Consider the following 114260-nt stretch of genomic DNA (forward strand, 5'->3'; position numbering starts at 1 on the left):
GGTGCCTGAACCCAGCGCCACGACCCAGATGACCGCCTTCACGATGAGGATCGCCAGCGCGATCTGGATGGCAATGTGCTGGTGCAGCAGGTCGCCGATCACGTCATAGCCGACGCCCAGCGCGCGAGGTTCGAGAAAGCCGCCGATCCCGACGACGAGGCCGCCGAGCGCGGGCCACCACATCCAATGGATGGGCAGCTTGCCGAACAGGTCTTCGGTCTTGTACAGCGCTGCTGAGAGACCCGATGCGAGCGCTCCGGACAGCAGACCCGCGATGACGCAGGACAGCAGCGACAGTGCGCCGGGAGGCGCGGTCTCGAGCGGAAACAGCGGCCCCGTGCCGAAGAAGGCCGCGCGCGCAAATCCCGCGACCGCGCACGCAAGGGCGACCGGCAGAAAACTGCGTGGGCGCCATTCGAACAGCAGCAGTTCCACCGCCAGCAGCACGGCCGCCACCGGCGTGCCAAAGACCGCCGTCATGCCCGCCGCTGCGCCGGCGACCAGCAGCGTCTTGCGTTCCGCGGACGTGACCTTCACGAACTGCGCGATCAGCGACCCCAGTGCGCCGCCTGTCATGATGATCGGACCTTCTGCGCCGAACGGCCCGCCACTGCCGATCACAATGCCGGACGACAGGGGCTTGAGAATCGCCACTTTCGGCGACATGCGGCTCTTGCCGAACAGGATGGCCTCGATCGCTTCGGGAATGCCGTGCCCACGAATCTTCTCCGAGCCGTAGCGAGCCATGAGGCCGACGATGAGGCCGCCGATGACCGGAATGATCACCACCCAGATACCCAGCGTGTTGAGCGCCGGCGAGCGGTCCGCAAACGAAAATTCCCGGAAGAAAAACAGGTTGGTGAACAGGTGAATCAGGTTCAACAGCACGAACGCCGCGAGCGTGCTGAGCACACCGATCCCCGCTGCGAGTGCGGAAATGCCGGGAAGCCGCGCGTTGATGGAAAAATCGCGCTTATGGGAATCGAGACTCATGGTGACTCAAAAATCAATCTGAGGGACGCTAAAGGCGCCTTTGAGCGACTTCAGTTCGGCACGGTGCATTTCGGCGAGACGGGCGAGCACCTGCTCACCGGCCTTCAACAAATGAACCTCGACCTGGCGACGGTCCGTCTCACTGACTTTTCTGCGGACCAGATCGAGCGCCTCACAGCGAGACACGAGCGCGACCACGCCGTGATGCTGCGCCTGCAGCCGTTCCGCAAGCTCGCCGACGGTTGCCCAGGCGCGTTCCGGATAACCCTTGATGTGCAGGAGCAGCAGATACTGCAATGGTGTAATGCCTTCACCGTGAGCGGCCTGCTCAGAAAAACGCTCAAAGCGCCGCATCTGGTAGCGAAACTCCGACAGTTGTTCGAAGTCCGGTTTGGTCAAGCCGCGCGTGAGTGTTTTCATCGGAGTGCCGAGGGGAACCAGGTAAAAATGCAAATTATATCATCATGTGATATTTATGCCTGTATTCAAGGCTGGTGCCGATGAGGGTGGCTATGCCGCGCGTCGCTGCCGGGCGTAGGCCTGGCGATACAGCCCCGCGATGAGGTCCGCTTGCGTGATCATTCCGGCAAGACGCTGCTTCGAGTCCAGAACCGGGATGTGATGGTGCCCGTAGTTCGCGAACATGGGCACCAGTTCGACGATCGGCGTCGTCGCGTCGACCGTACGGACGTCGACGCTCATCAGGGCGCCGACAAGCGGCGCCGGGGTGACACTGCGCCTGAACCAGCGTTGTATGGGGGACGACAGACCGGGCACTTTGCCGAACGCCCGTTTGTCGACAAGGTCGGCGCGGGTCACGATGCCGATAACGTGCTGCTTCTCGTTGGTGACCGGGAGTGCCTTGATTCGTCGCTGTTTCAGCAGGCGCCATGCGGCGGAAGCCCTCGTGGTGACCGACACGGCGACCAGGGAGCGCGACATGATGTCCGCGCAGGTCAGTTCATTGAACGTGCGGGCGTAGGCCTGCAACTGAACATCGCGCAACAGGGATTCCAGATCGTCCGTGTCGATGTCGAGCAATTCCCCGCGCCGACTCAGCACCGCCTCGAGGTCCGCACGCGTGAAACCTTCGTTCGACGCCGCAGCCGATGCTGCCGCGCCTTTGCCCGAACCCTGGTGGGCGACGTGCGGGTATCGATGCCCGGTAGCAGCGTGGTAGAGGATGGCAGCGCACAGAAGCGTGGCTGACTGGAGCGCAATCGGTTCGGCCACGAAGCGGTAGCCCAGAGCGTGCACTGCCGGACCGCCAAGGACCGCGGTCAGGGCGACCGCGCCCGACGGGGGGTGAACACAGCGCAGCGCAAACATCGCACCGATCGCCAGCGCGACGGCCAAAGCGGCGGCGCCCACCGGATCGGCGATCCAGCTTGCACAGGCAACGCCGATCGTGGCGGAGACAATATTGCCGCCGATAATGGACCACGGTTGCGCAAGTGGACTGGCAGGCACCGCGAACAGCAGCACGGCCGAAGCACCCATTGGCGCAACGAGAAGCGGAATATTGGCTGCCGGTCCGAGAAGGATGTGCGTTGTCCCGCCAGTGAACGCAATCCCAAGCAATGCGCCGAGACACGATCTGAAGCGTTCCGGCCACCGGACGGCAATGGGATTGGGGGCGAAGCCGGACAACCAGCGGATGAGAGCGGATCGGGACAAGGTTCAAATAGGAAAGTGAGGGGGCGGCATCACATGGCACGAGGCCGCACCCTAAGGCCAAATTCTCGCGAAACGAGAGAACGGGTCGTCATGATTATGTTCGATTGTGATATAAAAGCGAGTTCCGGGTCAACGTGCTTTTGTCTCCAGCGCGATTCGAGAACGCCTTGGTCGTTCAGGAACTACAAACGGACAAACGGGACCGTACGGCAAACCGGAATTGCGGCTACGCCGCGCCCGCGCCTGCCTCTCGTGCCGCGTGTGCCAACGCCAGCGCCAGCCTGGCTCCGACCTCGGCATTGTGTTTGACGAGCGCGATGTTTGTCGTCAGGCTGCGGCCACTCGTCAGTGCCTTGATGCGAGCCAGCAGGAAGGGTGTCACGGCCTTACCGGTGATTCCGTGCGCCGTGGCCTCGGCGAGCGCCTGCTGTGTCAGCGCGTCGATCTCTTCGACGCTCATCGCTGCCGCTTCCGGCACCGGAGTGCTCAACACCACGCCGCCCACGAGGCCCAGGTCCCACTTGGTGCGGATGAAGCGTGCCTGTTGCGCCGCGTCGTCCAGTCTGAAGTCCGCGCGAAAGCCGCTGTCGCGCGTGTAAAACGCAGCGAAATTGTCTTGCTCGCAACTGAGCACCGGCACGCCGTGCGTTTCCAGGTATTCCAGCGTGAGCCCGATGTCCAGGATGGACTTCGCACCGGCACAGACCACCGCCACCGAGGTCTTTGCCAGTTCCTGCAGGTCGGCCGAGATGTCGAAGGTTTCCGGCGCGCCCCGGTGCACGCCGCCAATGCCTCCGGTGACAAAGACCTCGATGCCGGCCAGCGCGGCACATATCATCGTGCCGGCCACTGTCGTGGCACCGAGCCCGCCGCCGGCCAGCACCGCCGGCAAGTCACGGCGGCTGACCTTGTGTACCTGGTCTGAGCGGCCGAGCAGTTCCAGTTCGTCGTCCGAAAGGCCGATGCGGATTCGCCCGCCGATCAATGCGATCGTCGCGGGCTCGGCGCCCAGGTCACGGATCAAGGCCTCCACTTCGCGCGCAGTGCGAACGTTCTCCGGGTAGGGCATGCCGTGAGCGATGATGGTCGATTCCAGCGCCACCAGCGGGCGGCCGGCGGCCTGTGCCGCGGCCACAGGCGCGCTATGGGTCAACCACGAGTGTGCAAGGGTCGCAGCCATGTCGATGTTCCCGGCGGTGTGATTCGCGCAAGTATGCAACACAAGGCGGGTCGACGGGTCGCTGTGCAAGCGCGGGGCGTCGGTTGCCACCATGCCGGTTGCTCAAAAGACGATCGCCTTCAGGGCCGACGCATCGCTGAAGGGGAGTTTTGCCGGACTGGCTGAAAATGTCGCTATCGATACGGTTCAATCGTTAGATGAATTCCGGACGAAGCCGACGTTCGAATGTCAGCCTGAACGTTTGCTCACACCGCTCGGTCCGCGCACGGCTCGCTCCTATCGACCCGGAGTACGCCGGCTGGTACGGCGCATCGCCGCTGCCGCGCGATGGCGCCTATCATTGAGGTACCGTCTGGCCACGATGATGGGGCCGTTCGTCGAAATGCACTGAACGTGTTGGATGGTCGATGTCGGGTCGGGAGGTACCATGCCGCCGCTACGCGCAATCAATCTGCTCCAGTCGAAGGAAGGTGCCCGGCTTCATGGTCCGGAACTCGACCGATGGCGCCGGTGGGGGCCCTACCTGAGCGAGCGGCAATGGGGCACGGTTCGCGAAGACTACAGCGAATACGGCACCGCATGGGACTACTTTCCGCACGATCATGCGCGCAGCCGCATGTACCGCTGGGGAGAGGACGGCATTGCCGGATTCGGCAACGACCCGCTCGACTGGTGCGTCTCGCTCGCGCTCTGGAACGGGCGCGATCCGATCATCAAGGAACGGCTCTTCGGGTTGACGAATGAGCAAGGCAATCACGGCGAGGACGTGAAGGAGCTTTACTTCTATCTCGACGGCACGCCGACGCATTCGTACATGAAGATGCTGTACAAGTATCCTCACGACGCGTATCCGTACCAGGACCTGATCGACGAAAACCTGCGGCGCGGCGCCGATCAGCCCGAATACGAAATCCTCGATACAGGCGTGTTCGACGATCACCGCTACTTCGACGTCTGCGTCGAGTATGCGAAGCACACACCCGACGATATCGTGATGCGCGTTACCGTCGAAAACCGCGCAGATCAGCACGCGGCGCTTCATGTGTTGCCGCAATTCTGGGCGCGCAACAGATGGGCGTGGTCGGGCAAGCCCGGCAAGCCGTCGCTCACGCTGGAGCCGAACACAGAGGAAGGCGCGTGCGTCGTCGCGCGCAATCCCGCGCTCGGAACGATGATCGTGACGGCGTCGGCGCAACAGCCGGTCGAGTGGCTCTTCTGTGAAAACGAAACGAATGTGCGCCGCATTTTCGGCATCGATGGAGTGGGGCCGTTCAAGGACGGCTTCAATGACTACCTCGTCGACGGCGACGAGCAGGCAATCCGGCGCGACAAGGGCACCCGCGCCGCCGCGCATGTGGTCCTGCAGTTCGCGCCTCATGAGCGCTCGGTGCTGTATCTGCGCTGGCGTCCCGAATCGTCCCCGGCTGCGGCTTCGGATGCCGTGCCTCTCGACATGCAAGCGCTCTTCGTGCGCCGGCAAGCGGAGGCCGACGAATTCTACGCGGCGCTTCAGCACGACATCCCCGACGCCGATGCGCGGCTCGTGCAGCGTCAGGCGCTCGCCGGCATGCTGTGGACGAAGCAGTACTACCAGTTCGACGTGACGCGCTGGCACGACGGCGACCCGGGCCAACCGAAGCCGCCGAAAGGACGCAGACACGGCCGCAACGCGGACTGGCGGCACATGTGCAACGGCGACATTGTGTCGATGCCCGACAAGTGGGAGTACCCATGGTATGCGTCGTGGGACCTCGCGTTTCATGCGGCCGCGTTCGCCATGATCGATCCGGACTTCGCGAAGAAGCAATTGCTGCTGCTCGTGAAGGAGCGCTATATGCATCCGAACGGGCAATTGCCCGCCTACGAGTGGGCCTTCGGCGATGCGAATCCGCCCGTTCATGCGTGGGCAACATGGCGTGTGTATGAACTCGACCGTGAGGTGACCGGCGTTGGCGATCATGAGTTTCTCGAAGTCATGTTCCACAAGCTGCTGCTCAATTTCTCGTGGTGGGTCAACCGCAAGGACGCCGATGATCGCAACATCTTTCAGGGCGGCTTTCTCGGGCTCGACAATGTGGGCATCTTCGACCGGTCTTCGCCGCTACCGACCGGCGGCCGCATCGATCAGGCCGACGGCACTGCATGGATGGCCTCGTACGCGCTCGACCTGATGCAGATCGGCCTCGAACTGGCGATGACGAACAACGCGTACGTCGAAATCGCCGTGAAGTTCTTCGAGCACTTTCTGTATATCGCGGAAGCGGTTAGTTGTAGCGAAGGCTGCATCACAGGTTTATGGGACGGAAACGACGAATTCTTCTACGACGTACTGCACCTTCCGGACGGTACCCGTGTGCCGATGCGCGTTCGTTCGATCGTCGGGCTGATTCCGCTATTTGCCGTTCACGTGCTCGACGAGCAGGTGTACGGCCATCTGCCGGGATTGCGCGAACGGCTGGCGTGGTTTCTCGATCATCGGCCGAACCTGGCCAGGCTGGTGTCGCGCTGGACCGAACCCGGCAAGGGCAGGACCACGCTGCTCTCGCTGTTGCGCGGACACCGGATGAAATCGCTGTTGCGCCGTGCGCTCGATGAAAATGAGTTTCTCTCCGAGCACGGCGTGCGGGCGCTGTCCCGTGTGCATCGCGATGCACCGTACGTCTTCGACCATGACGGTGTGAGCCTGCGCATTCAATACCAGCCAGCCGAATCGGACTCGCGTGTTTTCGGCGGCAATTCGAACTGGCGCGGGCCGGTCTGGATACCGGTCAACTACCTGCTGATCGAATCGCTGTATGAGTTCTATCGCTACTACGGCGATGAGTTTCGCGTCGACTATCCGACGGGAACGGGCAACCGTCTTTCGCTGAGCGAGATTGCCGACGACCTTGCACGGCGCGTCACCACGCTCTTTCTCAAAGATGCACAAGGCGTGCGGCCCGTGATGGCGGCCTATCCGATGCTGCAAGCCGACCCGCGTTCGCGGGATCTCGTCCTGTTCCATGAGTACTTTCACGGCGACAACGGACGCGGCGTCGGCGCTTCGCATCAGACCGGCTGGAGCGGGCTTGTCGCGCTGCTGCTGCAGCCGCGCATGATGAAGTTGTCCCATGTTGCGCCGGATGTAGCGCCGGATGTCGCCTCGGTAGCCGCGCCAGTGGCCGAAGACACTGTATCGGCGATGGCTCGGTAGCGCTTCGGCTGTTGCGATGCCGCGGCAGGCCGGATGCTTCACGCAAGGATCCGCTTTTTCATCTAGGCTTGACCGAAACAAAGCTGCGTGCGTTGTTGCGCTGTATGAGCACCGCTATCTCCTTGCCTGCCTTTGCTTCCAGCGCTGCCACTTCGGCCTGCGTTTCGACCAGCGTGCCATTGAGCGAAAGGACGATATCGCCGGGCTGGATGCCGGCGCTTGCCGCCGGCCCATCGACCGCGTCCACCATCAGACCTACGGCAAGGTCGCGGGCGCGCATCTCTTCCTGACTCAGCGGATGCAGGGTCAAGCCCAGGCGATCCGTTGCGCCGCCTTCGCTTTGCCTAGCCATGGGGCCTTCCGCTGACGCGCCGACCATGACCGTCGTCGTCATCGGTTTCCGATTGCGGATCAGCTTGAGTGTGGCTTTCGTTCCGGGCAGCAGATCGGCGGCAGCCTCGCCGAGTTCGGCCGAGCGATCGATCGTCTTGTCGCCGATCTGCGTGATGACGTCACCCGGCTTGAGGCCGCTCGAGGCGGCCGGTGTGCCGGGCGTGACGGAATTGACCAGCGCACCTGCCGGTCGCGGCAGACCGAAGGCCACCGCCAACCCGGGGCCGACATCCTGTACCTCCACGCCAAGGCCGCCCGGAGATGTCGCGCGCAGGGCCAGCACCTGCGATCGCACCTTGGCCGCCATGTTGATCGGGATGGCGAAGGTGAGGCTCGGGTGCCAGTCCGGGTCCGCATAAATCTGCACGGCGATGCCGATCACCTCGCCTGCGCGGTTGAACAGTGGGCCGCCCGAATTGTCCGGGTTGGGGGAGACATCGGTTTGAAAAAACGGAAAACTGCTCCCGTCCGGGAGGGTGCGAGAGGTGGCGCTGACAATGCCGGCGGTCACGGTGTTCTCGAAGCTGTCGGGCGACCCGATCGTCAGAACCGGTTCGCCGACGCGTACCCGCGACGAGTCCCCAAGTTTGACGGTCGGAAGCTTCGTGGCATCGACCTGAATCACCGCGACGTCGCTCTGAGTGTCGACCGCCAGGACCTTCGCTTTGAATTCGCGTCGATCGGTCAGTCGGACCGTCACTTCGCCGACTTGATCCACCACATGAGCGGTAGTCAGAATGAGGCCGTCGGGGCTAACAATGAAACCGGAGCCGGTACCCGTGATGGCGCGCGGCGAACTGTCCGGAGATGCCTGCGAGCGCGGCACCATGCGCTTGACGAACGCTAGAAGGGGATCGTCAGCATCGATTGCAGGGGGGGCCGTCTGCGGCGATTGCTGCTCCGCGGCAGTCGCGCTGATATTCACGACGGCGGGGCCGTATCGCTCTACGATGGTCGGGAAGTCGACCGGTGCTGAAGCGTTGGCCGATGAAACCCGCTTTTCCTTTGCAGCCGGCGCAGCCGTACCCGCGGCGTTCGCCGTCGGCTGCAGGCAAGGATAGCCGGAGATAAACACAGCTATCACGGCCGCGTGGAACAAGGTGCGAGCAAGAGTCCGGTCAAACACAGTGCGCCTCCGTAGCGGGTGTTATGCCCGGGCCGGACGCGTGAAGCGCCGGTGCGAAAAGCGTGACCCTCGCCTAGTATGATTTATAGCGGAGCAACCGGAAAATTGCAGGTAGCGCTATTCCTGGGGGACATCGGGAGCGCAAAAGATCGACGCACGGTGCGCACTGTGCGCACGGTGCGCGCGGCTGAATCCGGCGCTCCACTCGGGACTATGCCTTCCGGTCCAGCCAGTCTGCCGCAATGGACTTCGCATGCGCGACGGCCTCGTGCGCGTCAAGGAATACACCGAGCTGTTCCCAACGTTCTTCGACCGCGTAAGTCCCCTTCACACCGAGTGCCCTTTGTACGCGCAATTGCGCCGCGTACCTGCCGTCCTCCAATGGTTGAGCAGTGGCAATTACTTTGTGCGGGAGATCGGATCGCTCCGGCTGAATCAACTCGACAGGACCGCCCGGCGCGCCAATATCGTTCAACTCGTTCCTCGCTTTGCAGTCTGGGCAGTAGAAGCACCATCCCTCGCTCTCGCGAATGGATCTGACTTGCCCGCGGGCCAGCACAGCGCGACATTCGACGTTTTCGCAGATGAACGGCATAGCAGTCTCCGGAGTTGTTTGCGAGAAATCCTAGCATGACCGCCGACGGCTAACCATCGGCATTGTTGCCGTTTCCGTTCCGCGCGCTGGAGGCCGGGATGAAGCGCGGCGCGCTATCGAAGCGCCCGGCGGCCGATTGAATCGCGCGCGTACCGTACGCCTTCGAGGCGGTTTGTTGCGCTTGTACATGCCCGCTTCAGTCTTTCCGTGAGGCGGGGGCTGGCCTGGCGCGTCCATGTCATCGCACTCGTGAAAGCGAACTGCCACTTGCAACGATCGTGAGCATATCGGCCGGAGTAGCCCAGGTCCGCCGCAGCACATTTATTGTTCCGCCTCGAGACAGAACCTCGATTTTTGCCCTTCTATTCTCCCCTCAAGCGAAGACGGAGTCGGTGTTGACGCAGCCGCTTCGCTCAAGTGCGTTATCGATTTCATAAACCAATCAGCAAGCCAAAGCAGCGAAGGCCTAAGCGACCAGTCCTTTCTGGAACGCCGGTCTCCGTCGTGATTGAACGTTACGGTTAGGGATATTCATGAAAAGCAGAAGGGGATCGAAATTGAAGTATGTCGCGAGCGTGATCTGTTCGTCGATCTTTCTCATCGCATCAAACTACGCGTTCGCTGCCGAAGTCGATCCGGGCGATTATGAGCAGTACCCTGTCGGCTCGACGATCGGCGTCCTGTACTACAACTACTCGACGACCAATGCGTACTACTCGAACGGCAACAAGACGTCGGACTTCGACCTGCAGTCGAACGTCGGCATCGCTCGTCTGCTGCACGTGTTCAAGCTGACCGACAGGTTGACGATCGATCCTCAGTTCCTGCTGCCGTTCGGCCATGTCAGCGGCTTCGGGAACGCCAGCGCGCTGGGCAGCACGACGGGGGTGGGCGACCTGATCCTGACCGCGCCGCTGAAGCTACGCCTGAACGAAGCGCAGGATATCGCGGCCGCGACCGTGTACGTGTACGTCCCGAGCGGCACTTACGATCGGAACCGCGCGCTCAATTTCGGCGCGAACCGCTGGTCGCTGGACTTCCAGGCGGCGTACATCAAGCACTTCTCGCCGAAGTGGGCCCTCGACCTCGTCGGTGACGCGATCTGGTACGGCGATAACACGTCGTACGGCGCGTCTGGCGCAACCCGGCATCAACAGATGAGCTACAGCGCCCAGGCGATGGTCCGCTACATGCCGGACCCCGGCACGTCGATCGGGCTCGGCGTGACCCAGTTCTGGGGCGGCGAAACCAGCGTCGACGGCGTCGGCAACAACGACGCGCTGCGCACGACGCGGATGCGCTTGACCGCGGCGAAGTTCGTCACCAGCGCCGACCAGGTGCAGCTTCAGCTCGGCACCGACCTGAGCGTCAGGAACGGGCCGAAAAACAACGTTCTCGTCGGTCTGCGGTATGCACACATCTTCTGACTCTAGACATCTCATCCCTTTTATAGCGAGACCACACATGGAATCCGCAATCGACAAACATCAAAAGTGCCCGCGGACGCTGTCGCGCCGCGTCGCCGACGACTACCAGCCGCCGTTCCCGATGTACGTGGCTCGCGCGTCGGAAGATCTCAATCAGGTCGTGATGGGCTACTTCGGCATCCAGTATTCCGGCAGTGAAAAGAAGGCGGCGGCACTGGCCGCTCTGCGTCATATCGTGGCCGACTTCGGCACGGCCGACGGCCCCGCTCACTTCGACCTCACGCACCATACCGATAACGAGGGCTACGACAACCTGATCGCGCTCGGCTACTGGCGTGACCCGTCCGCGTACCAGCGATGGCTCGCGTCGCCAGCCGTCGCCGGCTGGTGGGCGTCGGACGAGCGGCTGGCCGACGGCATCGGCTATTTCCGGGAAGTCGTCGCGCCGCGCGCGGAGCAGTTCGAGACGCTGTACGCGTTCACGGACGACTTCCCCGGCGTCGGCGCCATCATGGACGACGTCAGCGGCGAAATCGAGGAGCACGGCTACTGGGGGTCGATGCGCGACCGCTTCCCGATCTCCCAGACCGACTGGATGCGGCCCAACGGCGACCTGCAGGTTGTCCACGGAGACCCGGCGCGGGGCGGCCGCGTGGTCGTGCGGGCGCACGACAACATCGCGCTCATCCGCTCCGGCCAGGACTGGCGGGCGGCAGAAGGGGACGAGCGCCGGCTCTACCTCGATGAGATCGAGCCGACGCTGCGCGCCGGCATGGACTTCCTGCGCGACAACGGGAAGGACGTCGGCTGCTACAGCAACCGCTACGTGCAATCCATCGACCTGGACGGCAACCTGCTGGACGAGAGTTACAACATCGGGCACTGGCGCTCGCTCGACCGGCTCGAACGCTGGGCCGAGTCACACCCGACGCACCTGCGCATCTTTGTCACGTTCTTTCGGGTCGTCGCCGGGCTGTCGAAGCTGCGGCTGTATCACGAGGTGTCGGTGTTCGACGCGCAGCACCAGGTCTACGAATACGTGAACTGCCATCCCCAGACCGGCATGATGCGCGACGCCGCGGTGGACGGCCGTTGAGTGCTTCGGGTGCCGTGCACTGAGCGCGGCGCCGCCCTACCCACAGCTTTGCATGGGGCCGGACTAAGTGCTAAAGCGCCAAGTCCGGCCGACAGCTTTGCATGGGGCCGGACTAAGTGCTTTGCATGGGACCAGAGTAAGCGCTAAAGCGCTAACTCTGGTCGACAGCTAAAGCGCTAAGTCCGGCCGACATCTGATCGACAGGAGATTACCCATGGCAATCAAGCGGCCAACGCTTGCGCAGATTTCGGAGATCGCAGCCGGTTTCGGCTTTCATCTCGACGAGCAGGAACTCGCGAACTACGGCGAGGCGTTGCAAGGCAACTTCGATGCCTACGACGCGATCGACGCGTTACCCGACCATCTGCCGGCTGTGCAATATCCGCGCACGCCCGGCTATCGCCCCGAGGGCGACGAGAACCGCTTCGGCGCGTGGCAGCGCAAGAGCGTCATCCGCGGTGCGCCGGACGGCAAGCTGAAGGGCAAGACCGTCGCCATCAAGGACAACGTCTGCGTCGCCGGCGTGCCGATGATGAACGGTGCGAGCACGTTCGAAGGATACGTGCCGGAGATCGACGCCACCGTGGTGACGCGCGTGCTCGACGCCGGCGCGACGATCGTCGGCAAGTCCGTTTGCGAGTACTTCTGCTTTTCCGGCGGCTCGCACACGAGCACGACGGGGCCGGTGCAGAACCCGCGCAAGCCCGGCCACTCGACAGGCGGGTCGTCGTCCGGCAACGGCGCGCTCGTCGCGAGCGGCGAGGTCGACATGGCGATCGGCAGCGACCAGGGCGGGTCGGTGCGGATTCCGTCCGCGTACTGCGGCATCGTCGGGATGAAGCCGACCCACGGTCTCGTGCCGTACACCGGCGCGATGCCGATCGAAGCGACGGTCGATCACCTCGGGCCGATGACGAACAACGTGCTGGACAACGCGTTGCTGCTCGACGTGATCGCAGGCGGCGACGGACTCGATCCCCGGCAACTGCAGCTGCCGGCGAGCACCGACTATTCGGGCGGCATTCGCGGCGGCGTCGCAGGGCTGCGGATCGGGATCCTGCGTGAAGGCTTCGGCCTGGCGAACGCCGAGCCGCTCGTCGACGAGGCGGTGCGCGCCGCCGCGCAGGTGCTGCGCAAGCTGGGCGCGAGCGTCGACGAAGTGTCGGTGCCGCTGCACGCGGCCGGCCTCGCGATCTGGCTGCCGATCGCGGCAGAGGGCGCGACCCAGCAGATGATGAAGGGCAACAGCCACGGATTCAACTGGCGGGGCATGTACGTGACGAGCATGATCGACCATCATGCCGGCTGGCGCGCCCGGGCGGACGAACTGCCCGATACGGTGAAGCTGACCATGGTGCTCGGCGAGTATTTCACCAGCCGCTACAACGGCCGCTACTACGGGAAGAGCCAGAACCTCGCGCGGCGCCTGCGCGCCGACTACGACGCGGTGCTGCAGTCGTATGACCTGCTGCTGATGCCGACGGTGCCGCTGCGCGCGTCGAAGCTCCCTCCCGCCGGCTGCCCGATGTCCGAGTCGCTGAGCCGCGCGTTCGAGATGCTGGCCAACACGGCGCCGTTCGACGTTTCCGGCCATCCGGCGATGTCGTTGCCGTGCGGCGTGGCTGAAGATCTGCCGATCGGGCTGCAACTGGTCGGACGACGGTTCGACGAGGCGACGATCTACCGCTGCGCGTACGCATACGAGCAGGCGATCGACTGGCAGCAGACGAAGCTCGGCTGACGATGCCGGGGCGCGCCGTTACGCGTCCTGGATTGCTCACGCCGTCCTGGCAAACCGATGGGAGAAATTTATGCACACTGATCACCATAGTCATACTGAACCGCCGTCCGAATCCGAACTGCGGGTGAAGGCGATCGAGTCGCTGCTCGTCGACAAGCAACTGGTCGACGCGTCCGCGCTCGACGAACTGATCGACATCTACGAACACAGGATCGGCCCGAGGAACGGCGCGGCCGTCGTCGCGCGGGCGTGGACCGACCCCGCCTACAAGGCGCGGCTGCTATCCGACGCGACGGCAGCGATCGCCGAGCTTGGTTTTTCCGGCGTGCAGGGCGAGGACATGGTCGTCGTCGAGAACACGCCGGCGGTCCATAACGTCATCGTCTGCACGCTGTGCTCGTGCTATCCGTGGCCGACGCTCGGCCTGCCGCCGACCTGGTACAAGGCCGCGCCTTACCGGTCGCGCATCGTGATCGAGCCGCGCGCCGTGCTGGCGGAGTTCGGTCTGCACATGGACGTGAGCCGGGAAGTCCGGGTGTGGGACAGCAACGCCGAGCTGCGCTACATGGTGCTGCCCCAGCGGCCGGCCGGTACCGAAGGATGGTCCGAGGCAGATCTCGCCTCGCTGGTGACGCGGGATTCGATGATCGGAACCGGCGTGCCGACCGATCCGGCCCAGGCGTCGAACCTGAACGGAGGCGCGTGATGAACGGCATTCACGACATGGGCGGCATGCACGGGCTGGGTACGATCGTCCGCGATCCCGCCGAGCCGCTGTTCTCCGCCGACTGGGAGCGGCGCACCTTCGGGCTGTTCTTCGCCGTCTTTGCGGGCGGCTACATGAACGTGGACGAGTTCCGGCACGCGATCGAGCGGATGGATCCCGTCCATTACCTGGAAGGCAGCTACTACGAGCACTGGGTCCATTCAATCGAAACGATGCTGGTCGAGAAGAACGTGCTCTCGCGCGACGAGATCGAGCGTCGTATCGCACAACTTCGGGAGAACAACGCATGCCAGTCCTGACGAAAGACATGGTCGACGCGCTCGTGCGCACCGGCGCATCCGCCCGATCGCACGAGGCGGTCCCGCCGCGCTTTGGCGTTGGCCAGCAGGTGCGGGCGAAGAACCTCAACCCGACGACGCATACGCGGCTCGCGCGCTACGTGCGCGGCAAGGTCGGGACGATCGACCGCGACCACGGCGTCTTCGCGCTGCCCGACACGATGGCGCACGGCGGCGGCGAATGTCCGCAGCACGTCTACAGCGTGACGTTCCGCGCGCAGGAGCTGTGGGGGCTGCATGCATCGGCGGTGGACACGGTGTGCATCGACATGTGGGATGACTATCTTGAAGCAGTCTGAGGAGAACAGCGCCATGTCCGGAACCTTCGAACCGTCGACCACGCAACTGCCCGCAGACGGCCCGCCTTTCAGCGAGCCGTGGCAGGCGCGCGCGTTCGCGCTGGTCGTCCATCTCTACCAGTCGGGCCAGTTCGCGTGGAGCGAATGGGTGGAAACGTTCAGCCGGCAGATCACTGCGTTTCCGGCCCGTGCGGGCGAATGCACGAACGACAGCTACTACCGCCAATGGCTCGGTGCGCTGGAGGAGATCATGGCGGCCAAGGGGCTCGTCGATCCGGCGGCGTCGCACACGCGGCAGGGCGAGTGGCGCATCGCCTACCTGAACACGCCGCACGGCCAGCCGGTGAGTCTCGACAACGCCGCCTGTCCACCCGACCATGTGCACGAGCACATGATGCCGCGCAGGACGCCAGTGACGGTCAGCACGGCGTCGTGCAGCCGCGCATCGATCTGAGGAGCCCATCATGACCGGGGTCACTCGTGCAGGCGGCAGCCGTCGCAACGCGTTCGTTCCGCCGCGAAGCATCCTGCTGGCAGTCGGCGCGCTACTGGTCGCCAATGTCGGAGTCTGGTGCTGGGCAGCTGTCAGCCTGCACGAGCGGCCCGTGCTGTTCGGTACGGCGATGCTCGCGTACGTGCTGGGGCTGCGCCACGCGGTGGACGCCGACCACATCGCGGCGATCGACAATGCGACGCGCAAGCTCATGCAGGCAGGCCAGCGTCCGCTGTCCGTCGGTTTCTACTTTTCGGTCGGGCATTCCGCGCTCATCGTCGCCTTCTCGGCGGCGCTCGCGTTGGCGACCGCTCATTTCTCGCAGCGTTTCGCGGCGTTCCGCGCAGTCGGCGCGCTGATCGGTACCATGGCGTCGGCGACGGTCCTGCTGTTGCTCGCGGCGGTGAACGTCACCGTCCTGTTCTCGTTGTACAAGACGTTCCGGTGCGTCAGGCGCGGCGAGCCCTTGGACGACGTCGGCCTGAGCGGCCTCCTGAGCGGCCGTGGGCTGGTCTCGCGCCTGCTTAGACCGATGTTCCGCATCGTGACGAAGAGCTGGCACATGTTCGTGATCGGCGCCTTGTTCGGGCTCAGCTTCGATACCGCGTCGGAAATCGCGCTTTTCGCGATCGCCGCGGGCCAGACGTCTCACGGCGTGTCGTTCGAGACTGTCATGCTGTTCCCCGCGCTGTTCGCGGTCGGCATGTGTACGGTCGACTCGGCAGACGGCATGCTGATGGTGGGCGCTTATGGCTGGGCGCTGGACAACCCCGTCCGCAAGCTCTACTACAACATGGCCATGACCTGCATGTCGGCCGTTGTCGCCCTGCTGATTGGCGGCGTGGAGTGCTTGTCGATCATCGGGGACCGGCTCGATTCCCTCGCTTTTCTGAGGAGCTTCACCGGCGCGGTCGACGACTATTTCGGTGTCCTCGGGTATGCGATCGTCGCCGTGTTCATGGCGAGCTGGGCACTCAGCGTCTTCGCCTATCGGCGCCGGAGAGACACGGCCCGCTCGTGCACGGATTTGTCTGCGGATTCCCGGACGTAGGCACCCGTCTGTTCGCGATGGACGGGACCGACTGTCCCCGCGCGATGGGTGGCGCCGATCTGTGCCGCCCATGCCGTTTGGTTGGACAGCGGAATTTTGAATGGGCACGCTTCTCGGATCATCCGTTTGCCCATCAACCTTGGGGCACCATCATGTCGAAGCAACTGACCGATTTCGCCGCAAACCGGGGCGAACAGGGCGCCGCCCCGAGCGGCTCGCCGTTCGAATGGAATAGTTCGTCCATCGAGGTCTCTGCCGGCGGCTCCATCAGCCAGCGCATCGACTTCTGGCGCGAAATCATCTTGCGACTGTTTGCGGACGTCCAGATTTCGGCGGTGCAGAGGGCGGATTTCTTCGGAAAGGTCCGGCAGCGCAAATGCGACAAGTTGCGCATGTCGGAGATCCATGCCGCCGAGCAGGCGGTCAATCGACGCTATCGCCAGGCCCGCAGTGAATACGAGGACAAGTACTTCGCGGTGCTGATGCTCGAAGGAACCCAGTCCGTCGAACAGGACGGCAATATCGTGGCGCTGCGCCCCGGCGAGTTTGCGATTTACGACGCGACACGCCCCCATCATCTTCACTTTGGCCAGTCGTGGCGGGAAATCGTTGTCAGCATCCCCCGGACGACGCTGAACCAGCTCGTCGTCGGGATGGAAACGCGCACGGCCAGCCCGATGAATACATCCCATGGCGTCGGAAACGTCATGCGGGCATTCCTGGAAGGGATGTCGTCGCAGATCGGCCACGTCACCGAGGACGAAATGCTCAGGCTCTCGGACACGGCGATCACCTTGATTGCGATGACGTTAGGGAATCTGCAGCGAAACGATATCGCCCAATCGCGGCTCAAGACGCTGACCCTGATGCGTGTGAAGACTTTCGTCCTGGAACATCTCCGGGATCCCGAATTGAATCCGCATATGGTCGAACGGGCAATGGGCATTTCGTCCAGATACGTCAACAAATTGTTCGAAGCGGACTGCACTTCGCTGATGCGCTACATTTGGCGTATGCGCCTGGAACGGTGCTCGGAAGAACTGGCAAACCCCCACTTTTCTATCTTGCGAGTTTCCGACGTCGCGTTGAGGTGGGGCTTTAATGACATGTCGCATTTTAGTCGTGCATTTAAGGAGCGCTTTAACGTGTCTCCTAGCGAGTGGCGAAATAAGGGCGTGCAAGGATGACATCCATAGATTGCCGCGTAATGTTTTTGCTCGAACTGAACCGGGCTCACGACGTTCAGATCGGCCATGTTGCAGCTTCCCGTAACGTGACGTAATAGCGACCTTGAGCCGATCCGCGAACGGCGGCGATGACCAACTATCTCGAGGCCGTCAGCCACATCCAGTGGCCGTTGTGCACGCGATGTCCGCCTTCCGGTAGGTTGCATTGCGATCTGCGCATCGGGGGGCGAAAGTACGCATCCGCCTGCAGTGAGACCTGACATTCGCGCAAGCCGAGGTGCGAATGTCGGGAAAGCGGCTGTGGTGCAAATTACGGGCGCGAGCGAAAAGCGGCGTATTCACCATTGCATCACCGTGTCGAAAGGCCTGCCTTCCAAACAGCGGGCGCAGTGGTATCTTTGAGGCGTAACCGTGCGAGGTTGAACTGACCTTTGCGAATGCGATGCATCGACTCGACGCCCGATTTCGCAATGGCCGCATTCCTGAAGCGTTTGAAGCCGAGCATTGCATTGACCCTGGACTTGATGTTGCGATGATCCTGTTCGCCCCAGCGACGTCGCGCCTGGCGCTAAGCCGGACGTCGACCGTCTCTCCTGCGCGGTCAACTGCACGGTAAAGATAGACCCATTTGCCGCGGACCTTCACATACGTCTCGTCGACTCTCTGGCCGCATTTTTGTCGACCACCGTACCGTAGCCGTAGCTCAAGCCCATGCAGCCCAGACCTAGGGCTGAGACTTCCAACCTGCTGTTTCCGAGTGTGCGTAGTTGCATTGCAATGCCCCATGCAAATTTCAATCAATGCCAGCCGCCAGTCGCCCCTAGCTGTCTGTTGGCGCGATGCCGTTCATCAGCTTGTCCAGCGTGATCGGGAGGCTGCGGACCCGCTTGCCGGTCGCGTGATAGACCGCATTCGCCACTGCTGCTGCCAGCCCCGTCACGCCGATTTCGCCGATACCGCGGGCGCCGAACTCGCTGAGGTGATAGTCAGGGTAGTCCAGCAAAATGACGTCGATTTCCGGCTGATCCGCATGCACAGGCACGACATACTCGGCGTAGTTGTTATTCGCCGGCAGCCCGCTGCGCGGATCGAATTCGGCCGCTTCGTACATCGCCATGCCGATCCCCATCACGATGCCGCCTTCCACCTGGTTGCGCGCCGCAAGTGGATTGACCACCTTGCCGACGTCGATTGCACTGACAACCCGTGCCACACGTAGGCGTGAGATACCAGGATCCCAGCGGACTTCCACAAAATGCACACCGAATGAGCGGAACGAATACTTCGACATATCAGCACCGTCGCTATGGTAGAAACCTTCCGCGCGAGCAAGCCGCTGGCTGGCGAGAATGTCGGCGAACGATACGTGCCTGTCGCCGGCTGCAAGCGCACCGTTTTCAACAAGAAGCGAATCAGGCTTTGCGCCCGCGAACGGTGCCGAATCCGCCACTGCGAATTGCCGCAAGCGCTTGAGCGCTTCGCGCGTGGCACCGGCGATCGCCGACATCGCACTGGCTGTCGCCCACGAACCGCCCGAGACGGGCCCGGCGGGAAATGACGAACTGCCGAGTTCGACTTCGACCTTCTCTAGCGGCAACCCCGTTAATTGACTGACTGTCTGCGCGACGATGGTGTAGGTTCCGGTGCCGATATCCTGCAGGCCGCACTGGGCCAGCGCCGTGCCATCGGCGCGCAACGTCACGCGCGCTTCCGTCGCCACGCGGAACGCTTCCCAGTTGCAGGCGCCTATGCCATAACCGATGATTTCATCGCCTTCGCGCATGGAGCCGACGGCAGGGCTGCGCTTATGCCAGCCAAAGCGTTCGGCGGCGCTCGTCATCGCTTCGGGAAGGTGGTTGCTTGACCACGGCAGATTGCTGCTTTCATCGTGCGTCGACAGGTTCAACTGACGGAACGTCAGTGGGTCCACGCCGATCGCGAGCGCCATTTCGTCGATGGCCGACTCCAGCGCAAATAGTCCGGGCGCTGCGCCCGGTGCCCGCATCGACGTAGGAGTGCCCCGGTTCACCGCGGAGAAGTGATGCGTGACCCGCACGTTCGCACACGAATACAGGCTTTTCGTCATCCCGCCGCACGCTTCGGTGTAGTTGTCGATGGGGGAGGTGCTGTTGTATGAGTCGTGGCTGATCGAAAGCAGTTTGCCCGCGGCATCGGTCGCCAGCCGCACGTGCTGAATCGTTTCGGGCCGGTGGCCGACCGTCGTAAACATCTGCGCGCGCGGCACGACGAGCTGCACGGGCCGACCTGTCATGCGGGCGGCTGCGCAGGCCGCAACCGAATGCGGCCACGGCCAGAGTTTGCTGCCAAACCCGGAGCCGATGAACGGTGCGCGCACCTCGACCTGGTCCGCAGTCAGGTCGAACACGTTCGCGAGCACGTTGCGGTGGTTCAGCACACCCTGGCTGGATTCGTAGACGATGAGCCTGCCACCTTGCCAGTAGGCGGTCGTCGCATGCATTTCCATCGGATTGTGCGTTTCGACCGGCGTCGTGTAGGTTTGCTCCAGCCGGTGCAGGCCCGCATCGAAACCTGCGTCCGCGTCACCCCGCGAGTGTCCGCGCGGACCATTTCGCGCACCATGCGCACTGAGCGCTTCGGCCAGAGTACGGACCGGTTCACGCTCGACATAATCCACCTTGACGCTGTACGCCGCCGCACGGGCTCGTTCGAACGTATCCGCAACCACGAGCGCGACAAACTGGCCGGGATAATAGACCTGGTCGTCCTCGAACGGCAGGCGATGTTCGTCCACCATGGCCGACGACAGGATCTCCGCGAAATTCATCGGCGTAGTCGGGCTTCGATGCAACTTCAGGAAGTTGCCGTGATGCAGAACGTTCACGACGCCCGGCATGCGGCGCGCTTTGTCGTCGTCGATTGCCTGGATTTTGCCGCTGGCAATCGTGCTGTAGACGCCGTAGGCGTACAGCATGCCGCCGACAGGATGGTCCGCGGCGTACTGCGCTCGGCCGCTCACCTTGAGGCGTCCGTCGACGCGCTTATGCGGGGTGCCGATGATCTGCTCGCTCATGCGTGCTCCAGGGCCGTGAGGTCACGAAGATTGCGCACAATCGCCTGTTGCCCGAGCGGCACCTTGTACGCGTTGAGCGTGTACGGACGGGCGTCGCGCATCGCAATGGCTGCGGCGCGGGCGAAAATTTCCATCGAGGCGGTCTGCCCGGCGAGCGATGCCTCGGCTTCGCGGGCGCGCCACGGTTTGGTCCCGACGCCGCCCATCGCGAGACGCGCTTCACGAATGCGCGTGTCCTCCATCACGACAATCGCTGCGCTCGAGGCCAGCGCAAACTGATACGACGCGCGATCGCGCAGCTTGAGATAGCCCGACCGGCTGCCGGAAAGTGGCGCATCCAGTGTCACGTGCGTGATCAGTTCATGGGGTTGCAGCGCGTGCTCTTTCCATGGCGTATCGCCGGGCAGCAGATGAAAGTCCGCAAAATCGATCTCGCGCGAACCCTGCGGGCCCAGAACGGTGATGCGTGCGCCGATGGCAGCCATAGCCACGCACATGTCCGATGGATGACTCGCGATGCAGTGGTCGCTCGTGCCGAGAACAGCGTGCACGCTCCGATGCAGGCCGCCAATCGCTGCGCAGCCCGAACCCGGCTCGCGCTTGTTGCACGCTGAAATGCCATCGCGAAAGTAATTGCAGCGCACGCGCTGCATGACATTGCCGGCGGTGGTTGCCTTGTTGCGCAACTGCGTCGAGGCACCGGCAAGGATCGCCTGCGATAGCACCGGGTAACGTTGGTGTACCAGTGGGTGCCGCGCGAGGTCCGTATTCGTCACCAGCGCGCCAATGCGCAGGCGACCGTCGGGGAGGGATTCGACCTGCTTGAGCGGCAGCCGGTTGATATCGACGATCTGTGCGGGACGCATGACGTCAAGTTTGACCAGGTCCAGCAGTGACGTGCCGCCCGCGAGATACGAAGGCTGTTCGCCGCGAGCGTGACGGCTAATAGCCTGCGCGACGGAATCCGCGCGTTCATAGTCGAAGTTACGCATCGGGCAACGCCTTCATGCTGGCGCGGGCCGACTGGATTGCCGCCGGGATGTTTTTGTACGCCGCACAGCGGCAGATGTTTCCGCTCATCGCTTCGCGTACGCTGGCGTCGTCGGCCGGGATATTGGGGTCGCGCAGAATGGCGACGGCGCTCATCATCTGGCCGGAGGTGCAATATCCGCACTGATACGCATCGTGCTCCCAGAACGCCTGCTGCACTGGATGCAGTTCTCCGCTGCGCTCCAGTCCTTCGATGGTGGTAATACGGTCGCCTTCGTGCTGGACCGCCACTGAAAGACAGGAATTGATGGCGCGGCCGTTGACATGCACAGTGCATGCGCCGCACTGACCGTGGTCGCAGCCCTTTTTGGTGCCTGTCAACTGCAACCGGTCGCGGATCACGTCGAGCAGAATCGCGTTGGACGGAACGTTCAGGGTGTGGGTTTGGCCATTCACGTTCAGGTGGATGCGGTGTTCGCCTGCGTGGGGTGTGTCGGCGTCGGTTACAGGCGTTGCTTCGGTATCCGGCGTACTCGCGCCGGCCGGGCGCAGCCATGGAGCCGTCGTCGCACTTACGACGCCGATCTTAAGAAAATTGCGCCGCGAAGGACGGTGCGCTGTCTCGTCCGATCCCTCTGCCTCGTGGCTTTTGTCTGCGTCCGGAATCCTGTCTGACATACTCGACTCCTTGTCTTTCCTATCACGATCTTGAATGGGGACGACCAGGAAACCTGCAAGACTTGCAGGCGTGCGCAGGCCAGTCGTGCTGTCTACGGACTAGCGCCAACAGGCTCACTGCTGGATTGCGCGCAGCTAACCTGTTCCAGCCACTCGACCGACCTGCAGTCGAGAGACTTCGCAATGGCGATGTGCGTCATGCTGGCGTGCACGGCGAATGACCGTTGCTTGCGTCCGGCTGCTGACTGAACACGAATCGGCGTTTGCCGCGTTCATTTGCGCTCAGTCAGCGCCGGCGCTTGAGCTCCGAAGCCCTTAACCTTCCTGGCGCGTGGGCCGGAACAGGATCTCGTTGATGTCGACTTCCGGCGGTTGGCTTATGGCAAAAGCGACCGCGCGCGCGAACGATTCGGCAGGGATCGCGATCTCTTCATAGAACTTGCTCACGAAACCAGCGACATCCGGTTCCGTGATACTGCCCGGAAGATCCGTGGCCACGGCGCCCGGCGAGATAACCGTTGTGCGAAGACCATAGGGCTTGACCTCCTGACGCAAGCCTTCGGAGATCATTAGCACGGCGCTCTTGCTGGCGGCGTAGACGGCGCTGCCAGGCCGAACGGTGCGGCCTGCGACCGATGAGACATTGATGATGTGCCCGCTCTTCTGATCTTTCATGTGCGGCAAGGCAGCAGCGATGCCGTACAGGACACCCTTGATATTCACATCGATGGTCCGGTCCCAGTCGTCGATCTTCAGACGCTCGAGCGGCGAGTGCGGCATCAGTCCGGCATTGTTGATCAGTACGTCCACGCGCCCGAATGTCTGCACCGCCGTGTCGACGAGAGCCTTGACATCCTCGTGCCGGGTGACGTCTGTCACGACTGCGACTGCCTGACCACCTTTGCTGACCAGATCAGCCGCGAGCGATTCAATACGTTCGGCGCGGCGGGCGCCCAGTACCACCTTGGCGCCACGTTCGCTCAGATATCGGGCAGTCGCTTCGCCCAAACCGCTACTCGCGCCCGTGATGACGACCACTTTGCCTTCGATATTCGCTTCCATTGCTTTCCTTTGACCCCTCGCGAAATCTGCGTTTGCCTCGCAACCGACGCTGTGAGTCTCGGGACGGGCGTTAATGTGACAACCACCGGCGTGCTGCGTGAAATCCACGCGATGACGGATGGGTCAAATGGTAGGTTGTTGTCGATCCTTTAACAATGAGCGTAGAATTTCACGGGGTGTTAAGGAAAATTCATCTATGCAATTGCGCGCTGGCCTGTCCGAGTTGACTGCTTTTATCGCCATTGCTGAGCATCGAAGTTTCCGCTCGGCAGCGCGCACGCTAGGCGTGTCGCCCCCGGCGCTTAGCCACGCAGTGCGAAATCTCGAAGAACGTTTGAGTGTGCGGCTGTTTAACCGGACCACCCGTTCGGTGGCTTTGACCGAGGCTGGTGAGCAGCTTCTGCGGCGCGTTCGCCCTGCGCTCGCCGATCTGGAAGACGGCCTCAATGAAGTTGCTTCAGTCGGGCACCGGCCCTCTGGATCGATCAGGATCAGTGCGGCCGAGGCCGGAGCACGGCCGCTGATCCTTCACGTTCTTCCGAGCTTTCTGGCAGCTTATCCGGATATCCATGTCGAGATCGTGGTGGATACGCGGCTCGTGGATATCGTGGCCGACGGTTTCGACGCCGGCGTCCGGGTCCTTGACGACGTGCCGCGCGACATGATCGCCGTGAAGTTCGGGCCCGACTTGCGGTTTGCTGCGGTAGCGTCCCCCGAGTACCTGTCGCGCCGTGAGGCGCCCACCACACCGCAGGAACTCGCCCAGCACCGCTGCATCAGGTTCCGGTTTGCCAGCGGCACGCTGTATCGCTGGGAGCTCGAGCATCGCGGCAGTAGCGCGAGCGTCGATGTCGACGGACCGATGACGCTTGGCAACACGAACCTGATGGTCGATGCGGCACTGGCGGGAATCGGTATTGCCTGGGTTCCGGAATATCACGTGATCGATCACCTTGCCTCTGGACGTCTGATCCAGCTGCTGCCAGAGTGGTGCCCATCCATGCCCGGCCTGTGTCTTTACTATCCGGCCAATCGGCACCCGCCCACAGCGCTTCGGCTGTTTTCGCAGGCCGTGCGGGAATGGGCCAACAGAGACTCAGCCTAATGGCATCAAGGGCCGGCCCTTCGACAGGGAGTCTGTTTTGACGAATGCGCGGAAGCGTGTTTGTCCACACAGTGTCCGGACTTTGCGCCCTGGAGTCTCCCGTTCGCGATAGTCCTTCCTGCGGAAAATCTGTACTTAAGGTGACTACTTCCCACGCATCAAACTCCGCGGCAAGGTCGGCGAGCTGTTGGCGCGCGATCTTCAACCCGGGACCACCTGACACGAGGTGAACCGGCGGAGCGGGACGGTCCACGGCGGCGATATGTCCTCGTTGCTTGTCACGCATGCCGGGCAGCACCGCCCGGGTCAGTGCGCATAGCCCAAAGACATTGGTTTCAAAGAGGGCGCGCTCAATGCGGGTGGAGAGTGGCCGGGTCTGCGTTCAGGTTCTCGAGGCGCTGGCCCGGTGTGGCGACATGGCGCCGATCGGACTGAAGAACTGACGCCCGACTCTCGAACACCGGCATGGGTACAACCACGGGTTGTCGATCGATTGCCGGCCAAACACCGAGCGATAGACAAGACGACAAATGAAAGATCCGGTGGTAGCCGTGCAGATCTTTGATCACAAGAACGTGGGATTACACGGATTGAACCCGGACATGAACGCCCGTACTTTGACCCGCAATTTGGCGCTGACTGTCTTGGGAGGCGTCGAGCAGTTCGAACGGGATCATCAATGCACGGACCGGCGTATCGAACCATAAATGAATATTCATGAACGGTTCAGGTTGCTTTTAGCACGGCATCGTATCGTGAGCATGAGAGGGCCGTGTGCGCGGTCATTGAGCATAGACGTCAGAGCGGACGGCTTCGCGCTCGCTACGAACCATCGGTGGCCATGCTCAATGGTTTTCATTGCTTCCAGAATCACGATGAGACTCGGCATTTCAACATGCCGTCAATAAGAGGAGACGCACTGTGAGAGACACCGCATTACATTCTGCGACCAGGGGCGCCCCAGGCGCGGCGCACGGCCGTGCCTGCCTGCTGCGGCTGCCGGTGGCGATGGGTCTGGCGATTGCGACGCTGGTAGCAGCGGGCGACGCGATGGCAGTCCCGGCCAGCGACGGCCAGGCGCCGATGGTCGAGTGGATCGTGCCCGCCCTGCCGACGGTAACGCCTCAGACGAAGGAGCAGGCGGACGAGGGCATGAAGGTGGGCCGAGCCCTGGTGCAACCGGAGATTCTGCAACCCACGCTCGACGCCGCGCTGCCCAGCTATCAGCCGCGTACCGACATCAAGCTGTCCGGGACCTTCAAGGGGGCGGTTTCCGACGTCCTGCCGGCGCTCGTCAAACGTTGGGTCGCCGGATTCAAGAAGTATTATCCGGACGTCAGCATTGACGTGGAGCCGCCCTATGCCGGCAGTCTGGGCGCAAAGGAGCTGGTCAAGCAAAATCTCGATTTTGTCTTCGTGTCACGTGAACTGAAACCGGATGACGTGACGGACTTCCAGGCAAAATTCGGCTACGGGCCATTGAGCGTGCCGATCTCCGGCGGTTCCTACCGCCATTTCGGTTTCCTCGATACGATCGGTTTCTTCGTCAATCAAGACAATCCGCTGCAGAAGCTGAACTACGAGCAGATCGATGAGCTCTTTTCCAGGACCCATCTTCGCGGCGCCAAGCCGCTCAAGACCTGGGGCGACCTTGGGTTGACAGGCGATTGGGCAGACAAGCCGATCCATGTCTACGCGATCAAGCCGTGGAATGGCTTCGAGGAATTCGTGCGCCAGAAGATCCTGAGTGTTGACGGCAAGCGCGGCGAGTGGCGCGACGACATTCATTACGACAAGCTGGTCTTCCCCCTGGCCAGGCGTGTTGCCGACGATCGCTACGGGATCGGATACTCGGGAGTCGCCTATATCGATTCGCCTGTGAAGATGCTACCGCTCGGCGAGACGGCCCAAGGTCCGTTCATCGCGCCGACCTATGAGAATGTGGCGCTGGCTACCTACCCTCTGAGCCGGTTGATTTACTTCAACACCAATAAGACGCCCGGCAAGCCGCTCAATCCGGCGCTCGCCGAATTCCTGCGTTACGTCCTGAGTAAGGAAGGTCAGCAATCGGTCATCGATCACGCCATGTACGTGCCTCTGCGTGCGCAACAGGTCGAGAGCTCGCGCGCCATGATCGCCAACTGACGTTCAGATTAGACCGTCATTCCACGCGCCCCGGACGTCCAGGGGCGTGGCGCGGTCACGAGGAACATCCAATGAAAAGCACGCTCTGGGCCGCAACCGCGTGGTTGCTGGCCGGTTCCGCATGGGCTCAATCGCCGGCCCCCATCTATGCGCAAAGCCTGGTCGACAAGACCTTGGCCTCGCACCCCGAACTGACGATCCTGGCCTTGCACGTTACGCCGCCGGCTTCAGTGGACAACGTCATCATCGCCTCGAATATCGGCCGTATCGGCAAAAAAGCCGATGCTGACGATCTGTCCGTCCTGACCTCCGGGCAGCCGCGCGTGGAACCGACGAGGACCGGCGACCTGTCGGTGGAGCTGGTCATGCGCGATGTCAACGGGAAGCCGATCGGCGTAATCGGCTCGACCTTCCGGTTCTCACCGGGGGGGGACAAGGCGCTGGTTGTGCACCAGGCCGAGCGCGTGCGCGATGAACTGGGCGCACAGACACCGTCGTTGGAGGCGCTGTTCGAACCAGCGCATTAGCCATGCCTGGCATGTCGCCTGAGCGGGCTCGCAGAGGGGCCATGACGCATGGGTGGACCTGAAAGCGCATTTATTAAACGTTCAGGTTTTATTTAACGTAGTAGCCCACCATGAAAGGGAAATAAAAGTCAGTCCCCGGCATGATGAACGGCGGTGCGGGACTCGTGGTTGTCGTAGCGGTCGCGATGTTCTCGTCGGTGAAGGAGCGCGCGGCGCGGATTAGAAAAAAAAGCCCCGTCGAGGGCAAGAGCTTCAGACGAAGCAGCATTCATTGATTCCATCAGGAGACGTCATGAAACAAGGGAACGAGGCGCGTGTGTTGCGCAAGACAGCGGTGGCGTCGGTCGCCGCAATGATCGGTTTGACGGCGTTGACCGCTCTCACCTCATCGCCGGCCTTCGCGCTGAAATACGCAGCGGTGGAACATCATCTCCAAGTGGATCCGTCGATTCCGAACTGGCAGCCGGGTGCAGTGCAGTCAGTGCCCGAAGAGGAGCTGAGTCTGGTGGGCGCGGACGTGATGGACGAAATGACGTTGGGCTGGATCAAGTTGTATCGCAAGGCCTATCCGCGACTGAGCGTGACCATGGAGGCGAAGGCGTCTGGATCCGGGGGGCCGGCCCTGACGGCCGGGACCGCCGACCTGGCGCCGGTTGGGCGCGAGTTGCTGCCGGCCGAAGAGAAGGGTTTTGTGGACAAGTTCGGCTACAAGCCGATGGCGATTCGCGTGGCCACGGGCAGCGTGGGTTCGCTGGGCAAGACGGCGACGTCAGTGGTGCTGGTCGACAAGGACAATCCGATCAAGGGACTCACCTTGGCCCAACTCGACGCGATCTATTCGACGACGCGTAATCGGGGCCATGCCGATATCACCAAATGGGGCGACCTGGGTTTGGGTGGCGAGTGGGCCGACCGGCCGATTCATCTGTATGGCCTGAAGCCGGTCAACGGCATCGAATACTTTCTGAGGCTGAACTTGCTGGAGGGTGGCGAGTACAAGGACAACATCCAGTTCGTCAAGGGCAAGGGCTTCACGCACGCGTTCACGGTGGCAGCGGAAGACATGGCGACGCATCCCGGCGGGTTGACCTACGCGTTGCTCGCGAACGTGACGCCGAACGTGAAAGTAGTGCCACTGGCAGCAGAGGAAGGGCAACCGTTCCTCGCACCAACCCTGCAGAATGTCTACTCGCACAAGTATCCACTGTCCCGTTACGTGTACATCTTCGTCAACAAGAAGCCGGGCCAACCGCTCGAGCCGAAGGTGAAGGAATTCCTGAAGTTGGTGCTCAGCCGTCAGGGGCAGGATGTCGTAGCGAAGGAGGGGGTCTATATCCCGCTAACGCCGGCGGTCGTGCAACAAGAGCTGGCGAAGCTCGACAAGGCGGATTGATGGCCTGATCGGTAGGGGACACGCCGGATGGTTCAGCGTCGCCCCTGCAGGCATCGTCAGTCTTGCCAACTCTGCGGCACTGCCGCGCCGCAAAGCGGATGCTCGCGCGAGTCTTGACCATGGGATTGTCCGTGCTCGGTTCGCGCCTGGAGGAAACAAGGCAGGCGTCACAGGATAGATCCCTCTGAACAAAACAAACGAGGGGCGCATAAAAAATGGAGGAGACATGTTCAGCAAATCCGTGCTTGCCCTGGCGGTCGCGGCGACGCTGCCCACAGCGCTGTTTGCGCAAACGCAAGCCCCGCCGGCTCCAGGTATGCAGAGCACGAGCACGAGCACGAGCGAGCAGGCGCAGGTGAGGAGCTATGCGCAGGAGCTGGTGGACAGCACTGTCGCCAGGCATCCGGAACTGCTTCAGTTGGATCTGCACGCGCAGCCGCCCAATGGTGCGCGCAGTGTCATCATTGCCGCGAAGTCGGGCCAGCGGATCGGCAAGCAAACCGATCCAGACGACCTGGCGGTGATCACGTCGGGCGAGCCGTTTGTGGAAGTCAACCAGTCGGGCAACCAGAACGTCGAGGCGCATTTGCCGTTGTTCGATGCGCATGGCAAGACTATCGGCATGGTCGAAATGACTTTCCCGTATCCGTCCGGTTCCGGCTTTGACCAGATCGCGCTGATCAAGACGGCCGCGCAAATCCGCGATGAAATCAGCCGCCGGATCGCCCATGCGCCGAATCTGTTCGAACCGGCTCGCTTTGATCCGAGCATCCCACTCAATACCTATGCGCAGACGCTGATCGACGAGACGCTGGCGAAGTACCCCGGCGTAGTGGTGCTTGCCATGCACGTCAAGCCGCCCCAGGGTGGCAACGACTACCCGATCATCGCCTCCAACATCGGTCGCATCGGGAAGCCGGCGGATGATGATGACATGCAGGTGATCACCGCCGGCAAGACAAGCCTGGAAGTCAATCGCGAGGAGGATCGCTTTGAAGTCAAGTTGCCCTTGCAGGACGCAACGGGTGCAACCATTGGCGCACTAGGCGTGATCTTTCCGTACACGCGAAGCATCGGGCAGCCGGCCCTGCAACGACAGGCCGAAGCGATCCGGGACAGCTTGCGCCCGCGCATCCCGAACAGCGCGAAATTGTTCGACCCCGGTGTCGTGACGCCGGTGCCGACCACCGTCGCGGCCGAACTGGACAAGTCAGCGCTAGGCAATAAGCAATCGTTGCCGATGACCCGGCAGGAGGTTTCGAGCGCCGCCCTCCAGGATGCACAGGATGGCTTGTCCGACGCTGTCAAAAACCAGGCAGGGGTTGCGCCGACGAATTCGAAAGGCAGTCCGGCGGATGCGCAGAGCATTCGCGGCATCAAGCTCAACCTGTTTTCGAACTATCGTCTTAACGGCGGCCTGCCGATCGCCGGCGTGGTGACGACGCCGACCGACGACAAGGCGCGCATCGAGACCCTGAAAGGCGCCAATGCGCTGATGTTCGGCGTCGCGAGCCCGGCCGGCATTATCAATCTCGTGACCAAGCGGGCCACCGATCGCGACGTGACTTCGTTGACGCTTTCCGGCAACTCGTTCGGGCAGTATGGCGCCGGAATCGACATCGGCCGGCGCTTCGGCAGCGAGAAGCAATTCGGGCTGCGCGCGAATCTGTCGGGTGCCCATCTCGAGAATGGCGTCAAGGGCGCCAACGGGCACGGCTATTTTGAGAGCCTGGGTGCGGACTGGCGCGTGACGGACCGGCTCAGCTTCCAGTTCGATTTCGAGCAGTACCAGAAGGACGTGGTGGAGCAGGCCGCCATCAGTCTGCCTACGGCGGTCAAAGGTCATATCACGGTGCCGCGCGTGCCGGATCCGAGAAACCTGCTGTCCGGCCCATGGGCGTTGTATACGCCGCGCACGACCAACGTGCAGGGCCGCGTCGACTATATCCTTGACGACAACTGGAAAGTACTCGTTGAGGTCGGCCGTTCGTACGCGGATCGCTCGCGGCTTACAGGGCGCATCGCCGGCTACAACGTCGCGACCGGAGCCGGTGGCGTGGAAACGGTCAATACCGTCACGCAGAGCTACATCAACAGCTTCGAGCGAACCGAACTGCTCGGCAAGTTCGCAACCGGTCCGTTCAATCACGACTTGACGCTAGGCATTTCCCGCAGCGAACGAAACGCCGAGACGCCCGCGCAAAACAGCATCGTTCTGCCGCAGCGGATCAATATCTACGATCCGATCGCGCTGCCGGCGCCGGTGCCGACCAGGCCGCCGACTTCATTGCCGCTGCAAACCAGCAGTGACAGCGGGCTCTATACGTACGACAACATTGGTATCGGGAAAAAATGGAAAGTGCTGGCGGGCTTTCGCGAAACCCGCTCGGTGTCGCGCGACGGACGGGTATCGCAGGGAACCTACTTGCCCTTGCCGGCGGCCGGCATTCTCTACGACGTTCTGCCCACGACCACATTGTTCGCCAGCTACATGAAGGGCCTGGAAGACGGCGGTGTCGCCCCGGTCAACGCGGTCAACGCGTACCAGATCCTGGCGCCGGCGGTTTCGACCCAGAAGGAAATCGGTATCCGCGACTCGTATTTCGACGGTCTGTCGATCACCGCCTCGTACTTCGACATCGATCGCGTCAATGCCGTGACCAACTCCGTGACCAGGGTCTTCTCCAACGATGGCACGATCAAGTACCGAGGCGCCGAGGCGGTCGTCACCAAGCAGTTCGGCCGGCAGTGGAGCGTGACTGCCGCCGTGCAATGGCTGCGCGCGGTGCAGAATCCGGTGTCCGACATGACGATCAAGGGCTTGACGCCCGAGAACACACCGAAATGGATCGGCAATGTGTCAGTGACCCACCGGCCGTCTTACGTGCCTGGGCTTGCGCTTACGGTCGGCGCATCGTTCGTGTCGCAGCGGCCCGTCAATCCGCAGGACCAGGGCTACATCCCCGGTTACGTGGTTTATACGGCAGGGGCGGCGTATGCCACCGTGATCCATGGGCACCGCTCGTCGTTCGTGCTGAGCGTCGACAACCTGACCAACCGGCGGTACTGGAATTCCGTCCAGACCGGTACGTTGGGGACGGGCATGGACCGTAGCGTAAGGCTCAACGCCAAAATCGATTTCTAAGGTTGGGCGCCCGGCGTGAGGCATGCAGGATCGCGCAGTGGGAATTCAGGCGGGCCCGCACGGTCTGACTCCATCAGCCAACAGTTTGCAAGCGAGGCTCCAATGCCGGGCATGAAACCGTCAAGCGTTGTGTGTTACGCCCGTCTGGTGTGCGGCGGTGTGTTGCTGGCCGGCGGGTTGTCGGTTTTCGTGGCCGCTCATGGCGCGGAGGCCGGCAGTTACCACCTCGCAAAGCAGGTGACGATAAAAAGTAGCGATACGGGGTGGGACTACAACTCGCTGGACCAGGCACGCGGCCGCATTTTTATCGCGCATCGGAAGGACGGCTTGCATGTCTACGACATCGGCCAAGGGCGTGTCATCAAAACATTGGCGCAATCGGCCGGCACAAACACGTCGGCCCTCGCACCCGAATTCGACGTGGGCCTCGCCGGCACGACCGACGGTCATGTCGTCGTATTCCGGATATCCAGCCTCAAGACCTTATCTCGCTATAAGAGCGACACCGACGGGTTCGACGGCGCGGCTTTCGACAAAGTGAGCCGGCGTTTCGTCATGGTCGGCGAGGCGGACAGCGTCAACAAGACGACCCCGGTGCTCTTTTTCGATGGCGTGACCGGCAAGCCGGCAGGCTCAGTCATGATCGACAGCATCAAGGTCGATGCGCCTCGCTCCGACGGCGCTGGCCATATCGTGATGCCGTTGCGCGACCAGGCACAGATCGTCAAGGTCGATGCCCGGACGATGGAAGTGGTCGCGACGTTCCCGCTCGACGATTGCCTGCAGCCCGCCGCGCTGGAAATGGACCAGGCCGGTCAACGCATCTTCGTCGGCTGCCGCGGGCAGGGGGCTTCGCCACCGCGGCTGGCGGTGCTCGATGCGGCATCTGGAAAGCAGCTCGCCCGGCTACCGATTGGCCGTGGCGTAGACGAAGTCATGTACGACGAAAAGGCTCGACTGATCGTTACCGCCAATGGCGAGGACGCGAACATGACGGTCATTCAGCAAGCGGCCGACGATACGTTTCGGGTGACAGAAACCGTCGGCACGCAGCCAATGGCGCGAACCGGAGTGATGGATGCCATGACCGGCAGGATCTACCTCGTCAACGCCCAGTACGTCGTCAAGTACGAGGAAGGGCATGCGCCGACCACGCACTTCCTGCCCAACACATTCAGTGTCTTGACGTACACCCGATAGCGTCGGATTGCGTTCAGCTTAGGTCGGGGTACGGGTCGATCTTCTGTCAGTTGGGGACGTTCTTGTCTTCGGTGCGGCGTGAAATAGGTTGCAGTGTCGTTGGCAGTCCTGCCATGTTTGCGCCGCGCCTGGTTAAATTTGAATTCAGGACGTGTTCATGTCCATTCAAGGTGCCGAACCTACACTCGTTCGTACAACTGGTTCCATACCGCCCACCGGGCAAGAGAGGAGACACATGAAGACTTTGACCAAGATTGCATTCGTTACGACGCTCAGCGTGCTGTCGTCGGTATCGGTACTTTGTGCTGCGCAGGCGGCGCCAAACGCCGCGCCGGAAAAGGCAAAAAACTGGACGCCGCCAAACGAGAAAATCTTCGCGCAAGTGCTGTCCGAGCAGATCATGGCGAGCCATCCCGAACTGCTCAGCATCACGTTCCACGGGATTCCGCCCGGTGCGGCCAACGGTACGTACACCATGTTCGCCGGTTCCTATCTGGATCGTATCGGCAACCCGGACGATCCGGACGACATCGACATCATGACAAAAGGCATCACCATCGTGGACCCGCGCTGGCACCGGACCAACGACACGGTCAAGAAGTTCGTCATGATGATGCCGCTACGCGATGCGTCCGGTGAAAACATCGGCCTTCTCGTTGCTGCTTACAAGAACGACGGCAAATACGCCAAAGGGGAGAAAGACTTCTTCCTCGCCGGCACTGCCTTGCGCGACAGCGTGCAGAAGCAGATTCCGAGTTTCAAGGCATTGTTCAATCCGGCCCACTAGACACGTTGAGTGGACCCGAGCGCGAGGCGGCTCTTGCCCTGCGCCGTCTGACCATCGATTGTTCTTCAGGATACAGAAAATGCGTGTGCGAAATTCCCTGCTGTCCCTTGCTGCGCTCGCCTGTGCGGCACTTTGCGCGGGCTTGCCTGGCGAAGCGGCGGCAGCCGAGCCGGCTGCCTCTGCCAATGCCGCGGTGGTGCTTCATCTGGGCGGTCGTACCGAACTGCCGAGCTATGACGGAGACTTTGATCATTTCGCCGCCGACGTCAAAGGGAACCGGTTGTTTCTCGCCGGCGAAGACCAGGGCACGCTGGAGGTCTTCGATCTCCAGTCAGGCGCGCATCTGAAAACGGTCAAAGGCTTCGAGCAGCCGCACGGCATTCTCTACCTGCCTGACGTGAATCGCCTGATCGTGACGGACAGCGGTGCCGGTATGACCAAGGTGGTCGATGCCGCCAGCTACCGCGTCATTGGGTCTATCCGGCTCACCGTCGGCGCGGATTCCATGTACTACGATCCATCGCGCCAGCATCTGTACGTCGTCACCGGCGGCAAGAATGCGGATCCGAAGATGTCCAGGACCATCGTCGCGGAGGTTGACCCGAGAACCGGCAAGCGCATTGGCGAGATGACCTTCGACACCGACTTCACTGAGTCGATGGTGGCGGAGCAGAAGGGCCACCGGCTGTTCATCAACCTGACCGGCAAGAGCGCAATGGCGGTAGTCGACAAGGCCAGCCGCCGGGTCATCGACACCTGGCCGATCAAGGGAGCGGAGCTGAACGCGGCGATGGCGTTCGACGAAACCCATCAACGGTTGTTCGTCGGTACGCGCAAGCCGTTCAAGCTGCTGGTGCTCGATGCCCGCAGCGGGGCCACGCTGGCAAGTTTCGACGCTCCTGAGCGGACCAATCAGGTGATTTTCGACAAGACCAACCAACGCATCTACATGGCTGGTGACGACTATCTCGGTGTGATCCAGCAGAAAGACGCGACGCATTACGAGGAACTCGCTCACGTACCGACGGCCAAGGGCGCCAAGACGGCCATTCTGGTGCCTGAGTTGCACCGGCTGTACGTCGCGGTGTCGCCAGGAGAAAGTAAGGCAGGCGGTGCGTTGCTGCGTTTTGACGTGCTGCCGGACGGCGCGGTTCATTCGCTGGCAGGAAACTGAAGCCGGAGGGCCGCGCGGCCCTTTATGTCATGGCGCTGTGGCCCGGGAGGCGCGCGGGTGCTTTGCGGACGCCAGAATTCCCCCGTAGGAGGCGATATGCAGGTCACAGGTATGTTGTACGGTGCGCGGCTGCTGCAATTCGGAGGTTTTCCGGCCGCGGAGGTACTAGGCCCGGACGCGAGTGAGGAGCAAATCAAGGCATTGCTCGACCGCTACGGGTCGGTGTTCGTGAAACCGGTGTTCAAAGGCGGCGTCGGGAAGAAGGGCAAGGCGGGCCTGGTTGGACGTGCAAGTGATCTCAAGAGTGCGCTGCGGGAAAAGGAGCGTCTTTATTTCGTCGAGCATCGGCACGGCAATCAGGTCGCCAAGTCCAATGGCGTCACGTTCGAAGGGGCGGTCCCTGTCGAGCATGAGGTTTACTTCTCGATCACCGACTCGACGCGTTTCCGTGCGCCGACGATGACGCTCACACATCATGGCGGTGTGGACATCGAGGAACTCGACCGGAGTCTGGTCGCGCAGATACCGTTCGATCCGCTCACCGGACTGAAGGCATTTGTCGTCGCCAATGCGTTGTCCGCGCTGAAGGCACCGAAGGAAATCATCTCGCCGCTGGTTCAGCACTTGCCCAAGCTATGGGAGCTGTATCACAACTTCGGCATGACGACGCTCGAATTGAACCCGATTCGAATGCGTGCGGAGCGCAACGGCCGGCTCGTACCGGTGGCGTGCGACTTCAAGGGCGGGTTCGATCGGGATGACACCCGCTGGCAGCGCCTGAACCTGCCGCCCCATCTTTTCTCGATGGACTACTCGGACTTCGAGCAGGAGATCAATCAGCTTCGTACCTACCAGGGGCAGAGCGATGTATACGTGATCAACGATCGCGGAACGATCCTTGCCCCGACGTTCGGCGGCGGCGCCAATTCGCTCGTATCGGAGATGCTGGGCGACGACGCCATTATTTCCTCGGACTTCGGCGGAAACCCGCCTTACGAGAAGATGAAGCAAGTAGCACGTATCTGTTTCAAGCACTGGCTCAAGCAGACGAACGTCCTCTTCATTATTGGCGGCAAGTCGAACAACACGGACATCTTCGAAACCTTCCGCGCGATGGCTGATGCGCTTCGCGAATATTTCAGCGAGCACGGACCGACGCCGCTGCACGTGGTGATTGGCCGAGGCGGTCCGAACCTCGTGCGCGGCATGGGTGCAATGCGGGATACCTGTGATGCGCTCGGCTTGCCATACAGCATGTTCGGCTTCGACTCGGATATCAGCGAGGTCATTTACTACGCGAAGGCATGTGACGAGTGGATGAAGTCCGGTGGTCGCGACCGAGTGGCAACCATGATGACGGCCACTCAGCCCACGTCGTCCGCTGCATGACCAGCAAGAACGGAGACCACCGTGTACAAGCAAGGTGTAGGTGATTTCAAGTACTACGTCGGTATCGGTTCGCTCGCGCAGGCCGCGACTCGCGACGACCGTGTTTGCGTGTTAAACATTCTCGGCAGCGAGTCGCGGCAGGTGACGCCGGCCGGCCATATTTATTCCGGCGGCAATGTCGTGTTCGGGACGTCGCCAGGACGACGGGGACAGGTTCTCGAGACTTCGATCGGCAACATTCCCGTCTACAACAACGTGGTGGAAGGTCTGGAGGACGGACACGCGTTCAATTGTGGCGTGATCTACCTGCCACCGTCTGCGGCGCGTGACGGCGTCGCGGAATTGATTCGCGTGAACCGCAGCCTGAAGAAGATCTTCATCGTGACTGAGAAGATGTCAGTGCACGATTCGCGCGAGATTCGCGCGATGGGCCAGCAAAATGGCATCGATATATTCGGCGGCAACAGTCTGGGCGTTGCCGACGCGTGGAACCGGGTGCGGATCGGCGGCGCGTTGGGCGGCGATAGCCCTGATGAATCGCTGAGGAAAGGGTCGATTGCTATCCTCTCGAACTCCGGTGGTTTCACGACAACGATCGCGAGCTATCTGCGGATGGCCGGCTGGGGTACGACGACCCTGATCTCGAGCGGCAAGGATGTGTACATTCATTTCGCCGCGCCCGAATTCGCGTTTGCCCTTGCCAACGACGCGCGCAGCAAGGCTGCGGTGCTGTACGCCGAGCCGGGAGGCTATTACGAACTCGACGCACATTTCACCAAGCCGGTGGTGGCATGCGTGGTCGGCAGGTGGAAACGCAAGCTGACGCGTGCTGTAGGCCATGCGGGCGCACTGGCGGGTGGAGACGATGACGCGCAAGCCAAGGAGCGCTGGTTCATGGAGAAGTTCGGTGTCGACGGCGTGTTTACGCCCGAGTCGCCGGTAGTCTCTGCGAGGGGCGCACTGGTTACCAATATTGCGCACATTCCGGCGGCGCTTACCGCCGTCATGCGGGAGAACGGCGCGCTTCCGGATTTCGCGCCGGAAGGCAGTCTCGCGCTGAAGCCGTGGTTCAAGTCATGCAACGGGCTATTGCTGCCGCCCGAACTTGATATTCCAACGGCTGACGCGATGCCGCCGTACGACGAACAGATCGCTGCGCTGAACCGGCAAGTTGGCGCGGTACCGCCTCGTCAAAACATGAAGGATGCGTCTGGCGCCTCGCGGATGGACCCGAAGACTCAGGTGTCCAGCCTGCACGGCGTGTCGATGCTCCAGGCCGCCCAGCGATCGCTTGAGGCGAATGTGTGTCTCGCGCTGCTGCACGATCCAGGGGATGAGAACGACGCGAAGCTGGTCAATGTCGCGATCGGCGCCGAAATCAACCTGAATGGCAATCCGGCACTCGCAGCGGCACAGGCGGCGCGCGAGGCCGGCAATGCGCCGAACAGTGTGCTCGCCGCCGCCCTGAGCATTGTCGGTCCGCGCCGCGCGGCGGGCGCGCGGCAGGCAGTGCGCGCGCTCATCGATCTCGGGACGAGCGCAGGTCTGCACGATGCGCTCGACGAGACTTTCGACGTGACCACGATGCCAACGGATGCGGCGACGCGCGAAATACTGATTGGTGGCGAGCGGGATGCAACCGCGCAGCTTGTCCTGGCCGGTCTGAAGGAGCGTGGCGTGCAATCGGTGTTCGTCCGTTATCTCGAGTCGCTCGGCGAGCACCCGCGTGCAGACGCCGTGCTTGCAGCGATAACGACGACGCTTGCATGGAACCCATTGATGCGCAAACGGGTGTCCCGGCTGACGGCGGAAAGCCTGCCGTGGTGGATGCGCCTGTTCGGCACGCTGATCGGCGCATCGATCGACGAGGCACAGCATCGACCAGAATCCGTATGCGGAATTCCGAACGCCGAGATCGTCGGTCGTCGCTCCCTGACGGAGATGGCTTGCATTGCCCTGATCGGCGTGGAGCCGACCCCCGCGGATCTGTTTGCGTTCGAAACCCTGGTCGGGCTTCTGCTGACTAACGGTCCCGGCGCCATTTCGGCGCAGGGGGCGAAAGGAGCGACATCCGCTGACGGTCCGGAAAACCCGGATCGTGTCCAGCTGAATAAGGCGATGGTGGGTTTTCTCACTCACTCGGGTTTCGCGCACGGAGGCAATGGTTTCGAAGGTGTTGCCTTCCTGCTCGAGCGTTTCAGGGGTGTCGGGCTGGCCGATCCCGGGAACCCGGCGCATGGACTTGACCTGAAAGCGATGGCGACGGACTTTGCCCGCGTATACGGTATCGAGCGTGCGCGGCGCAAGGAGGCCGGCGCGCACGCGGTTGGGGCGTTGCCGTGCATCAACCATCCGGTATTCAAGGGTAAGCCGGTCAACGTCGACCCACGCGAGGCGTTCGTGCTCAAGCTTTACGACGGCCGGGGCGAGTACAACATCTTTCACGACTACTACCGCACGCTGGTGCAGGCCTTGTACGACGAAAACGTGACGCGCAATGTGTTCGCGGTCAACATCGACGCTGTCATAGCGTCACTACTGCTGAAGATGTTGTGGAGCCGGCACCAGGCCGGCGACGTCTCTGAGCAGGAACTCGAGACGGCGGCCTTCGCCGTCTTCCTGTACGGCCGGATGATCGGCTGTGCCGCGGAGATCGACGATCACCTCAATCGCGGCCGTGACCTTGACACGCGAACATCACAAGCGATGGTGCGGTACGTCGCGTAGTGGGTAGCAGGATGGGCACGCATGCGTGGGGACGCTAAGCGCCGCTAAGAGCCGCTAAGAGCCGCGTCAGCGACACAGCACCGAGGGTTACCCCTGATTCGAAAATTCAGGTTGCGTTCAGGTGGCGCTGCTAAATATTCATTCGTACAGGAGCGGAAAGCACCGCCGAATCAGTGCATTGCTTGTGATGGTAGCGAGTTTGCGCTAGCCTGAGATCATCGGAGACGCTGCCTCGATATATGAAAATTCTGATCGTTGAAGACCAACGCAAGCTTGGTCTGTTTCTTAAGCAAGCGTTGATCGAGCGTGCTTATACCGCTACTTGGGTAGGAAGTTGCGCTGAGGCGCGCGACGCGCTCTGTGAGACCAATTACGACGTCATCGTGCTGGATCTTGGCTTGCCTGACGGCGATGGTCTCGCCCTGCTGCGCGAATGGCGCAGCGCAGGATTTAACGAGCCCGTGCTGATTCTCAGTGCACGCGACGCGGTGGAGGATCGCATCAGCGGTCTCGACGTGGGCGCCGACGATTACCTGGCCAAGCCGTTCAGCGTAGAAGAACTGCTGGCACGTTTGCGATCCCTGTTGCGGCGACAGTCCGCCGTGAAGGAGACGGTGCTGCAGCACCAGGGCGTCAAGCTCGATCTCCTGAGCCGTACGGTGCATCTGAACGGGCAGCCGGTCGACGTGACCAGCCGCGAATTCGCCTTGCTCGAAATATTTCTGCAGAACCCCGGTCGAATTCTGCCCCGTACTCTGATTTCCGAGAAGATCTGGGAATCTCACTATGACGTCGACACCAATCTCCTCGATGTTTACATGAGTCGGCTGCGCGCCAAGTTCGAGGTCCCGCTCGGCAAGGCGCTCTTCAAGACCGTTCGTGGCGTAGGCTATCAGCTCATATGAAATCGATCGGGGCTCGCCTCGCGATCTGCTACGTACTTGCCTCAACGGTGACGTTCGCCTCGCTGTTTCTGGCCGGACGCTACTTCATGGAGCGGCATGCGATTCATGCGCTGGACCTGCTCAACGAATCCGAGTTCGAACAACTGAAGGCGGGTGTCGGCCCTGCCGGCAAGGCGTTGTCGCAGGACGTGCTGCGAAATCGCGTGCACGCCATGATGAGCGATGACCTCGAACTCTTCTATGTCGAGGTCGATGCACCGAACGGCGATGTCGTGTTTCGCTCGCAGGGCCTGCGTGGCCATCAGATCCCCGTGTTGCCGAAGGCCCACGTCTTCAATGCGTTTGTCGATGGGTTGGGCGAATTGCGGGCGGGTCTGTTTCCGTTGGGACCGTACAAGGTCCTTATCGCCACCTCGAAGAACCACGTAAAGGTGGTGATGGAGGGTTACGAACGGACCTTCTACGGGTTGTTGCTGGTCATGATCGTAGTCAGCAGCGTCATTGGCTACGGCTTCAGCCGGATGGCGCTGCGCCCGCTCAGGTTGATCCAGGACACTGCCGACCGAATTCGCTCGGATAATCTTAGCGAACGGATTCCAGTCGCGGCGGCGAAGGACGAAATTTCCGACCTGGCGCGCCTGCTCAACCAGATGTTCGATCGTCTCGAGATTTCGTTCGACCAGATTCGCCGATTCACTGCGGAGGCGTCCCATGAACTCAAGACCCCGTTGACGTTGGTGCGGCTGCAGGCGGAGAAACTGGTGATGGAGGGGCAGTTGCTGCCGGTGCAGGAACAGGCTGTGCAGATCCAGATCAAGGAACTCGCGCAGCTCAATCGCATCATCGAGGATTTGTTGTTTCTGTCGCGCGCCGATGCACGTGCCATTACACTCGATCTCAGACTGCAGGACCCCGAGCCATTTCTGCAGTGCTTCGCACAGGACGCCCATGTGTTGGCGGAGCATCAGCAACTGCGATTTTTCCTGACCCACCACGGTTGCGGACAGGTGGCCATTGAACCGAAATGGTTGCGGCAGGTGCTGCTCAATCTGCTGAGCAATGCGCTCTCGGCATCGCCGGCGGGCGGTCGGATCACGTTGCGCTCCACGCTCATGGATGGCACGTGGCAAGTGAGTATCGAGGATGAGGGTCCGGGCGTGCCTGAGGAGCAGCGTGGACGCATCTTCGAGCGCTTCGTGCGTATCAACCGCCCCGGTGAGGACAAGGGCACCGGACTTGGCTTGGCCATCTGCCGCAGCCTTGTTGAACTGCACGGTGGTCGCATCTTCGCCGAGTCCGCGCATGGCGGCTGCGGCTTGCGAATGGTGTTCGAGATTCCTGCTGAGACGTCGACCGACGGTGCAGTCGCCACATCGCAAGATATTCCATTGCGCGAAGCAGACGCGACCTGACTCGTGTGGGTCGCTGCGCGTGTCGGCGCCGGGATGTTACCGGGGGGGCGCGATCTTGTGTTTGCGTCGGCGATCTCAGAGATCGCGCTGATAGCCGAGGTAGTACGAGAACTGATTGGTTTGTTTGACATTGGTGAGACCGCGGCCCACCGAGAACAGCAGTCGATCGCGGTCTGTGAGGTTGTATTGTCCACCAAGGTTGAAAGCCAGTGACGATGGATCGGCGGCGGTGGCAGCGCTGGTATAGAACACTTCCCCGCCGAGTTCGAGCTGCTCGTTAATCTTGCGCACGGCCGCCCAACCTGCAATCCAATAACCCTTCTCGTTCCCATGACGATTGACGACATAACCTCCGCCGCCGAAGGTTGTCCAGTCACCGATCGTTTTCTGCACCCACAACGGCAGCAACACATGGCTGTGACCGTCGCCAAGGCCGAGGTGATCGTTGCCTGTGGGAAGAGTCACGCTAGGGCTGAATGCCACTTGAGGGCGGATACCCTTGTCGTCTTCTGTAATGAAGCGGTACTTGACGCCGAGTTCCATGTCGCTGAACCCGTAGTGGAGTTTCTCGCCGCTCAGATGCATGAATGACATGCCGAGATTCGCGCTGACCTCGAGGTTCTCGGTCGCGCCGTAGTTGATCTCGACAGCGGGCAGCGCACCGCTGTGTTCATCTTGTCTGACGGTGCCGGTGGCACCCGCGTTGATCTCGAAATGCCCCTTTTCAACGGGTTCTGCATCGTCCGTCACGAAGGGCAGGGTGGCTAGGGCGCTGTGGCACGCCAGCAATGTACCGGCGGAGAGTATCGTTGCTACGATCCGCGGGCCGGTACGGGCGAGACGAGCCGTAGGGGTTCGGCGGGGAAAGCTGGACATAGTATTCGGTATCCTAAGGTGTTTTTTGTTTGGCACCTCAAGTGGGGGGCTTGAAGGTGCATGGGTAGGGGCGTGCGGTCGGCGCACCAGGGGGAAAACGGCGGCCGCACGCAACGGCCACCATCGGGTTAATGGCCGATTTCGGTAAACTGCGGCGGACGCCATTTGAGAAGCTTGTTCTCAAGCTGGGTGAGCAGGAACTCCGCACCCAGCGCCACGACCGCCAGGACGATCATCGCGGCGAAAACCCCGGCTGCGTTGAAGGCACCCTGAGCCGTCGAGATCAGCAGACCGATGCCTTGCCGGGAGCCAAGGAATTCACCCACCACGGCCCCAACGAGCGCGAAACCGAAGCTGACGTGCAGGCTCGCCAGAATCCAGCTCATGGCCGCGGGCAGCACCACTGTCAGGGTGACCTGACGCTTCGACGCACCGAGGATGTGGGCGTTGGCGATGAGATTCCGGTCCGCTTCGCGCACGCCCTGGAAGGCGTTGGCGAATACCACGAAGAACACCATCACGACTGCCAGCGCAACCTTCGACGCCATGCCCAGTCCCAGCGCGATGATGAACACCGATCCAAGCACGACGCGCGGAATCGAATTGGCGATCTTGATGTAGAGACTGAATACGTCGGCAAGCAGCTTGTTGCGGCCAAGCGCAATGCCCGCGATGACGCCGCCCACGCCACCGATCAGGAAGCCGAGTCCGGTTTCCTCCAGCGTCACTAGCACCTGCACCCAAAGCGGGCCCTGCGAGGTGCCCTCGGTCAGCCATGTCCAGATCTGGCTGACGATCATCGACGGCATGGAGAAAAAGAATGGATCGATCCATCCCGTTTGTCCCGCCAGTTCCCAGCCGCCGAGGGTCACCACCAGCACCGCGATGCGAAGTATGTGAACCAGCGTTTGGCGACGGCGCATTTTCCCTTGCGCTTCGAGTTCCACCTGGCGCAGTTCGATCTCCTGCGTCGGCAATCCAGTCATTCGGGTATTCATGGTGTTCCTCGCAATGCCTGCGGGCAGTCAGATATGGACTTCATCGCGCAGATCGTTCCAGATCTGGCGGGAGAGTTCGATAAAACGTGGCGAATAGCGCGCCTCCGAGACCTCGCGGGGGCGCGGCAAGCCGATTTCGTAGGAGGCTTTGACGGTGGCCGGCCCGGACGTCAGCACGAAGACTTTGTCGGCGAGTGCAATCGCTTCTTCGATATCGTGTGTGACGAAAACCACTGAAGCACCGTTGACGCTCCATAGATGCAGCAGTTCGTCCTGCATCAGTGCGCGCGTCTGCACGTCGAGCGCCGAGAATGGCTCATCCATCAAGAGGATTTCGGGCTCGTTGATGAAGGTCTGCGCAAGAGCCACGCGTTTGCGCATGCCGCCCGACAACTGGTGCGGATAGTGCCGTTCGAAGCGCGACAGGCCGACCCGGCGAATCCAGTCCATGGCTTTGTCGTGAGCTTCATCCTTGCGCATGCCGCGATAGATCGGCCCGGCGGCGACGTTATCGAGCACGCTCTTCCAGGGGAAAACCGCATCGCTCTGAAACACGAAGCCGATGCGGCGGTCGATGCCCGTCACCGGTTGGCCCCAGATCCGGACCGTGCCGGCGCTCGGCCGGGCGAGGCCGGTGATCAGGCTGAGCGTGGTGGACTTGCCGCAGCCAGTGGGGCCCACCACGGCGCAGAACTGACCTTTCTCCACGCTCATGCTGAAGTTCTGCAGCGCCATGATGGCCTTGCCCTCCGGGCTGACGAACCTGCGACTGACGCGCTCGAGTTCGATTGCGGGCGTGGTGCCGCCGATGTTTGCGGCCGCAGGCCTGCCGGTTGCCAGTTGGACTGTCATAGGTAACTCACCTTAAGTGCCAGATTCTCGTTGTGGAATGGGCGCGCCGCGTCGTGGCGGCGTTCGCGCGTTGGAGCAGGGCGATGAGCGCGACCCCTCATCGAAACAGGGATCGACCTCGCGGCCGCGGCACGCCGCAGTCGCGATGCGAACAGATCGCCACGGCCCGTGAACCCGGCATCAGTTCGCGGGCACCGCCGAGACGAACTCCGTGGTGTAGGTTTTCGACAGGTCGATGTTGCGGCCCTTCAGACCCTTGTCGAACGCCGACAAGACCTTGAGCACGGTCTGCGGACCCGACTCCGGCATACGGCCGTCCGGAATGAACGAGACCTTGCCGACGGCCAACGCCTTGACGTAACTGTCCCGGTCGCCGGCGTAGTAGTCGGCCGGCATTTTCGCGGTGAGTTCTTCGGCGCTATGGGTCGAGATATAACGGAGCGTCTTGACGAATGCGTTGGCGAGCTTCTGCGCTGTGGCCTTGTGGGCGTTGACCCAGGTTGTCTGCATATAGAGGGAGGCGGCCGGGTACAAGCCGCCCAGCCACTTCTGGGTGCTTTCGGGGGAGCGCAGGTCGACCAGCACCTTGGCGTCGCCGGTCTTGAGCAGGCGCGAGATGGTCGGCTCGGTGGTCATGCCGCCGTCGATCTTGCCCTGCTTGAGGGCCGCGATGAAGGTATTGCCGGCGCCGACCGGCAGCGACGTCACTTCGCTGATCGGTACGCCATGCGATACCGCCAGATATTGCGTCAGGAAATTGGTCGAGGAGCCGAGCCCGGTGACGCCCAGCGTTTTGCCGCGCAGATCGGCCGGCGACTTGACCGTATTGGCGAGTTTCGATGAGATCAGTTCGACCTCACCGGGCGTATGGCTGAATTGCACGACAGATTCGATGACCTTGCCTTTCGATTGCAGATCAATGGTGTGATCGTAAAAGCCCACCACGCCTTGTACCTGCCCGGCGATCAGTTCGTTCTCTGCGTCGACGCCGGCCGGTTCGTTGAGCAGTTCGACGTCGAGACCTTGCTCCTTGAAGTAGCCGAGTTGTTCCGCCAGCTTGGCCGGCAGGTAAATCTGCTTTTCCATGCCGCCGACCATCAACGTTATCTTTTCGTTGGCTGCAAGGGCGGAATGGGAAAGGGTGCCCATCACCAGGGCGCCAAGCGCAATGCGCAAAGCCGTGTGTTTCATGGTGCGATCTCCTGAATGTCAGTGTTATGGCGTCGCGCGAGTCGCGCTCAGTGTTCCTGGACGAATACGCGTTGCAAGTCTTTGCGGGTAGCGTATTGAACAAGCTCATTTATAGAGATCCAGCCTAAAATCAGGCTGAATCGAAAATGAAAGTCTGTTCAGGGACGCCCATCATGCATGGCGCAAGAGGGGCGGGAAGGCGGGGCGACGGCACAGCGGCGCAGGCCCGCGCAACACCGGCGGCATAGGTGTCACGGGTGCCGAACCGGCATGGAAGTGCAAACAATAAAAACGGAGAAGGAGAGCCGCGCGAGGCGGCAATGACGTAGCGCTTACTTGAGTTTGGCCAGTTCCTGCCGCGCCTCGGTTGCGTTCAGCGGGAAATAGGCGGAATAGCGCACGGGCTCCTGGCCCGCGCGACTCAAAATATAGCGCAGGAAGGCTTTTACCGGTTCGGACAGCGGCCGGTTCAGACGGATATACATGTAGCGTGTGAGCGGGTAGCGGCCGCTGGAAGCATTCTCGGCGTCGAGCGCGTAGAACGGGCCACCCGCCTTGCCTGCCACCGCCAGCGCCTTGAGGCCGGCACCTCCTTCCTCCAGGCCGCCGAAGCCAATTGCGCCCGGGTCGTGCGCAATCGCCTCGGCGGTCTGGGCGATGGAACCTTCATGCACGGCGCGATTCCACCGACCGCCCTTGAGCACCATGACTTGCATCGACATCGCGTTGGGCGCGACATGGGGCGGCATGTAGATCGTAATGGGTCGATCCGCCCACGCGCCGGTCAAGCCAAGTTGCCCCCAGCGCGTAATAGTCGGGTGTTCCCCGAGGATCTCCGCCAGTTGCGCCACCGTGATCTGCGTCAGCGGGTTGTTCTCAGGCACGAATATAGCCTGTGCCGTGGTGCGTTGCGGGGTATTGAAGCCGCCGCGCGCGACGCGGATCTCGACGGGGAACTTCTGATGATGCGTGGCATCGTAGGCGCGACTTTCTTCTGGCCAGAGTTCACGACCCATCGGCGCCATGTCGGTGTCGTTGACAAGCAAAGCGAGCAAACCGTTCAGGGTGCCCAGATGCTCCCAGCGTTCACCTTTTTGTACGCCCGGCTGGACACGATGAAAATCCTGAATCCAGGTATCCATCAGCGATTTCATGCCGTCGCTACCGATACTGTCGATCTTGCCGTGCAGGTTTGCGACTGTCTTGTAGACCTGCAATGCAGGATCGAGCGGCGGGAGAAAGGTTTGTAGCCTGGCGTTTTCCTTCGCGGCTTCGTTGGCGCTGAGCGGCTGGAAGGATGCGTGGTTCGCCACGATTTCCTGCCCGTCGCGGCTCAGCATGAACGCTAGAAACTCTTTAACTTTCTGCGGCAGCGGTGCGCCGGGGCGTTGATTCACTGCGATGTACGCCGGACGTCCATCCACACTTGCGACGCGTACGAGCAACGGCGATTTCATCATGTCACCGGCGAACTGGTGGGCATAGGGCTGCAACTCGGTCGGCCATGGCTCGCGCGTGAGCGGCGCGATGTCGGCATTGCCGAACATCAAAGCGCCGAATGCCGTTACGTCGCTCTCATGTTGCCAGTTTGGTCCACGGCGAACGCCGGGCTGGCGTTGTTCAAATGCTGCGAGCCATTCGTTCATCAACGGCTTCATCGCATCGTCGCCGACACTGCTGATGGTCCCGGCGACGCGCTGTTCCGGCTGGTAGACCGGCAACCCCGCGTCGACGGTCTGCGTGGCATGGACGTTGGCGACAGACAGGAGCAGGCTCACCATGCAAGCGACTAGGGTGAGACTACGTGGCATCCTCTTGGCACCGGTCACCGCGCAACGGCCAGCATGCGTGTCGGGGATGGTGCCTGTGGTGCTCAGGCGCAAGCAAGGCGCCGTTTGGATACGCAGGCTTTGCACTTTGTTCGTGTCTCCATTGGTTCTTCTCCACTTCAATCGGCAATTTCGCCCAGCCGCTTTCCCTTGCTTTGCATCATAGGCCGGACGAACGCGAGGATTCGATTTGAACGATGGGGCGTGGTGCTGAACGCAACCTGAACCGATCATGAAAATCCGTTCATGATCGGTCGCAACTGTTCTCATGCACGTTTGAATCGCTTTCCTCGATAACGAATTTTCGCTACTCCCTCAGATCGGATAGACCTCGGCATTGTCCGGCTTGCGGCACTCGCCGAGGCCGAGAAGTCGTTACCGTACAGTTCCTGATCGCCTTCCGCGGTGTTCACCCATGTTTTCGTAGTGGCTGAGTGGGCTGCGCTCCTGATCGGCGCTGCCTTTGATGCAGATCATGGGGTTACTCGTCGCGCCCTCTATATTTTGTTCCATGGGGACTCAGGCGATCGCAGGTTGAAGATGCCGCATCCACGGGTAAGAGGGGGTGATATGCAAACGCTGGCTCCGCAAAGCGCCGTAAAGGTAATCCTTAGGGAACACCAGCAGCTATCGATGGTCATCACGGGCATGCAACGCTTTGTCAAGCTGCTCGGTGCCGGCGTAGATGCACCTGGGCCGGTGATGCTTCGGTCCATGCTGTTTTACATTAGCGAATATCCCGAGCAGCTACATCATCCCAAGGAAGAGCGCTATCTGTTCGCGCGCCTGCGGCACCGTGCCAACGACCTCGACAAAACCATCGACGAGTTGGAGAAACAGCACGCTGAAGGCAAAGCGCGAGTGCAAAGCATCGAACATGCGTTGACCCGATACGAACTGGCGGGCGAGTCCGCTCTCGCGGTGTTGCGCGAGATGGTCGATGAATACGCCGTGTTTTCCGCAAATCACAAGCGTCTGGAAGAAGAGGTGATTCTGCCTGCCGCGCGTCAATGGCTGACGGAGGTGGACTGGAACGAACTGAATGAGGCGTTTGGAGCAAACCGCGATCCGTTCGCCGGGGTCAAGGCCGAGGCAGATCTCGGCCGCCTCTTTGCAATGATCGTCAGGGCCACCCTGCAACCTTAATTGTCCGCGCCGACTGAATTTTGACCTGGCGGAGGGTAAAAATTTGGCGAACGTCAACAAGCATGGATGTCCGCAGGACGCTGGTTGCAGCCGTTGACCTCGCGCTAGCCGCACGGGCCGTTGAGGGGGGTGTGTCGCAGGAACAAGTGGGCGGTAGAATTCCGGCGATACAAGGTCGGCCATGAGTGATCCGATGAAGACGCCAAACCCGGCGCCAGCCAAGGTACTGAAACGCTTGCACTAGCCTGTGAAGATCTCAATGATCTGCTCATTTGGGCACATTGGTGCCGTCGGCCCGTGAGGGTCCACTTCCTTCTGCTTTTCGCATCCGGTAGGTGGGGGCGTTCAATCGATTTGTCGCCGCGCAATAAAGCGAGAAGGGTGATACCTCCTTCACCTTCATCAAGACTCATTCTTTGAAGGAGCACGATTGACCGCCTGCGGTCGGCACAAGTCCTGCGGTCGGCACAAGTCAGTTGTCCGTTGCGAGGCGCCGCGAGTATTCGCCACTACCTGCCGAACGTGCGCCAGGCAGTGTAGAGCACAATGTTGGACGGCTACCGGACTCGCAGGTTCGCCGGGGACCAACGGTCGTCGCATGCAGCTATTGCGGCCATCGAGGCGGGTTTTTTGTGCGTCGCCATGCGTATCGTTTGGGCTTGATCAGGTCATTCAAGCGCGATTTCGCCTTTGAAGTCGACGCTCAGGCCAAGCCCCGCAATGTGCAGTGTCACCTGCGCCGGAAACGATTCTGTTCCGGAGATGGTGCCGTCAGCGATGGCCTTGGCAACCGCGCGTTCGATTTCTCGCTGAGAATTGATGCCGACCATTTTGAGGAACTTACGCACGCTCAGGTTAAATGCTTCGTCGTTCATTGGGTACCTCCGGGTTTGAGATCAGCGTGGAACGCCAGTCGCGCTTTCAGATTAGACGCCCATGTTGTGGACCCGACAAGTGGCGGCGTCGCTGGTGTTGCGTGTCCGGTAGTAGGGTTGCCGTCAAATCCCGCTTGGCGGCATAGCGAGAAGTCGTAGATTTCCTGGGACGCTGCCCTGCATGGACGGCGGTCGCAGTGACGTGGTCGATTCGGCGGGCAACGATGGCGTTTCGGTCATGCCGTCGTCCGTTGCGCACCGCGCGCAATCAGGCTGCGCGAGCGACGGCATAGGCCGCCGCTTGCACGCGCGAGCTGAGCTTTAACTTCCGCAGGATGTGCTGCACATGGATTTTTACCGTCGCTTCGGCAATGTTCAGCGCTCGTGCTATTTCCTTGTTGGTTCTGCCCTGCGTGATATGTCCCAGAATCTCGTCCTCGCGGGCAGACAAGGTATGAATCGGATCCTGATCGGGGGATGCTTCGTCCACTTTTGACCCGCTTTGCAGTGACTGAAACGCGGTCACCAGCTTGCCGGTCATTTCAGGGCTGATCGCCGATTCGCCCGCCATTGTTCTCACGATTGCGGCGGCCATCCCGTCGCTGTCGACCGTCTTGAGCAGATAGCCGCGTGCGCCGCCGCGGAGCGCCGCAGCCAGATCGTTCTCGTCCTCACTGATAGTGAGCATCAACACCTGAGCCTGCGGCGCCGCTTCCCTTAGCCCGGCGAGTGCGTCCACGCCATTCACGCCCGGCAGATGATTGTCGAGGAGAATGATATCGGGCTGCGTTTCGGCAGCGCGTCGATACGCTTCACCGGCATCACCGGCCTCGGCGACTACGACGAATCGCGGATCGACCGTCAGAAGCGCAATCACGCCACGCCGGAAAAGGGTGTGGTCGTCGACCACGAGGATGCGAATCTGTTTCTGTTCGATCATGCTGCCAGTCTCCTGCGTTCGGGTAGTGTCAGCACGATGCAGGTGCCCGAGCCAGGCACCGAGGCGATTTCGACGTCGGCCCCGATGCGCTCGGCCCTTTCGCGCATGATGCGCAAACCGACATGGGTTTCGTCCTGCGCCGTGGCGCCCGTGGCGAAGCCGCAGCCGTCGTCCCGGACTTCCACGCGCCACTGCGGCGCCTGCTGGACGTCCACCCACACTTCACTCGCGCGGGCGTGCTTGCGGACGTTCGAAAGCGCTTCCTGCACGACATGCAACACCTGCACCTGCACGTCGGCAGGCAATGGAACGCCGGTGCCTTCAATTGACAGATGGGTGATCAGGCCCGTCTGGTGCTCGAACTTCTGCAGGGTGGTTTGCAGCGCAGGAACGATGTCCTCGGCATTCGTGCGCGTACGAAAGTGCATCAGCAATTCCCGCACATCGGACAGGCTTTCGTGAATGCCGGCCTCGAGCTCACCGACCGTCCGTTCCGTCCTCAGTGCGTCGGCATCTTTGAGTGCGCTGCGCAGCAGGCCAGTCTGGATTTTCATGAACGCGAGGCTTTGCGCAATGGAGTCATGCATTTCCCGCGCGAGCAGGCTCCGCTCGGCAGCGACGGCGGCTTCACGTTCGAGCGCGCCGGCCCTGAGCCCTTCGATCGCGACAGCCAGGTGGCTGGCCATCGTCTCCAGCAAAGTGCGGTCTTCCCCGCTCAGGGCGGTGGGGGTGCGGTAGAACAGATCCATCTCGCCGATCATCCGGTCCTGAAGTTGCACGGGAACGCTGATGACGGTTGCGAAGCCCGCTTGCCCGCAGCCGCGCAGCAGTCCCTCACCGTCGAGCCGGATCGGGATCACGCGTGTGTCGGCCTGGGCCATCGACTGGCCGCAATGGCAATTACCCGTCGGAATACACTGTTCGCGGTCGATTACGTTGCGAGGCAGGCCGTCCGACGCCACCAGCAGGTACCGCAGGTTCGCTTCGTCGGACCAGCGAACGGCCGATGCGTCCGCCTTCGCGACGCGTCTCACCTGCTTCGCAAAACCATCGGCCAGTTCGTCCAGCGTCGAGGCGTGAGCCGCAAACGCGCTCGCTTCGTACAGCGCTGTCAATCGGCCATGCTGTGCGGCGAGCCGCAAGGTCTTTTCCTCCACCTTGACTTCGAGATTCTGGTAAAGCTCCTGCAACGTTTCCGTCATGCGGTTGAAGCCTTCCGAGAGGGCGCCGAACTCGTCGCTCGATTCGACCGCGACCCGCGCCGACAGGTCCCCTTCGCGCACGCGAGCGAGGCCGGATCTAAGCCGCTCCAGGGGATTGAAGACGAACAGATACGCCGAATAGAGCAACGTTACCGCACTGGCGATGGTCAGGCCGACCATGAGAACCTGCAGCAGGTTCAGGATGGTGGTCAGATAGGAGAGGCGCACTTCGATCGCCGAAACGAGGACGTCAATGTGTTCGACGAAGGCCTGAGCCTGTTGCGCAGCCTGCGTCGGGTCCGGTGCGGGCGAGGCGGTCCACGCCGCCCGTACTGTGCGCCAGGTGCGCTGCACGTCTGCGAAGGCTGCCGTCGAGCGCGTATCGCGTGGCACAAGCAATGGCCGCGCCGGATCGCCGTCGCGCAACAGGGCGACGCTTTGCCCGAACTGGTCGATCTGGGTCTTCGCCAACACCGCGTCGCCACGCGCAAGCGTCTGCGCGAGCCGCCACGTTTGCATGCGCATGCGTCCAGCTTCGTTGACGGCCGCCGCGCCGCCTTCGAGTTGCCAGCTTGCCCAGAGCGTGTAGCCAATGGAGGCGAATGCCGCCACCAGCAGCGTGCCGCCGATGATGCCGAGCTTGGCGGCCAGTGTCTGGAATCTGCTCATTTTGGTCCCTGGATCGCTCCAGACGGTTAGAACGGACGCTTTGCCCACGATCGATGCCAGCGTACGCCCCGCCGCTGCGCCATTTCACAGCCCATCGCGTCGCGGGCGGTGTCGTCGAGTAACTGCCGCGCGGCCGGATACACCTGTGTTTCTTCGGCCGCAATGTGACCGCGGTACAGCGCCGCAAAGGTAGCCCAGCGCCCAAAAGCTTCAGTCGACATATTTACCGGCCATCGACCCGCAACCAACTGATCCAGATCAATCCGAAGCGTTTTCCACTGTTCCGACATGGTGAGATGTTCGCGCTGCAGTTTTTCGATAATTGCGGTCCGGGCTGGCAGGCCTTGCGACGTCAGGGCCGGGAACAGGTGCCTTTCTTCGTCTTCGTGATGGGCGGGACCGGCTACGTCGAAATACCGCGTGATGTCGCGCGCAGCTTGAGCCGCGTCGGCATCCGCGCCGCATTCCTCAAGGTGCCGAGCAAGCCGTTCGAGCAGAATTAACATTCGCTCGGCCTTTTCGTGGCACGCGGTGAGCATATCGAAAGGTTCGTCGAATCCTGCGCCGGGCGATGCGTGGAGAACGGGAAAGGAGGTCATGACTAGCGCCCCAGTAAGGGCGCCGCTGCAGCTGACCAGTGAGACATGGCTGAATTTCAGCGCCGGATAGAAGTCGACCAATAGCATGACGCTCCTTCTGCGACGTGGACAGCCTGACGGCTACTGGACGAGTGGCGTGGCCGCAGCATCGAGGTCCACGCCTGCAAGATCAGCCCGGCCGGCGAGCAAACTGACGTACTGGCGCAGTGCAGTGGCGAAGGCCTGCTGGCGAAGCCCCTGCGCGACCGCCTCGCTTACCGCCTCGAAGCCGGGCACGGTGCCGGCATCCCGCTCCATGACCTCGACCACGTGCAGGCCGAAGCGGCTGTGCACGAGGTGCGGCAGTACGCCGATGTCCGGTCGGCCGAACAGTTCGCGCGCGAACTCGGGTGCGCATTCATCGGTGCGTAACCATCCCAGATTGCCGCCATCGCCGCCGCTCGGACAGTTCGACAGATCCCGCGCCACACGGGCGAAGCGGCCGTCCGCTCCCGCATCTTCGCATCGCAGTTCCAGCAGGCACGTCTCCGCGCGCCTGCGCAGGGCGCCGATATCGATCCCGGGCGTGACGGCGAACAACACATGGCGTGCGCGCACCCGCTCGCCGACAGCGTAGCGGTTTCGATGCGCGGCATGGTATCTGCGGCAGGCATCTTCCGTCGGTTCGGGTAATTGCAACGCGCGCTCCAGCAATGCGTCGATCGCCTGCGAGGCGACGACGCTGATGGCGCCGTCGGTGGGTACGGGATCGTCTGCGTCGAGCAGGCCTTCCTCGATGGCCGACTGACGCAGCAGTTCAATGCACGCACGCTGGCGTAGCGCTTCGGCGGACAGCATTTCGCCGCTTTTGTGCAACGCAGTCCCATTGACGGTTGCGACGGCAGATAGATTGTCTTGCATGCTCGATTTTCCTGCGGGTCAATCCTTGCGACGCGGCTGTTGATGACCGGCCGGCACGTTCAAACGCCGCGAACGCACCAGCTGGTAAGGGCGGAACAGGTACGCGACCGAGGCGAAGCCGCTCCAGACATGAACCAGCCGGCTGAACGGGAACAGCAGGAAGACCGTCATGCCGAGGACGATATGCACCTTGAACGGCCATTCAACGGCAATAAGGCCGCTTGCGTCGGGTCGGAACGTCACGATGCGTTGCGCCCAGTCGGCGAGCCTCAGCATCGTATGCGCATCCGCCCGGTCGGCGAATGAAAAAGGCAATGTGAGCAGACCGAGGCAGAGCTGTACCCACAGAATCGCGAGGATCGCCAGGTCGGTCTGGTGACTCGTGAGACGGATGCGAGGATCGAAGATGCGCCGGTGCAGCAGCAAGGTCAGACCGGCGAAGCAGATCAGGCCGGCTGTCCCGCCCGAGATAATGGCCAGCAGTTGCTTGTGCTGCGCGCTGATGAACGGCTCGTAAATAAAATGCGGTGTCAGCAACCCCACCGTGTGCCCGAACAGCAGGAACAGGATGCCGATATGGAACAGGTTGCTGCCCCAGCGCAATTGCCCGGCGCGCAGAAGCTGCGACGAATCACTCTTCCACGTGTACTGGTCACGGTCGAAGCGCGCCAGACTGCCCATCAGGAACACTGCGAGGCAGATGTACGGATAAACGCTGAAGAGGAAGGTGTGCGCGGCGATGTTCATGTGGACGCTCCATGCGCGGATTGACCGGGTTGCGACTGGCGTGACGCTTTGACGATACGGACCGGTTGTGGTTCACCGGGACTGCGTTGCCCGTCGGATGAACAGCCACCGAAGGCAGCGGGCTCGCTCCAGGTTTCATCGAGATTGGGCTCGACGGGAACCTCGACGATCTTCGTCGGTTCGCCGGCGAGGTCGAGCAGCGCCGCCAGCACGCCGGCGTAGGCGCTTTCCCGCCTCGTCAAAGCACTGAAGATGTTGCGCAGGATGTGCGCGATTTCCCGCAGAAAGTCGGCGGCCGGCCCAGGCGGTTGCGTCGACGCATATTCCAGCGCCACGGTCAGATGATCCGGCAGTTCGCCGGATGCCAGGTAGAGACCCGCTTCCTCATAGGTCTTGATCAGATCGATCATCGCCGGGCCGCGATCGCGCGAATCGCCGTGTACGTGCTCGAACAGGTGCAGTGCCGTACCGCGTCCCCGGTCGAAGAGGTCCACGTACGCCGCCTCTGCGTCGAGCCCCGAGGCGTCGAGAAGCTGGTCGAACAACGCATCGATTTCGGCGAGCCGCTCGGCGCCCAGCGTGCGCTGCGCGTGTAAGGCCGCGCGCAGGTCGGGCAGATGTTCACGCAGCGCCGCGTCCGGATAGTCGAGCAGATGCGCCAGCACGCGTAGCGTCGCGGCGAATGGGGAAGAATGAAGGGCGTGGGTAGACATCGTTCAGACCTCCACCTTGATGGGAATGGTGCGCTTCTTTTCGCTGCCGAACAGGCTCGTTTCCGTCACCCCCTCGGAACAGCCGTTGCCGAAGCTGAACCCGCAACCGCCGCGCACGTTGAAGGCGTTCTCCGCATACTCGCGGTGCGTGGTCGGAATCACGAAACGGTCTTCGTAGTTGGCGATCGCCATCACGCGGTACATGTCTTCCACTTCATCGGTGCTCAGGCCTACCTGTTGCAGGGCGGCCTGGTTTTCCCAGCCGTCCACATGCTTGCTGCGCTGATAGGTCCGCATTGCAAGCATCCGCTCGAGCGCGCGCACGACCGGCTTCGTGTCGCCTGCGGTGAGCAGGTGCGCGAGGTATTTGACCGGAATGCGCAACTGGTTCACGTCCGGGATTTCGCCGTTTGCGCTGATGTGGCCCGCGTTCGCCGCCGCGGCGATAGGCGAGAGCGGCGGGACATACCAGACCATCGGCAGCGTGCGATATTCCGGATGCAACGGCAGCGCGACCTTCCAGTCAACCGCCATCTTGTAGACGGGGCTCGCACGCGCGGCGTCGAGCCATTTTTCCGGTATGCCGTCCCTGCGGGCCTGTTCGATCACTTCCGGATCGTGTGGGTCCAGAAAAATGCCGAGCTGCGCCTCATACAGGTCCTTGTCATGCTCGACGCTCGCGGCCTGTTCGATGCGATCTGCGTCGTACAGCAGCACACCGAGATAGCGGATGCGTCCGACGCAGGTTTCCGAGCACACCGTCGGTTGTCCGGCTTCGATGCGCGGATAGCAGAAGATGCATTTCTCCGCCTTGCCGCTCTTCCAGTTGTAGTAAATCTTCTTGTACGGGCAGCCGCTTACGCACATGCGCCAGCCGCGGCACTTGTCCTGATCGATTAGCACGATGCCGTCTTCCTCGCGCTTGTAAATCGAACCGGACGGGCACGATGCGACGCATGCGGGGTTCAGGCAGTGCTCGCACAGGCGCGGCAGATACATCATGAAGGTGTTTTCAAACTGGCCGTAGATGTCCTTCTGGATGTCGTCGAAGTTGCGGTCCTTGCTGCGCTTGCTGAATTCGCCACCGAGGATTTCTTCCCAGTTCGGTCCCCAGACAATCTTTTCCATGCGCTGACCGGTAATCAGGCTACGCGGTCTCGCCGTCGGCGCTGCCTTCATTTCCGGCGCGCTCTGCAGGTGGTCGTAGTCGAATGTGAAGGGTTCGTAATAGTCGTCGATCTGCGGCAGGTTCGGGTTGGCGAAGATGCGCATCAGCAGCTTCCACTTCGCGCCCTGGCGCGGCGCGATCGAACCATCGGAATGGCGCACCCAGCCGCCGTTCCACTTGTCCTGGTTCTCCCATTCCTTCGGATAGCCGATGCCGGGCTTCGTTTCGACATTGTTGAACCAGGCGTATTCCATGCCCGGCCGGCTGGTCCATACGTTCTTGCAGGTGACGCTGCAGGTGTGACAGCCGATGCATTTGTCGAGGTTCAGCACCATGCCGATCTGTGCGCGTACTTTCATGGTTTGGCTCCTTGGTACCGGCGATCGATCAGGGGTTCTCGCCCTGGGACTGGTAGGCGCGAGCAAACTCGTCGCCGCGTGGGGTGTCCAGCCAGTCGACGTCTTTCATCTTGCGCACCACGACGAACTCGTCGCGGTTGGTGCCGATCGTCCCGTAGTAGTTGAACCCGTAGCTCAGTTGCGCGTAGCCTCCGATCATGTGGGTGGGCTTCAGCACGATCCGGGTGACCGAGTTGTGGATTCCGCCGCGCACCCCCGTGATCTCCGAGCCCGGCGTATTGATAATCTTCTCCTGTGCGTGGTACATCAGCACCATGCCGGAATTGACCCGCTGACTGACGACCGCGCGTGCTGCAATGGCGCCGTTGATGTTGAAGAGCTCGACCCAGTCGTTGTCCGCGACACCGGCGCGTTTCGCGTCTTCTTCGCTCAGCCAGACGACCGGGCCGCCGCGATTGAGCGTCAGCATCAACAGGTTGTCGCTGTAGGTGCTGTGAATTCCCCACTTCTGGTGCGGCGTGATGAAGTTCAGGACGATCTCCGGGTGACCGTTGGGCTTGATGTTGTGGATGCCGCCAGTCGCCTTCAGATCCACCGGTGGCCGGTAGCTCGAGAATCCTTCGCCGAACGCGATCATCCACGGGTGATCCTGGTAGAACTGCTGGCGGCCGGTGAGCGTGCGCCACGGAATCAGTTCGTGAACGTTGGTGTAGCCGGCGTTATAACTGACGGTTTCGCTCTCGATGCCGCTCCAGGTTGGCGAACTGATGATCTTGCGCGGCTGCGCCTGTACATCGCGATAGCGGATCTTTTCGTCCTCACGATAGAGGGCAAGGTGCTTATGATCGCGACCGGTGGTCTTCGAGAGTGCTTCCCATGCTTTTACCGCCACATGACCGTTCGTTTCAGGTGCAAGCTGCAGGATCACCTCGCAGGCGTCGATGTCAGTGACGATGCGTGGCATGCCTTTCGTCGGGCCGTCGTCCTTTGTCAAACCGTTGAGCTGGCCGAGTTGCGTCACCTCGGTTTCGGTTTTCCATGCAATACCCTTGCCGCCGTTGCCGACCTTGTTCATCAACGGGCCGAGCGCGGTGAAGCGCCTGAAGACGTTCGGGTAGTCGCGCTCCACCACCACGATCTGCGGCGCCGTCTTGCCCGGGATAAGATCGCACTCGCCCTTTTTCCACTCCTTCACCGCGAACGGTTGCGCGAGCTCCGCAGGCGAATCGTGCATCAACGGGTTCAGCATGACGTCGCGCTCGACGCCGAGATGACCCACACATACTTCACTGAAAGCCTTCGCGAAGCCCTTGTAGATTTCCCAGTCGGAACGAGCCTGCCAGACCGGGTCCACCGCTGCCGAGAGCGGGTGGATGAAGGGGTGCATGTCGCTGGTATTGAGGTCGTTCTTCTCGTACCAGCTGGCTGTCGGCAAGACGATGTCGGAGTACAGGCAGGTCGTGCTCATACGGAAGTCCAGCGTCACCAATAGGTCCAGCTTCCCCTGAGGAGCCTCGTCATGCCATTTCACTTCGGCCGGCCGTGCTTCGTCCCGGCCCAGGTCCTTGCCCTGCACGCCGTTTTCGGTGCCAAGGAGATGCTTGCAGAAGTACTCATGACCCTTGCCTGAGGAGCCGAGCAGATTTGAGCGCCACACGAACATGTTGCGTGGCCAGTTTTGCGGCGCGTCGGGATCTTCGCAGCTCATTTGCAGGCTGCCGTCGCGCAGCCCCTGCACGACGTAGTCTCTTGCGTCCATGCCGTGCTCTGCCGCCTGCTTCGCCACCCGTAGGGGATTCGTTTTCAGTTGCGGCGCACTGGGCAGCCACCCCATGCGTTCCGCCCGCACGTTGTAGTCAATCATGCTGCCGCCATAAAGGTTCTTGTCCGCGAGCGGCGAAACGATTTCCTCCATGTTCAGCTTTTCGTAGCGCCACTGGTCGGTGTGCGCGTAGAAAAAGCTTGTGCCGTTCATTTGCCGGGGTGGGCGGATCCAGTCCAGCGCGAAAGCGAGCGCGGTCCAGCCGGTTTGCGGGCGCAGTTTTTCCTGGCCGACGTAGTGGGCCCAGCCGCCGCCGCTCTGGCCAATGCAGCCGCACATCATCAAGAGGTTGATTACGCCGCGATAGTTCATGTCGGCGTGGTACCAGTGATTCATCGCGGCACCGATGATCACCATCGATCGGCCGTGAGTCTTGTCGGCGTTGGCGGCGAATTCTCGCGCAACTGTGACAATCTGGTCGCGCGGCACGCCCGTAATCGACTCCGCCCAGGCAGGGGTGTATGCCGCATTGTCGTCATAACTCGCTGCTCCGCTGCCGAGGCCGCGGTCAACGCCGTACTGAGCCGCCTGCAGATCGAATACGGTTGCTACCAGCACCTCCCGGAGGTCGCCTTCTTTACCGAGGGGCAACCGTACGGCCGGCGCTTTCACGCAGTTGATCTGTCCGTCCAGTTCATTGGCAGTGAAATGCGGTGTCGGGACGCCGCCGAAGTAAGGCAGCGCGATATCGACGATCTCATGAGACTGCGAGCCGTCCTCGAGCACGGAGAGCTTGAGTGTGATTTCCTCTCCGTGACGTGCTTCCTTCTCTTCGAGGTTCCACTTTCCGGCGTCTTCGCTACCTTCCGTGCCCCAGCGGAACCCGATGGAACCGTTAGGCAGCACGGCCCGGCCGTTCGTGTCGAATGCGACGGTTTTCCATTCCGGATTGTTCGTCTGTCCGAGCTGGCCGTTGAAATCGCTGGCGCGCAGGTAGCGGTCCGGTACCTGCATTACCCGTCCGTCCGGCAGCGTATGCTCCTTGAGCATCACGAGCATCGGCAGATCTGTGTAACGGCGTGCGTAGCCGTCAAAGTAGGCGCTACGGGTCTTGAAGTAGAACTCGTTCAGTGCGACGTGACCCATTGCCATCGCGAGCGCCGCGTCGGTTCCCTGTCTTGGATGCAGCCAGAGGTCGGACAGCTTGGCGACTTCGCTGTAGTCAGGCGTGACTGCGACCGTTTTTGTGCCCTTGTAGCGGACCTCGGTGAAGAAGTGTGCGTCGGGCGTGCGCGTCTGTGGAACATTGCTGCCCCACGCGATGATGTAGGAAGAGTTGTACCAGTCGGCCGACTCCGGCACGTCGGTCTGTTCGCCCCAGATCTGCGGGCTGGCTGGCGGCAGATCGCAGTACCAGTCGTAGAAGCTCATGCAGACGCCGCCAATCAGGCTCAGGTAGCGGCTCCCGGCCGCGTAGCTGACCATGCTCATCGCGGGAATTGGCGAGAAACCGATTACGCGATCGGGGCCGTGTGTCTTGATCGTATACACGTTGGCTGCGGCGACGAGCTGGTTCACCTCATCCCAGCTGCTGCGCACGAAGCCGCCCATGCCGCGCACCTTCTGGTAGTCGCGCCGTGCTTCGGGGTTTTCGATGATCGAGGCCCACGCAGCAACAGGATCGCCATGCGCCTGCAACGCGGCACGCCAGCGTTCGAGCAACCGTCCCCGCACCATGGGGTATTTCACGCGGTTCGCGCTGTAGAGGTACCACGAGTACGAGGCGCCGCGTGCGCAGCCGCGCGGCTCGTGATTGGGCATATCCCAGCGGGTCCGTGGATAGTCGGTCTGCTGGGTTTCCCAGGTGACGATACCGCCCTTGACGTAGATCTTCCATGAACACGAGCCGGTGCAGTTCACGCCGTGTGTGCTGCGCACGATCTTGTCGTGGGCCCAGCGATTGCGGTAGGTGTCTTCCCACGTGCGGTCCTCACCGGTGGCCACGCCGTGGCCATCCGCAAACTGCTCTTTCGGGAGTGCGAAGTGGGTCAATCGGTCGAGAAAATGGCTCATGGAACAGGCTCCGGTTTCAGCAGGGCATCGGTGCGTTGCGGCGGGCGTAGTGCCACCACGTCACGGCGATGCACACGAAATAGAATGCGATGAACACGTACAGCGCCGCTTCGGGGCCGCCGGTGAGAGAAATGGAGCTTCCATAGCTCTTCGGGATGAAGAAGCCCCCGTATGCCGCCATGGCTGCGGAGAAGCCCAGCGTGGCTGCGGCTTCCGTATTGCCTTCCTTAGTCGCGCGTTGCACGGCCTCGCGATCCGCCGGATCGACTTCGCGCAACCTCGAGGTGAGGAAGATCACCGGAATCATTCGGAACGTTGAGCCATTGCCAATGCCCGTGGTCAGGAACAGCACGAGAAAACTGATGAAGAAACCGGTGAAGTCGCCTCCCGAATGACCGGATGGGAGGAATGCCAGCACGCCGCCAACGGCGCATGCCATCACAACGAAGTTCCAGAGTGTGACGCGCGCGCCGCCCAGCTTGTCGGCGAGCCATCCTCCGAACGGACGCACCACAGCGCCGACGAGCGGCCCCAGCCACGCGTAGGCGAGCGGATTGACACCAGGGAACTGGCTCTTGATCAGCAGCGGGAAACCTGCGGCATAGCCGATAAACGATCCGAAGGTGCCCAGGTAGAGAACGCACATCAGCCAGTTGTGCTTGCGCCGGAAGATCACCGCCTGCTCGGCAAACGACGCCTTCGCTTCCGCGAGGTCGTTCATCCCGAACCATGCTGCGAGCGACGTCAGCGCGATCCATGGCACCCAGACGAAGGCGGCATTCTGCGTCCACACGAGTGTGGTCTGCCCGGCCTTGCCGGCGCTTTGAGGGTCTCCGGCAAAGATGCCGAAGATGCCGGCCGTGACGACGAGCGGGCTCAGGAACTGCACCACCGAAACCCCCAGGTTGCCCAGTCCCGCATTGACGCCAAGTGCCGATCCCTTGCGCTCCTTCGGGAAGAAGAAGCTGATGTTGGCCATGCTCGAGCTGAAATTGCCGCCGCCCAGTCCGCACAGCAGCGCGAGCAGGAGCATTGTCGGGTACGTGGTCGTGTTATCTTGCACGGCGAAACCGATACCGATAGCGGGGATCAGCAGCGAAGCCGTTGAGATTGCAGTCCAGCGGCGCCCCCCGACGAGCGGCACCATGAACGAATAGAAGATGCGCAGCGTCGCTCCGCTCAGGGCCGGGGCCGCAGCGAGCCAGAACAACTGGTTGGTCGAGTATCTGAAGCCGAGCGTTGGCAGGCTCACTGCGACGACGCTCCAGACTTGCCAGATTGCGAACGCGAGGAACAACGCAGGGACCGATATCCATAAGTTGAGTCTGGCGATCGCCTCGCCTTCACGTTCCCAGAACGCCTTGTCTTCAGGCGACCAGATCTCGAGTGTGCGGCCGCGCCGCGAGGTTACCGGCTGGGAATTCATGGCAATTCTCCTGTTGAACAGTCGGGCCGCCGGGCGGCTTCGGATCGGGACTGTATTGCGCGCTCGCGCAAGTCCATCACGACGCACGACATCCAGACCAGGAGGGCGCCGCAAAACGTCGACATGGCGACATCCAGCAATAGCCAGGGTTGGTCGAAAATAGGGTTCGGCAAGGGATTCATGATGGAACGCCGTTCGATTTGATGAGTACGATTGTGTGCGGCCGGCGTTCGGCTGAACATCCGCCGGGTGGGTGGGGAACGCGAGGCATTGGAACTATGGCCATGGGCCTTTTGCTAGTTCTGTTGAACTATGGAGTTGCCTGATCGTCCTCAAGTTGAGAGGGATCAACTTGGCCAGCAACGATGCAACAGCAGAATGGTGGCGGTTCTCTGTGGTGCGATAGAGGCGCTTAGACGCCTGGGCCAATCAAGCGCAGAGTTATCTCCTGGCGCACCTTGCTCGCTTCATTGCGCTTCACGGCTTGACCAGGCGTCAGGCTCCAACCGGCTGCACCGAGGTTCTGCCGCAGCTGGTCCTCGTTGCGTGCGCCGATCAGCACCATCGATACCGTCGGTTGCTGCAGCAGCCAGTTCAGTGCGATCTGCGGAATCGTCATGCGGGCTTACTGTGCTGAACGTGCGCGCGGTGCGCCCCTTGAGGTTGCTTGAGCTACATGGGCCACGCGGCAGGTGCGGTGTAGGCGAACGCCTACAGGGCATGACGTTCGACTACGTCTTTCTCAGGCTGCTCTGATTTAACTTCGCGAGCGCGCATCCAATAATAATTTCATGGACCTGTGGAACTGCTTACCGCCGCAGTCCAACCTGAAATTCAGGAGCGCGCCATGAACAACTACTGCGTTTCCCTGCGATCTCTTGTGGATAAATGGCTTGCGCCTACGCTCTCGATGCCGGCGCGGGTGACACAGGTTGGTCGGGTGCTCGCGACGCACGGTCGCTTTGTGCGGTTGGAAGGTCGTACTTCGACCGGGCCGCTGACGATCGTATTCTTCCGGCATGACGACGGTTCGTGGTCTGTGTTTCCACCCGTCCCCGCGTCGCCAGCGATGTGTGGACGTCTCTTTGTGAACTGAGCCAACGTGCCCATCCAGTGTCCGGACACGTTCAGCACATCGTCGATACGGCCCGTGATCGTGAAGTAGCCGGTGTCGCGAAAAATAACTCTACCGGCACTGCGCGAGCATATCGTCGACGACCGGAAGAGCGGCGAGAGTAAGCAGTACGACAGCAAGGGGAATGGTCGACATGAACCCCAAGTGCTTGAAGCCTACGGCGCCTGTGAAACCGCCAGCGAGGAACGACAATAAGAGCTCAGGTTTCGTGAATCCTCGAAGATAGTTAAGGGGCATGCTGATATTAATCCGCTTGAGCGGCGCCGCGCTGGCCGCCGCCTGTCTTCAAGCACCGCGGAGTCCGTCGGCGACCGTTACGGTTACCTCGATCTCCCTGGCGACGGTGCCCACCGGCAGCACCGTGCGCCCATGTGTCTCGTTGATGATCTCCGCCGCCGACAGGTAAAAAGCGAGCAGCGCGGTCGCCAGGCCGAGATAACCTCCCGCGTGGCGCAGCCACAGGAACCCGGTCCATTCGCTCGCTGCAAGCACGAAGAACGTGATCCATAAAGAGAGAAATACCAGTTGCAGTGCACGCGGCGCGCGCCATGTCGCGACCCACATGTAAAGCGTGAATACGCCCCACAGGAACAGATACCAGCCGATGAAGGCCGCGGGCACGGTACCGTGCAGGAACAGCACGAAGAGGGCGAGCGACCACCAGAACGCACCGTAGCTCAGAAAAGCCGTCGCGCCGAACGTGTTGCCGCGCGGCACCTCCATGAGTCCGGCCAGCGCCTGCGCAGTGCCGCCATAGGCAAACGCGACGGCGAGCACCATGCCCATCGAATTGCCGCTGAACCACCCGGCGTTGATCATGCTGAGCAGCCAGGTCGTCAATGCAAAGCCGGCAAGGCCGAGCGAGGCGGGATTAGGGGCTTTGAAATTCATGATGAAATCCTTATGCAAACAGAAGCAGGCGCCGACGGCGCGGCTGTCCTGGAGACGGGGGCCGCGCGACGATCACGGTACGAACGAAAGCCGGAGCGCCGGAACGCTCAGACCGCATCGGCGAACTGGGAAATGACGGCGGGATTCTCGACGGTCGACGTGTCCTGCGAAATCGCGTCGCCTTTCGCGACTGAGCGCAACAGGCGGCGCACGACCTTGCCGGAGCGCGTCTTGGGCATCGCGTCGCCGAAACGGATGTCTTTCGGTTTCGCGATCGGGCCGATTTCCTTGCCGACCCAGGCGCGCAACTCGTCCGCCACGCGCTTCGCTTCCGCGCCGGTAGGCCGCTCTGTTTTCAAAACGATGAAGGCGACGATGGCCTCGCCGATCGTTTCATCCGGACGCCCGACCACCGCGGCCTCCGCAACCAGCGGATTGGCCGCCAGCGCCGACTCGATTTCCATCGTGCCCATTCTGTGCCCGGACACGTTCAGCACGTCGTCGATACGGCCCGTGATCGTGAAGTAGCCTGTGTCCGGGTCGCGAATCGCACCGTCGCCGGCGAGGTACAGCTTGCCGCCGAGTTCTTCCGGGTAATAGCCGTGACGGAAGCGCTCAGGATTGCCCCAGATGGTGCGGATCATCGACGGCCACGGCTTGCGGACGACGAGCACGCCGCCTTGTCCGTTAGGCACATCCCGGCCCGTTTCATCGACGATCGCCGCGTCGATGCCGGGCATCGGCAGCGTGCACGATCCCGGCACGAGGGGCGTGGCGCCGGGCAGCGGCGAGATCATATGGCCGCCGGTTTCGGTCTGCCAGAACGTGTCGAGCACCGGACAGCGGCCGCCGCCGACCTGTTCGGCGTACCAGGTCCACGCACTTGGATTGATCGGTTCGCCGACCGTGCCGAGGATGCGCAGGCTGCTCAGGTCGAAGCTGCGCGGATGCACGGCGGCGTTAGCGTCGGCGGTCTTGATGAGGGACCGGATGGCGGTCGGCGCGGTGTAGAAGATGCTGACCTTATGGCGCTGGATCATGTCCCAGAAACGGCCGGCGTTCGGGTAAGTCGGCACGCCTTCGAAAATCACCTGGGTCGCGCCGACGGCGGTCGGGCCGTAGCAGATGTACGTGTGGCCGGTGATCCAGCCGATGTCGGCGGTGCACCAGAAGACATCGGCCGGCTTGATATCGAAGGTCCATTTCATGGTGACGGCGGCCCACAGCAGATAACCGCCGGTGCTGTGCTGCACGCCCTTGGGCGCGCCGGTCGAGCCGGATGTGTAGAGCACGAACAGCGGATGCTCCGCGCCGACCCATTCCGGCTCGCAGGTGTCGGGTTGAGCCTGTTCGAGCTCATGCAGCCACGCGTCACGGCCCGCGATCCAGGGGATCCGGCCGCCGGTACGGCGATAGATGACGACCGTTTTCACCGCTTCGGCGCCGCCCATCGTAAGTGCTTCGTCGACGATCGTCTTCAGCGGCAGTGTCTTGCCCCCGCGCGCCTGTTCGTCGGCCGTAATCACGGCCACTGCACCGACATCGACCATCCGTTCATGCAGCGATTTGGCGGAAAAGCCGCCGAACACGACGGAGTGCGGCGCGCCGATGCGCGCGCACGCCAGCATGGCGGCGACGCCTTCCACCGACATCGGCATGTAGATCACCACCCGGTCGTCTTTTTTCACGCCGCGTGCGCGCAGCGCATTGGCGAGTCTGCACACGCGGTGATAGAGGGCCTGGTAAGTGATGCGCGTGACCTTGCCGTCGTCCGCCTCGAACACGATGGCGGTTTTGTCGGCATGTCCGTTGATGAGGTTGCGATCCAGGCAATTGTATGAGGCGTTCAGCTCGCCATCTTCAAACCATTGATAGAACGGCGCGTTCGCATCGTTCAGGACCTTCGTGAATGGACGCCGCCAATCGAGATGTTCTCTGGCAAGACGCGCCCAGAACGCTTCGTGATCGCGTTCGGCCTCGGCAACGAGCGCCCGGTAGGCCTCCATGCCGTCAATGGCCGCGTGCTTGAGCACAGGGATCTGCGGCGCCGTGGCGCTGGGTTGATTAAGTTCGATGGTAGACATGCATAGTCTCCTCACATGAGTCATAGGGGCGACGGTGCATAAAGCGCCTGGTCGCTTGCGGGGCGGCTCTTGATGGCCATGATGCGTGTGCCGGTGCGACTGGGACTCTGGCGCGAGAACGGCGTTGGCTGCAAGGCAGACGCGAGGAAATCCGTGTCTGCGGTGAGTCAGCGTGGGTGTATGTCCACTATGACAGTCAGGCTGATGATGCACTTGACTCAAATCAAGAGAAGAACTGCGCGGAGCGCTGGTCCGCTTTCTCCTGTTGAGTGGACCTTCGATTTTGCGAGCCCCTTGCATGTAAAGCGAAGCGTCCAGGCCTTGACGCAAATCAATCGCAATACTTCGGCTGGGGCGATGATCAATGCGTCTTCGACAGCTCACTAACCGTCACGTCGATGCACAACCACGTATCTTTGAGCCAGGGGGAAATCATGGTCCGGGCGGAACCCAGGATTGTCGTTGCGGCGATTGCCGTTTTTGTCGCACTAGCAGGTTTGGCGGCCTCGATCCACGGCCTGCTGTTCGATAGCACGGACGTCGTTCGCTATGGCGCGGCGGCACTCGTTGCCGGCGTTGCCTGCTTCGTCCTGCTGCTGAACCCTGCAGCAGGAGACGACGCCTGACCCATCGTTAGCGTCGGCTATCAATCCCACAGTACTACTCGACCCCTGGGGGCAGGGTCGGCAACGCTTATTCGCTGTCGTTGGCGGCAAAGATGCTGTTTTCCGGCTGCGTGCTTTCATTGTCGACACATTGCACGTGCCAATGGCCGGTCATCAGAGATCTACCTGGATCGGAGCGCCACTGTGCACGTCCGGTCTCGCCCTCGAACGGTCCAGACTCGGCGTTCAGATCGAGCCCTTCGAGTACGCAGCAGGGCGTCGAATCGTGCGGCCCGCAGACGAGCGTGTTGCCGCAATCGACGTGCAAGGCGCCCCACTCGGGCAACTCGAGCCCCATATGCCCCTCGCGTGACCACTGACGCGTTTCATTGTCGAGCCACAGGATGGCAAATGCCATGGGATTGACACGGTTGAACGTGTCGAGGTGAATGGTGAGGCGCATGATGTTCTCCGTACCTGCTACGAACACGAGCAAACGAACTGGATGGCTACTGGCTCAAAACCCATTGGATCAACGTGTGGGCGTCTTCGGGCGTCAACGGGCCGCCGCGGTCCGCGGGCAGTGGCATTGCGATATCGCCCCAATGGGCCTTGCCGCCGAGTCGCAGCTTGTGTTCAAGCATCACACGAGCGTTTGGCACACCGCGATAACGGTCCGCAATCTGTTGAAACGACGGCGCGAGAAAGGGCGCGTCCCGGGTATGGCAGAACATGCAATGCTGCTGATCGACCAGCGCAGTCGGCTCGGACTGCGCGAGCGCTGCGCCGCTTGCTGCCAGCAGCAGCGTCAGTGCATTTGCAATGAGATGGCGTAGGGGCGGGGTATTCACGAGACACACTCGAGGACAGGTTCCGAGTTCAGTGTAGAGTCGGCGCCGCCTTCGCGATTGACTCATATCAAGACAATGTTTCTCCTTCCGTCCGACGATGCATTCATGGCAGCGGCTCGCACGGCGGCGCCATTCGAGCCACGCATATCCTTCAGGCTGCGATCATGAATATCCATTTCCCTCAGGAACATCCGGAATATTGCGCTCGCGATCTGAAAGTGCGTTCATTCGGGGCCTCCTGCGTGTTTTCCGGATCGGTGCCGAGCCGTGCATGCGCTGCCCGGACTAGACCCGCGCGAGGCCTTCGAGGTCGAGAATCCTGATCTGCTTGCCATGTGTATCGACCAGGCCGTCTTTCTGAAATTTCGAAAACATGCGGCTGACGGTTTCGAGTTTCATCCCGAGGTAGCTGCCGATCTCCTCGCGTGTCATGCGCAAAATGAATTCCGCCGGCGAATAGCCGCGTGTCTTGAGCCTTCCCGACAGGTTCAGCAGGAAGGCGGCGACTCGCTGGTCGGCGGACATCGTGCCGAGCAGCATCATGAGGGTGGCCTCGCGAACGATCTCTCCACCCATCAGGCGATGGACGTGCTGCTGCACGACCTTCACTTCGCGACACATGACTTCCAGCAGATGGAACGGGATGATGCAGACTCTGCTGTCCTCGAGGGCGATCGCGTCGCAACTGTGCCGGCCCGAGCAGACGCCGTCGAGACCGATCGAGTCGCCGGCCAGATGAAAGCCGGTGACCTGTTCGCGGCCGTCGCGATGCATGACGACGGTCTTGAACGAGCCGGCGCGAACCGCATAGATGCTCTGGAACGAATCGTTGGCGCGGTATAGCGATTCACCCTGTTTGATCGTGCGGGAAACGCAGATCAGCGACTCCAGGCGCTCCAGTTCGGCTGGCGTCAGGCCTTGCGGCATGCAGATCGAGCGCATCGTGCAGCTCGAACAGCGCGCGGTCCGGCGGGCCGGGACTGACGTTGCGAGCGCGGCATTGCCTGAAGCCGGCCGCGGCACACGCTGGAGCGGCATGATTGCGGAATGTTCGGCGACGTCAGACATGGTGTGCTCCTAGGTAATGGAGTAATTGAGGCCACGCGCGCGACGCTCGTGGGCGATCCGCGTAATCGTGCTGCATGCAAGATCGAACTCGCTTGTCTTGTCGAAGAAGTACTGCGCGCCGGCCGCAACGCACGCCTGCCTGAACCACGCACTCGAGTGATTCGTCAGCACGATCGTGATCACCGGCGACGCGCTCCGCGCCAGGCTATGCAGAAGTTCCATACCGGTGCCGCCGGTCAGACGCAAATCCATGACCACGACATCGGCTCCGGTGGCGTCGATGCCGGCGAGCGCGGCGCCGGGTTCCTCGGCTTCGCCGACAATCTCGACAGAATCGATTGCGCCAAAGCGTGCCGCCATCCGTTGTCGGATCGGAATGGCGTCTTCGACGAGGAAGACACGCAGTGCTTGCTGGGACGGGCTTGAGTTCATGACTCGAAGTATCGGCGGCGCTGTCTCAAATTAAAATCGGCGGCGAGCGAACTTCGGGTAGGCGAGCGCGAAGGCGTGTAGGGGATTTCCTACACGCGACAAATGGACGGAAACAGGATGGCGAGCGCCGCGCGACCGGCGGTTTGGTGTGAGGATTGAATCTCGCCCAGCGGCCGGTACGCCGCCCCGGACCTAGATTTCGTCGTCTTCTCCGAGCAGCTTGTGGCGCAGCGCGTAACGCACCAGCGCGGCTTCGTGCGGCATCTGCATTTTTTCGAGGATGCGTGTTTTATAGGTACTCACCGTTTTGCTGCTGACGCACAATTGCGCGGCGATTTCGGTGATGGTTTGCCCCGCGGCGATGCGGCGGAACACATCGAACTCACGGTCGGACAGGCGTTGATGCGGCAACGTGTCGGCCGGCTCGTTCAGGCTCTGTGCGAAACGCTCGGCCATCGCGAGACTCACGTAGACGCCCCCGGATGCGACCTTGGTGAGCGCCGCGACCAGTTCCGCACTGGCGCTTTCCTTGGTTAGATACCCAGAGGCGCCCGCTTTGAAAGCGCGTACCGCATACTGCTGCTCCGCATGCATGGTGAGCACGAGAATCCGCAGTGCCGGCTTCTCATCCTTGATCTGTTTGATCAGCTCAACGCCGTTTCGTCCTGGCATCGACAGATCCAGCACGAGCACGTCGGCTGCATTCGAGCGGATCAGCGCAATCGTGCTGACGCCGTCATTGGCCTCGCCAACCACCTCGAAGCCGCTTGCACCTTGCAGGATATGCCGCAGGCCATCACGCACCAAGGCGTGATCGTCGGCTATCAGCACTCGCATCATGTTTGCATCTCCTGCTGTTGCACCGCCGACACTGGAAAGGTAACGGTCAGCGCAAAGCCCTTGCCACTGGAAGTGTGGATTTCGACCGTGCCGCCCAGCATGTGCGCACGCTCGCGGATGCCGAGCAAGCCAAACGATTTCTCAGCAGAGGGGGCGCAATGGCTCGCGCCCTGGCCGTTGTCCGCAATTTTCACGACGCACACGCCGCCCTCGACGTGCACCGTCAACGTGACAAGCGTCGCTTCCGCATGCCGGGCGACATTGGTCAGCGCTTCCTGCACGATGCGAAATAGCGTCGTCGCGCCCGCCGGCGTAAAGCGGGTGTCGCCGACTTCGATCCGGCGCTCCACATCGATGCCGTAGCGGTTGGTAAAGTCATTGGCGAGCCATTCGATCGCGGGAATCAGGCCGAGATCGTCGAGCATGACCGGACGCAGGTCGGCGGCGATACGGCGCACCGAGGCCACCGTCGCGTCGATCAGCCGGCGCATGCCCCGCAGTTGCTGAAGCAGGCGCGATTCGGCGGTGTTTTCAAGCTGCTGCTCGACCGACGAAAGGTCCATCTTGAGGGCTGTCAATTGCTGCCCGAGGTCGTCATGCAGTTCCCGTGCGATGCGGGTTTTTTCTTCTTCGCGAACGTTTTGCAGATTCGCCGAGAGTTCGCGTAACTCCTCGCGCGATTGCCGCAGCGCATTTTCCGCTTTGACCCGCTCGGTGATGTCGCGCAGCATGACCGTGTACAGCTTGTCGTCGCCGTCGCGGATCTGCGAGATCGACGCCTCGATAGGAAACTCTTCGCCGTTGCTCCGCAAGCCGAACAGCACACGCTGCTTGCCCATTTGCCGGTCGGAGACGCCAGTCACGCCGAACTGTTCGACGTGCCGCTCGTGCCCCGCGCGAAAGCGCTCGGGAATGAAGCGCGAGAGCGAGGTGCCGACCGCTTCCATGGCGGTGCATCCGAACACCCGTTCAGCCGTTGGATTGAAGATGACGATGTTCTGCCGTTCGTCGATGGTGATGATGGCCTCCATCGATGACCGGATGATCCCCATCATGCGTGCCTCGTTCAGGTTCAACTGGTTGCGCGCCTCGCTCGTCGCGGCGAATCCGAGACCGCGTTCGCGGGCGATCAGGAAAGCGATGGCGCCGAACAGGCATGCCGCCGCGATGCCGGCGATCAGCACGGCGGTTTCTGCAATTTCGTCCTCGGCTCGTAGGGAGCGGCTGCTCGCTGTATAGGACAGCGTGAGCGGTTCACCGCCGACGCGCAAGGTAGCGGTTTTACGCATCATGGGCGCGCGCTCCGCGGGGTCGTCGTCCCCGGCGGCGGACGAATAAATCAGCGTGGCGGGTGTTCCGCTCAATACCTGCAGATCGATGCTTCGTTGCCGGGCGAGCGCGTTATCGAACACACGGTTGGTGTCCAGCGCCGCCACCAGAAGCCGCTTGATGGCCGCGCGCCGCGCTGGTGGCGTAGGCGGCGATCCGGTGTCCGAATACACTGGAAAGTAGACGTAGAGACGTGCGTGGGTGTTCGAGCTGGTGTCGCCGAATTGCGCTGCGCCGGCGTTGAGCGCGCTTGCTCCTGTGTCGATGGCGCGCAGCAATGCTTTACGGCTCGCGGGGGCGCTAGCCAGGTCGTAGCCGACCGGCATCCCATCGGCGGTGCCCGGCGCTATCAGCTTCACCGGCGCGACCGGTTGCGGCGCGGCGGCCTGCCCGGCCGCGCTGCCGGTGTCGTCCGTCAGGCGGGCGATGCCGGCGGCGTCCACGTCGGCGTAGCCAAGCGCGCGCACGACGGACGACGTTTCATGCAGATCGAGCTGCGCGACATATCGGTACCAGGCCTCGGCATCGACCGAGGGCGCGAAGGAGAGCAAGCCGCGCGCGCCGAGCAGCAGTGATTCGCTGGTGGCGAACTCGCGCTGCAGATCGGCGGTGATTTGCGCAGTGCGCTGATCGAAGCGGCTGTCGGCGGCGTGCAATGACTGTTCACCCACCCAGCGCCACGCGGCGAGCGCCACCGCCAGGACGAGCGCAAATGTGACCGCCGCAATAAGCTTGGGGCGGTGCTCAGGGGGCACGACCCGCCTGTGCGATGGCGATGTTCTAGCGAAGGGCGTCTTACCGCGAAAGGGCATGTGCGCCTCATTGGATGGTGGGCAATCCGCAACGCTGGCTGATGGCGCAGTCGCGACGCGGATCGGCAACAGTCACCGGGATTTTATTTGAATGCCGCCAACCGGAACCACGGCGGCGCCGCCTATTGTGCGCTGTCGGCACGGATCGTGCCAGTACCCGGCAATTCGCCATGGGAGCCGCGCCGCGCAAGAATACTGACGGACCGCAGACCCGCCGGGCTTGATCCTCGTCAAGCGTATGCCGGGCTGCGAACCGCAGACTGAAAGCGCGTCGCCGCCCTGATGGCCGGGGCCGATCAGGACGGCGGCGAAGTCAAGGAGAAGGTCATGTACAAACGGATTCTCGTAGCAATCGACGGCAGCCAGGCCGCGAAGCTCGCGCTCGAAGAAGCGCTAAAAATCGCCGAGGCCGCACAGGCGATGGTGACGGCCGTATTTGTCGCCGAACATGTGGCGCAAATGGTCGATATCGGAACCGGGCTGATCGACGAACAGACACGCGATACAGCGGCGGCTGAAGCCGCGATGGCGACGCTCGAAGATGCCCGAGCGCTGTTTGAACAGCGCAACGTGCGCGGATTGACCCGGACGATTGACGCGTACGGCGAAGACGTCGTCACCGTCCTCTGCCGTGTGGCACAAGAGTGCGAAGCCGATCTCGTGGCGATGGGCACGCATGGGCGGCATGGCATCGGCCGGTTGTTGCTCGGCAGTGTCGCCGAGGCGTTTTTGCGGCGTGCCGAGATGCCCGTTCTACTGGTTCGGCGCGCACGGGACATGGATGAGATCCCGTCGACCCTGTAATAACGCGGTGGCGCACCGGTGCACCGGCGGAATCCAAAAAAAAAGCGCCCTCGAAAACCGGGCGCTTCACGTTGCGCGAGGGTCACTTTCGCGCAATTCCTGAATGGTTCGGTCAATGCGACATCAGTACCGGCACGGTCATCGATTGCAGCATGAGCTGTGTGACGCCGCCAAGCAGCAGTTCCTGCGCGCGTGCATGCCCGTACGCGCCCATCACCAGCAGATCGATATGACGATCGGCCACCATGTTCAGCAGCATGGCGCCTGTAGGGACGCCGGCCACCTTGAGCACGGCCGAAAATCCCGCCTGGATGCCGTGGCGTTCGAGCCAGGCGGCGACGTCGATGCCGGCTGGCGCCTCACTACCCTGGTGTCGTTGCACGGTCATCACGGTGACGAATTTCGCGCGCTCGATCACCGGCAACGCATCGGCCATGGCCCGGGCGCTCTCGCGGCCGCCGTCCCACGCGATCAGCACGTTTTCGGCGAACGAACGGACGGCCCCGGCATAGGGCAGCACAATGCCGGGGCGGCCCGAGCTCATCAGCACGTCCTCGACAAAATGGTGCGCGATGTAGGACGAAGGGTCGTCCGGATCATACTGGCCGAGAATCAGGAGGTCGGCGTGGCGCGCGTGCAGGACCGCCGTTTCCACCGCCGGCCCTGCCGGCGCCCGCCATTCCACGCTCCGCCCGGCTCGTTCCGCCGCCGCCAGGAAACGCGCTTGCGCGCCTTTGAGGTGGGTATCGCGCTGCGCTTCGCGAATCGCGGCCCACGCGCCTTCGCCGTGAAGAAACATCGGCTGCGTCAGATCCTGACAAACCACATACAGGCCGATCAGATGCGCGTCGTGCTGGCTGGCCAGTTCAAGCGCGAATTCAATCCGCGCGGCGCTATGGGTGCTGTCGTCGAGATGCACCAGCAGGGTTTTGCAGGTCATGACGGCTCCTTGATGGGTTCGGCCGCCTGTGCACCGCTTGCCACGGGTTTGCCGCTGTGCGTCGGGATCATCAGCACCGCGCACTGTGCGATGCGCAGAAAACATTCGGCGACACTGCCGAGCACCAGCCGCTGGAAGCCTCTCCGCCCATGCGTGCCCGTCACCACCAGGTCGGCCTTGAAATCGTTTGCCGCGCGCAGGATGCAATGCGCGACGTCGTCACCCGACAGGGCGGTTTCGATGATGCGGGGCGTACCCTGCACACCGGCTCGCTTCATGCTCGCGACGGCGTTCTCGATCACATTTGCGCCTTGCTCCAATAGTGCATTGCGGGCATGGGGCAGGTCGCAACCGGGCACGTCATACACCAGCAACGGGACGTCCACGACAAAAAGGGGCTGCAGTTTTGCGCCGGCGTCGCGCGCGAGCTGCAACGCTGCTTCGAAGGCGCGCGTGGACGTTTCACTGCCGTCGACCGCGACCAGAATCTGCTGATACATGGCGAACTCTCCTGAATGGAACTGACTCGGCGCTTCCGTTCATCAATGCGACATCAGTACCGGCACAGTCATCGATTGGAGGATGGTGCGGGTCGCTCCGCCCATCGCCAGCTCCTGCCAGCGGGTATGGCCGTAGCCGCCCATCACGAGCAGATCCGCACCGATCCCGGAGGCCTGCGACAGCAGCGCGTCGCCGATCGACGCGCCAGTGCCGGCTTCGATATCCTTGACCTCGACGTCGATGCCATGCCGGGCGATGAGCGTCGCGATGTCCGCACCCGGAATGCGTGGGCGCGACTCGCCACGCGCGCTGTTGACGGTGACGACCGTGGTGGTTTTCGCCGCGCGCATGAACGGCAGCGCATCGTGGACCGCGCGGGTGGCTTCGCGGCTACCGTCCCAGCCGACCATCACGTGTGTGCCGGGCGATGTGACGCTGCTGGCGTAGGGCACCAGCAACACCGGACGACCTGCGGACATGATCAGGTTTTCAGGAAAATAGTCGCCGACATACGATTCCGGATCGTGCGGGTCGTCCTGGCCGGCGATGATCAGATCGGCGCACCGACCGCGCTGCGGCACGGCGAGCTTTGCCGGGGCCTCGACGGCAATCCACTCGCCGGCGACCTCCGCGCGGCTCAACTCCGCATGAAAGAGCCGCTCGAGCGCGCCGCGGCGTTCCGCGCGCAGCTGCTCGTGCGTGCCGTAGTATTCGGCGGTTCCGGCCATCACGTAGAGCGAGCGCGGATCGGGCGTGAACACCGCAAACACGCCAGTCAGATGGGCGCCGAACTGCCTGGCGAGGCGCAGCGCGAGTTCGAATCGGGGATGCGCATGCTGACTCATATCCAGATGGACGACGATGGTCTTGTAGGTCATTGCAACGCTCCAGAAGTGGAAGAGTGGCGCATGAAGGCATGATCTGAGTCTATGAGCCGGGAGGCCGGCGGTGTTGATTCAGATCAACGGTGCGCTAGCGCCCGATTAGCGCCCGATACTCGATCTACGTTGCGCCGGGTGCAATCCGCTGTCAGGCCACCACGTGAAAGCCCGCGTCCGCGTAAACCGTCGAGCCGGTCAGCGTCATGCCCACCTCGCTCGCGAGCACGGCGGCGATCCGGCCGATTTCCTCGATCGTGACGAGGTGCTGTGCCGGCGTTCGCGCGCGGACCTCATCGAGCAATCCGTCGAAGTGGTCGATACCCGACGCGGCACGTGTTTTCACCGCGCCAGCGGAGATCGCGTGGACATGAATGCGGCGCGCCGCCAGATCGGCTGCGAGATAGCGGACGCTCGACTCGAGCGCCGCCTTCACTGGTCCCATCACGTTGTAGTGATCGACTGCGCGCTCGGCGCCGTAAAAACTCACGGTCATCAGGCTTCCACCGCCGGACATCAGCGGCAGCGCGAGCTTCGTCATGCGGATAAACGAGTGGCACGACACATCCATTGCGAGTGCGAAGCCGTCGGCAGAGCAATCGACGAGGCTCGCGTGCAAGTCGTCGCCGGGTGCGAACGCGATCGAATGAAGGACAAAATCGAGTCGTCCCCAATCCTGCGAGAGTCGTTCGAACACCGCTTCCAGTTGCCCGGCAACACGGACGTCGCACGGCATAACAATTGCAGCCTGGAGCGCCTCGGCGACCGGCCGGACAAAAGGTTCGGCCTTTTCGTTCAGGTAGGTCACGGCCAGTTCCGCACCGGCCTCGCGAAATGACGCCGCGCAACCGGCGGCGATACTGTGCTCGTTGGCGATGCCGACAACGAGTCCACGCTTGCCCGTAAGATCGATGATTGGCTTCATGACTTGGCCGCCTCGCGGTGGTGCACCGTGACAGCCTCGTCGGCGATGATCTGCTCTTCGTCGGTGGGCAGCACGAGAACGGTGACCCGGCTGCGTGTGCTGCTGATGACGCCGGCGTTGACGCCGTTGGCGTACGGGTCGAGTTCGACGCCGAGCCATGCGAGCCGTTCGCATATGGCGGCGCGTACTTCAGGCTGGTGTTCGCCGATGCCGGCCGTGAACACGAAACTGTCCAGACCGCCCAGCGTGGCGGCAAGCCGCGCCGTCTCGCCGGCAATGCGGAACGCAAAGAGATCAAGTGCTTCGCGAGCCTCGGGACGCTCGCTTGCCAGCAGCTCACGACTGTCCGCACTGATGCCGGAAACGCCAAGCAGACCGGATTGCTCGTACAGCATCGTCTCGACTTTCTTGACGTCGAGGGCCTTCTGGTCGAGCAGATGGAGCACGACACCGGCATCGAGCACGCCGCAGCGGGTCGACATCGGGATGCCGTCGAGCGTCGAAAAACCCATGCTGGAGTCGCGACTCAGACCCGCCTCCAGCGCGCACAGACTTGCGCCGCTGCCCAGGTGTGCGGCGATGATCTTGCCGCGGGCGCGGTGCGGGAACTGACGCGCGAACTGGCCGATGACGAACTGATAGGAGAGGCCATGAAAACCGTAACGCTTGATGCCCTGGTCGAAGAGCCGGCGCGGAATCGCAAAGCGCCGCACGAGATCGGTCTGGGTGCGGTGAAATGCCGTGTCGAACGACGCCGTCTGCAGGAGATGCGGCCGCAGATGCCGGATGGCGCGGATGAGCCGCACACTCTGTGGCTGGTGCAGCGGGGCAAGCGGCACGAGCTCGGCGATGGCCGCGAGCGTTGCGTCGTCGATCGCCACGGGCCCGCCGAAACGATCGCCGCCGTGCACCACGCGATGGCCGACGCAAACCAGATCGTCGAGGGGAAAGTGTGCGGCGAACCATCCGAGTGTCTCGTCGAGGACTTCGTGAAGGTCGTCGCTGACGGCCGCTTTGAGCGGGATCTCGTTCGCCCTGTCGCCATGGACGAGATGAAGGCGCAACGGCTGATGCCGCAAATCGATCAAGCCGTGACCGATTCTCGACGCCGAACTGTCCAGTACGCTGTACAGGCCGATCTTGATGGTTGAGGAGCCAGGATTGAAAGTCAGCAGGAGTGGGGCGCTCATGATCGGATCGGGCCTCCCGGAGTGCGTTCGGCCGCCAGCTTGGCGAGCGCTGCGGAAGCGAGACGCACCCGCATGCTGTCGGCGCGGCTCGTGACGATGACCGGCAGGCGCGCGCCGAGCACAAGGCCCGCCGCGTCGGCGCCGGCGAAGTACATGAGTTGCTTGGCGAGCATGTTGCCAGCCTCCAGATCAGGCACCAGCAGAATGTCCGCCTGACCCGCGACGGGCGAATTGATTTGCTTGGTTTTCGCCGCCGCGAAGCTGATGGCGTTGTCGAACGCAAGCGGGCCGTCGACCAGCGCCCCGGTGATCTGGCCACGTGCGGCCATCACGGTGAGCGCGGCCGCGTCGAGCGTGGTCGGCATTCTGGCGTTGACCGTTTCCACGGCGGCGAGCACCGCGACTCGCGGCAGTTCGACGCCCATGACATGCAGCAGGTCAATCGCGTTCTGGCAGATGTCGCGCTTGTGCTCGAGCGACGGCGCGATATTGACCGCTGCATCGGTGACGACCAGCGGCTTCGAATAGGCCGGCACGTCCATCGCATAGACATGGCTGATGCGCCGCGCGGTGCGCAGGCCGGATGCCGGCGCGACGACCGCGGCGAGCAACTCGTCCGTATGAAGGCTGCCTTTCATTAACGCGGCAACTTTACCGGCCGCCCCCAGTTCGACTGCACGGGCCGCCGCCGCGTGACTGTGCTCGACCGCCTCGATCGGCATGCCGTCGAGACTCACGTCGGCCGCCTCCGCGGCGGCGCGGATTTTTGCCTCGGGGCCGACCAGCACGGGCTCGAGCAGGCCTTCGTCGCGGGCCTCGAGCGCCGCCATGATGGCCTCCACGGAGCACGGATGGACGATCGCGGTACGCAGCGCGGGACGGGCGCGCGCCTCGTGGATGAACGCCTCGTAGCGGTCGTGCCGCCGTACCGAGACGTCGGGGCGCGGCGCGGACGGCCACGCAACCGGTGTTGACGGGGCGATCACGGTCGCCGTGCCTAGCAACACCACGTCGCCCGCCTGATTCGTGCAACAGGTGTCGAGCAGGACGATGCGCTTGTCCGGGCGCTTTTCCTTCACGGTCACGGTCGCCGTGACGGTGTCGCCTGGCGCGACTGGGCGGCGGAACTGCAAGGTCTGGTCGAGATAGATGGTGCCCGGGCCGGGCAGCCTCGTGCCGAGCAGGGCGGAGATCAGCGCGGCGGTCCACATGCCGTGAACTACCACGTGACCGAACAGGTCGCCCGATGCGAAAGCCGCATCCACATGCGCGGGGTTGATATCGCCGGACATGGCGGCGAACAGATCGATGTCGTTTTGCGCGGCCACGCGCACGAGTGAGGCCGATTCGCCGATCGCGAGTTCATCGAAAGTCCGGTTGCGCAACAGGTTGTCGTTCACGAGCGCTCCTCAAGTCTGGAAAACGTAAGTGCCGGGCGCGTCCGCCAGCGGCTGACCGTTCTCGCCGGCCGGCATCGGCGGCGGCGCCACGCGCTGCGGACTCGAATGCGCTTGGAGCCACTCGCTCCATGCGGGCCACCACGAGCCGTCCTGCACCGTGACGTCGGCCGCCCATTCATCGGGACCGATACGCAGGTCGTCGGCCGCGCTGAGTTTCATTCTGAAGTGCCGGTGCGGATGCCCGGGCTCGCTGACGATGCCCGCGTTGTGACCGCCGCTCGCCAACACGAACGTGATGTCGGTATCGGAGAGGTTGTGGATCTTGTAGACGGATTGCCACGGCGCGATGTGATCGCGCTCCGTCCCCACCACGAACATCGGCGCGCGGATGTTGCGAATCGAGACAGGCCGCGCGTCGACCACGTATCGGCCGCTGGCCAGGTCGTTATCGAGAAAGAAGCGCCGCAGATACTCCGAATGCATCCGGTAAGGCATGCGGGTCGCATCGGCATTCCAGGCCATCAGGTCGATCACCGGTTCGCGCTCGCCGAGCAGATAGTCGCGAATCACGCGCGACCAGATCAGATCGTTCGACTGGAGCAACTGGAACGCGCCGGACATCTGGCCGGCGGCAAGATAGCCTTGCGACCACATCATGCTTTCGAGGAAATAGACTTCGCTATCGTCGATGAAAAGTTGCAGCTCGCCGGGCTCGGTGAAGTCCGTCTGCGCGGCAAACAGCGTGATCGAGGCGAGCCGTTCGTCGCCGGCTTCGGCCATCGCCGCCGCTGCGATCGACAGCAACGTGCCGCCGAGGCAATAGCCGGTTGCATGAATTCGCCGGGCCGGCACGATCCGCGAGACGGCGTCGAGCGCTGCCATCACGCCTGATTGCCGGTAATCGTCGAGACCGAGATTGCGGTCTTCGCTATCCACGTTGCGCCACGAAATGCAGAACACCGTGTGGCCGTGCTCGACCAGGTAGCGAATCAGCGAGTTGTGCGGCGACAGATCCAGGATGTAGTACTTCATGATCCACGCCGGCACGATCAGGACGGGTTCGGCGAGAACCGCCTCGCTTGCCGGACTGTATTGGATAAGCTCGATCAGGCGATTGCGGAATACGACCTTGCCGGGCGTGACAGCGAGATTCACGCCGACCTTGAACTGCTCCATCCCGGCGGGGGGCTTGCCGCAGGCCGCGCGGTTCGCATCTTCGAACGCATTGCGGGCGCCCTGCGCCAGGCTCAGGCCACGTGTTGCCGCCGTGCGTTGGATGACTTCGGGGTTGGTGAGCGGAAAATTCGTCGGCGCCACCGTGTCGAGCAGCTGGCGCGCAACGAACGCCGCGACGTCCTCGTGGTGGCGCGTAGCGCCCGGCACGTTGCGGGTTGCCGTATTCCACCACTGCTCGGCGAGCAGGAAACTCTGCTGCCACAGGCGGTAGGGTTCGATCTGCCATGAGTCGGCACGAAACCGGTGGTCAGCAGGGGACAGCTCTGCCAAAAGAGGCGCTGGCTGCCCGAGTGCAAGCTGGGCAAGATATTCGGATAGCCGTCTCACATTCGACACGTACAGCGATGCCAGTTCGAGCTGCTTGCCCGGCGCGACCGCGAGATGAATAAGCCAATCGGACAGCGCCGCGCCCAGCGCCGCAGGCGAGAGACCGGCGGTCATGCGCGCGATGAGCGCCTCCTTGGCGTGGTCCAGATCGCGAAACGCTTTGCTATCAAGTTTGGGCGCAGCGCCGCCCACGCTGGCGGGGGTTTCGGTGCAGACTGCTCGCGTGCGGGTGTCCATTGGGATTCCTTTGCGTTCGATTGCGCTTTGTTCAATGACGTCGTTGGATCGATGCGAAGCCGCTGGGAGACAACAGTCACGCCAGGAACGGTGTTCCGCACGCGGCCTATGCCTTAAAACCAGATGCACTGCGCTGACACAGCAAAAGACGCGCCGGGGTTGTGCGACGCAGCAATTGCCTGATGATTGGACTTTAGTCGCCCGCAGGCCCCAACCTTTGATCTCGGTCAATCGAAGTGGGAGCAGGGAAACTGGATAAACGATCGCTGAACGCTGCTTACGCGCGCTTGACGCGCGTGCCCGCGATACCGCTTGCCATATCTTCGATGTGGTCGAGCGAGCCGATGACTGCCGACGGGTTTCGGTCTCCAGATTGTGATGCGCGGGCAGGCAATGCATGAAGTATTGGTCAGCGGTCGGTCGAATCAAATCAGATGACGTTGAGCTTCGCGTAGGGTGTCCTACGTCGATGTAAGCGGTCCCCTACACGCCAGGTATGGCGATGACGGTCAAGTCCGTCGCTTGACATGGATCATAAGCACGCTCTGATGCGCCCCTATGCTTGTGGCATGCACTGCGAGTCCCGCACGTGAACGCACTACAGGGGTGATGGGGAGGTTGGAATGTCCGAAGCGAAAGTTCTTGTCGTCTATTTCTCACGTACCGGCACCACGCGGTTGCTCGCGCAGGCAGTTGCGAAAATGCTGTGCGCGGATCTCGAGGAGATTTGCGATCGCAGCAATCGCGCGGGAGTGGCCGGATATCTGCGCTCGCTCGTCGACATCATCAGGAAGCGTCCCGTCGAAATCGTTCCAGCCGGACGTGATGTCGCGACGTACAACCTGGTCGTCATCGGCACGCCGGTCTGGGCCAGTTCGGTCTCGGCCCCGGTTCGCTCCTACCTCGTCGAGAACCGCGCGCGTCTTCCCCACGTTGCGTTCTTGTGCAGCTTCGGCGGACGAGGCGCGGACAAAGCGATGACGGAGATGCGCGAGCTTGCGGGTAAGCCGGCGATTGCCGAATGCAAAGTCACAGCAGCTCAAGCGCGGCGAGGTGCAAACGCCGCAGTGGCCGTTTTTGTCCGCGTGCTTAAAGGACACATCGCCAGATTCCAGGCACTTGAATGGATGTGCTGATTCGTCGAAGGATCGAGCGGACATGAAATACAGGCTGTTTCTCGTGCTTGCCGTCGCAGGGCTTGCGGCATGCACCACCCAGGCACGCGTTGCTGCGCTTCGCGATACCGAGGTCCAACTCGAGGAGGCGCGTGCCCACTCATGGGTAGATTGTTCCGCGCGCGCGGACTGTGATCGTCTATGGAGCTTGACGAAGACTTATGTCGCGCAATACTCGATAACACCGATCCGCCGCGCTGACGAAACGGCAATCGAAACGGCCGAGCCGCATACGTTCGGTGTGGTCTATGTATGGGCGACGAGGACAACCGACGATAGCGGCGCCTCGACGATCAGACTGAAAGCGATGTGCCGGGGCATGTATCGCGCCGACGGCAATCCGGGCTGGCTGTACAGGACTTGCGCCGAACAGATTCGCGCAGTCGAAATGAACTTCCTCCCATTCATTGGCGCTTCATCGTGACGGGTATCGGAGAAATCGATCTCCCGCTCACGCTTCTTTAAGGGTCATTTCCCACAGGTTTGATAGAGATCAGTTTTTCGGCTGGCTGCGGCGGTATCTTGCGACTGTTCGAACGCGGCCGCATGGAGGCCCAACAATGTCGGCTCATCTGGCAACACCACCCTCGACAATTCCGTCGGCCACTAGCAACGGTCATGTGGTCGCCGTGCGTGGCGCGGTTGTCGACGTCATGTTTGCCGACGACACGCTTCCCGCCGTCAACGACGCGCTCATGATCCTTTCGGACGACCTCGCGCCGGTTCTCGCCGAGGTGCAAGCTCACCTGAGCGAAACAACCGTGCGTGCGCTAGCGCTGCAATCGACGGCGGGATTGCGGCGCGGCGCCCGCGTGAGCGTGGGCGGCGGACCCATTGAAGCGCCAGTCGGCGAAACTGTTCTGGGCAGGCTGCTGGATGTGACCGGGGCGACATGCGACGACGGCGAGACCTTATCCCCGCATATCGAGCGCCGCCCGATTCATCGCGCAGCGCCGCCGCTCGCGTCGCAGAAAGGCACCACCACGCTTTTCGCCACGGGAATCAAGGTGATCGATCTGCTCGCGCCGCTCGCCCAGGGCGGCAAGGCGGCGATGTTCGGCGGAGCAGGGGTCGGCAAGACCGTGCTGGTGATGGAATTGATCCATGCGATGGTGGAGCGCTATCAGGGGATTTCCGTATTCGCGGGGGTCGGCGAACGCTCACGCGAAGGGCACGAAATGCTGCTCGATATGCGCACATCCGGCGTGCTGGCGCGCACCGTGCTGGTCTATGGACAGATGAACGAGCCGCCCGGCGCCCGCTGGCGCGTGCCCTTTACCGCGCTGACGATCGCTGAGTATTTCCGCGACGAACGCCGGCAAAACGTTCTGCTGCTGATGGATAACGTGTTCCGTTTCGTGCAGGCGGGTGCGGAGGTGTCCGGCTTGCTGGGGCGCATGCCGTCCAGAGTCGGCTACCAGCCCACGCTCGCGAGCGAAGTCGCAAGTCTGCAGGAGCGCATCGTGTCGGTCGGCGACGTCTCGGTCACCGCAATCGAAGCGGTGTACGTGCCAGCCGACGATTTCACCGACCCCGCAGTGACCGCGATCGCCGCGCACATCGACAGCATGGTCGTGCTGTCGCGCGCGATGGCCGCCGAAGGCATGTATCCGGCGATCGATCCGATCGCCTCGTCGTCGATCCTGCTCGATCCGCTGGTGGTCGGCGAGGAGCATGCGGCGGTCGCCACCGAGGTGCGCCGGATCATCGAACATTACCGTGAGCTGCAGGACGTCATCTCATTGCTCGGTATCGAGGAACTGGGTGCCGAGGACCGCACCCTCGTGGGGCGTGCGAGGCGCTTGCAGCGCTTCCTGACGCAGCCGTTTGCCGTGACCGAAGCCTTTACGAGCGAAGCGGGCCGTTCGGTGGCGCTCGCCGATACGATCGCCGGCTGCAAGGCGATTCTGGCAGGCGAGTGCGATGCGTGGCAGGAAAGCTCGCTTTACATGATCGGCACACTCGACGAGGGCCGCCTTAAAGAGCAAACCGCAGCGCAACGCGGCGTGGCCCAGGCCACGGAGCAGTCGAAATGAGCGGCACACCCTTGACGCTCACCTTGGCGACGCCGTCGCGTGTGTGGTTCGACGCTGTCGAGATCGTCTCCCTGCGCGCGGAAGATGAAAGCGGCTCGTTCGGCATCCGGGCGGGACATGCCGACTTCGTCACGTTGCTGACGCCCTCAGTGGTCCGCTGGACGTGTGCGGACGGCTCGCTCCACTTCTGTGCGATCGATGGCGGGGTGCTGCTGGTCTCGCACGGAACGAAGGTATCCATTGCATGCAGGGAAGCGATCCCCGGCGACTCACTGGAAAGTCTTGAAGCCGGCGTTCGCAGCCGCCACGCCAGCGACGCCGATGCCGCGCGGCGCGCCCGCGTCGACCAGTTGCGGTTGCATGCACGCGCCGTGCGCCAGATGCTGCGCTATCTGCGGCCGCGCGCAGGATCCGACGGCACGGTCGCGGAGAGCCTTGGAGGAACGCTGCGATGAACGGGCGCCACGCCAGCGAGCGCAAGCTGCGGGAGCAACGGATCGCCGACGCCGCCCGCCAGGCCGCCGAGCGCGATTCGCGCGGGCGCGAGGAGCCTGAGCCGTCGCTCGGCAGCCGGCTTGGCCAGATCGGCATCCTCGGCTGGGCCATCGTCCTGCCGACGCTAATGGGCCTCGCGCTGGGGCGCTGGTTGGACCGGACGTTCGGCACGCGCGTGTTCTTCTCGGCGCCGCTGCTGATGATCGGCGCGGCGGTGGGCTTCTGGTCGGCATGGAAATGGATGCATCGCCAGCAACGGAACCATCATGAATAATCCACTACCGTCGACGGCGACCCAACTCACGCTGGGGCTCGCAATCGGAACCGTGGCCGGGGCCTGGCATTTCATGTCGCTGCGCTGGAACTGCCCGTTGTTCGCAGCGGGCAAAGCGATGGCTGCACTGGCCTTGCAGCTTGCCAGGTTCGCGCTCACCAGCGCGCTGCTGCTGATGCTCGCGCATGACGGCGCGCTCGCGTTGCTTGCGGGCATGATGGGGTTTCTGCTGGCGCGTGCTGTCGCGGTGCGCCGCCATGGAGGTGGCCAATGACCGCCTCGCCGTTGGCGACTGCGCCGCTGCTGCATATCGGTCCGCTATCCATTACGGAGCCGGTACTCGTCACCTGGGCGATCATGATTCTGGTGACCGCGGGGGCGGCCTTGCTGAGCCGAAGCCTGTCGATCGCGCCGACCCGGCGGCAAACCGCGCTTGAACTGCTGGTCGTGACGATCGACCAGCAGATTCGCGACACCATGCAAACCGGGCCCGCCACCTACCGTGCGTTGATCGGCACGCTCTTCATCTTCGTGCTGATCGCCAACTGGTCCGCGCTGGTGCCCGGAGTGACGCCGCCGACCGCGCATATCGAGACCGATGCCGCGCTGGCGCTGATCGTGCTGGGCGCCACAGTCTTCTACGCCATCCGCACGCGCGGCATGGCCGGCTACCTTGCGGCGTTCGCCGAGCCGAGCTGGATCATGATCCCATTGAACGTCGTCGAGCAGATCACCCGGACGTTCTCACTCGTCGTTCGTCTGTTCGGCAACGTGATGAGCGGTGTGTTCGTGATCGGCATCATCCTGTCGCTCGCAGGTCTGCTCGTACCCATTCCGCTGATGGCGCTGGACCTGCTTACCGGCGCCGTCCAGGCCTATATTTTTTCCGTGCTGGCGATGGTTTTCATCGGTGCGGCAATCAGCGATACCCATCAACAGGCCAGCATAAAAAAGGGCGAAATCTCATGAATAACCTCATCGAAGTTATCAGCATCGCCGCCGCGGCGCTCGCCGTGTCGTTCGGCGCGATCGGGCCGGCGCTTGCCGAAGGCCGCGCAGTCGCAGCCGCGATGGATGCGATCGCGCGGCAGCCGGACTCGTCCGGAACCGTGTCGCGCACGCTCTTCGTCGGGCTTGCAATGATCGAAACGATGGCGATCTATTGCCTGGTGATCGCATTGTTGCTGCTCTTCGCCAACCCGTTCGTCAAATAGGCGGCGGCCATGCGAATCGACTGGTCCACGCTCGCGCTGCAGACGATCAATGCGCTCGTGCTCATATGGCTGCTGGCGCGCTTTCTGTTCCGTCCGGTCGCGGACATCATCGCCGAGCGTCAGAAAGCGGCGCAAGCGCTGATCGCGGACGCCGACGCAGCGAAGCTCGCAGCAGTCCTCGAACGCGATGCGGCAGTTCGTGAGACGCAGCGCCTCGTCGCGGCTCGGGCGGAGGGCTTGAAAACGATCGCTGCGGAGGTCGAGGGCGAGAAGGCCGCGCTGCTGGCGGCGGCGCATGCGGACGCGGACAGGCTGCGCGCGTCCGCCGCTGCCGAAACCGAGGCCGCGCGCATCGAACAGGAAAAACGTGTCGCGGACCGGGCGACGCAGCTCGCCGTCGATATCGCAGCGAAGCTGCTTGACCGGTTGCCTGACGGTACGCGCGTGAGCGGTTTTGTCGATGGTCTCGTCGACGGGGTCGCGCAACTGCCTGCCCAGGTTCGCGCGGAACTCGGCGCAAATGGCGTGGCGCTTTCGCTCGCCGCGCCGCGCGCGCTGAGCTTGGAGGAGCAGGAAATCTGCCGCGCCGCGCTCGCGACCTGTCTGAGCAGGCCGGTTGCCCTTCAGATAGAAGTCGATCCTTCGCTGATCGCCGGATTGGAACTGACGGCTGCCCACGCGGTAGTGCGCAACAGTTTCAAGGCAGATCTCGTGCAGATCGAAGCGGCGTTGCTGAGTGGCGATAATGGGCCCCGCTGACATGACCGACGATCCCTGGCTCGCGGACCAGCGCGACGCACTCGCCCGAACCATCGTGAAGCCGCACGCGCAGACGCTCGGCCGCGTCGAACGTTTTGGCGATGGCATCGCATTCGCCTCGGGACTCCCGGATGCGGCCCTCAACGAGCTGCTCCGCTTCGAAAGCGGCGCGACCGGCTTCGCGCACACGCTGGACGCGGACGTCATCAGTGTCGTGCTGCTGGACGACGGCACCGCCGTAGAAGCGGGCTCCTGCGTGACCCGCACCGGCACCGTGCTGGAGGTGCCGGTCGGAGAAGGGCTGCTGGGGCGTGTGATCGACCCGCTCGGGCGGCCGCTCGACCGCGACGGTCCCATCGTTGCCGATATGCGCATGCCGGTCGAACGGCCGGCGCCGGCGATCATCGAACGCGATCTGGTGAGCGAGCCGGTCGAAACGGGTGTGCTTCTCGTCGACGCGCTGTTCGCGATCGGCCGCGGGCAGCGCGAGCTCATCATCGGCGACCGTGCCACGGGCAAGACCGCTTTGGCCGTCGACACGATCGTCAACCAGAAGCATTCGGACATGATCTGCGTCTATGTCGCGATTGGCCAGCGCATGACGGCTGTGCAGCGCGTCATCGAATCGGTGCGTCAGCACGGTGCGCCCGAGCGCTGCATCTTCGTGGTCGCCCCCGCGGCGTCAGCGCCGGGGCTGCAATGGATCGCGCCGTTCGCGGGCTTCACGATCGCCGAATATTTTCGCGATCGTGGACAGCATGCGCTGGTCGTGGTCGACGACCTGACAAAACATGCCGCGACGCATCGCGAGCTGGCGCTGCTGACGCGCGAGCCGCCGGGACGCGAGGCCTATCCTGGCGACATCTTCTATGTCCACGCCCGCCTGCTTGAGCGCGCAGCGAAGCTGTCGGCCGGGCTGGGCGGCGGATCGCTGACCGCGTTGCCGATCGCGGAGACCGATATGGGCAACCTGTCCGCCTATATCCCGACCAATCTCATTTCGATTACGGATGGGCAGATCGTGCTCGACGCGGCGCTGTTCGCGGCGAACCAGCGGCCGGCGGTCGATGTGGGCTTGAGCGTGAGCCGGGTCGGCGGCAAGGCGCAGCATCCGGCTTTGCGAGGTGTGTCGGGACGCTTGCGGCTCGATTACGCGCAGTTCCTGGAACTGGAGATGTTCAGCCGGTTCGGGGGCCTGACGGACGCACATGTCGCCGGCAAGATCGCTCGTGGTGAACGCATCCGCGCATTGATCGCGCAGCCGCGTTTCAGCGCGTTACGCATGCTCGATGAGATCGCGCTGCTGTCAGCGCTGGCGGAGGGCGTGTTCGATTCGGCGCCGAGCGGGATCGTGGCGCAAGTGCGGACGCAACTGGCTGCGCATCTGGACACCCAGCGCCTGCAAGCCCAAATTGCGCAAGGCTTTTCGCTGTCGTCGCCCGCGCCGTTGAGCGCCGGCGTGCAAGCGGTGCTCGTCGCCGCGGTTCGCGATCTGGTGCGGCAGTGTGCGCCAACGGCCGCCAGCGGCACGGCAAGCAGTGGGGGTGGGCAATGAGCGGAAAACTCACCGAAATCGAATCGCGCAGCGCTACCGCCCGGCAACTGGACGCCGTCATCGGCGCGATGCGCGGCATTGCGGCAGCACGTTCGCGCGAAGCACAACGGCGGCTGCCCGGCATCCGTTCTTCGGCCTCGACTGTCGGCGCTGCGATCGGCGCCGCGCTGACCCACGCTTCGGGCGAACCTGCGCGCGCGCTGGAACATGGCGCGCGGATCGTCATCGCGCTTTGCGCGGAGCAGGGTTTCGTCGGCTCGTTCAACGAGCAGATCCTCGACCACGCGCTAGCTCGTCTGGCGTCGGCGCACAGCGAACTCCTGCTCGTGGGTATGCGCGGCGAAATTGTGGCGAACGAACGCCGCCTGCCGTTTGCGTGGAGCTCTCCGGCGGCCTCCCATGCCGACGATGTGCCTGCGCTCGCAAGCCGGATCACCGATGCGCTTTATACGCGTCTTGGCGATCGAGGTGTGACCCATGTCTCGGTCGTTCACGCCATGCCGGGCATCGCCGCGCATAGCGAGATCGTCGAACACAGCCTGATGCCGTTCGATTTTTCGCGATTTTCCGCTGCGCGGCGCGCCCAGCCACCGCTACTCACGTTGCCCGCCGACCGTCTGTTTGCCGGACTGGTCGAAGCCTACGTGTATGTCGAGTTATGCGAGGCGTTGATGCTGTCGTTCGCCGCCGAGAACGAAGCGCGAATGCGCGCGATGCTGGCCGCGCGCGCCAATGTGAAAGAGACGCTTGCCGAACTCACGCAAAGCTACCGGCAGGTTCGTCAGGATGAGATCACGGCCGATATCGTGGAACTCGCGGCGGGCGCCGCGGCAGGCGTCTGAACGGTGCAACCGTGCCGCGCGGTTCCCGCGGGAAGGGCGCGGCACAGCGGCCGTTAGCGGTCCCCTAACGTCGAAAACGCCTTGTACACGATCCGCGGATCATGCTGGCCTTTATAGACCTCCGGTGCTGCGAGATCGAGTCCGAGCAGCGCGTACACCGCATTCTGCGCCGAACGCACCGAGTATTCGACGGTGAAGACGACGTCGTTGGGCAACTCGCAGAACTGCCCCGTGAACGCCAGATTTTGCCAGCCGTCCGGCACCACGTCCGGCCGGTCGCCTTTGCTGCGTCGCAGGAACTGGCTCGTGATGAACGGCATCATGCACGGAATGCAGTTGGCGTGCTCGAGAATGCGGGATGCCTCGGCTTCGATCCGCAGATGGCCGAGGATTTCGGTCAGAATTTCGCGGCCGGTGCATGCCGACATTGGCTTCCTGACGAAATCGCCGGGCTGGTCGACCCGCAAGCCGTAGCCCCAGAGCACCTGCACGTCCGCAGGTTGGCCGACGAAGTGCGGCTGATGCGGCAGCACGATGGAGGCAAGCCAGCTCGACTCCGGAAAAGTAATCAGCCCGCCTTCACCCGGCGTATTTCCCGTCATGTCGCGGATCAGGCGGAACAGCGTCGGGTCGCGCAATGTCACCGTGAACGACAGCCACTTCGACTCGTCGATATGATCCGCGAAAACGGCAGGGTGACCGAACTCGGGCCGGCCCGCGGCGATCGTCTTCCAAAGGGCCCAGGCACCCGTGCCGTCGTCGGTATTCATGGCGGCGGGGCGATCCATGCCGCCCAGGCTGGAACCGCCTGTCATCGATCCGAGCGTGACAATGACCTTGTCTGCCGCTCCGACCGGTATTTCGAGGCGCCGATGCGTGCTTTCGCAAACGATGCCGCGGACCCGGTTTTCCACGCCGGTTTCGTCGAACAACAGATCGGTGACCCGGGTGTTCGGCTGGAACGCGACGCCGTGGTCGTCCAGCCAGCGCCGCAGCGGCCTGACCATCGAGTCGTACTGGTTATAGACGGTGCGCATGATGCCGTGCAGCTGGTTGAATCCGGAAGACATATGCGCGAAGCGCAGCAGATAGCGCCGGAATTCGACCGCGCTATGCCACGGCTGGAAAGCGAACGTCGTACACCACATCAACCAGAAATTGGTCTCGAAGAAAGACGAATCGAAGTGATCGGAAATCCGGCTGTTACCGAGCATGACTTCGGGTTCGATCGACAGACGGCCCAGCGTCAGCAGGTGGTGCTCATCCAGTCCATAGGCGGGAGAATCCTCGCGTTTGCCGTTTCTGACGAGCCGCGACCTCGACGAGGTCCTGATGGTTTCGCTCCAGTCGAAGATCTCCTGTGTCACGCTTTTGCTGCCGTCCAGCGCCGGTATCGACGAGAACAGGTCATAGGTGCACAGATACTTGCTTTCGAGCATGCGGCCGCCGCGCACGACGTAGCCGCTTTCCGCAGAACCCGCGCCATCGAGGCTGCCGCCCGGCTTGTCGAGCGCTTCCAGAATGGTGATGTCACAGCCGCGCACGTGCCCGTCGCGGATCAGGAAGGCCGCCGCCGCTAACGAAGCGATGCCGCCCCCGACGAGGTAGAACCTGGCGTCCTCTGCGTGGTAGCGGTCAAGTTCAGCGGTAAGGGACCGTTTGGGGATCTGATCAGAGTGTTGCACGTCGATATTCCTTTTCATGTTCGTCTCCATCAGGATGCAGCCGGGCCGCCCGGAGGCGCACGGCAGATGTTGACCCACCATACCCGCGGCACCGGTTTTCCGATTGAGTTGGATCAAGCACCGATCACGATCGCGCGAGCTTTATTGCCCCGATGTCGCGCGATACGGTTCATGCGTTTTTGCTGCCAATTGCCGCCGCGGATTCGGCCTATCTCGCCACTTCGTGATCCGTGTCAAAACCGGCCGGAGTTACGCTCCTACGATGGTTCTGCACGTGGCGTTATCCCGCATACCGAAGCGGCGGCGTCATGAACGGGCGCTGGACGGGATCGGTGTCGTCATTCAGCGCCGTAATCCCGGATGCGGTGGCGAAATGAGCAATGGTTTTCGCGTAGACGGCCTGGGCGGCGTCGATCCGCACGACGACGCACGGGCGGTGCGCACATGGTGTTGGTTACAGTGGGTCCTGTTCGGCTTCAGCCTGCTCGCCATTCCCGCCTTCTATTTCGAACTGGCCGTTGACTCACCTGTGCTTCATCAGACGGGTCGGGCGCTATACGCCTGCATGGTGGCCGGTTTCGCGGCTTCGTTGGCCTGGATGACGCGTCTGAGCCGCAAGCCGCGGCGGTTTCTCATGCGAAATCGCTACGACGTTCTGATCGCGGCGGGAGCCGGGGTCAGCGTCGCATGGGGCGTCTCCCCCTGGTCGTCGCTCGAGTGGGTTCTGCGCATTCTGTTCATGGGACTGGTGGCGGCGCGAATAACGGTGTCGCTGCGCGGATTCTTCTCGCCCAACCGCTTGTTTCTGTTGCTCGCAACGGCAGCGGCGCTGCTTGCGTCGGCAGGAGCCGGGTTCTACTGGCTCGAACCAAGCGTGCACACCTATGCCGAGGGCGTCTGGCTCGCGTTCGAAAGCAGCGCGACAGTCGGGTACGGCGACATGGCGCCGACCACCCCGGCATCGCGCGTCTTTGCCGCTTTCGTCGTATTGCTCGGCTACGGTCTGCTATCGCTGGTGTTCGCCAGCATTGCAGCCATCTTTGTCGAACAGGAAGAACGTCTGCTGCGCCGTGAGATGCATCGCGACATCAAGACTTTGCAAGCGGAAATCGCGTTGCTGCGAAAGGAAGTATGCAGCCTGGGCGGCAAAGTGCATGTCGACGAAAATTCCATCGGGCAAGATCGGCCATCGGGTGCGCGCGAATGATCCGTGTGGACTCGCCTGGTGGTCGGATTGTGTCGACTGGATAAAGCGTGCGTCTCCGCAATGGCCAACTCGCGCCTCGGCTTGTCTGCGGCCGCGTGTTCATGCTTATAGAATTAAGAGAGTGACAGCCGGCGCTTTCATCGGCGGAATACCCCTTGATTTTCCGTGTGTGTGAAGCCGACGCGCAGCTAGCCAATGCGTTGACACAAGTCAATTGCCCAGCGCCATTCGCGCCGATTATTCAATCATGTCGCCAGTCATACGTCGCTACCGCGACGACCTGACCGCGCAGGCAGGCACGCCCGAGCGCCCACGCACACCCGACGAACGAATATGAAGTCCCGCAAAAAAGCGCTGGAATCGGCGGCGGCGTCGGACCCTGCCGGCAACGATGTACCGCCGATCTTCCTGTAGTCGCGAAAGAAGCCGGCCTCATCAGAGAAATCGCGGCATGTCTGGGAGAACAGTGATGGGTGTCGGCATGCAAATCGTCTATCTCGGCTTTGCCGGGACCTCGCAGATCGAAGGCGAGGCGGCTACGCAACTGGTGCGCCTCGAACGGTTCAGCCGGTCTATCGCGGGCTGTCACCTGGCAATCGAAGCTATTCGCGAACGGACTGGTGGTGCCGGAACCGGTGCGCCTGCCGCCGACATCCGTTGTCCGGTTTTCGACGCGCGGCTCGACCTGATCATGCGTAACGGGGAGCTCGTGCCGATCGAGCATTGCCTGAACGCCGATCCGAACATGGCGGTACGGGCTGCATTCGATGTCGCTGAGCAGAAACTCGACCGACGCCCGGGTTGAACGCGATGCCCAGGCAAGTTTGCGTTCATTGCGGCGCCGTGCCTGTTGGTTCCAATGCTCCATGAGGAGGGAGTCATGTACGCAACTATTCTGGTGGCAGTGGACGGCAGTGAGGCATCGAAGCGCGCGGTGGACGAGGGCATCCGGATGGCCAAACTGTCGGGCGGCAAGCTGACGGCGGTCTACGTGCTGGATCAGTCCGCGGCGTTCACGTATGCGGGTGCCTGCGATCCGCATCTGCTGACCGACACGGCGCGCCAGGTAGGGCGCGGCTTCCTTGACGAGGCTTGCGCGAAGATGCAGGCGCTCGGCGTGGCGGGTGATTCGGAGATCGTCGAAACGCAAGGCATCGCCGAGGACATTGCCAGTTGTCTCGCTCGCTGCGCCGAGCGACGCGGCGCGGAGCTTGTCGTGATGGGTACGCACGGGCGGCGCGGCATGCGGCGCATGGTGATCGGCAGTGTCGCGGAGCGTTTCGTGCGGCACGCGACATGTCCCGTGTTGTTGATCAGGGAAGCGTCAGCCGATGCCTGAGTGTTTTTCGGGGGGCGTGACGGCAGATCACATTTGCCGCGGCGCGCCGCACGCTTGATACGCGTCAACCGGCATCTGACGGCGTCGTCTACATTGAACGCACTGCTGCCGCGAACACAACCGCGAGGTAACCGTGCGGCGCGTATGCCATTCATCTGACCACGACTAGAAATCTGCCGATGGTGCCATAGGGCGGGCGCCATCGGCAGATCCCGATCTCGTAGCGAGCGTGTGGCGGCGCGGGTCGAGTTTGGCGCCGCTCCGCTCACGCATGCGCCGCCTCCCGCGAAGCTGCCGCATGGTGGTCCAGCCTCTGCAACAGCGCTCCCCAGTACTCGACATGAGTGAAGGCGCCAAGCGGTACTTCTGTATCGAAACAGACCGTATCCGCCATTTCCTCGGAGGTCAGCGGCTCCTCGTTCGCCAATTGTCTGACCAGAACGACCGGCCCGGCGTCGGACTCGTTGTGCAATTCCAAAGCGCGGGTACGCACCCGCTCCACGAGCCGGCACGTGCGCGCATGAAAGTCCAGCACGACAACGGGAATCGACAGCCTGTTGCCCAATGCCGCAAAACGAGACCGATGCTCGTGCTTGAGAAAGCTAGCGTCGACCAGCACCGGATAGCCGGCCTCCAGCACCTGCCGTGCGAGCGCCAGCAGCAAGTCATAGTGGCGATCGATCGAGTGGGCTGAATAGGCGGTGGCAGCCAGCGGCCGGGTGTCAACCGGCGTGAACGGACGCGAGCGTTTGCGTTCGACGTCGCTGGACAGGCGTATCGCGCCGATCAGACTGGCCAGCGCTTCACTCGCGACCGACTTCCCCGACCCTGAATAACCGTGACACAGCAGCACGTAAGAGCGCGGCATGGTGGTCATACGCTCCGCGAGCCGCAGGTATCGCTTCGCCTGTTCAGCAGCGTGCGGCGCCGGATTGCCACGTGCTTTCAACGACGCCACGTAAGCACGCACCAGCGCGCGGTAAACCATGTAGTAACGAAGCGCGGGTAGCGCGGCAAAATCGCCGGTCTGTTGCAGCCAGCCGTTGAGGAGCCGCGCCGCGAGATCGTCCCGGTCGTGCGCCTGAAGGTCCATGAGCAGAAAACTCAAATCGCTGGCGACGTCGATCCATCGCAAGGCGTCGCTGAACTCGATGCAGTCGAACATGAGCACATGTTTGCCACGGCGCACCACGTTATCGAGGTGCAGATCGCCATGACATTCGCGCACGAAACCTCCCGCGCGCCGTGCTTCGAAATGTCCCGCGAGCCGCTCGCCCTCGCTCTCGCACCAGGCACGCAATTGGGCGGGCACGAGCGTCCGGGTTTCCTGTTCTAACGAATCCAGCACGGTCTGCATCCGCATGCGCACCGCCGGTGCCGAGCCATAGCGGTGGTCCGGTGGCGTGCGCGCTGCGTGGCGATGGAAGGCGGCGAGGCGTTCGGCGAGCGCGTCGATCTCCGCCAAGCCGAGTTCGCCGCGCGCGACCAACGCCGAAAATACGTCGCGTTCGTCGAAGCGTCGCATTTTGACCGCGAGGTCGGCCACACGCCCATGTTTGCCGATCTTGAAGATGCGTCCTCTGCGAACAATCGTCTCGACACCACAGTAAAGTCCGCGCGCGAGGCGCCGGTTCAACCGCACTTCGTCGCCACATGCGCGCTGTCGTGCGGCAAGTCGCGTGAAATCAACAAAGTCCAGGTTGACGGGTTTCTTGAGCTTGTACGCGTAGCGGCCAGTCAGATAGATCACCGAAATATGCGTTTCGATACGGCGTATCCGACCTGCCGGATGGGGGTATGAACAGGGCCGTTGCAACGTTCGATCGATGGTGCGCCAGCCGCGCTGCGCGAGGTGTTCGCGTTGCCGTACATGCAGCGCCCCGTGACGCGGTGCAATGAAATAGCTGGACATGGCCGGCTCCGGGAAACAATGAAGGCTCGTCCAGCATAGGCCCGCGTCATGAGCCGGAATTGACCGATGTCATGCTTTCCGCAGTATTTCGGACGATACGTATCGCTTGATACATGTCAATCGTCGCGGCGTCCGCCGTCCTAAAGTGTGTCATACAGCATGCTCGTTCCGATCAACGGAGGCAGTAGATGAAAGCACTGGTGTATCACGGTCCCGGCAAGAAATCGCTCGACGAAAGGCCGATTCCCACGCTCGCCGCGCCGACCGATGCGATCGTCAAGATGACGCGCACGACAATTTGCGGCACCGATCTGCACATTCTGAAAGGCGATGTGCCGAGCTGTGAGCCGGGGCGCATCCTCGGCCACGAGGGGGTTGGCATCGTGCAGCAGGTCGGCGCGGCGGTGTCGTCGTTCAAACCGGGCGACCGGGTATTGATTTCGTGCATTTCGTCGTGTGGCAAATGCGATTATTGCCGGCGCGGCATGTATTCACACTGCACCACCGGCGGCTGGATTCTCGGCCACAAGATCGACGGCACCCAGGCCGAATATGTGCGCATTCCGCACGCCGACACGAGCCTGTACCCGATTCCCGCCGGTGCCGACGAAGAAGCGCTGGTGATGCTGTCGGACATCCTGCCGACCGGCTTCGAATGTGGTGTTCTGAACGGCAAGGTGCAGCCCGGCAGCACGGTGGCGATCGTCGGGGCCGGACCGATCGGGCTTGCTGCGCTCCTGACCGCGCAGTTCTATTCGCCTGCACAGATCCTGATGATCGATCGCGATCCGAACCGCCTTGAAGTTGCGCGCCGCTTCGGCGCGACCGGGTGTATCGACATCGGCCGGGCGGATCCGGCCGCCGAAGTCATGAAGTTAACCGAACAGACGGGCGTCGATTGTGCGATCGAGGCGGTCGGCATACCCGCAACGTTCGAGTTGTGCGAAGCGATAGTCGCGCCCGGCGGTGTGATCGCGAATGTCGGCGTGCACGGGGTCAAGGCCGATCTGCACCTCGAAAAACTTTGGGATCGCAACATAGCGATGACGACGCGCCTCGTCGATACCGTCAGCACGCCGATGCTGCTCAAGACCGTTCGCGCCGGCCGCATAGATCCCACTAAACTTATTACACACCGCTTCCAGCTCGAGAATGTTGCCGGCGCTTACGACACGTTTGGACGCGCGGCCGAGACGCATGCGCTGAAGGTAATCATCGAGGTCGCCTAGACAGCGCCGCTTGCACGAGCAAATCCGGCGACCTGTCCAGGAGAGTAGCGAGGCCCGGCGAGCAATGCGGCCGAACCACTCGACGTAGCCCGATGTCCATGACGTTCATGGATGAATCAAGGAGATGCACGATGAGCAACTTGACCCGTTTTGATCCGTTTCCGCTTGAGCCCATGTCGGAACTCTTTCAAGGCCTGTTCCGTCCGCTGCGCGGCGTGGGCGGCGATGCGCCATTGGCCGACATCAAGGTCGACGTCACGGAAAGCGATACCGCATACGCAGTGAAGGCCGAACTGCCGGGTGTCGACAAGAACGATATCGACGTGAAAATCGACGGCAACATCGTATCGATCAGCGCCAAGGTCGAACGCAATCAGGAACTGAAGGAAGGCGAGCGCGTGATCCGGCGCGAGCGGTATTCGGGCGCGGTCAGCCGGTCGTTTTCGCTCGCGAGCGAGATCGACGAAGCCACGGCGGCAGCGGAGTACAAGGACGGCGTCCTCTCGTTGACGCTGCCCAAGAAGGCGGCTTCCGAGCGCAAGCGTCTGCCGATCGCGTGATCGACGCCACGCCACGCCGGGCTGGCGGCTGCACGTCCCGGCGCGGCTGCATCTTTGCATGCCATCAAGGAGCAGGCAATGAAGTCGGACATGGAACTGAAACGGCAGGTCGAGGACGAGCTGGCGTGGGATCCTGCGGTCGACATCACGGACATCGGCGTTGAAGTGCGCGACCGTGTGGTGACGCTGTCCGGGCACCCGACCAGTTACGCCGAGAAACTTGCGGCGGAAAACGCGGCGCAGCGGGTGGCTGGTGTGAAGGCGGTCGTCGTGGAAATGGACGTTCGCCTTCTGCATACCGACGTACGAACCGATGAAGATATCGCCAACGCCGTTCGTACGATCCTGCGCTGGACCGTCGGTCTGTCCGAGGAGACCGTCAAGGTGCAGGTCGAGAAGGGCTGGGTGACGTTGAGCGGCGAGGTGGATTGGGCTTATCGGAGCCATGTTGCAATGCGCACCGTCGCACACATGCGGGGTGTCACGGGTGTGTCGAACCTGATCCGGATAGGCGGCGACGCCGCCGCCCAGGATATCGGCGATCAGATTAGCCAGGCATTGCAACGGCACGCCGAGCGTGAAGCGAAACACATCGAGATCAAGGTGCACGAAGGCACCGTTACGTTGACCGGCAAGGTCGACTCCGCCGCCGAGCGATCGGCCGTGCGCGGCGCGGCATGGTCGGCGCCGGGCGTGCACGCGGTCGTCGACAATCTGACGATAAGCTAACCCGCGGCGCGGGACCCGGTGCGCTTCTTTGGGGCGGCATCGGGTTTGCGCGGCCGAAAAAATCAGGAGTCACTCATGGCACTTTCGGGTAGCGTCTGCGACAACGATTGGTCGGTGTCGGTCGTGACGCATCAGACGGCTGACGGCTTCTGTTGCTCGATCCAGCTCAACCACAATGCGCCGGAAGGCGTTTTCAAACACGAATTCACGCACAGCGGCGTTTTTTCGACCGAACGCGAAGCGGTGCTCGCCGGTTTGCGTGAAGGCCTGGTATGGGTACAGCTCAAGATGGCAAAAACGCTCTCGCTTTAGGCGCGTGAAGGGTGTGCCAGGCGCGCGGCAACTGCAGCAGCGGGCGAGGGTAGGGGCATCGAGGGTGGAAGCAGCTCGCCCGATGACCTCATCTCATACGGTGTTGTACACAACCGTCCTATATCGGCGTCAGCACTGATCCACATCAAAAAATGATGTCCGTTACGGACGTAGTGTGAATAAAGGCACAAGCCGAAACAGTGAAGGAGTCTCACCATGCGTGCATCAGATGTAATGACCAGTAACGTCGTATCCGCCAAACCTGACATGACCGTGAGCGAGGTTGCCAGGATGCTGGTGGACAAGGGCATCAGCGGCGCGCCGGTAATCGACGCGGCAGAGCATGTTATAGGCATGATCAGCGAAGGCGACCTGCTGCACCGGGAAGAGCTCGGCACCGATCAGCGCCGACGCTCCTGGTGGCTCGATCTTTTTTCGTCAAGCAATGACGCCAGGGACTACATCAAGACACATGCTCTAAAAGTCCAGGACGTGATGACCACCCGCGTCATTTCGGTTGATGAAGACACGCCGCTGAGCGAGGTAGCCAACATCCTGGAAACGCGGCGTATCAAGCGTGTTCCTGTGACAAAGGCGGGTCGTCTTGTGGGCATCGTCAGCCGCGCGAATCTTGTGCAGGCATTGGCCAGCATTCCCGAAGAGCCGGCGCCGGACATGGCCCTCTCGGATCGGGAGATTCGTGCGGCGCTGATGGGTGAAATGACGGGCCACAATTGGGCATTTGCCGGGCGCAACATCGTCGTGATCGATGGCGTTGTCCACCTGTGGGGCATCTTTCATTCGATGGAGGCAGTCCAGGCTGTCCGCGTCGCGGCAGAAGGCATTCCGGGCGTGAAGCGGGTGGAAGATCATACGGAACCTTACCCGGTGATGCCGGGCATATAAAAGATCAAGCGCGAAGCGCCTCGATCAGGGAGTCTCGCGATCGAGGCGCGCGGTTCTTAGCGCACAAGATCATGTACCGTAGGACCGTATTGGCCGTCGATGCATTGCGTGCGCGCGTGAAGCTCACTCAGGGTGGTTGAGCGCTTTCACGCAAATGCGCTTGCGCAATGAGCGCAACTCGCATCGTATGGTGCCCGTCAATCGAGCGTCAGCACGACGCGGCCATCGATCTTGCCGCTCTTCAACTCGGTGAACACGGCATTGATGTTTTCGAGGCGGTCGGTGTGAATCCGGGCGCGTACTCGCCCTTCGGCCGCAAACTCGAGCGACTCCTGCAAGTCCCGGCGCGTGCCGACGATCGATCCTCGCACGGTGATGCCATTGAGCACAGTGGAAAAGATCGGCAACGGAAAATCACCTGGCGGCAGACCGTTTAGCGTGACGGTGCCGCCGCGGCGAACCATGCCGAGTGCCTGGGCAAAGGCGCTGCGCGATACCGCTGTGACCAGCACACCATGTGCTCCGCCGATTTCCTTCTGGATCGCCGCGGCAGGATCGCCCTCCGATGCATCGATCGTGAGGGCGGCACCGAGTTCACGGGCGAGGGCGAGCTTGTCGGCTGATATGTCCACCGCGACGACATGTAGTCCCATTGCAATGGCATATTGAACCGCGACATGGCCAAGGCCCCCGATTCCCGAGATCGCGATCCATTGGCCGGGCCGCGTGTCGGTCATGCGAATGCCCTTGTAGACGGTAACGCCCGCGCAGAGAATCGGTGCAATTTCTTCAAAACCGACTTTCGGCGGCAAGTGTCCGACATAGTTCGGATCAGCCAGCACGTATTCCGCATAGCCACCGTTGACTGAATAGCCGGTGTTCTGTTGTTCGTGACAGAGCGTCTCCCACCCGCTCAGGCAGTGCTCGCAATGACCGCAAGCAGTATAGAGCCACGGCACGCCGACGCGGTCTCCTTCCTTGACTGCCTTGACGCCATCACCAACGGCCGAGACATAGCCAACGCCTTCGTGACCGGGAATGAAGGGGAGTGTCGGCTTGACTGGCCAGTCTCCGTCGGCTGCGTGAAGATCGGTGTGGCAGACACCGGATGCCTTGATCTTGACGAGTATCTGCCCGCGGCCCGGTGTTGGTATGGGCACTTCCTCAATGCGAAGCGGGGCGCCAAATTCGTGGACGACTGCGGCTTTCATCGATTGCGTCATGTGATCCTCCGGGAGAAGAGTGCATGACAGCCAGTATCGGGCTGACCACGGCGTAGAAATTGACATGGGTCATCGAACGGCGACAACCGGGTGCGACGCGACCAACTGCCGGACACGCGCGCTATCTGGCCTACGCCTCATCCCCCCAATCGTGCCATTCGACCGCATGCGACTCCAGATAGCGGTTCACCGCCTGTCCGATGGTAGGAAAGAAGTTTTGCTCGCCGATTATCTCGAACAGGCCGTAATGCTTCAGGCTGTCCTTCACAGGCCCCTTCAGCTCCGCGAAGCATAGCGTCACGTTCAACGCGAGCAGTTCGTCATGAAGCCGCGCGAGCGTGTCGGCGGCGGTGAGATCGACGTCTGTCACCGGTTCAGCTGCGATCACGATCCACGCGGTTTTCGCCGGCGCCTCGCGCACCGCCTGCCGCATGCGTTCACGAAAAATCTCCGCGTTTGCGAAGAAGAGCGGCGCATCCCATCGCAGCAGGACGAGCCCGGGAATGCGGCGGGCCTCCGGATGCCGGGCGACATCGTGATAGCCCTTCATCTGATCGACACGACCAAGCACAGCGGAATACGGACGCCACCCGCGCCACAGGAACGCGAGAACCGCGAGCGCAAGCGCGATGCCGATGCCGTTCACGACCCCGATCATCGTGACACCGAGCAGACAGACGATCGATTGCACGAACTCGCTCGGTCTCAGCCGATATAGTCGCCACACGCCCCGCACCTCGATCAGCCCGAGACAGGCGGCGATCACGACCGCCGCAAGCGCCGCCTGCGGTGTATAGCGCAGGGCCTGTGGCGCGGCCAGCAACAGCCCCACAACGATCAGCGCAGCGAAGACGCCTGTCGCCTGCGTCTTCGCCCCTGCCGCTTCCGCGACCGGCGTGCGCGAACCGCTCGCGCTCACGGCGAACCCATGCGCGATGCCCGCCGCGATATTCGCGAGCCCGAGCGCGACGAACTCCTGGTTGCGATCGACTGCTTCTCCGCTGCGCGCCTCATAGGTGCGCGACAAGATGCTGATGTCGGTGAATGAGACGAGCGCGACGGCGGCAGCGCCGCCGAGAAGCGCCGCCCACTCGCTGAGTGCCAGCGCCGGAATGCGTGGCACCGGCAGCCCTTGCGGCACGTTGCCGACCACCGCCAGCCCAAAGCGCTGTGCGAGACCCAGCGCGGCGACCGCAATCGTTGCGCCCGCGACAGCGATCAGCACGCCGGGCACCTTCGGCAACCAGCGCCTGCAAGCGAAGATCACGACGAGCGCCGCAATGCCGATCGTCAAAGCCAGCGTATTGGTCTTGCCCGCAGCGAAGCCGCTCGCGAGTTCGCGCACCTGCTGCAGGAATGATTCGCCGTGCACCTGGAAGCCCAGCAGTCTGGGTGTCTGCCCGATGACGATCGTCAGCATGATGCCGTTGAGATAACCGTAGCGGATCGGCAGCGACAGCAGTTCGGTGACGAAGCCCAGCCTCAGCATGCCGACCACCACGCCGATCGCACCGGACAGTAAAGCGAGCCCGCCCGCGAGGGCGAGCGCGTGCTCCGTATTGCCGTGCGCGAGTGGCGCGACGCTGGCCGCGATCAGCGCGACCAGCGCGGAGTCGGGACCCAGCACGAGGATCCGGCTCGGGCCGAAAACGGCGTAGGCAAGCAGCGCCGCGAACGACGCATAGAGCCCGGATACGGCGGGCAAACCGGCGGCCTCCGCGTAGGCCATCCCCGCAGGCACGAGGACGGCGCTCAGGCTGAGGCCCGCCATCGCGTCGTGGGGCAGCCATGCAACCCGGTAGTTCCGTGCCACAGCAAGCCCGTTAGCCCAGCGCGATACGACACGTCCGGTGCGATTCGATGGCCGCTCGGGCTTACTGGTGTGTGGTTTCACGGGGCAGCGCAGGTCGAACCAGAGCGGCTGGTGATCGGAAGTGCGGCTCGCAGTGATCCACCCCGCAACCGGGAAGCACGGCTACGGGGCCCCGGCGAGGAAAATGAAATCGGATGCGAACGGTTCGTCGAGCCATTGCCGATGATCGCATGAACCGGCCATCGCGGCAGGCACGGTGTTTGGGTGGGTGCAGGTCCGTACTCGACGATCATCTGGCGGTCAACCAGACGGCACGCGTGACTTTAGTACCTTGCGGAGTCAACCGGTGGACGCAACAGATACGATGCGTTAACGTGCCGGTCGTCGTGAGGGTTGTTCGACGCCCGTGCTCATCCGCGCAACAGTGAGCGCACAGCCTCGGGCGCAGGTCGACGATCACCTTGACTGCGCCGGAATCGAGGACTCCGCGGAACTCGCGCTACAGCGCGTACTGCAAGGCGAGATCAAAGCCGATAACGACCAGTGAACAGCCGAGCCCGGCCAGGAGATTCGCGATCCGATGTTCGAAATCGTGCTCTCGCCCCATCCACGCCCCGATGAGGAAAATGCCTTCGACGACGACCTGGAGCGCAACGAACACCAGCATAAGCAGGAACTCGTAGCCCATGAACCTGAAGTTCGCGAAGTTTAAACCGTAATCGAAGATCCACCTGCCCACCCGATGAATCTCATAGACGAGCAAAAGGATCGGAAACAGGTAGCTGGCAACATAGGTCGGCAACGTTGCATGCCGCAGTTCCAGGTGAAAGTGACGAGCAGCTTGCATATCCCCCTCCTGCGTCGGCTTTTTGTGCTCACAAAACTTTTTGTTCAATTGCGCGGCCACAGATTCTGCAGATCCGCGTTTGCATCGCGTGGCCGGCCGCCCATCGAGAGACGCAACCGAACTGCTAACTTTCCGTCTCCGGGATCGTGTTGACGATCATCGAAAATAATTTGCCGAGATCGTCTTCAAGTTTTACCCCGTCAAACGGATCGCGATTTGCGCCAAAGGCGGCGTCGATCTCCGCCCAGTCTTCCTTTGTCAGCAGACGTCTGGCAGCCGGCAGAATCAACGTCTCTTCCATACACCGATGGTCTGCATAGAACTCGGCATACTCGTCCACTGTGGCTCGCAGCTCCCGAAGTGCGGGGGTACCCTTCAATTCATACCGGGTCAGCGCGTGTTCGATATTGATCAACTTCGCGTCACCTCGAGCGTGCTGGGACTCCAGTTCCGCAAGGACATAGTCAAATTCATCCGTCCGATCCCGCAGCGGCGTGAACAGGTAACGGTCCTCTTTAGGATGGTGCACCTGCTGAGGGTACTCGCGGATGTAATAAAGCATCGCCCGAAACACCATGAGGCCCGGAACGGGCGCACCTGCTGCCAGCAGACGCACGAAGCGGCGCATGCCCTCGATCACGGTCGACAGTTGCTCGTGTTCACGAAGGATGACGGTTATCGCACTACGCGGTCCCGGAGACTGCATATCAAACTCCGTAGCGGTACATGAAAAGCATTGGCAAATCGATTTGCAGCTTCACGCCCGTGGCACGAGCAGGAAGTTGCATCGATGCTTTAATGCTAGTCATCATCCGCTCGACATCAAAGCGCGCTAACGCCACAGCTTTGATGGAGATCAACGGCTGTGAGGGCATGGTGGCCCATAAGCTGAGCGCCCGTCGACTGCATAATTTGGCAACGGCTTATCTGGATTGCAGATAGGCGGCAACGGCCTTGGCCTGTTCGGAACTCAACGTATGTGCGACAGCGGTCATCACGGGCGCGTTGGCGCGCGTACCGCCTTGAAAGAACTCGATCTGACGCAGCAGATACTCCCGATGCTGCCCTGCGAGGCGCGGAAATGTACCGACCCCCTGAGCCTGCTCGCCGTGGCATGAAGCGCAGGCCGGCACCCCCTTGTCCGGCACACCGTGTTCGAAGATTTCCCGTCCTTTGGCCATCAAGGTGGGGTCGCCCGCCGCGCCCCGGGTTGCGGTCTGATGCGAGTAATAATCGGCCAGCGATTTGACGGCTGCCTCGTCCAGCAGTGCGGCCATGCCCCACATGTAATCGCGGGCGGTGGATTCGCCGCGCGCGTGTTCGCGGAATCCCTTGAGCTGGGCTTCGATGTATTCAGGTGTCTGGGCGTTGAGCTTCGGAAACATCGGCGACTCGCTGCGCCCGTGTACGCCGTGGCAGCCAGAGCAAATCTGCCCGGCAATGCGGGCGCCATCCTCGGCCCGTGTGGGAGCTGGCAGCATCAAGGCTGTGCCTGCTGCGGCAAGCAGTGCGATCGCTGGCATCCAAGCGGCAAGTATCTTCTTCATGAGCGTTCTCATCAGGCTGAGCGGATCGAAAATATCAGTGGCCGGGCCATCTGGTCAGCATATGAGCTACCTAGGCCCGGCGCGCAGAGAAAGTTGAAGGCAGGCGTGCGGTTTCACACATACGAAACAGCGCGGGTACAGTTCCCCATCAAACTGGAGGGTAACGAGGGGCGGGGCGACGGCGCCAGTCATGCGCTAAAGGTTCACATTCTGTCCGGACAGATGCAGGCAGAAGATGTGCCCGCCAGTTCTGAGCGGGTCAAATCGGTCGACTACTGCCGACTGTGTGGGGCGGCAGCCGGCGAGCTCCGGTCGTTCACCCAACCCCGCTTGCGGACATTCGAGCGTCGGTTACGCCCTGACAGCGGACCTGGTACTCTCTTCAAAGTAAGTCGACGGCCTGCGTCAGAGCGTTATTCCACGGACGAATGGGCCCGATGCTGTTGCATCGTTGACGCGCGTGAACAGCACCCTGTAGCCAGCGTCAATCAATGAGTGTCGGTGGTTGGCCCAAGTCCTTTGACACCTGCGCGTCTAGCGCGATCTGCCTGCGAAGCGCCTCGAAGCGCTCCAGTACATTGTCTCCGAAAAGCGGATCGGGGCTAGCCGGGACGGCCGCGTCGACCGCAGCCCAGTCCTGTTCCGTCAGCACCTGCGCGGCGCGAGGCATCACGTCTCGCTCCTCAGTGGAAAGGTGGTGACGATAATAGACAAGATACGTCGCCGTGGCCGCCTCCAGAGCCGTACGAGGGATGACAACATCTCCCGCGGCTTCATTGATGCGAATCAGGAGTTCATCGCCGGCCGTAGCGATCACGCGATGCTCCTGCAGAAGGCGGTTCACCACAATTTGAGTCCCGGGATCCCGTTCAGTAAGCCGCGCGTACGCAACATCCTCCCGCGGATGATGAACACGGTCGGAAAAATTCCGCATGTAGTAAAGGATATCGCCCATGAGTGCGTAATTCGGGCTCTCGCCCCGGTGGAGCTCCGCTACCTGTTCTTCCAGAATGTCGAGTAGCCGGGCGAAATTAATGTGCTCGGTGTGCCATACGGCAAGTGGGTCGGCCATGGCATGCTCCATTGAAATGGATCAAGTACACGATAGACCGTCTGGACCAAAGCGCAAATGCATTCCTTGCGGCGCGGCAGACAGCGCCCAGCGCGATCCGTGCAATTCAAATACTACTGGTTGCAACCCGAGAAGAACTGACACAGGTCAATCCACTAGCGATAGCTGATTTTATGTGTCAACTTTCGCTTTGTTCGTCACTCCCTGTCGAATAAAGCATAACGCGGACAAATTTAAATAAGAAACTGAACGGTAAGTTGTGGCTAAATTTCGGTGCTCGCACGGGTATTTAAACCAGAAGTCGATCGAATTTTACCGAAGTTAACCAAAAGGCGAATTTATTTTCAACGCGCTCTAAGTGTTTGATTATGTGGGGAGCGATGTGCGAGAGATTGGTGGGATAAAACGAAACCTGAACGTCTAGTCGAGAGAATCCCTCTCGAAATGTCGCGTGAGGTAGGGTTAAGCAGAATTTGGAACGAGAGGCCGGCGCCTGTTGAACGGACGATCGGTTAGGCGTCTAATGTTCGGCCTTAGCCGACCCTCAGGCACCGGCATCATGAGGCGGCTACAGTTCGCTTTCCTGCCGTTCGCTCGCGGATGGCTGCGAATGTCGGGTCTCACTGTCCGCGAATGCGTGCTCCCGACCCACTTCGGCCCTTCAGCCCAGCCGATCTCAACGGCGGCTTCCAAAGGTGGAACGGTCGGTCGTTGATCCGCATGACCAAGTGCGGCAGAGCCAGCTAGTGTGACAGCGTCATAAAAATGTCAACGTGCGCTATCGCACACTTCTGCTCGGTTTCGTCTTCGGGTTTCGCGCCCACAGCACTATTTTTCAGAATCACGTCGATCGACTGAAAAAACCGGCGCGGAACGCGCCGGCCTGTACGGCCCGCCGATTTCATTGCGCCGGACCGCATCCCTTCACTTGCCAGCCGCCTCAGTGAAAAAGCCATCCAGTCTCCTGATGGCAGCCGTTGCACGTGTTGCAAATTGGGGGTAAGCCATGAAACGAATCTATGCGGCATGCCTTGCGGCAGTGCTGAGCGGTACGATTGCGCCAGAATGTCAGGGGCAGTACACGACTGACTGGATAGCGAATACGTTTGGAACTAACGCCACTCACGTAGGTAACGCCGCGCGTTCGATGTGGGTCGCGCCAGAAGGCACCATCTTCACCGCTTCCATGTGGGACGAGAACGAGGGCGGCATTGCGATCTACAAGAATGGTTTGAACGCCGGCAGCATTGGCGCGCACGGCGAACCGCAAGGCAGTGCCATCACCGGCAACGCCACCAAGCTCTGGGCACCGCGCCAGTGGGGACGCGTGAACGGGGTCTACTCGAGCGGCCTGGTGATCCGGTACGACCGGGTGACGGGGGCGTTTGACCAGGTCATCCAGGTCTCGTGCGACACCACCGAGCGGCGCGCCGATGTGATCACCGGTATCGCCACCTTCTCCCACTTCTGGGTGGCGAGCGACAACCCGTGCGCGCGCATGCGACTATACGACACCAATGGCACCTGGCTGCGTGACATCGCCGTGACTGACCCCGGCGCACTAGCGTTCGACCGCAATGGCAACATCCTCGTCGCCCAGGAGGCAGAGGGCACCGTCCTTCAGGTCAGCCAGACCGGCACGATCCTGCATACGCTCACCCTGCCCATTGGCGAAGCCCCGCATGCCCTCTACTTCGACCCAACCACGCAGTATCTGTGGATCGGCGACGCAGGACCGGACCAGAACGCGAAGATCTACGACACGCGCACTTGGGCACTGAACAGCACGTTCGGGGTGAAGGGTGGCTATCTGGATACCACGACTGGCACGAAAGGGCAGGTGGAGAGCCTGCGCTTCGCGCGCATCGACGGCATCGGCGAAGACTCGGCCGGCAACCTCTACATCCTCTCCCAGCCGTGGGGAGGCTCATGGGACCATGGCCGCACAGGAGGCACAGACCTCTACGCATACAGCCCGACCGGCAAGCTCCTCTACAACCTGCGCGCACTGAATTTCGAGGCGATAGCTGCCCCCGATCCGGCGACTGACGCAACCGTGTTCTATTCCGGCGTGAACATCTATTCAGGTACAGGTAGTGCGGACTGGAAGTTTGTCGCCAACACCGTTGACCCGTTCACGTATCCGTCCGACCCCCGCCTCGACGTGACTTACCGGGGTCGCGGCCTGCACTTCGGCATGATTGCGAGCGCAGGAATGAACAGGGTGCTGGTCGCCACTGACCAGAACCCCGACGGCTTCTACTTCTTCCACTTTGACCCCGCCCAGGGCTACACTGCCGTCCCGGACGGGGTATTGCCGGGCACGCTATTCAATGCCGCTGCGCGGGTTCGCAACGGCTTCTGCCTCGACAGCAGGGGCGACGTGTGGGCCGGGCTCGACAAGACGAACCAGATCTGGCACTGGCCGCTGACCGGGTTCGATGCGAACGGCCAGCCGTCATGGGGAGCGCCGGTGACCGTGACGGTTCCGGCATCGATCGGTGGCCTGAGCCGGATCATCTACCTGCCCGAAAGCGACACGATGATCCTCGGGCAGCGGATCACGGGCAGCACGGACTGGACCGGCATCGGAACCCGCGTAGAGGTCTACCACGGGTGGCTCGCCGGCAACACAACCAACCCGAACCCGATTATCACGCTCACCAGCGCCAATCCGAAGTCCCTCACTGCTGCTGGCAACTACCTGTTCGTTGGCTACGTCCACACCGTGCCCAACATCGATGCCTTCAACCTGACGACGGGCAGCTTGGACAACACGTTCATCAACAGCAACCCCAGCAACGTGTACGTCGGCAATGACGTGGATTCGATGTACGGTCTTAGATCGTACCTTCGATCGACCGGGGAGTACGTGGTCACGAAGGACAACTACAACGGCGCCAGCATCGTTGTTTATCGTTGGACTCCCTGATCACCCGTGCCCGTCGCGCCTACTCCCCCGGCATCAGACCAGCAATCTGGCAAACCGCAGCGCGCAGACAACGGCGCGCTGCCAATGGATCGTTGACCGATGAACGGTGAAACTCGCAGTGGAATCGCGTCCGTCAAATGTCAGGTTGCAAGCGGACCGTCGCGACAATTGTTCGAGCGGCAGAAACTGGCCGGTTCCCGCCGAAAGCGAGTGGCTCAACCCGACCCGAAGTCGTGCGCGGAACCGGAGTGTGAAGGCGCGCCGTCATCCGGAGAGCGCGACACGCGCCCTTGGTCGGCGGACGTCGCAATGTGAGACACGGCCGGTGCACTTCATTTGAGTGGCGCGACAATCACGCCGTGCACGCCGGCTCTTTCGATCGCGGCCTTGATCAGCCCCTCGGACTTCGCGTTCTCGATGAACGCGCGCGCGTATGCCACGCCGGGTTCTCGTCCCTTCGGCAGCGCCATCACGTGCGGATCGGTGCCGGCGCGACCGTCGAGCACCCGAGATCCGGGTAGTTGAGCCGACTGCTCGAACAGAATCGGCTTGATGCTGCCCATCACGTCCGCTTTCCCGGATCTCACCGCTTCCAATGCACCAGGGTTGCTCGGTGCGTGGATCAGCGTGGCATTTTTCAGCGTGCGGGAAAAGAAGAGTTCCGGGCCGGATTGCGCCTGCACGGCGACCCGAATCCCCGGGCGATCCACATCCGCAAGTGTCGAGATCGAGGATTCGCCTGGGACGAGGTAGCCGAATTCGGCTTCCACGTGTGGCGCGCTCATATCCCATTGCGTCGCCCGCTCGGCAGTGAATCCGAAATAGGCGACGTCCCAGGCACCTGACTTTCCGCCTTCGAGAAGGGCGCCGATCGACGGGTACAGCACCGGCTCGAACGGTACGCCGATGCGCCGGGCGAACTCGCGCCCGAGGTCATATCCGACCCCCTTCATCTCACCCGACGCGGCGTCCTTGACCACGTTCAACGGATTGCCGAGCTGGAGCCCGACGCGGAGCTTGCCCGATGGCGCCAACGCCTGTTTCGCTTCCGGTGTCGGAGCGGAATCGATACCCGCGCAACCGGCGAGAACGAGTCCGAGTATCACTGCGATCAGCCAACGAGTCGTGTGCATGACATCCTCCGTCGAAGCTGCGGTTGCGCCCGACGTCGCCATCGAGCGAGCGGTATCGCTGTTCGCACGAGTGGTTGGGCGGGGCTGCGGCGCGCTACTTTCAGGCCGCGTTGATTTCCGTGCATGATGCGCTGGAATGATGGTGAATGCACGGATGGGGGTGTGGCTGCTTCAGCCGCGGCTCAACGGTGCTTCCTGCCCGATCTCAGCCAGGTAGTTCAGTCCGCTTCGCCTACTTCCGGCCAGTCTGGGGTAGTGGCGACAGCATGCACACAAGGGAAGCGCATGCAACACGGGAAGCCCCTTGGCGTGGTCAGGGATGACCAACCGGACGCCCGCGAGGGACAGGCCGGGCGCTATATTGGCACCCCTGATCGGAATGATGGATCACGCCTTCAGGGCGCCGCTGCAGCAACGCCATATCCAGTGCACGCAGCATCAGTTCCGCGTACAAGTGACTGGACATCGCCCAGCCGACGATGCGCCGGCTGAACACGTCAAGCACCACCGCCAGATACAGGAACCCTTCACCGGTCGGCACGTAGGTGGCGTCCGCCACCCACAGTACGTTGCGCGCTTCGGCACTGAAGTGCCGGCGCACCAGATCGGGCGCGCGCCGCGCTCCCGCGCGTTGACGCGTGGTGACCTTCCAGTGCCGCCGGCTTGCGCCACACAGACCCGCCATACGCATCAGGCGCGCCACGCGCTTGCGTCCCACATGCACACCCTCACGCGCGAGCTGCACATGAATGCGCGGCGCCCCGTAGGTGCCACGCGAACTCGCATGCAAGGTACGGATGCGTGCGAGCAGGTGCGCGTCACTGCATGCCTGCTTCGACGGCTTACGCACCAGCCACGCGTAGTAGCCGCCGGTGGAGACCTGCAGCAGCCGCGCCATCGTGGCAATGGGCCAGCGGGCCCGGTTCGCCTTCATGAATCCGTACCCTTCGGCGGTACGGCCCCGGTCTCGCGGCGCAGCCTCGTGAGTTCCTGCCGCTCGGCCGTGGTCAGCCCGTCCTGACGCACTCCCGCGTCACGATCAGCTTGCGCCACCCAATTGATGATCGTCTGCGCGGTGGGCTCGAACTCGCGCGAAAGCTCCTCAGGCGTGCGCCCCGCCTTCACCAGCTCCACCATTTGCGCGCGGAATTCCGCCGGGTACGGCGTGCGATGCTTTCTCATCACGGCACCTCCTTCTCAAAAGGATAGGTGTCCGTTTCGGCGGGTCAACTTCAATCGGCCAGCCAGGCGCCTCCTTCGAGTTTGACCATATGCGCACCTGCCTGCATGAGTTTCACTGCATTGTCGAATGCAGACTGCGGAGTTGCATAGGTACCGAATGGCATGTCAGCGGCCACCAATGCAGATCGGTTCCCTCGGGTGACGGACGCTGTGTGATAAGCAATATCCGCAAGCGTGACCGGCAATGTCGTGCTGTGCCCCTGCAACACATTGCCGAGTGAATCTCCCACTAGCAGCACATCAACACCGCTGCGGTCCATCAGCGATGCGAAGCTGGCGTCGTAACAGGTCAGCATCGCAATCTTTTCGCCCGCACTTTTCATGTTCAATAGTGAAGGCGCAGTGACCGCTTTTCTGCGCACGGTGCTCTCGCCTTCTTGAAGATATCCCGACATATTCACCACTCGATGTTAAAAAAGTTCACACTTTTCGCGTGTTGGCCGAGCTTCCAAAGAGCAGGTCGGGCTCATGCCACGTTCGACTGGGTTCAAGTTGCCATCGCCTGACGCTCGAGCGCGGAGGGACATGATAAAAGACTATGTCGCGCTCCCCGGATACGAAGCAACACTTTGTGTTCGCTCCTGAGACGTCGACTGAGTGCTTCGGGCCGGTATTGCACCTATCCCAACGGGCCGAGTGCGGCTCCATACCGGAGCTCATCGGAACCACCGAACTCGTCTCGCCAGGCTGCGCCGGCTGCCGTCAACCTGGTCCTACTTCTCCACCTTGTCGTGCATCACCATAATCGTTTGTTGCATCAGTGCACAAAGCGCTTGATGGCCGTCCTTGACGGCGAATACCTCTGCCTGAGTGACGATTAGTGTACGACCGGGACGGACAACCTGGCCGCGGGCGATCAGGGTTTCGCCGTCGGCCGGAGCGACCAGATTCATCTTGTACTCGACGGTCAATACAGAGGCACTGGCCGGCACCGTGGTCATCGCAGCGTAGCCGCCTGCCGAATCGGCGATCATGCCCACCACACCGCCATGTACAAAGCCGTGTTGCTGCTCGACGCCGCTCCAAACAGGTAGGTGAATTTCAGTGCGGCCGTGCTCGATCACGGGCAAATTTGCCTGGATCAGCGCCATAGCATTCTGGCGCGTGAAGCTGGCGCGGACGCGCTCGGCGAAGAGGGGGTCGGGAGTATGTGCCATAAAGAGCGATTGTATTGGTAAATTCCCCGCCATGGCGCGACGCGAGGGGCTGCGTCGCCGATGACGCGACCGACAGCTCTGCGGACGCATGTGGCGATTGCTTTTGTTTGGCGCACTCGCGTAAGTCACTCTTCTTGCGCCAGCCGCACGAGGATGTCCGCAAGGGCACGAATCTTCGGCTGAGCCGCGCGTTGAGATGGATATGCCAGAAAGTACGACGCACTGTTTTGCACCACGTCGCGAAACGGCGTCACCAGGGAACCTGCAGCGAGTCGTTCTTTTGCCATGCGTGGATCGCCGATTGCAATCCCATGGCCTTCTGCCGCGGCAGTGAGCGTCAATTCAAGCGTATCGAATACAAGTCCACGCCGGGCATTGATGTGCGTCGCCCCGACACCATCAAGCCAACCACGCCATTCCGCATAACCAGGTCCAGGATGAAGCAGCGTGGCGTCCGCTAGATCGGCGACCGATTTCAGAGACGCAGCCAATGCGGGTGTGCACATTGGCGCGAGCGTCTCGGCAAACAGCGGTACCGCTTCTACGCCCACCCACTGTCCGGTGCCACGCACAACAATGGCGTCGACATCCGGCGCGCTGAAATCCGGCATGTCGTCAGCAGATGTCGAGATGCGCAGTTCAGTGCCGCCCAGCGCATTGTTGATATCTGCCAGCCGTGGAAGCAACCAGCGAATCGCAAACGTGGACGGTAACCGCACCGTGATCACCGACGTCGCGCCATGCTGAATTGCAGCATGCTGAACGAGCTGCGTCAACACGTGGACTGCCACCTTAAGCAGCTTGTCCCCCTCTGCGGTCAATGCCAGCCCCGACGCGTGGCGCACGAACAGCGCACATTGATAGTGCGCTTCCAGTTGCTGGATCTGCCGACTGACCGCTCCCTGCGTGCGGCACAGATGATCCGCGGCCTTACTCACGCTGCCGAGAGACGCCGCAGCGACGAACGCCTGAAACCCGGCTAGCGACGGCAGCGGGCGGGTCAGATCCGCCAGCGGGTATGTTCCGGTTGCATACCCGCCTTGCGAATATTTCGATTGTTCGGTCATTAGCGCGTCGCTATCGTGTTTCAACTAGGGGCGTGCTCGTTTGACCGGGCCGCATCTTTAACGAATTATCGGAGGTTACTGTGGTGTCGTCGCCGGAATTACTCTATACGCAGCAGGTTCGCACCTACCTCAAAGAGCTGGAGCGCGGCGACGTCGCCGCGATCTGCGCACTGTTTGCGCCGGATGCACAGATTTTCTCGCCGTTTCTCGGCTGGATGCAAGCGGCGCCGTTCTTTGCCAAGGTCAGCGAAGCGTCCGGAGAGAGCACGATTACGCCTATCGATATCTGCGTCAGCACAACGGGCGCCAGGCGTGCGACGGGTTACTTCATCTACGATTGGGTGCTGAAAGACGGTTCCGCCGTGCGCTTCGAGTGCGTCGATGTGTTCGAGTTCGACGCCAACGGGCTGGTCGAGCGCATGATAATTGTGTACGACACTTATCCGATCCGCAGCACCGTCGGCGATAAGTACGCGTAGTGTGGACCGCACATGCTCGCGCTGCATGTGCCTGAAACACATGCACAGAGGTGATTGAACCGTGACGCAGTGCCGCGCTGGGTGGACATGTGTTGCGCTGTTCCGGTTGTGCACAGGTCGAGGTCGCCTACAACTCGTGCCGCAACCGCCATTGCCCCCAGGTGCCAGGCGAGCGCCGCACGCCGCCGATCCGGGGCGTGTGGGCGCACAGACCGGTGCCACGCTCGTGCTGCATACTTGGGGCTCGGCACTGACGCATCATCCACACTTGCATGGCATTGTCCCCGGCGGGGGTCTGTCGCACTATACCCACCGCGTCGCCATCTCCAACCAGCGGCTCCTCGCGCTCGTGCACGACGCGGCTAACATACGTTGGGGTGAATCCTGAGTCCACCCCGATTCAAGCAGCGATCGAACGCGGGATAACCCCTAAGGCGCACGCCGATGACCGTCGTGCCCGTCCTGTCACGGCTTCTTCCTTCACCTTAACAAGATCGTTAGCTCGGAGATAACGAATTCCCGCCGGGCGTAATTGAACCGATGCCGCTCGCACCATAGACTCGATTCAAGTTTCCAGCGAGAGTGGTATGTCCAATCAAAGTCCGTCCGATTCCGGCTCGGCCACCCGCCTTGCGGAAAAACATCGCCGACCGCCGCCCGTCGGTTCGATCACGGATGACGTGGTATTGCCGATCGACTGAGTCGTGGGCGTCGTTCGAAACCTGATTTCGCCGGGCGATATGGGAGTTCGCCAGATCACAAAACGCCAGCGAATTCTTGCTACGTCAGCCTCCCCGGCCTTCTCTAACGCCGCCTCGTCAGTGTCTGCTTCGGGTCACCCGTAGCGGACATATGGAAGTTGAAATTTGTCGCCGAAAAGCGGACACGTGTCGACAGCTTCGGCCATTGTCGCGAACGCCGACCCAGGAAAGCGACAGTAGTGAGCACATGGATACGTTGCATATCCCGTATCCGTAGGCAAGGTTCCGCGCTTGCTCCGGACGCGCACCGCGCGTGCGGCCATCCAGTGAGTAACGAGAATATATAGGAGACTAAGATGCACAGGTCAGCTTGGGTGAAGGCTTCGGTCGTATGCGCGGTGTTTGCGCTGGCCGGTTGTGGCGGCAACGATAAGGTGGGAACGGGACCACACTTTGTCGCCGACATTGCGGTGCCGAACGTGAAAGCAGGGGTCAATTTTTCGTTCGATATCGGCATCACGAACGGCAACCGCTACTATTTCACCGATCGCAATAACGCGGCTCTGGACGTGATAGACATTCCGACCAAGACCTTTGTCAAGGCGATCCAGGGCAGCGGGAATCTCGCATTCGCAGGTCTTGGGTCGGCGAATTCGACGTCCGGGCCCGATGGCGCAACGCCGGTCGGCAGCCTCATCTATACCGGTGACGTCAACTCCGTGAAAATCGTCGACCCTGCTGCGGGCGCCGTGCTCACCAACATCCCTGTCAGCGCCACCGGCGTGCGGGCGGACGAAGGTT

The 114260-nt window shown here is 62.2% G+C and carries 105 protein-coding genes and 6 pseudogenes (1 of these 111 running past the window's edge); 51 read left to right on the top strand and 60 right to left on the bottom strand.

The genetic code is table 11. From position 1 onward, the window contains the following. The 4 genes from DLM46_RS26340 to DLM46_RS26355 all read right to left on the bottom strand — a co-directional run. On the bottom strand, positions 1–993 hold a 993-nt coding region (locus DLM46_RS26340; protein ID WP_133300381.1), incomplete at its 3' end, for a chloride channel protein. Between the two features lie 6 nt (positions 994–999). Beyond that, on the bottom strand, positions 1000–1413 hold the full coding sequence (locus DLM46_RS26345) for a MarR family winged helix-turn-helix transcriptional regulator (protein ID WP_115105378.1): 414 nt from the start codon (positions 1411–1413) through the stop codon (positions 1000–1002). 90 nt (positions 1414–1503) lie between these two features. Then, positions 1504–2670 (bottom strand): HPP family protein, encoded by a 1167-nt coding sequence (locus DLM46_RS26350; protein WP_115105379.1) that lies wholly within the window; start codon positions 2668–2670, stop codon positions 1504–1506. Between the two features lie 226 nt (positions 2671–2896). Further along, a complete protein-coding gene (locus DLM46_RS26355; RefSeq protein ID WP_115105498.1) occupies positions 2897–3850 on the bottom strand; it encodes a pseudouridine-5'-phosphate glycosidase in 954 nt (317 codons plus the stop codon). 91 nt (positions 3851–3941) lie between these two features. Here DLM46_RS26355 and DLM46_RS39620 point away from each other — a divergent pair, with 91 nt between their 5' ends. Beyond that, positions 3942–4241 (top strand): hypothetical protein, encoded by a 300-nt coding sequence (locus DLM46_RS39620; RefSeq protein WP_165848061.1) that lies wholly within the window; start codon positions 3942–3944, stop codon positions 4239–4241. Positions 4242–4277: 36 nt separating this feature from the next. Next, entirely contained in the window at positions 4278–7043 is a 2766-nt protein-coding gene (locus DLM46_RS26360) for an MGH1-like glycoside hydrolase domain-containing protein (protein ID WP_115105499.1), read from the top strand. Positions 7044–7101: 58 nt separating this feature from the next. Here DLM46_RS26360 and DLM46_RS26365 read toward each other — a convergent pair whose 3' ends face one another. Then, positions 7102–8562, bottom strand: a complete 1461-nt coding sequence (locus DLM46_RS26365; RefSeq protein WP_115105380.1) for a trypsin-like peptidase domain-containing protein — start codon at positions 8560–8562, stop codon at positions 7102–7104. 211 nt (positions 8563–8773) lie between these two features. Next, positions 8774–9157, bottom strand: coding sequence for a hypothetical protein (locus tag DLM46_RS26370; protein WP_115105381.1), 384 nt, complete (start codon positions 9155–9157; stop codon positions 8774–8776). A gap of 533 nt (positions 9158–9690) precedes the next feature. On the opposite strand from DLM46_RS26370, the gene DLM46_RS26375 reads away from it, so the two are divergent. The 9 genes from DLM46_RS26375 to DLM46_RS26410 all read left to right on the top strand — a co-directional run bounded on the left by DLM46_RS26375 (position 9691) and on the right by DLM46_RS26410 (position 17516). Next, entirely contained in the window at positions 9691–10584 is an 894-nt protein-coding gene (locus tag DLM46_RS26375; RefSeq protein ID WP_115105382.1) for a transporter, read from the top strand. A gap of 37 nt (positions 10585–10621) precedes the next feature. After that, positions 10622–11680, top strand: coding sequence for an aliphatic aldoxime dehydratase (gene oxdA, locus DLM46_RS26380; RefSeq protein WP_115105383.1), 1059 nt, complete (start codon positions 10622–10624; stop codon positions 11678–11680). Positions 11681–11894: 214 nt separating this feature from the next. Next, positions 11895–13421 (top strand): amidase, encoded by a 1527-nt coding sequence (locus DLM46_RS26385; RefSeq protein ID WP_115105384.1) that lies wholly within the window; start codon positions 11895–11897, stop codon positions 13419–13421. A 70-nt stretch (positions 13422–13491) separates the two neighbouring features. Further along, positions 13492–14127 (top strand): nitrile hydratase subunit alpha, encoded by a 636-nt coding sequence (gene nthA / locus DLM46_RS26390; protein ID WP_115105385.1) that lies wholly within the window; start codon positions 13492–13494, stop codon positions 14125–14127. Further along, positions 14127–14447: a hypothetical protein gene (locus tag DLM46_RS41150; RefSeq protein WP_341868600.1), complete on the top strand. Its 321-nt coding sequence runs from the start codon at positions 14127–14129 to the stop codon at positions 14445–14447. The genes nthA and DLM46_RS41150 overlap by 1 nt, the downstream gene beginning before the upstream one ends. Next, on the top strand, positions 14435–14785 hold the full coding sequence (locus DLM46_RS41155; RefSeq protein WP_341868601.1) for an SH3-like domain-containing protein: 351 nt from the start codon (positions 14435–14437) through the stop codon (positions 14783–14785). Before DLM46_RS41150 ends, DLM46_RS41155 begins: the two co-directional genes overlap by 13 nt. Positions 14786–14798: 13 nt before the next feature. After that, a complete protein-coding gene (locus DLM46_RS26400; protein WP_115105386.1) occupies positions 14799–15239 on the top strand; it encodes a nitrile hydratase accessory protein in 441 nt (146 codons plus the stop codon). A 10-nt stretch (positions 15240–15249) separates the two neighbouring features. Then, positions 15250–16329, top strand: coding sequence for a HoxN/HupN/NixA family nickel/cobalt transporter (locus tag DLM46_RS26405; protein ID WP_115105387.1), 1080 nt, complete (start codon positions 15250–15252; stop codon positions 16327–16329). A gap of 152 nt (positions 16330–16481) precedes the next feature. Beyond that, positions 16482–17516 carry an AraC-like ligand-binding domain-containing protein gene (locus DLM46_RS26410; protein WP_115105388.1) on the top strand — a complete coding sequence of 345 codons (1035 nt, stop codon included), beginning with the start codon at positions 16482–16484 and terminating at the stop codon, positions 17514–17516. 349 nt (positions 17517–17865) lie between these two features. On the opposite strand, the pseudogene DLM46_RS26415 reads toward DLM46_RS26410, so the two are convergent. The 6 genes and pseudogenes from DLM46_RS26415 to DLM46_RS26435 form a co-directional block, all read right to left on the bottom strand. Further along, positions 17866–18179: pseudogene (locus DLM46_RS26415) on the bottom strand (DDE-type integrase/transposase/recombinase); the annotation flags it as partial. Between the two features lie 2 nt (positions 18180–18181). After that, a pseudogene (locus DLM46_RS41325) lies at positions 18182–18289 on the bottom strand (aldo/keto reductase); the annotation flags it as partial. A 47-nt stretch (positions 18290–18336) separates the two neighbouring features. Then, entirely contained in the window at positions 18337–20568 is a 2232-nt protein-coding gene (locus tag DLM46_RS26420) for a xanthine dehydrogenase family protein molybdopterin-binding subunit (RefSeq protein WP_115105389.1), read from the bottom strand. Beyond that, the gene (locus DLM46_RS26425) at positions 20565–21560 is read right to left on the bottom strand and encodes an FAD binding domain-containing protein (protein WP_115105390.1); all 996 of its coding nucleotides are present in this window, start codon (positions 21558–21560) and stop codon (positions 20565–20567) included. The genes DLM46_RS26420 and DLM46_RS26425 overlap by 4 nt, the downstream gene beginning before the upstream one ends. Next, on the bottom strand, positions 21553–22236 hold the full coding sequence (locus DLM46_RS26430; protein WP_115105391.1) for a (2Fe-2S)-binding protein: 684 nt from the start codon (positions 22234–22236) through the stop codon (positions 21553–21555). Before DLM46_RS26430 ends, DLM46_RS26425 begins: the two co-directional genes overlap by 8 nt. A 315-nt stretch (positions 22237–22551) precedes the next feature. Next, on the bottom strand, positions 22552–23298 hold the full coding sequence (locus DLM46_RS26435; protein WP_115105392.1) for an SDR family oxidoreductase: 747 nt from the start codon (positions 23296–23298) through the stop codon (positions 22552–22554). A gap of 196 nt (positions 23299–23494) precedes the next feature. Between DLM46_RS26435 and DLM46_RS26440 the strand changes: the two genes are divergently transcribed. The 4 genes from DLM46_RS26440 to DLM46_RS26455 all read left to right on the top strand — a co-directional run bounded on the left by DLM46_RS26440 (position 23495) and on the right by DLM46_RS26455 (position 27075). Further along, complete coding sequence (locus tag DLM46_RS26440; protein ID WP_115105393.1) at positions 23495–24403, top strand: LysR family transcriptional regulator; 909 nt, start codon at positions 23495–23497, stop codon at positions 24401–24403. Between the two features lie 530 nt (positions 24404–24933). Continuing rightward, positions 24934–25110: a recombinase family protein gene (locus tag DLM46_RS39625; RefSeq protein WP_165848062.1), complete on the top strand. Its 177-nt coding sequence runs from the start codon at positions 24934–24936 to the stop codon at positions 25108–25110. A gap of 214 nt (positions 25111–25324) precedes the next feature. Further along, positions 25325–26548, top strand: coding sequence for a PstS family phosphate ABC transporter substrate-binding protein (locus tag DLM46_RS26450; RefSeq protein ID WP_244306370.1), 1224 nt, complete (start codon positions 25325–25327; stop codon positions 26546–26548). A gap of 71 nt (positions 26549–26619) precedes the next feature. After that, positions 26620–27075 (top strand): hypothetical protein, encoded by a 456-nt coding sequence (locus DLM46_RS26455; protein WP_115105394.1) that lies wholly within the window; start codon positions 26620–26622, stop codon positions 27073–27075. A gap of 88 nt (positions 27076–27163) precedes the next feature. Here the strand turns inward: DLM46_RS26455 and DLM46_RS26460 are convergent, their stop codons facing one another. Then, the gene (locus DLM46_RS26460) at positions 27164–27343 is read right to left on the bottom strand and encodes a hypothetical protein (protein WP_115105395.1); all 180 of its coding nucleotides are present in this window, start codon (positions 27341–27343) and stop codon (positions 27164–27166) included. A gap of 24 nt (positions 27344–27367) precedes the next feature. On the opposite strand from DLM46_RS26460, the gene DLM46_RS26465 reads away from it, so the two are divergent. From DLM46_RS26465 to DLM46_RS26505, 9 genes are all read left to right on the top strand, one after another. Beyond that, on the top strand, positions 27368–28468 hold the full coding sequence (locus tag DLM46_RS26465) for a PstS family phosphate ABC transporter substrate-binding protein (RefSeq protein WP_115105396.1): 1101 nt from the start codon (positions 27368–27370) through the stop codon (positions 28466–28468). A 226-nt stretch (positions 28469–28694) separates the two neighbouring features. Next, positions 28695–31613 (top strand): TonB-dependent siderophore receptor, encoded by a 2919-nt coding sequence (locus DLM46_RS26470; RefSeq protein WP_244306371.1) that lies wholly within the window; start codon positions 28695–28697, stop codon positions 31611–31613. Positions 31614–31724: 111 nt separating this feature from the next. Further along, positions 31725–32813, top strand: coding sequence for a hypothetical protein (locus tag DLM46_RS26475; RefSeq protein ID WP_133300382.1), 1089 nt, complete (start codon positions 31725–31727; stop codon positions 32811–32813). A 157-nt stretch (positions 32814–32970) separates the two neighbouring features. Then, on the top strand, positions 32971–33600 hold the full coding sequence (locus DLM46_RS26480) for a hypothetical protein (RefSeq protein ID WP_244306372.1): 630 nt from the start codon (positions 32971–32973) through the stop codon (positions 33598–33600). Positions 33601–33679: 79 nt separating this feature from the next. After that, positions 33680–34774, top strand: coding sequence for a YncE family protein (locus tag DLM46_RS26485; RefSeq protein WP_115105399.1), 1095 nt, complete (start codon positions 33680–33682; stop codon positions 34772–34774). Between the two features lie 96 nt (positions 34775–34870). Further along, on the top strand, positions 34871–36163 hold the full coding sequence (locus DLM46_RS26490; RefSeq protein ID WP_115105400.1) for an ATP citrate lyase citrate-binding domain-containing protein: 1293 nt from the start codon (positions 34871–34873) through the stop codon (positions 36161–36163). A 21-nt stretch (positions 36164–36184) separates the two neighbouring features. Then, positions 36185–38890, top strand: a complete 2706-nt coding sequence (locus tag DLM46_RS26495; RefSeq protein WP_115105401.1) for a CoA-binding protein — start codon at positions 36185–36187, stop codon at positions 38888–38890. A 239-nt stretch (positions 38891–39129) separates the two neighbouring features. Further along, complete coding sequence (locus tag DLM46_RS26500) at positions 39130–39795, top strand: response regulator (RefSeq protein ID WP_115105402.1); 666 nt, start codon at positions 39130–39132, stop codon at positions 39793–39795. Between the two features lie 176 nt (positions 39796–39971). Further along, entirely contained in the window at positions 39972–41207 is a 1236-nt protein-coding gene (locus DLM46_RS26505) for an ATP-binding protein (protein WP_208866333.1), read from the top strand. A gap of 75 nt (positions 41208–41282) precedes the next feature. On the opposite strand, the gene DLM46_RS26510 is transcribed toward DLM46_RS26505, so the two are convergent. The 5 genes from DLM46_RS26510 to DLM46_RS26530 all read right to left on the bottom strand — a co-directional run bounded on the left by DLM46_RS26510 (position 41283) and on the right by DLM46_RS26530 (position 46905). After that, entirely contained in the window at positions 41283–42083 is an 801-nt protein-coding gene (locus tag DLM46_RS26510) for a transporter (protein WP_165848063.1), read from the bottom strand. Positions 42084–42211: 128 nt separating this feature from the next. Further along, positions 42212–43081: an ABC transporter permease gene (locus DLM46_RS26515; RefSeq protein ID WP_115105405.1), complete on the bottom strand. Its 870-nt coding sequence runs from the start codon at positions 43079–43081 to the stop codon at positions 42212–42214. A 27-nt stretch (positions 43082–43108) separates the two neighbouring features. Beyond that, positions 43109–43933 carry an ABC transporter ATP-binding protein gene (locus DLM46_RS26520; protein ID WP_115105406.1) on the bottom strand — a complete coding sequence of 275 codons (825 nt, stop codon included), beginning with the start codon at positions 43931–43933 and terminating at the stop codon, positions 43109–43111. 180 nt (positions 43934–44113) lie between these two features. Beyond that, positions 44114–45124: an ABC transporter substrate-binding protein gene (locus DLM46_RS26525; protein WP_115105407.1), complete on the bottom strand. Its 1011-nt coding sequence runs from the start codon at positions 45122–45124 to the stop codon at positions 44114–44116. Between the two features lie 332 nt (positions 45125–45456). Further along, a complete protein-coding gene (locus DLM46_RS26530) occupies positions 45457–46905 on the bottom strand; it encodes a substrate-binding domain-containing protein (RefSeq protein ID WP_208866334.1) in 1449 nt (482 codons plus the stop codon). 453 nt (positions 46906–47358) lie between these two features. Here DLM46_RS26530 and DLM46_RS26535 point away from each other — a divergent pair, with 453 nt between their 5' ends. Continuing rightward, the gene (locus DLM46_RS26535) at positions 47359–48099 is read left to right on the top strand and encodes a hemerythrin domain-containing protein (protein ID WP_341868602.1); all 741 of its coding nucleotides are present in this window, start codon (positions 47359–47361) and stop codon (positions 48097–48099) included. Positions 48100–48767: 668 nt separating this feature from the next. On the opposite strand, the gene DLM46_RS26540 is transcribed toward DLM46_RS26535, so the two are convergent. The 11 genes and pseudogenes from DLM46_RS26540 to DLM46_RS26590 form a co-directional block, all read right to left on the bottom strand. After that, positions 48768–48974, bottom strand: coding sequence for a DUF6494 family protein (locus DLM46_RS26540; RefSeq protein WP_115105409.1), 207 nt, complete (start codon positions 48972–48974; stop codon positions 48768–48770). 268 nt (positions 48975–49242) lie between these two features. Then, the gene (locus tag DLM46_RS26545) at positions 49243–49914 is read right to left on the bottom strand and encodes a response regulator (RefSeq protein WP_115105410.1); all 672 of its coding nucleotides are present in this window, start codon (positions 49912–49914) and stop codon (positions 49243–49245) included. Further along, entirely contained in the window at positions 49911–51785 is a 1875-nt protein-coding gene (locus DLM46_RS26550) for a type IV pili methyl-accepting chemotaxis transducer N-terminal domain-containing protein (protein WP_115105411.1), read from the bottom strand. Before DLM46_RS26550 ends, DLM46_RS26545 begins: the two co-directional genes overlap by 4 nt. A gap of 26 nt (positions 51786–51811) precedes the next feature. Continuing rightward, the gene (locus tag DLM46_RS26555; protein ID WP_341868603.1) at positions 51812–52471 is read right to left on the bottom strand and encodes a hemerythrin domain-containing protein; all 660 of its coding nucleotides are present in this window, start codon (positions 52469–52471) and stop codon (positions 51812–51814) included. A gap of 33 nt (positions 52472–52504) precedes the next feature. Continuing rightward, complete coding sequence (locus DLM46_RS26560) at positions 52505–53284, bottom strand: peptidylprolyl isomerase (protein WP_115105412.1); 780 nt, start codon at positions 53282–53284, stop codon at positions 52505–52507. Positions 53285–53302: 18 nt separating this feature from the next. Then, on the bottom strand, positions 53303–54031 hold the full coding sequence (gene narI, locus DLM46_RS26565; protein WP_115105413.1) for a respiratory nitrate reductase subunit gamma: 729 nt from the start codon (positions 54029–54031) through the stop codon (positions 53303–53305). After that, positions 54028–54744: a nitrate reductase molybdenum cofactor assembly chaperone gene (gene narJ, locus DLM46_RS26570; RefSeq protein WP_115105414.1), complete on the bottom strand. Its 717-nt coding sequence runs from the start codon at positions 54742–54744 to the stop codon at positions 54028–54030. Before narJ ends, narI begins: the two co-directional genes overlap by 4 nt. A 3-nt stretch (positions 54745–54747) precedes the next feature. Then, the gene (gene narH, locus DLM46_RS26575) at positions 54748–56271 is read right to left on the bottom strand and encodes a nitrate reductase subunit beta (protein WP_115105415.1); all 1524 of its coding nucleotides are present in this window, start codon (positions 56269–56271) and stop codon (positions 54748–54750) included. A gap of 28 nt (positions 56272–56299) precedes the next feature. Beyond that, positions 56300–60106 carry a nitrate reductase subunit alpha gene (locus DLM46_RS26580; RefSeq protein WP_115105416.1) on the bottom strand — a complete coding sequence of 1269 codons (3807 nt, stop codon included), beginning with the start codon at positions 60104–60106 and terminating at the stop codon, positions 56300–56302. 16 nt (positions 60107–60122) lie between these two features. After that, positions 60123–61532 (bottom strand): NarK family nitrate/nitrite MFS transporter, encoded by a 1410-nt coding sequence (locus DLM46_RS26585; RefSeq protein ID WP_115105417.1) that lies wholly within the window; start codon positions 61530–61532, stop codon positions 60123–60125. Between the two features lie 412 nt (positions 61533–61944). After that, a pseudogene (locus DLM46_RS26590) lies at positions 61945–62148 on the bottom strand (aldo/keto reductase); the annotation flags it as partial. A 231-nt stretch (positions 62149–62379) separates the two neighbouring features. Between DLM46_RS26590 and DLM46_RS26595 the strand changes: the two are divergent. After that, a complete protein-coding gene (locus DLM46_RS26595; protein ID WP_115105504.1) occupies positions 62380–62628 on the top strand; it encodes a hypothetical protein in 249 nt (82 codons plus the stop codon). Between the two features lie 90 nt (positions 62629–62718). On the opposite strand, the pseudogene DLM46_RS40520 reads toward DLM46_RS26595, so the two are convergent. The 3 genes and pseudogenes from DLM46_RS40520 to acs all read right to left on the bottom strand — a co-directional run. Beyond that, positions 62719–62865 (bottom strand): annotated as a pseudogene (locus DLM46_RS40520) (DUF1275 domain-containing protein); the annotation flags it as partial. Between the two features lie 87 nt (positions 62866–62952). Then, positions 62953–63558, bottom strand: coding sequence for an acetate uptake transporter (locus DLM46_RS26605; RefSeq protein WP_115105419.1), 606 nt, complete (start codon positions 63556–63558; stop codon positions 62953–62955). A 107-nt stretch (positions 63559–63665) separates the two neighbouring features. Beyond that, on the bottom strand, positions 63666–65642 hold the full coding sequence (acs, locus tag DLM46_RS26610; RefSeq protein ID WP_115105420.1) for an acetate--CoA ligase: 1977 nt from the start codon (positions 65640–65642) through the stop codon (positions 63666–63668). 434 nt (positions 65643–66076) lie between these two features. On the opposite strand from acs, the gene DLM46_RS26615 reads away from it, so the two are divergent. Then, on the top strand, positions 66077–66268 hold the full coding sequence (locus tag DLM46_RS26615) for a DUF2964 family protein (RefSeq protein ID WP_115105505.1): 192 nt from the start codon (positions 66077–66079) through the stop codon (positions 66266–66268). Positions 66269–66335: 67 nt separating this feature from the next. Here DLM46_RS26615 and DLM46_RS26620 read toward each other — a convergent pair whose 3' ends face one another. The 6 genes from DLM46_RS26620 to DLM46_RS26645 all read right to left on the bottom strand — a co-directional run bounded on the left by DLM46_RS26620 (position 66336) and on the right by DLM46_RS26645 (position 71522). Continuing rightward, positions 66336–66710 (bottom strand): DUF3564 domain-containing protein, encoded by a 375-nt coding sequence (locus tag DLM46_RS26620; RefSeq protein ID WP_115105506.1) that lies wholly within the window; start codon positions 66708–66710, stop codon positions 66336–66338. Positions 66711–66756: 46 nt separating this feature from the next. Further along, positions 66757–67098: a c-type cytochrome gene (locus DLM46_RS26625; RefSeq protein WP_425274017.1), complete on the bottom strand. Its 342-nt coding sequence runs from the start codon at positions 67096–67098 to the stop codon at positions 66757–66759. A gap of 285 nt (positions 67099–67383) precedes the next feature. Beyond that, the gene (gene fnr, locus DLM46_RS26630; RefSeq protein ID WP_115105421.1) at positions 67384–68166 is read right to left on the bottom strand and encodes a fumarate/nitrate reduction transcriptional regulator Fnr; all 783 of its coding nucleotides are present in this window, start codon (positions 68164–68166) and stop codon (positions 67384–67386) included. A gap of 9 nt (positions 68167–68175) precedes the next feature. Beyond that, on the bottom strand, positions 68176–68598 hold the full coding sequence (locus tag DLM46_RS26635; RefSeq protein WP_115105422.1) for a response regulator: 423 nt from the start codon (positions 68596–68598) through the stop codon (positions 68176–68178). Positions 68599–68790: 192 nt separating this feature from the next. After that, a complete protein-coding gene (locus DLM46_RS26640; protein WP_115105423.1) occupies positions 68791–69438 on the bottom strand; it encodes a response regulator in 648 nt (215 codons plus the stop codon). Beyond that, the gene (locus tag DLM46_RS26645) at positions 69435–71522 is read right to left on the bottom strand and encodes a sensor histidine kinase (protein WP_244306373.1); all 2088 of its coding nucleotides are present in this window, start codon (positions 71520–71522) and stop codon (positions 69435–69437) included. The genes DLM46_RS26640 and DLM46_RS26645 overlap by 4 nt, the downstream gene beginning before the upstream one ends. A gap of 384 nt (positions 71523–71906) precedes the next feature. Between DLM46_RS26645 and DLM46_RS26650 the strand changes: the two genes are divergently transcribed. Next, positions 71907–72383: a universal stress protein gene (locus DLM46_RS26650; RefSeq protein WP_115105508.1), complete on the top strand. Its 477-nt coding sequence runs from the start codon at positions 71907–71909 to the stop codon at positions 72381–72383. Positions 72384–72495: 112 nt separating this feature from the next. Here the strand turns inward: DLM46_RS26650 and DLM46_RS26655 are convergent, their stop codons facing one another. The 7 genes from DLM46_RS26655 to DLM46_RS26685 form a co-directional block, all read right to left on the bottom strand. Further along, positions 72496–73323 (bottom strand): universal stress protein, encoded by an 828-nt coding sequence (locus DLM46_RS26655; protein ID WP_115105425.1) that lies wholly within the window; start codon positions 73321–73323, stop codon positions 72496–72498. Beyond that, positions 73320–73823, bottom strand: coding sequence for a universal stress protein (locus tag DLM46_RS26660; protein WP_115105426.1), 504 nt, complete (start codon positions 73821–73823; stop codon positions 73320–73322). Before DLM46_RS26660 ends, DLM46_RS26655 begins: the two co-directional genes overlap by 4 nt. 42 nt (positions 73824–73865) lie before the next feature. Continuing rightward, positions 73866–74702, bottom strand: a complete 837-nt coding sequence (locus DLM46_RS26665; protein WP_115105427.1) for a universal stress protein — start codon at positions 74700–74702, stop codon at positions 73866–73868. A gap of 151 nt (positions 74703–74853) precedes the next feature. Then, complete coding sequence (gene fabI, locus DLM46_RS26670; protein ID WP_208866337.1) at positions 74854–75615, bottom strand: enoyl-ACP reductase FabI; 762 nt, start codon at positions 75613–75615, stop codon at positions 74854–74856. An 8-nt stretch (positions 75616–75623) separates the two neighbouring features. Next, on the bottom strand, positions 75624–76817 hold the full coding sequence (locus DLM46_RS26675; protein WP_115105429.1) for an acetate/propionate family kinase: 1194 nt from the start codon (positions 76815–76817) through the stop codon (positions 75624–75626). Further along, entirely contained in the window at positions 76814–78217 is a 1404-nt protein-coding gene (locus tag DLM46_RS26680) for a bifunctional enoyl-CoA hydratase/phosphate acetyltransferase (RefSeq protein WP_115105430.1), read from the bottom strand. Before DLM46_RS26680 ends, DLM46_RS26675 begins: the two co-directional genes overlap by 4 nt. Before the next feature lie 9 nt (positions 78218–78226). After that, positions 78227–80017 carry a PHA/PHB synthase family protein gene (locus DLM46_RS26685; RefSeq protein ID WP_115105431.1) on the bottom strand — a complete coding sequence of 597 codons (1791 nt, stop codon included), beginning with the start codon at positions 80015–80017 and terminating at the stop codon, positions 78227–78229. 623 nt (positions 80018–80640) lie between these two features. Between DLM46_RS26685 and DLM46_RS26690 the strand changes: the two genes are divergently transcribed. From DLM46_RS26690 to DLM46_RS26740, 11 genes are all read left to right on the top strand, one after another. Then, positions 80641–81153, top strand: coding sequence for a flavodoxin family protein (locus DLM46_RS26690; RefSeq protein ID WP_115105432.1), 513 nt, complete (start codon positions 80641–80643; stop codon positions 81151–81153). A gap of 22 nt (positions 81154–81175) precedes the next feature. Then, positions 81176–81616 (top strand): hypothetical protein, encoded by a 441-nt coding sequence (locus DLM46_RS26695; RefSeq protein ID WP_115105433.1) that lies wholly within the window; start codon positions 81176–81178, stop codon positions 81614–81616. Between the two features lie 136 nt (positions 81617–81752). After that, on the top strand, positions 81753–83228 hold the full coding sequence (gene atpD, locus DLM46_RS26700; RefSeq protein ID WP_115105434.1) for a F0F1 ATP synthase subunit beta: 1476 nt from the start codon (positions 81753–81755) through the stop codon (positions 83226–83228). Then, positions 83225–83683, top strand: coding sequence for a F0F1 ATP synthase subunit epsilon (locus DLM46_RS26705; RefSeq protein ID WP_115105435.1), 459 nt, complete (start codon positions 83225–83227; stop codon positions 83681–83683). The genes atpD and DLM46_RS26705 overlap by 4 nt, the downstream gene beginning before the upstream one ends. Continuing rightward, entirely contained in the window at positions 83680–83997 is a 318-nt protein-coding gene (locus DLM46_RS26710; protein WP_115105436.1) for an AtpZ/AtpI family protein, read from the top strand. The genes DLM46_RS26705 and DLM46_RS26710 overlap by 4 nt, the downstream gene beginning before the upstream one ends. Further along, entirely contained in the window at positions 83990–84271 is a 282-nt protein-coding gene (locus DLM46_RS26715) for an N-ATPase subunit AtpR (protein WP_115105437.1), read from the top strand. The genes DLM46_RS26710 and DLM46_RS26715 overlap by 8 nt, the downstream gene beginning before the upstream one ends. Continuing rightward, entirely contained in the window at positions 84268–84966 is a 699-nt protein-coding gene (locus DLM46_RS26720; protein WP_115105438.1) for a F0F1 ATP synthase subunit A, read from the top strand. The genes DLM46_RS26715 and DLM46_RS26720 overlap by 4 nt, the downstream gene beginning before the upstream one ends. Beyond that, positions 84963–85211, top strand: a complete 249-nt coding sequence (locus tag DLM46_RS26725) for a F0F1 ATP synthase subunit C (protein ID WP_115105439.1) — start codon at positions 84963–84965, stop codon at positions 85209–85211. The genes DLM46_RS26720 and DLM46_RS26725 overlap by 4 nt, the downstream gene beginning before the upstream one ends. Before the next feature lie 9 nt (positions 85212–85220). Beyond that, positions 85221–85970, top strand: coding sequence for a F0F1 ATP synthase subunit delta (locus DLM46_RS26730; protein WP_115105440.1), 750 nt, complete (start codon positions 85221–85223; stop codon positions 85968–85970). A 1-nt stretch (position 85971) separates the two neighbouring features. Continuing rightward, positions 85972–87525: a F0F1 ATP synthase subunit alpha gene (locus tag DLM46_RS26735; protein ID WP_115105441.1), complete on the top strand. Its 1554-nt coding sequence runs from the start codon at positions 85972–85974 to the stop codon at positions 87523–87525. After that, positions 87522–88367, top strand: coding sequence for a F0F1 ATP synthase subunit gamma (locus DLM46_RS26740; RefSeq protein WP_115105442.1), 846 nt, complete (start codon positions 87522–87524; stop codon positions 88365–88367). The genes DLM46_RS26735 and DLM46_RS26740 overlap by 4 nt, the downstream gene beginning before the upstream one ends. A 53-nt stretch (positions 88368–88420) precedes the next feature. On the opposite strand, the gene DLM46_RS26745 is transcribed toward DLM46_RS26740, so the two are convergent. Then, entirely contained in the window at positions 88421–90070 is a 1650-nt protein-coding gene (locus DLM46_RS26745) for an oleate hydratase (protein ID WP_244306374.1), read from the bottom strand. Positions 90071–90425: 355 nt separating this feature from the next. On the opposite strand from DLM46_RS26745, the gene DLM46_RS26750 reads away from it, so the two are divergent. The 3 genes from DLM46_RS26750 (at position 90426) to DLM46_RS26760 (ending at position 92598) form a co-directional block, all read left to right on the top strand. Then, complete coding sequence (locus DLM46_RS26750; protein WP_115105444.1) at positions 90426–91259, top strand: potassium channel family protein; 834 nt, start codon at positions 90426–90428, stop codon at positions 91257–91259. A gap of 469 nt (positions 91260–91728) precedes the next feature. Continuing rightward, complete coding sequence (locus DLM46_RS26755) at positions 91729–92064, top strand: hypothetical protein (RefSeq protein WP_115105445.1); 336 nt, start codon at positions 91729–91731, stop codon at positions 92062–92064. A 75-nt stretch (positions 92065–92139) separates the two neighbouring features. Then, positions 92140–92598, top strand: coding sequence for a universal stress protein (locus DLM46_RS26760; RefSeq protein ID WP_115105446.1), 459 nt, complete (start codon positions 92140–92142; stop codon positions 92596–92598). 265 nt (positions 92599–92863) lie between these two features. On the opposite strand, the gene DLM46_RS26765 is transcribed toward DLM46_RS26760, so the two are convergent. After that, positions 92864–94510, bottom strand: coding sequence for a bifunctional aminoglycoside phosphotransferase/ATP-binding protein (locus DLM46_RS26765; RefSeq protein WP_115105447.1), 1647 nt, complete (start codon positions 94508–94510; stop codon positions 92864–92866). A gap of 188 nt (positions 94511–94698) precedes the next feature. Between DLM46_RS26765 and DLM46_RS26770 the strand changes: the two genes are divergently transcribed. The 5 genes from DLM46_RS26770 to DLM46_RS26790 all read left to right on the top strand — a co-directional run bounded on the left by DLM46_RS26770 (position 94699) and on the right by DLM46_RS26790 (position 98246). Further along, complete coding sequence (locus DLM46_RS26770; protein ID WP_115105448.1) at positions 94699–95739, top strand: zinc-dependent alcohol dehydrogenase family protein; 1041 nt, start codon at positions 94699–94701, stop codon at positions 95737–95739. 131 nt (positions 95740–95870) lie between these two features. After that, positions 95871–96299, top strand: coding sequence for an Hsp20/alpha crystallin family protein (locus DLM46_RS26775; RefSeq protein ID WP_115105449.1), 429 nt, complete (start codon positions 95871–95873; stop codon positions 96297–96299). A gap of 78 nt (positions 96300–96377) precedes the next feature. Continuing rightward, positions 96378–97028, top strand: a complete 651-nt coding sequence (locus DLM46_RS26780; RefSeq protein WP_115105450.1) for a BON domain-containing protein — start codon at positions 96378–96380, stop codon at positions 97026–97028. 75 nt (positions 97029–97103) lie between these two features. Beyond that, on the top strand, positions 97104–97340 hold the full coding sequence (locus DLM46_RS26785; RefSeq protein WP_115105451.1) for a UDP-glucose 4-epimerase: 237 nt from the start codon (positions 97104–97106) through the stop codon (positions 97338–97340). A 216-nt stretch (positions 97341–97556) separates the two neighbouring features. Continuing rightward, complete coding sequence (locus DLM46_RS26790; protein WP_115105452.1) at positions 97557–98246, top strand: CBS domain-containing protein; 690 nt, start codon at positions 97557–97559, stop codon at positions 98244–98246. A gap of 197 nt (positions 98247–98443) precedes the next feature. Here DLM46_RS26790 and adhP read toward each other — a convergent pair whose 3' ends face one another. The 7 genes from adhP to DLM46_RS39150 all read right to left on the bottom strand — a co-directional run bounded on the left by adhP (position 98444) and on the right by DLM46_RS39150 (position 105704). Continuing rightward, positions 98444–99469 carry an alcohol dehydrogenase AdhP gene (gene adhP / locus DLM46_RS26795; protein ID WP_115105453.1) on the bottom strand — a complete coding sequence of 342 codons (1026 nt, stop codon included), beginning with the start codon at positions 99467–99469 and terminating at the stop codon, positions 98444–98446. A 130-nt stretch (positions 99470–99599) separates the two neighbouring features. Further along, entirely contained in the window at positions 99600–101240 is a 1641-nt protein-coding gene (locus tag DLM46_RS26800; RefSeq protein WP_115105454.1) for a SulP family inorganic anion transporter, read from the bottom strand. A gap of 541 nt (positions 101241–101781) precedes the next feature. Then, positions 101782–102129 (bottom strand): hypothetical protein, encoded by a 348-nt coding sequence (locus DLM46_RS26805; RefSeq protein ID WP_115105509.1) that lies wholly within the window; start codon positions 102127–102129, stop codon positions 101782–101784. Positions 102130–102253: 124 nt separating this feature from the next. Further along, a complete protein-coding gene (locus DLM46_RS26810; RefSeq protein ID WP_115105455.1) occupies positions 102254–102835 on the bottom strand; it encodes a hemerythrin domain-containing protein in 582 nt (193 codons plus the stop codon). 217 nt (positions 102836–103052) lie between these two features. Continuing rightward, on the bottom strand, positions 103053–103676 hold the full coding sequence (locus DLM46_RS26815) for a c-type cytochrome (protein ID WP_115105456.1): 624 nt from the start codon (positions 103674–103676) through the stop codon (positions 103053–103055). Positions 103677–104160: 484 nt separating this feature from the next. Next, on the bottom strand, positions 104161–104748 hold the full coding sequence (locus DLM46_RS26820; protein WP_115105510.1) for a hemerythrin domain-containing protein: 588 nt from the start codon (positions 104746–104748) through the stop codon (positions 104161–104163). 743 nt (positions 104749–105491) lie between these two features. Beyond that, positions 105492–105704, bottom strand: a complete 213-nt coding sequence (locus DLM46_RS39150) for a hypothetical protein (protein WP_133300383.1) — start codon at positions 105702–105704, stop codon at positions 105492–105494. Between the two features lie 50 nt (positions 105705–105754). Between DLM46_RS39150 and DLM46_RS26825 the strand changes: the two genes are divergently transcribed. Beyond that, positions 105755–107680: a YncE family protein gene (locus DLM46_RS26825; protein WP_165848064.1), complete on the top strand. Its 1926-nt coding sequence runs from the start codon at positions 105755–105757 to the stop codon at positions 107678–107680. Positions 107681–108012: 332 nt separating this feature from the next. Here the strand turns inward: DLM46_RS26825 and DLM46_RS26830 are convergent, their stop codons facing one another. The 6 genes and pseudogenes from DLM46_RS26830 to DLM46_RS26855 all read right to left on the bottom strand — a co-directional run bounded on the left by DLM46_RS26830 (position 108013) and on the right by DLM46_RS26855 (position 112279). Next, a complete protein-coding gene (locus DLM46_RS26830) occupies positions 108013–108813 on the bottom strand; it encodes a transporter substrate-binding domain-containing protein (protein WP_115105512.1) in 801 nt (266 codons plus the stop codon). 313 nt (positions 108814–109126) lie between these two features. Beyond that, on the bottom strand, positions 109127–109747 hold the full coding sequence (locus DLM46_RS26835) for an IS3 family transposase (RefSeq protein ID WP_115105457.1): 621 nt from the start codon (positions 109745–109747) through the stop codon (positions 109127–109129). Next, a complete protein-coding gene (locus DLM46_RS26840) occupies positions 109744–109995 on the bottom strand; it encodes a transposase (protein ID WP_115105458.1) in 252 nt (83 codons plus the stop codon). The genes DLM46_RS26835 and DLM46_RS26840 overlap by 4 nt, the downstream gene beginning before the upstream one ends. Positions 109996–110048: 53 nt before the next feature. Then, a pseudogene (locus DLM46_RS26845) lies at positions 110049–110450 on the bottom strand (3-methyl-2-oxobutanoate hydroxymethyltransferase); the annotation flags it as partial. Positions 110451–110768: 318 nt separating this feature from the next. Then, the gene (locus DLM46_RS26850; protein WP_115105460.1) at positions 110769–111212 is read right to left on the bottom strand and encodes a PaaI family thioesterase; all 444 of its coding nucleotides are present in this window, start codon (positions 111210–111212) and stop codon (positions 110769–110771) included. A 125-nt stretch (positions 111213–111337) separates the two neighbouring features. Then, positions 111338–112279, bottom strand: coding sequence for a LysR substrate-binding domain-containing protein (locus DLM46_RS26855; RefSeq protein ID WP_115105461.1), 942 nt, complete (start codon positions 112277–112279; stop codon positions 111338–111340). Between the two features lie 80 nt (positions 112280–112359). On the opposite strand from DLM46_RS26855, the gene DLM46_RS26860 reads away from it, so the two are divergent. The 3 genes and pseudogenes from DLM46_RS26860 to DLM46_RS26870 all read left to right on the top strand — a co-directional run. Then, the gene (locus DLM46_RS26860) at positions 112360–112758 is read left to right on the top strand and encodes a nuclear transport factor 2 family protein (RefSeq protein ID WP_115105462.1); all 399 of its coding nucleotides are present in this window, start codon (positions 112360–112362) and stop codon (positions 112756–112758) included. A 65-nt stretch (positions 112759–112823) separates the two neighbouring features. Beyond that, positions 112824–113059 (top strand): annotated as a pseudogene (locus DLM46_RS26865) (transposase zinc-binding domain-containing protein); the annotation flags it as partial. Between the two features lie 756 nt (positions 113060–113815). Continuing rightward, positions 113816–114260, top strand: partial view of a beta-propeller fold lactonase family protein gene (locus DLM46_RS26870; RefSeq protein ID WP_115105463.1) — the beginning only. It continues 782 nt past the right edge of the window; only the first 445 of its 1227 coding nucleotides appear in the window; it begins with the start codon at positions 113816–113818; its stop codon lies beyond the right edge, outside the window.

The organism is Paraburkholderia lacunae (assembly GCF_003353175.1).
GTDB classification, from domain to species: Bacteria; Pseudomonadota; Gammaproteobacteria; order Burkholderiales; family Burkholderiaceae; genus Paraburkholderia; species Paraburkholderia lacunae.

Excerpts from the sequence above, each read along its gene's own strand:
- DLM46_RS26345 (WP_115105378.1), bottom strand. The coding sequence starts at position 1,413 with ATGAAAACACTCACGCGCGGCTTGACCAAACCGGACTTCGAACAACTG.
- DLM46_RS26355 (WP_115105498.1), bottom strand. The coding sequence starts at position 3,850 with ATGGCTGCGACCCTTGCACACTCGTGGTTGACCCATAGCGCGCCTGTG.
- DLM46_RS39620 (WP_165848061.1), top strand. The coding sequence starts at position 3,942 with ATGCCGGTTGCTCAAAAGACGATCGCCTTCAGGGCCGACGCATCGCTG.
- DLM46_RS26360 (WP_115105499.1), top strand. The coding sequence starts at position 4,278 with ATGCCGCCGCTACGCGCAATCAATCTGCTCCAGTCGAAGGAAGGTGCC.
- DLM46_RS26370 (WP_115105381.1), bottom strand. The coding sequence starts at position 9,157 with ATGCCGTTCATCTGCGAAAACGTCGAATGTCGCGCTGTGCTGGCCCGC.
- DLM46_RS26375 (WP_115105382.1), top strand. The coding sequence starts at position 9,691 with ATGAAAAGCAGAAGGGGATCGAAATTGAAGTATGTCGCGAGCGTGATC.
- oxdA (WP_115105383.1), top strand. The coding sequence starts at position 10,622 with ATGGAATCCGCAATCGACAAACATCAAAAGTGCCCGCGGACGCTGTCG.
- DLM46_RS26385 (WP_115105384.1), top strand. The coding sequence starts at position 11,895 with ATGGCAATCAAGCGGCCAACGCTTGCGCAGATTTCGGAGATCGCAGCC.
- nthA (WP_115105385.1), top strand. The coding sequence starts at position 13,492 with ATGCACACTGATCACCATAGTCATACTGAACCGCCGTCCGAATCCGAA.
- DLM46_RS41150 (WP_341868600.1), top strand. The coding sequence starts at position 14,127 with ATGAACGGCATTCACGACATGGGCGGCATGCACGGGCTGGGTACGATC.
- DLM46_RS41155 (WP_341868601.1), top strand. The coding sequence starts at position 14,435 with ATGCCAGTCCTGACGAAAGACATGGTCGACGCGCTCGTGCGCACCGGC.
- DLM46_RS26400 (WP_115105386.1), top strand. The coding sequence starts at position 14,799 with ATGTCCGGAACCTTCGAACCGTCGACCACGCAACTGCCCGCAGACGGC.
- DLM46_RS26405 (WP_115105387.1), top strand. The coding sequence starts at position 15,250 with ATGACCGGGGTCACTCGTGCAGGCGGCAGCCGTCGCAACGCGTTCGTT.
- DLM46_RS26410 (WP_115105388.1), top strand. The coding sequence starts at position 16,482 with ATGTCGAAGCAACTGACCGATTTCGCCGCAAACCGGGGCGAACAGGGC.
- DLM46_RS26420 (WP_115105389.1), bottom strand. The coding sequence starts at position 20,568 with ATGAGCGAGCAGATCATCGGCACCCCGCATAAGCGCGTCGACGGACGC.
- DLM46_RS26425 (WP_115105390.1), bottom strand. The coding sequence starts at position 21,560 with ATGCGTAACTTCGACTATGAACGCGCGGATTCCGTCGCGCAGGCTATT.
- DLM46_RS26430 (WP_115105391.1), bottom strand. The coding sequence starts at position 22,236 with ATGTCAGACAGGATTCCGGACGCAGACAAAAGCCACGAGGCAGAGGGA.
- DLM46_RS26435 (WP_115105392.1), bottom strand. The coding sequence starts at position 23,298 with ATGGAAGCGAATATCGAAGGCAAAGTGGTCGTCATCACGGGCGCGAGT.
- DLM46_RS26440 (WP_115105393.1), top strand. The coding sequence starts at position 23,495 with ATGCAATTGCGCGCTGGCCTGTCCGAGTTGACTGCTTTTATCGCCATT.
- DLM46_RS39625 (WP_165848062.1), top strand. The coding sequence starts at position 24,934 with ATGAAAGATCCGGTGGTAGCCGTGCAGATCTTTGATCACAAGAACGTG.
- DLM46_RS26455 (WP_115105394.1), top strand. The coding sequence starts at position 26,620 with ATGAAAAGCACGCTCTGGGCCGCAACCGCGTGGTTGCTGGCCGGTTCC.
- DLM46_RS26460 (WP_115105395.1), bottom strand. The coding sequence starts at position 27,343 with ATGCTGCTTCGTCTGAAGCTCTTGCCCTCGACGGGGCTTTTTTTTCTA.
- DLM46_RS26465 (WP_115105396.1), top strand. The coding sequence starts at position 27,368 with ATGAAACAAGGGAACGAGGCGCGTGTGTTGCGCAAGACAGCGGTGGCG.
- DLM46_RS26470 (WP_244306371.1), top strand. The coding sequence starts at position 28,695 with ATGTTCAGCAAATCCGTGCTTGCCCTGGCGGTCGCGGCGACGCTGCCC.
- DLM46_RS26475 (WP_133300382.1), top strand. The coding sequence starts at position 31,725 with ATGAAACCGTCAAGCGTTGTGTGTTACGCCCGTCTGGTGTGCGGCGGT.
- DLM46_RS26480 (WP_244306372.1), top strand. The coding sequence starts at position 32,971 with ATGTCCATTCAAGGTGCCGAACCTACACTCGTTCGTACAACTGGTTCC.
- DLM46_RS26485 (WP_115105399.1), top strand. The coding sequence starts at position 33,680 with ATGCGTGTGCGAAATTCCCTGCTGTCCCTTGCTGCGCTCGCCTGTGCG.
- DLM46_RS26490 (WP_115105400.1), top strand. The coding sequence starts at position 34,871 with ATGCAGGTCACAGGTATGTTGTACGGTGCGCGGCTGCTGCAATTCGGA.
- DLM46_RS26500 (WP_115105402.1), top strand. The coding sequence starts at position 39,130 with ATGAAAATTCTGATCGTTGAAGACCAACGCAAGCTTGGTCTGTTTCTT.
- DLM46_RS26510 (WP_165848063.1), bottom strand. The coding sequence starts at position 42,083 with ATGTCCAGCTTTCCCCGCCGAACCCCTACGGCTCGTCTCGCCCGTACC.
- DLM46_RS26515 (WP_115105405.1), bottom strand. The coding sequence starts at position 43,081 with ATGAATACCCGAATGACTGGATTGCCGACGCAGGAGATCGAACTGCGC.
- DLM46_RS26520 (WP_115105406.1), bottom strand. The coding sequence starts at position 43,933 with ATGACAGTCCAACTGGCAACCGGCAGGCCTGCGGCCGCAAACATCGGC.
- DLM46_RS26525 (WP_115105407.1), bottom strand. The coding sequence starts at position 45,124 with ATGAAACACACGGCTTTGCGCATTGCGCTTGGCGCCCTGGTGATGGGC.
- DLM46_RS26530 (WP_208866334.1), bottom strand. The coding sequence starts at position 46,905 with ATGGTGAGCCTGCTCCTGTCTGTCGCCAACGTCCATGCCACGCAGACC.
- DLM46_RS26540 (WP_115105409.1), bottom strand. The coding sequence starts at position 48,974 with ATGAACGACGAAGCATTTAACCTGAGCGTGCGTAAGTTCCTCAAAATG.
- DLM46_RS26545 (WP_115105410.1), bottom strand. The coding sequence starts at position 49,914 with ATGATCGAACAGAAACAGATTCGCATCCTCGTGGTCGACGACCACACC.
- DLM46_RS26550 (WP_115105411.1), bottom strand. The coding sequence starts at position 51,785 with ATGAGCAGATTCCAGACACTGGCCGCCAAGCTCGGCATCATCGGCGGC.
- DLM46_RS26555 (WP_341868603.1), bottom strand. The coding sequence starts at position 52,471 with ATGCTATTGGTCGACTTCTATCCGGCGCTGAAATTCAGCCATGTCTCA.
- DLM46_RS26560 (WP_115105412.1), bottom strand. The coding sequence starts at position 53,284 with ATGCAAGACAATCTATCTGCCGTCGCAACCGTCAATGGGACTGCGTTG.
- narI (WP_115105413.1), bottom strand. The coding sequence starts at position 54,031 with ATGAACATCGCCGCGCACACCTTCCTCTTCAGCGTTTATCCGTACATC.
- narJ (WP_115105414.1), bottom strand. The coding sequence starts at position 54,744 with ATGTCTACCCACGCCCTTCATTCTTCCCCATTCGCCGCGACGCTACGC.
- narH (WP_115105415.1), bottom strand. The coding sequence starts at position 56,271 with ATGAAAGTACGCGCACAGATCGGCATGGTGCTGAACCTCGACAAATGC.
- DLM46_RS26580 (WP_115105416.1), bottom strand. The coding sequence starts at position 60,106 with ATGAGCCATTTTCTCGACCGATTGACCCACTTCGCACTCCCGAAAGAG.
- DLM46_RS26585 (WP_115105417.1), bottom strand. The coding sequence starts at position 61,532 with ATGAATTCCCAGCCGGTAACCTCGCGGCGCGGCCGCACACTCGAGATC.
- DLM46_RS26595 (WP_115105504.1), top strand. The coding sequence starts at position 62,380 with ATGAACAACTACTGCGTTTCCCTGCGATCTCTTGTGGATAAATGGCTT.
- DLM46_RS26605 (WP_115105419.1), bottom strand. The coding sequence starts at position 63,558 with ATGAATTTCAAAGCCCCTAATCCCGCCTCGCTCGGCCTTGCCGGCTTT.
- acs (WP_115105420.1), bottom strand. The coding sequence starts at position 65,642 with ATGTCTACCATCGAACTTAATCAACCCAGCGCCACGGCGCCGCAGATC.
- DLM46_RS26615 (WP_115105505.1), top strand. The coding sequence starts at position 66,077 with ATGGTCCGGGCGGAACCCAGGATTGTCGTTGCGGCGATTGCCGTTTTT.
- DLM46_RS26620 (WP_115105506.1), bottom strand. The coding sequence starts at position 66,710 with ATGCGCCTCACCATTCACCTCGACACGTTCAACCGTGTCAATCCCATG.
- fnr (WP_115105421.1), bottom strand. The coding sequence starts at position 68,166 with ATGTCTGACGTCGCCGAACATTCCGCAATCATGCCGCTCCAGCGTGTG.
- DLM46_RS26635 (WP_115105422.1), bottom strand. The coding sequence starts at position 68,598 with ATGAACTCAAGCCCGTCCCAGCAAGCACTGCGTGTCTTCCTCGTCGAA.
- DLM46_RS26640 (WP_115105423.1), bottom strand. The coding sequence starts at position 69,438 with ATGATGCGAGTGCTGATAGCCGACGATCACGCCTTGGTGCGTGATGGC.
- DLM46_RS26650 (WP_115105508.1), top strand. The coding sequence starts at position 71,907 with ATGTACAAACGGATTCTCGTAGCAATCGACGGCAGCCAGGCCGCGAAG.
- DLM46_RS26655 (WP_115105425.1), bottom strand. The coding sequence starts at position 73,323 with ATGACCTGCAAAACCCTGCTGGTGCATCTCGACGACAGCACCCATAGC.
- DLM46_RS26660 (WP_115105426.1), bottom strand. The coding sequence starts at position 73,823 with ATGTATCAGCAGATTCTGGTCGCGGTCGACGGCAGTGAAACGTCCACG.
- DLM46_RS26665 (WP_115105427.1), bottom strand. The coding sequence starts at position 74,702 with ATGACCTACAAGACCATCGTCGTCCATCTGGATATGAGTCAGCATGCG.
- DLM46_RS26675 (WP_115105429.1), bottom strand. The coding sequence starts at position 76,817 with ATGAGCGCCCCACTCCTGCTGACTTTCAATCCTGGCTCCTCAACCATC.
- DLM46_RS26685 (WP_115105431.1), bottom strand. The coding sequence starts at position 80,017 with ATGGACACCCGCACGCGAGCAGTCTGCACCGAAACCCCCGCCAGCGTG.
- DLM46_RS26690 (WP_115105432.1), top strand. The coding sequence starts at position 80,641 with ATGTCCGAAGCGAAAGTTCTTGTCGTCTATTTCTCACGTACCGGCACC.
- DLM46_RS26695 (WP_115105433.1), top strand. The coding sequence starts at position 81,176 with ATGAAATACAGGCTGTTTCTCGTGCTTGCCGTCGCAGGGCTTGCGGCA.
- atpD (WP_115105434.1), top strand. The coding sequence starts at position 81,753 with ATGTCGGCTCATCTGGCAACACCACCCTCGACAATTCCGTCGGCCACT.
- DLM46_RS26705 (WP_115105435.1), top strand. The coding sequence starts at position 83,225 with ATGAGCGGCACACCCTTGACGCTCACCTTGGCGACGCCGTCGCGTGTG.
- DLM46_RS26710 (WP_115105436.1), top strand. The coding sequence starts at position 83,680 with ATGAACGGGCGCCACGCCAGCGAGCGCAAGCTGCGGGAGCAACGGATC.
- DLM46_RS26715 (WP_115105437.1), top strand. The coding sequence starts at position 83,990 with ATGAATAATCCACTACCGTCGACGGCGACCCAACTCACGCTGGGGCTC.
- DLM46_RS26720 (WP_115105438.1), top strand. The coding sequence starts at position 84,268 with ATGACCGCCTCGCCGTTGGCGACTGCGCCGCTGCTGCATATCGGTCCG.
- DLM46_RS26725 (WP_115105439.1), top strand. The coding sequence starts at position 84,963 with ATGAATAACCTCATCGAAGTTATCAGCATCGCCGCCGCGGCGCTCGCC.
- DLM46_RS26730 (WP_115105440.1), top strand. The coding sequence starts at position 85,221 with ATGCGAATCGACTGGTCCACGCTCGCGCTGCAGACGATCAATGCGCTC.
- DLM46_RS26735 (WP_115105441.1), top strand. The coding sequence starts at position 85,972 with ATGACCGACGATCCCTGGCTCGCGGACCAGCGCGACGCACTCGCCCGA.
- DLM46_RS26740 (WP_115105442.1), top strand. The coding sequence starts at position 87,522 with ATGAGCGGAAAACTCACCGAAATCGAATCGCGCAGCGCTACCGCCCGG.
- DLM46_RS26745 (WP_244306374.1), bottom strand. The coding sequence starts at position 90,070 with ATGAAAAGGAATATCGACGTGCAACACTCTGATCAGATCCCCAAACGG.
- DLM46_RS26750 (WP_115105444.1), top strand. The coding sequence starts at position 90,426 with ATGAGCAATGGTTTTCGCGTAGACGGCCTGGGCGGCGTCGATCCGCAC.
- DLM46_RS26755 (WP_115105445.1), top strand. The coding sequence starts at position 91,729 with ATGGGTGTCGGCATGCAAATCGTCTATCTCGGCTTTGCCGGGACCTCG.
- DLM46_RS26760 (WP_115105446.1), top strand. The coding sequence starts at position 92,140 with ATGTACGCAACTATTCTGGTGGCAGTGGACGGCAGTGAGGCATCGAAG.
- DLM46_RS26765 (WP_115105447.1), bottom strand. The coding sequence starts at position 94,510 with ATGTCCAGCTATTTCATTGCACCGCGTCACGGGGCGCTGCATGTACGG.
- DLM46_RS26770 (WP_115105448.1), top strand. The coding sequence starts at position 94,699 with ATGAAAGCACTGGTGTATCACGGTCCCGGCAAGAAATCGCTCGACGAA.
- DLM46_RS26775 (WP_115105449.1), top strand. The coding sequence starts at position 95,871 with ATGAGCAACTTGACCCGTTTTGATCCGTTTCCGCTTGAGCCCATGTCG.
- DLM46_RS26780 (WP_115105450.1), top strand. The coding sequence starts at position 96,378 with ATGAAGTCGGACATGGAACTGAAACGGCAGGTCGAGGACGAGCTGGCG.
- DLM46_RS26785 (WP_115105451.1), top strand. The coding sequence starts at position 97,104 with ATGGCACTTTCGGGTAGCGTCTGCGACAACGATTGGTCGGTGTCGGTC.
- DLM46_RS26790 (WP_115105452.1), top strand. The coding sequence starts at position 97,557 with ATGCGTGCATCAGATGTAATGACCAGTAACGTCGTATCCGCCAAACCT.
- adhP (WP_115105453.1), bottom strand. The coding sequence starts at position 99,469 with ATGACGCAATCGATGAAAGCCGCAGTCGTCCACGAATTTGGCGCCCCG.
- DLM46_RS26800 (WP_115105454.1), bottom strand. The coding sequence starts at position 101,240 with ATGGCGGGCCTCAGCCTGAGCGCCGTCCTCGTGCCTGCGGGGATGGCC.
- DLM46_RS26805 (WP_115105509.1), bottom strand. The coding sequence starts at position 102,129 with ATGCAAGCTGCTCGTCACTTTCACCTGGAACTGCGGCATGCAACGTTG.
- DLM46_RS26810 (WP_115105455.1), bottom strand. The coding sequence starts at position 102,835 with ATGCAGTCTCCGGGACCGCGTAGTGCGATAACCGTCATCCTTCGTGAA.
- DLM46_RS26815 (WP_115105456.1), bottom strand. The coding sequence starts at position 103,676 with ATGAAGAAGATACTTGCCGCTTGGATGCCAGCGATCGCACTGCTTGCC.
- DLM46_RS26820 (WP_115105510.1), bottom strand. The coding sequence starts at position 104,748 with ATGGCCGACCCACTTGCCGTATGGCACACCGAGCACATTAATTTCGCC.
- DLM46_RS39150 (WP_133300383.1), bottom strand. The coding sequence starts at position 105,704 with ATGGCTTTTTCACTGAGGCGGCTGGCAAGTGAAGGGATGCGGTCCGGC.
- DLM46_RS26825 (WP_165848064.1), top strand. The coding sequence starts at position 105,755 with ATGAAACGAATCTATGCGGCATGCCTTGCGGCAGTGCTGAGCGGTACG.
- DLM46_RS26830 (WP_115105512.1), bottom strand. The coding sequence starts at position 108,813 with ATGCACACGACTCGTTGGCTGATCGCAGTGATACTCGGACTCGTTCTC.
- DLM46_RS26835 (WP_115105457.1), bottom strand. The coding sequence starts at position 109,747 with ATGAAGGCGAACCGGGCCCGCTGGCCCATTGCCACGATGGCGCGGCTG.
- DLM46_RS26840 (WP_115105458.1), bottom strand. The coding sequence starts at position 109,995 with ATGAGAAAGCATCGCACGCCGTACCCGGCGGAATTCCGCGCGCAAATG.
- DLM46_RS26850 (WP_115105460.1), bottom strand. The coding sequence starts at position 111,212 with ATGGCACATACTCCCGACCCCCTCTTCGCCGAGCGCGTCCGCGCCAGC.
- DLM46_RS26855 (WP_115105461.1), bottom strand. The coding sequence starts at position 112,279 with ATGACCGAACAATCGAAATATTCGCAAGGCGGGTATGCAACCGGAACA.